At 56.2% G+C, this 115,343-nt stretch carries 89 protein-coding genes and 1 tRNA gene (2 of these 90 running past the window's edge); 58 read left to right on the top strand and 32 right to left on the bottom strand.

Annotated features, from left to right (window positions below):
- Positions 1–585: the 3' portion of a hypothetical protein gene (locus tag AB1L30_RS13475; protein WP_367013940.1), read on the top strand. The gene continues 702 nt to the left of window position 1, outside the view; only the last 585 of its 1,287 coding nucleotides appear in the window; its start codon lies beyond the left edge, outside the window; the stop codon is at positions 583–585.
- On the opposite strand, the gene AB1L30_RS13470 is transcribed toward AB1L30_RS13475, so the two are convergent.
- Positions 582–1,511, bottom strand: coding sequence for an AraC family transcriptional regulator (locus AB1L30_RS13470; protein WP_367013939.1), 930 nt, complete (start codon positions 1,509–1,511; stop codon positions 582–584). The genes AB1L30_RS13475 and AB1L30_RS13470 overlap by 4 nt on opposite strands.
- 380 nt (positions 1,512–1,891) lie before the next feature.
- On the opposite strand from AB1L30_RS13470, the gene AB1L30_RS13465 reads away from it, so the two are divergent.
- Both AB1L30_RS13465 and AB1L30_RS13460 read left to right on the top strand, forming a co-directional pair.
- Positions 1,892–2,857, top strand: a complete 966-nt coding sequence (locus tag AB1L30_RS13465) for a DUF1559 domain-containing protein (RefSeq protein WP_367013938.1) — start codon at positions 1,892–1,894, stop codon at positions 2,855–2,857.
- Positions 2,858–2,993: 136 nt separating this feature from the next.
- A complete protein-coding gene (locus AB1L30_RS13460) occupies positions 2,994–3,383 on the top strand; it encodes a hypothetical protein (RefSeq protein ID WP_367013937.1) in 390 nt (129 codons plus the stop codon).
- Between the two features lie 303 nt (positions 3,384–3,686).
- Here the strand turns inward: AB1L30_RS13460 and AB1L30_RS13455 are convergent, their stop codons facing one another.
- On the bottom strand, positions 3,687–4,100 hold the full coding sequence (locus tag AB1L30_RS13455; protein WP_367013936.1) for a carboxypeptidase-like regulatory domain-containing protein: 414 nt from the start codon (positions 4,098–4,100) through the stop codon (positions 3,687–3,689).
- A gap of 18 nt (positions 4,101–4,118) precedes the next feature.
- The gene (locus AB1L30_RS13450) at positions 4,119–5,108 is read right to left on the bottom strand and encodes a DUF1559 domain-containing protein (RefSeq protein ID WP_367013935.1); all 990 of its coding nucleotides are present in this window, start codon (positions 5,106–5,108) and stop codon (positions 4,119–4,121) included.
- 396 nt (positions 5,109–5,504) lie between these two features.
- On the opposite strand from AB1L30_RS13450, the gene AB1L30_RS13445 reads away from it, so the two are divergent.
- Complete coding sequence (locus AB1L30_RS13445) at positions 5,505–6,362, top strand: arylamine N-acetyltransferase (protein ID WP_367013934.1); 858 nt, start codon at positions 5,505–5,507, stop codon at positions 6,360–6,362.
- Positions 6,363–6,374: 12 nt separating this feature from the next.
- On the opposite strand, the gene AB1L30_RS13440 is transcribed toward AB1L30_RS13445, so the two are convergent.
- Positions 6,375–7,484, bottom strand: coding sequence for an SGNH/GDSL hydrolase family protein (locus AB1L30_RS13440; protein WP_367013933.1), 1,110 nt, complete (start codon positions 7,482–7,484; stop codon positions 6,375–6,377).
- A 154-nt stretch (positions 7,485–7,638) separates the two neighbouring features.
- Here AB1L30_RS13440 and AB1L30_RS13435 point away from each other — a divergent pair, with 154 nt between their 5' ends.
- A complete protein-coding gene (locus AB1L30_RS13435; RefSeq protein ID WP_367013932.1) occupies positions 7,639–8,490 on the top strand; it encodes a GNAT family N-acetyltransferase in 852 nt (283 codons plus the stop codon).
- Here AB1L30_RS13435 and AB1L30_RS13430 read toward each other — a convergent pair.
- Entirely contained in the window at positions 8,487–9,506 is a 1,020-nt protein-coding gene (locus AB1L30_RS13430) for a hypothetical protein (protein ID WP_367013931.1), read from the bottom strand. The genes AB1L30_RS13435 and AB1L30_RS13430 overlap by 4 nt on opposite strands.
- 328 nt (positions 9,507–9,834) lie before the next feature.
- Here AB1L30_RS13430 and AB1L30_RS13425 point away from each other — a divergent pair, with 328 nt between their 5' ends.
- From AB1L30_RS13425 to AB1L30_RS13410, 4 genes are all read left to right on the top strand, one after another.
- The gene (locus AB1L30_RS13425) at positions 9,835–10,530 is read left to right on the top strand and encodes an alpha/beta fold hydrolase (RefSeq protein ID WP_367013930.1); all 696 of its coding nucleotides are present in this window, start codon (positions 9,835–9,837) and stop codon (positions 10,528–10,530) included.
- Positions 10,531–10,569: 39 nt separating this feature from the next.
- A complete protein-coding gene (locus AB1L30_RS13420) occupies positions 10,570–11,091 on the top strand; it encodes an N-acetyltransferase family protein (protein WP_367013929.1) in 522 nt (173 codons plus the stop codon).
- A 97-nt stretch (positions 11,092–11,188) separates the two neighbouring features.
- Entirely contained in the window at positions 11,189–12,076 is an 888-nt protein-coding gene (locus AB1L30_RS13415) for an alpha/beta hydrolase (RefSeq protein WP_367013928.1), read from the top strand.
- A 23-nt stretch (positions 12,077–12,099) separates the two neighbouring features.
- A complete protein-coding gene (locus AB1L30_RS13410; protein ID WP_367013927.1) occupies positions 12,100–12,417 on the top strand; it encodes a Rieske 2Fe-2S domain-containing protein in 318 nt (105 codons plus the stop codon).
- Positions 12,418–12,429: 12 nt separating this feature from the next.
- Here AB1L30_RS13410 and AB1L30_RS13405 read toward each other — a convergent pair whose 3' ends face one another.
- Positions 12,430–14,325, bottom strand: coding sequence for an SHD1 domain-containing protein (locus AB1L30_RS13405; RefSeq protein WP_367013926.1), 1,896 nt, complete (start codon positions 14,323–14,325; stop codon positions 12,430–12,432).
- A 236-nt stretch (positions 14,326–14,561) separates the two neighbouring features.
- On the opposite strand from AB1L30_RS13405, the gene AB1L30_RS13400 reads away from it, so the two are divergent.
- The 6 genes from AB1L30_RS13400 to AB1L30_RS13375 all read left to right on the top strand — a co-directional run bounded on the left by AB1L30_RS13400 (position 14,562) and on the right by AB1L30_RS13375 (position 24,196).
- Positions 14,562–15,305: a hypothetical protein gene (locus tag AB1L30_RS13400; protein WP_367013925.1), complete on the top strand. Its 744-nt coding sequence runs from the start codon at positions 14,562–14,564 to the stop codon at positions 15,303–15,305.
- Complete coding sequence (locus AB1L30_RS13395; RefSeq protein WP_367013924.1) at positions 15,238–16,818, top strand: DNA polymerase Y family protein; 1,581 nt, start codon at positions 15,238–15,240, stop codon at positions 16,816–16,818. The genes AB1L30_RS13400 and AB1L30_RS13395 overlap by 68 nt, the downstream gene beginning before the upstream one ends.
- Before the next feature lie 111 nt (positions 16,819–16,929).
- Complete coding sequence (locus tag AB1L30_RS13390; RefSeq protein WP_367013923.1) at positions 16,930–20,136, top strand: error-prone DNA polymerase; 3,207 nt, start codon at positions 16,930–16,932, stop codon at positions 20,134–20,136.
- A gap of 155 nt (positions 20,137–20,291) precedes the next feature.
- On the top strand, positions 20,292–21,509 hold the full coding sequence (locus tag AB1L30_RS13385) for a hypothetical protein (RefSeq protein WP_367013922.1): 1,218 nt from the start codon (positions 20,292–20,294) through the stop codon (positions 21,507–21,509).
- A 171-nt stretch (positions 21,510–21,680) separates the two neighbouring features.
- Positions 21,681–22,289 (top strand): glycine zipper domain-containing protein, encoded by a 609-nt coding sequence (locus AB1L30_RS13380; RefSeq protein WP_367013921.1) that lies wholly within the window; start codon positions 21,681–21,683, stop codon positions 22,287–22,289.
- A 179-nt stretch (positions 22,290–22,468) separates the two neighbouring features.
- Positions 22,469–24,196: a PQQ-binding-like beta-propeller repeat protein gene (locus AB1L30_RS13375; protein WP_367013920.1), complete on the top strand. Its 1,728-nt coding sequence runs from the start codon at positions 22,469–22,471 to the stop codon at positions 24,194–24,196.
- Between the two features lie 8 nt (positions 24,197–24,204).
- On the opposite strand, the gene AB1L30_RS13370 is transcribed toward AB1L30_RS13375, so the two are convergent.
- On the bottom strand, positions 24,205–25,335 hold the full coding sequence (locus tag AB1L30_RS13370) for a hypothetical protein (protein WP_367013919.1): 1,131 nt from the start codon (positions 25,333–25,335) through the stop codon (positions 24,205–24,207).
- Between the two features lie 158 nt (positions 25,336–25,493).
- On the opposite strand from AB1L30_RS13370, the gene AB1L30_RS13365 reads away from it, so the two are divergent.
- From AB1L30_RS13365 to AB1L30_RS13320, 10 genes are all read left to right on the top strand, one after another.
- On the top strand, positions 25,494–26,318 hold the full coding sequence (locus tag AB1L30_RS13365; protein ID WP_367013918.1) for an SDR family oxidoreductase: 825 nt from the start codon (positions 25,494–25,496) through the stop codon (positions 26,316–26,318).
- 7 nt (positions 26,319–26,325) lie between these two features.
- The gene (locus tag AB1L30_RS13360) at positions 26,326–27,750 is read left to right on the top strand and encodes a DUF6513 domain-containing protein (RefSeq protein WP_367013917.1); all 1,425 of its coding nucleotides are present in this window, start codon (positions 26,326–26,328) and stop codon (positions 27,748–27,750) included.
- On the top strand, positions 27,734–29,164 hold the full coding sequence (locus AB1L30_RS13355) for an anthranilate synthase component I family protein (RefSeq protein ID WP_367013916.1): 1,431 nt from the start codon (positions 27,734–27,736) through the stop codon (positions 29,162–29,164). Before AB1L30_RS13360 ends, AB1L30_RS13355 begins: the two co-directional genes overlap by 17 nt.
- Positions 29,161–29,829: an aminodeoxychorismate/anthranilate synthase component II gene (locus AB1L30_RS13350; RefSeq protein WP_367013915.1), complete on the top strand. Its 669-nt coding sequence runs from the start codon at positions 29,161–29,163 to the stop codon at positions 29,827–29,829. The genes AB1L30_RS13355 and AB1L30_RS13350 overlap by 4 nt, the downstream gene beginning before the upstream one ends.
- Positions 29,826–30,425 carry a DUF447 domain-containing protein gene (locus tag AB1L30_RS13345; RefSeq protein ID WP_367013914.1) on the top strand — a complete coding sequence of 200 codons (600 nt, stop codon included), beginning with the start codon at positions 29,826–29,828 and terminating at the stop codon, positions 30,423–30,425. Before AB1L30_RS13350 ends, AB1L30_RS13345 begins: the two co-directional genes overlap by 4 nt.
- A 26-nt stretch (positions 30,426–30,451) precedes the next feature.
- Positions 30,452–31,453: a hypothetical protein gene (locus AB1L30_RS13340; protein WP_367013913.1), complete on the top strand. Its 1,002-nt coding sequence runs from the start codon at positions 30,452–30,454 to the stop codon at positions 31,451–31,453.
- Positions 31,454–31,479: 26 nt separating this feature from the next.
- Positions 31,480–32,193: a pyridoxine 5'-phosphate synthase gene (locus AB1L30_RS13335; protein ID WP_367013911.1), complete on the top strand. Its 714-nt coding sequence runs from the start codon at positions 31,480–31,482 to the stop codon at positions 32,191–32,193.
- 103 nt (positions 32,194–32,296) lie between these two features.
- Positions 32,297–33,184, top strand: a complete 888-nt coding sequence (gene dapA / locus AB1L30_RS13330) for a 4-hydroxy-tetrahydrodipicolinate synthase (protein WP_367013910.1) — start codon at positions 32,297–32,299, stop codon at positions 33,182–33,184.
- 31 nt (positions 33,185–33,215) lie between these two features.
- Entirely contained in the window at positions 33,216–34,316 is a 1,101-nt protein-coding gene (locus AB1L30_RS13325) for a glycosyltransferase family 4 protein (RefSeq protein WP_367013909.1), read from the top strand.
- 140 nt (positions 34,317–34,456) lie between these two features.
- On the top strand, positions 34,457–34,798 hold the full coding sequence (locus AB1L30_RS13320; RefSeq protein WP_345084775.1) for a hypothetical protein: 342 nt from the start codon (positions 34,457–34,459) through the stop codon (positions 34,796–34,798).
- Positions 34,799–34,806: 8 nt separating this feature from the next.
- Here the strand turns inward: AB1L30_RS13320 and mgtE are convergent, their stop codons facing one another.
- Positions 34,807–36,156 (bottom strand): magnesium transporter, encoded by a 1,350-nt coding sequence (gene mgtE, locus AB1L30_RS13315; RefSeq protein ID WP_367013908.1) that lies wholly within the window; start codon positions 36,154–36,156, stop codon positions 34,807–34,809.
- Positions 36,157–36,449: 293 nt separating this feature from the next.
- On the opposite strand from mgtE, the gene rnc reads away from it, so the two are divergent.
- Positions 36,450–37,214, top strand: a complete 765-nt coding sequence (rnc, locus tag AB1L30_RS13310; RefSeq protein WP_367013907.1) for a ribonuclease III — start codon at positions 36,450–36,452, stop codon at positions 37,212–37,214.
- A gap of 152 nt (positions 37,215–37,366) precedes the next feature.
- Here the strand turns inward: rnc and AB1L30_RS13305 are convergent, their stop codons facing one another.
- Positions 37,367–38,110 carry a hypothetical protein gene (locus AB1L30_RS13305; protein WP_367013906.1) on the bottom strand — a complete coding sequence of 248 codons (744 nt, stop codon included), beginning with the start codon at positions 38,108–38,110 and terminating at the stop codon, positions 37,367–37,369.
- Positions 38,111–38,264: 154 nt separating this feature from the next.
- Between AB1L30_RS13305 and AB1L30_RS13300 the strand changes: the two genes are divergently transcribed.
- From AB1L30_RS13300 to AB1L30_RS13290, 3 genes are all read left to right on the top strand, one after another.
- Positions 38,265–38,831, top strand: a complete 567-nt coding sequence (locus AB1L30_RS13300; protein ID WP_367013905.1) for a methylated-DNA--[protein]-cysteine S-methyltransferase — start codon at positions 38,265–38,267, stop codon at positions 38,829–38,831.
- A gap of 179 nt (positions 38,832–39,010) precedes the next feature.
- Positions 39,011–39,084, top strand: a tRNA-Arg gene (locus AB1L30_RS13295).
- A gap of 175 nt (positions 39,085–39,259) precedes the next feature.
- A complete protein-coding gene (locus AB1L30_RS13290; protein ID WP_367013904.1) occupies positions 39,260–40,720 on the top strand; it encodes a sodium:solute symporter family protein in 1,461 nt (486 codons plus the stop codon).
- On the opposite strand, the gene AB1L30_RS13285 is transcribed toward AB1L30_RS13290, so the two are convergent.
- Positions 40,717–42,615: a serine/threonine-protein kinase gene (locus AB1L30_RS13285; protein ID WP_367013903.1), complete on the bottom strand. Its 1,899-nt coding sequence runs from the start codon at positions 42,613–42,615 to the stop codon at positions 40,717–40,719. The genes AB1L30_RS13290 and AB1L30_RS13285 overlap by 4 nt on opposite strands.
- 77 nt (positions 42,616–42,692) lie before the next feature.
- Positions 42,693–43,592 carry a sigma-70 family RNA polymerase sigma factor gene (locus AB1L30_RS13280; RefSeq protein ID WP_367013902.1) on the bottom strand — a complete coding sequence of 300 codons (900 nt, stop codon included), beginning with the start codon at positions 43,590–43,592 and terminating at the stop codon, positions 42,693–42,695.
- 320 nt (positions 43,593–43,912) lie between these two features.
- Here AB1L30_RS13280 and AB1L30_RS13275 point away from each other — a divergent pair, with 320 nt between their 5' ends.
- The 10 genes from AB1L30_RS13275 (at position 43,913) to AB1L30_RS13230 (ending at position 61,936) form a co-directional block, all read left to right on the top strand.
- Positions 43,913–44,458 carry a hypothetical protein gene (locus tag AB1L30_RS13275; RefSeq protein ID WP_367013901.1) on the top strand — a complete coding sequence of 182 codons (546 nt, stop codon included), beginning with the start codon at positions 43,913–43,915 and terminating at the stop codon, positions 44,456–44,458.
- An 884-nt stretch (positions 44,459–45,342) separates the two neighbouring features.
- A complete protein-coding gene (locus tag AB1L30_RS13270) occupies positions 45,343–46,377 on the top strand; it encodes a hypothetical protein (RefSeq protein ID WP_367013900.1) in 1,035 nt (344 codons plus the stop codon).
- Between the two features lie 36 nt (positions 46,378–46,413).
- The gene (locus AB1L30_RS13265; protein ID WP_367013899.1) at positions 46,414–48,690 is read left to right on the top strand and encodes a hypothetical protein; all 2,277 of its coding nucleotides are present in this window, start codon (positions 46,414–46,416) and stop codon (positions 48,688–48,690) included.
- Between the two features lie 100 nt (positions 48,691–48,790).
- Positions 48,791–51,439, top strand: a complete 2,649-nt coding sequence (locus AB1L30_RS13260) for a hypothetical protein (RefSeq protein WP_367013898.1) — start codon at positions 48,791–48,793, stop codon at positions 51,437–51,439.
- Between the two features lie 2 nt (positions 51,440–51,441).
- A complete protein-coding gene (locus AB1L30_RS13255) occupies positions 51,442–52,875 on the top strand; it encodes a GYF domain-containing protein (RefSeq protein ID WP_367013897.1) in 1,434 nt (477 codons plus the stop codon).
- Positions 52,876–52,898: 23 nt separating this feature from the next.
- Positions 52,899–54,980, top strand: coding sequence for a hypothetical protein (locus AB1L30_RS13250; RefSeq protein ID WP_367013896.1), 2,082 nt, complete (start codon positions 52,899–52,901; stop codon positions 54,978–54,980).
- Between the two features lie 35 nt (positions 54,981–55,015).
- Positions 55,016–55,825 (top strand): MotA/TolQ/ExbB proton channel family protein, encoded by an 810-nt coding sequence (locus AB1L30_RS13245; protein ID WP_367013895.1) that lies wholly within the window; start codon positions 55,016–55,018, stop codon positions 55,823–55,825.
- 2 nt (positions 55,826–55,827) lie between these two features.
- The gene (locus AB1L30_RS13240; protein WP_367013894.1) at positions 55,828–56,886 is read left to right on the top strand and encodes a hypothetical protein; all 1,059 of its coding nucleotides are present in this window, start codon (positions 55,828–55,830) and stop codon (positions 56,884–56,886) included.
- 35 nt (positions 56,887–56,921) lie between these two features.
- Positions 56,922–58,061, top strand: coding sequence for a hypothetical protein (locus tag AB1L30_RS13235; protein ID WP_367013893.1), 1,140 nt, complete (start codon positions 56,922–56,924; stop codon positions 58,059–58,061).
- Positions 58,062–58,114: 53 nt separating this feature from the next.
- On the top strand, positions 58,115–61,936 hold the full coding sequence (locus tag AB1L30_RS13230; protein ID WP_367013892.1) for a protein kinase: 3,822 nt from the start codon (positions 58,115–58,117) through the stop codon (positions 61,934–61,936).
- Between the two features lie 7 nt (positions 61,937–61,943).
- Here AB1L30_RS13230 and AB1L30_RS13225 read toward each other — a convergent pair whose 3' ends face one another.
- From AB1L30_RS13225 to AB1L30_RS13190, 8 genes are all read right to left on the bottom strand, one after another.
- Positions 61,944–62,537 carry a hypothetical protein gene (locus AB1L30_RS13225; protein ID WP_367013891.1) on the bottom strand — a complete coding sequence of 198 codons (594 nt, stop codon included), beginning with the start codon at positions 62,535–62,537 and terminating at the stop codon, positions 61,944–61,946.
- 142 nt (positions 62,538–62,679) lie between these two features.
- The gene (locus AB1L30_RS13220; protein ID WP_367013890.1) at positions 62,680–63,576 is read right to left on the bottom strand and encodes a capsular polysaccharide synthesis protein; all 897 of its coding nucleotides are present in this window, start codon (positions 63,574–63,576) and stop codon (positions 62,680–62,682) included.
- 17 nt (positions 63,577–63,593) lie between these two features.
- A complete protein-coding gene (locus tag AB1L30_RS13215) occupies positions 63,594–64,559 on the bottom strand; it encodes a polysaccharide deacetylase family protein (protein ID WP_367013889.1) in 966 nt (321 codons plus the stop codon).
- Positions 64,556–65,380, bottom strand: a complete 825-nt coding sequence (locus tag AB1L30_RS13210; protein WP_367013888.1) for a hypothetical protein — start codon at positions 65,378–65,380, stop codon at positions 64,556–64,558. The genes AB1L30_RS13215 and AB1L30_RS13210 overlap by 4 nt, the downstream gene beginning before the upstream one ends.
- A gap of 58 nt (positions 65,381–65,438) precedes the next feature.
- On the bottom strand, positions 65,439–66,239 hold the full coding sequence (locus tag AB1L30_RS13205; RefSeq protein ID WP_367013887.1) for a hypothetical protein: 801 nt from the start codon (positions 66,237–66,239) through the stop codon (positions 65,439–65,441).
- Between the two features lie 11 nt (positions 66,240–66,250).
- The gene (locus AB1L30_RS13200) at positions 66,251–67,240 is read right to left on the bottom strand and encodes a glycosyltransferase (protein WP_367013886.1); all 990 of its coding nucleotides are present in this window, start codon (positions 67,238–67,240) and stop codon (positions 66,251–66,253) included.
- Positions 67,241–67,658: 418 nt separating this feature from the next.
- On the bottom strand, positions 67,659–71,381 hold the full coding sequence (locus tag AB1L30_RS13195; RefSeq protein WP_367013885.1) for a carboxypeptidase regulatory-like domain-containing protein: 3,723 nt from the start codon (positions 71,379–71,381) through the stop codon (positions 67,659–67,661).
- Positions 71,378–71,767, bottom strand: coding sequence for a BlaI/MecI/CopY family transcriptional regulator (locus AB1L30_RS13190; RefSeq protein ID WP_367013884.1), 390 nt, complete (start codon positions 71,765–71,767; stop codon positions 71,378–71,380). Before AB1L30_RS13190 ends, AB1L30_RS13195 begins: the two co-directional genes overlap by 4 nt.
- 302 nt (positions 71,768–72,069) lie before the next feature.
- Between AB1L30_RS13190 and AB1L30_RS13185 the strand changes: the two genes are divergently transcribed.
- From AB1L30_RS13185 to AB1L30_RS13170, 4 genes are read left to right on the top strand one after another with little or no spacing between them, the layout of a single operon-like run.
- A complete protein-coding gene (locus AB1L30_RS13185) occupies positions 72,070–72,618 on the top strand; it encodes an RNA polymerase sigma factor (protein ID WP_367013883.1) in 549 nt (182 codons plus the stop codon).
- The gene (locus AB1L30_RS13180) at positions 72,615–73,154 is read left to right on the top strand and encodes a hypothetical protein (RefSeq protein WP_367013882.1); all 540 of its coding nucleotides are present in this window, start codon (positions 72,615–72,617) and stop codon (positions 73,152–73,154) included. Before AB1L30_RS13185 ends, AB1L30_RS13180 begins: the two co-directional genes overlap by 4 nt.
- Positions 73,151–74,647 (top strand): hypothetical protein, encoded by a 1,497-nt coding sequence (locus AB1L30_RS13175; RefSeq protein ID WP_367013881.1) that lies wholly within the window; start codon positions 73,151–73,153, stop codon positions 74,645–74,647. Before AB1L30_RS13180 ends, AB1L30_RS13175 begins: the two co-directional genes overlap by 4 nt.
- Before the next feature lie 3 nt (positions 74,648–74,650).
- Positions 74,651–76,231 (top strand): DUF1559 domain-containing protein, encoded by a 1,581-nt coding sequence (locus tag AB1L30_RS13170; protein WP_367013880.1) that lies wholly within the window; start codon positions 74,651–74,653, stop codon positions 76,229–76,231.
- Positions 76,232–76,300: 69 nt separating this feature from the next.
- Here AB1L30_RS13170 and AB1L30_RS13165 read toward each other — a convergent pair whose 3' ends face one another.
- From AB1L30_RS13165 to AB1L30_RS13135, 7 genes are all read right to left on the bottom strand, one after another.
- Complete coding sequence (locus tag AB1L30_RS13165; RefSeq protein WP_367013879.1) at positions 76,301–81,520, bottom strand: protein kinase; 5,220 nt, start codon at positions 81,518–81,520, stop codon at positions 76,301–76,303.
- A gap of 4 nt (positions 81,521–81,524) precedes the next feature.
- Complete coding sequence (locus AB1L30_RS13160) at positions 81,525–82,133, bottom strand: sigma-70 family RNA polymerase sigma factor (protein ID WP_345084868.1); 609 nt, start codon at positions 82,131–82,133, stop codon at positions 81,525–81,527.
- A 157-nt stretch (positions 82,134–82,290) separates the two neighbouring features.
- Entirely contained in the window at positions 82,291–84,243 is a 1,953-nt protein-coding gene (locus AB1L30_RS13155; protein ID WP_367013878.1) for a carcinine hydrolase/isopenicillin-N N-acyltransferase family protein, read from the bottom strand.
- A gap of 44 nt (positions 84,244–84,287) precedes the next feature.
- Positions 84,288–85,316, bottom strand: a complete 1,029-nt coding sequence (locus AB1L30_RS13150; RefSeq protein WP_367013877.1) for a dipeptide epimerase — start codon at positions 85,314–85,316, stop codon at positions 84,288–84,290.
- Positions 85,307–86,428 carry a DUF1611 domain-containing protein gene (locus tag AB1L30_RS13145; RefSeq protein ID WP_367013876.1) on the bottom strand — a complete coding sequence of 374 codons (1,122 nt, stop codon included), beginning with the start codon at positions 86,426–86,428 and terminating at the stop codon, positions 85,307–85,309. Before AB1L30_RS13145 ends, AB1L30_RS13150 begins: the two co-directional genes overlap by 10 nt.
- A gap of 66 nt (positions 86,429–86,494) precedes the next feature.
- Positions 86,495–86,956 carry a hypothetical protein gene (locus AB1L30_RS13140; RefSeq protein WP_367013875.1) on the bottom strand — a complete coding sequence of 154 codons (462 nt, stop codon included), beginning with the start codon at positions 86,954–86,956 and terminating at the stop codon, positions 86,495–86,497.
- Between the two features lie 60 nt (positions 86,957–87,016).
- Positions 87,017–87,499 (bottom strand): VOC family protein, encoded by a 483-nt coding sequence (locus tag AB1L30_RS13135; RefSeq protein ID WP_367013874.1) that lies wholly within the window; start codon positions 87,497–87,499, stop codon positions 87,017–87,019.
- A gap of 115 nt (positions 87,500–87,614) precedes the next feature.
- Between AB1L30_RS13135 and AB1L30_RS13130 the strand changes: the two genes are divergently transcribed.
- The 10 genes from AB1L30_RS13130 to AB1L30_RS13085 all read left to right on the top strand — a co-directional run bounded on the left by AB1L30_RS13130 (position 87,615) and on the right by AB1L30_RS13085 (position 100,428).
- Entirely contained in the window at positions 87,615–88,985 is a 1,371-nt protein-coding gene (locus tag AB1L30_RS13130) for a sigma-54 dependent transcriptional regulator (RefSeq protein ID WP_367013873.1), read from the top strand.
- 381 nt (positions 88,986–89,366) lie between these two features.
- Positions 89,367–91,142, top strand: a complete 1,776-nt coding sequence (locus AB1L30_RS13125) for a Na+/H+ antiporter NhaC family protein (protein WP_367013872.1) — start codon at positions 89,367–89,369, stop codon at positions 91,140–91,142.
- 40 nt (positions 91,143–91,182) lie between these two features.
- Entirely contained in the window at positions 91,183–92,958 is a 1,776-nt protein-coding gene (gene ggt / locus AB1L30_RS13120) for a gamma-glutamyltransferase (RefSeq protein ID WP_367013871.1), read from the top strand.
- A gap of 98 nt (positions 92,959–93,056) precedes the next feature.
- Positions 93,057–93,929, top strand: coding sequence for a DUF1559 domain-containing protein (locus tag AB1L30_RS13115; RefSeq protein WP_367013870.1), 873 nt, complete (start codon positions 93,057–93,059; stop codon positions 93,927–93,929).
- Positions 93,930–94,239: 310 nt separating this feature from the next.
- Positions 94,240–95,196 (top strand): cytochrome c oxidase subunit II, encoded by a 957-nt coding sequence (gene coxB, locus AB1L30_RS13110; protein ID WP_367013869.1) that lies wholly within the window; start codon positions 94,240–94,242, stop codon positions 95,194–95,196.
- A gap of 2 nt (positions 95,197–95,198) precedes the next feature.
- Positions 95,199–97,421, top strand: coding sequence for a cytochrome c oxidase subunit I (gene ctaD / locus AB1L30_RS13105; RefSeq protein ID WP_367014100.1), 2,223 nt, complete (start codon positions 95,199–95,201; stop codon positions 97,419–97,421).
- Positions 97,418–98,251 carry a cytochrome c oxidase assembly protein gene (locus AB1L30_RS13100; RefSeq protein WP_367013868.1) on the top strand — a complete coding sequence of 278 codons (834 nt, stop codon included), beginning with the start codon at positions 97,418–97,420 and terminating at the stop codon, positions 98,249–98,251. The genes ctaD and AB1L30_RS13100 overlap by 4 nt, the downstream gene beginning before the upstream one ends.
- Positions 98,248–98,487 carry a hypothetical protein gene (locus tag AB1L30_RS13095; protein WP_345084900.1) on the top strand — a complete coding sequence of 80 codons (240 nt, stop codon included), beginning with the start codon at positions 98,248–98,250 and terminating at the stop codon, positions 98,485–98,487. Before AB1L30_RS13100 ends, AB1L30_RS13095 begins: the two co-directional genes overlap by 4 nt.
- Positions 98,480–99,007 carry a ubiquinol-cytochrome c reductase iron-sulfur subunit gene (locus tag AB1L30_RS13090; RefSeq protein WP_345084903.1) on the top strand — a complete coding sequence of 176 codons (528 nt, stop codon included), beginning with the start codon at positions 98,480–98,482 and terminating at the stop codon, positions 99,005–99,007. Before AB1L30_RS13095 ends, AB1L30_RS13090 begins: the two co-directional genes overlap by 8 nt.
- 2 nt (positions 99,008–99,009) lie before the next feature.
- Positions 99,010–100,428 carry a cytochrome b N-terminal domain-containing protein gene (locus AB1L30_RS13085; RefSeq protein WP_367013867.1) on the top strand — a complete coding sequence of 473 codons (1,419 nt, stop codon included), beginning with the start codon at positions 99,010–99,012 and terminating at the stop codon, positions 100,426–100,428.
- Between the two features lie 62 nt (positions 100,429–100,490).
- On the opposite strand, the gene AB1L30_RS13080 is transcribed toward AB1L30_RS13085, so the two are convergent.
- The 5 genes from AB1L30_RS13080 to AB1L30_RS13060 are packed head-to-tail and all read right to left on the bottom strand — an operon-like array spanning position 100,491 to position 107,516.
- The gene (locus tag AB1L30_RS13080; RefSeq protein ID WP_367013866.1) at positions 100,491–102,959 is read right to left on the bottom strand and encodes a M14 family zinc carboxypeptidase; all 2,469 of its coding nucleotides are present in this window, start codon (positions 102,957–102,959) and stop codon (positions 100,491–100,493) included.
- A gap of 50 nt (positions 102,960–103,009) precedes the next feature.
- Positions 103,010–103,798 (bottom strand): BPL-N domain-containing protein, encoded by a 789-nt coding sequence (locus AB1L30_RS13075; protein ID WP_367013865.1) that lies wholly within the window; start codon positions 103,796–103,798, stop codon positions 103,010–103,012.
- A 45-nt stretch (positions 103,799–103,843) separates the two neighbouring features.
- Positions 103,844–105,160 carry a carcinine hydrolase/isopenicillin-N N-acyltransferase family protein gene (locus AB1L30_RS13070; protein WP_367013864.1) on the bottom strand — a complete coding sequence of 439 codons (1,317 nt, stop codon included), beginning with the start codon at positions 105,158–105,160 and terminating at the stop codon, positions 103,844–103,846.
- A gap of 42 nt (positions 105,161–105,202) precedes the next feature.
- A complete protein-coding gene (locus AB1L30_RS13065) occupies positions 105,203–106,195 on the bottom strand; it encodes an aldo/keto reductase (protein ID WP_367013863.1) in 993 nt (330 codons plus the stop codon).
- Positions 106,196–106,226: 31 nt separating this feature from the next.
- Entirely contained in the window at positions 106,227–107,516 is a 1,290-nt protein-coding gene (locus tag AB1L30_RS13060; protein ID WP_367013862.1) for an aminotransferase class III-fold pyridoxal phosphate-dependent enzyme, read from the bottom strand.
- Positions 107,517–108,099: 583 nt separating this feature from the next.
- Here AB1L30_RS13060 and AB1L30_RS13055 point away from each other — a divergent pair.
- Genes AB1L30_RS13055 through AB1L30_RS13040 form a run of 4 tightly spaced genes read left to right on the top strand, consistent with a single transcriptional unit; the run spans position 108,100 to position 111,928 of the window.
- Positions 108,100–109,035: an ABC transporter ATP-binding protein gene (locus AB1L30_RS13055; protein ID WP_367013861.1), complete on the top strand. Its 936-nt coding sequence runs from the start codon at positions 108,100–108,102 to the stop codon at positions 109,033–109,035.
- Positions 109,036–109,046: 11 nt separating this feature from the next.
- On the top strand, positions 109,047–110,060 hold the full coding sequence (locus AB1L30_RS13050) for an aliphatic sulfonate ABC transporter substrate-binding protein (protein ID WP_367013860.1): 1,014 nt from the start codon (positions 109,047–109,049) through the stop codon (positions 110,058–110,060).
- Positions 110,057–110,821 (top strand): ABC transporter permease, encoded by a 765-nt coding sequence (locus AB1L30_RS13045; protein ID WP_367013859.1) that lies wholly within the window; start codon positions 110,057–110,059, stop codon positions 110,819–110,821. Before AB1L30_RS13050 ends, AB1L30_RS13045 begins: the two co-directional genes overlap by 4 nt.
- Positions 110,822–110,878: 57 nt before the next feature.
- Entirely contained in the window at positions 110,879–111,928 is a 1,050-nt protein-coding gene (locus AB1L30_RS13040) for a GlxA family transcriptional regulator (protein WP_367013858.1), read from the top strand.
- Positions 111,929–111,952: 24 nt separating this feature from the next.
- On the opposite strand, the gene AB1L30_RS13035 is transcribed toward AB1L30_RS13040, so the two are convergent.
- The gene (locus tag AB1L30_RS13035) at positions 111,953–113,122 is read right to left on the bottom strand and encodes a serine hydrolase (RefSeq protein ID WP_367013857.1); all 1,170 of its coding nucleotides are present in this window, start codon (positions 113,120–113,122) and stop codon (positions 111,953–111,955) included.
- 373 nt (positions 113,123–113,495) lie between these two features.
- On the opposite strand from AB1L30_RS13035, the gene AB1L30_RS13030 reads away from it, so the two are divergent.
- Positions 113,496–115,343, top strand: partial view of an amidohydrolase family protein gene (locus AB1L30_RS13030; protein ID WP_367013856.1) — the 5' portion only. 1,293 nt of this gene lie beyond the right edge of the window; the window shows 1,848 of its 3,141 coding nt (coding positions 1–1,848); its start codon is at positions 113,496–113,498; the stop codon falls past the right edge of the window.

Raw genomic sequence — 115,343 nt, 5'->3', positions numbered from 1 at the left:
GACCTGAGCGAGCTGTTCAAGGTCGACAAATACCTGACGCCGCACAGCGATATCGTCGCCTTGATGGTGCTCGAACATCAGTTGCAGATGCAAAACCTGCTGACGCTGGCCAGCCACGAGGCACGTCGGTCGGCACATCACGATCAGGTCATGAACGAAGCCTTAGAACGCTCGCCTGACTTCGAGAGCGAAACAACGCAGCGCCGCATCGCAACCGCCGCCAACAAGGTGGTCAGCTACATGTTGTTTGCCGATGAAGCGAAGTTGACCAATGCCATCCAAGGGACATCGCAGTTCGCCACCGAGTTCCAAGCCGCTGGCGAAAAGGATAGTCAGGGGCGATCGCTACGAGAGCTCGACCTGAAGTCGCGACTATTCAAGTATCCTTGCAGCTACATGATCTACTCGACAACGTTCGACGAGTTGCCGCTGAACATGCAGACCGCCATCGCCAGGCGACTGCGGGAAGTGCTGGAGGGACGCGATACGAGCGACGAGTTCGCCCACCTCAGCCAGACCGATCGCGCGGCAATCGCCGAGATCGTGAATGAGACGAAGCCGGAATTCTGGAAGCTGGGCGACTAGTCCCGTCCTTTTGGGATCGAAGACTCGCCCCGCTTCTTGTCACCGCTGCCGCTCGTTTCGCCCGAGCGGAATCGGGCGCGGTATTCTCCTGGCGGGCAACCTTCTTCGGCGATCATCAGTCGCCGGAACCGTTCCTGACTGCCAAACCCGGCCAGGTAGGCCACCGACTTGACCGACAAACTCGTCTCGGTGAGCAGCCGCTTCGCGCGGAACAGTCGGCAATGGTTGATCTCGTCGAGCACTGTGTGCCCCAGCGCCGCCATGATCTTTCGTTCGAGCGTTCGCCGCGTGGTGGGAAGCGCGGCGACAAGTTGATTCACCGAAAGAGGCCGGTCGCTTCGTGTCCAAATAATGTCGAGGGCCCGATTTACGATCGGGTCGTCGACATGGTGGGTCCTTCCCTTCGAGTCGGCAGCCAGATCGTCGGCGGACGGAAGGCGTTCCAGGGCCAACGTCAGCAGTTCCATCGCATTGGCACACACCGCGGGCGAGTGCTCCATCGGGTCGGCATGAATTCTTCCCAGCAGCCGATCGAAGGCTGTCAGAAAGGGACCGACCTGATCGGGGCGAAGTCGCGTGAACGCCTTGCCTGGCGAGATCGTGCCGTTGGCATAGAGCCGATGTAGAAACTCGCCATGGATCGAAATCCAGCGCTCGGTCCAGCCGACCGAGCGAATCGGTCGATAGCGATGCCAGACGCCCGGGAACAGCAGAAAGAGGGTATCGGACTCGATGCCCATAGGACCGGTCGCCGTCGATTCGAACTCGCCGCGCCCCTGGCTGATGTATTGGATCTGAAATTCCGGCAACTCGCGACCGCGTTCCCAAGAGAATTGGTACACGCCCGGGTGCTGGTCTGGCGGATAGTTCGAGTTCGGACGAACCGTTCCCCACCCACCGCCGGTGACATAGAAGCCAAGCTTCATATCACGATCCGAGATGGGCAGGTAATGGAAAAAACTTTCTGCGGTATCCATGAGATATCAAATGAAATCGAAATTAAAACGGTTGTAAAAAACCTCCGAGCGTCGTTGTCGCAAAATAAGGTGTATCGCTGCGACATCGATGGACGTTCCGCATTCCGCAAGAGCGTTGCATGGGGAGATAATGGTCAATTATAGACCAATCTAAGGGAGAAATTATGGAATGAGCACGGGTTTCCGCAAGCAGTCCACGAGCGACATTGTCGCAAACCGAGGATCAAATGTTCAAGTGAAAAGAGTGCAATTCGTTATAATTGGTGGACGAAGTCCAATGATTACGTTTTGGCCCATCCCATCTTTTCTCATACTCTTCGGAGCTCGCAATGAATTACGTCGCCCTGCCCTGTCGACGACAATCTTCCCTTCGACGCGGTTTCACTCTCGTAGAATTGCTGGTGGTGATTGCCATCATAGGTGTCTTGATCGCACTGCTGCTGCCGGCAGTTCAGCAAGCCCGCGAGGCAGCTCGGCGGATGCAATGTGCGAACAATATGAAGCAGATGGGGCTCGGCTTACACAACTTCCACGACACCTTCAATCATTTGCCACCGGGCGGTAGCCGAACGGGGCATGGCGGTTACACGTGGGGCACGTTTATTTTGCCGTTCGTCGAACAGGCTCCGATGTGGGATGCCATCCTGCAGGAAGCGGGCAACTATCCGCCTGACCCGACCGGCCGGACAGGTTCGATTTATTGCGGTTGCAGCAAGTACGGTGTCTGGACGACTCCCGGTCCGGAAGCCAACACGATCGACATCTTCATGTGCCCCTCCGACACCCTGGCCGAAGTTCGCAACTCGACTGACATTGGTCTGCAGTGTGGCAAGTCGAACTACGCCGGCAGCCTCGGCTGGGGACATGCGTATGGCAACGGCATGTTCAATCGCTTCATCACCTCGATCAATAAGTTCTCGGACATCACCGACGGTTTGTCGAACAGCATCGCCTTGGGCGAAGTGGGTGGCGGCCGTATTTCGTCCGCTCCTGGTGGCGAAAACCCAACCTACCCAGTTTGGGCTGGCAGTCCGAAGGGAGCTTCGGGTTCGGCACTGACTCACTGGGGACCACTGCGAGAAGCCTGGCATGGTGTGCCGATTAATCTGTCTAACGGTGGTGGCCCAGCCGGAGATCCGGATGCTTGGGATAAGGGTTTCGGCAGTCTGCACCCAGGCGGAGCGCAGTTCCTGTTCGGCGATGGCTCGGTTCACTTCCTGGCCGAAACGATCAACCTGGACGCGTACGATCACCTCGGTCAGATCAACGACGGTAACGTGATTGGCGAGTTCTAATCGCCCCGTAAACTTCGGCAGAGTGGCTAGCAGTCAGGTCGCTCTGCGAGGGGCTTCGATTGAACCTGAAACTTCCCCACGAAACGGTTTCGCCCTGCATGGCAGGCCTTTCGTGTTTCCCATGGATAAACGAACAATGCGACAAAAACTTTTAGGATTGGCAAGTGTAATCGCCCTCGTAACGCTTGTTGGTTGCGGGAGCAGCGCGAGCGTTACCGGGATCGTCACCGCGAATGGCGAAACGGTCGATGGAGGCAGCATCGTCTTTAAGCCAATCGAGGCAGGCATCAAACCCGCGCTCGGCAAGATCGGTGCCGATGGCTCGTACATGCTGCAAGTGGCGGGTGGCGATGGTGTCGCCCCGGGCAACTACCAGGTGATCTACATGCCCCCGGATCAGAAAGAAGATGAATCGGGTCGCGCCATCGGCCCACCGATCAAGTGGCGAGCCTTCCAGGCCCCGCGCGAGCCGGTAACGGTCGAAGCGACAGAAAACAATATCCCCATCGAGCTCTCGAAGCGGTAACCCTTCTCCCCCGGCCTAAGTCGGGGCCGTGACTCGACCGACGTGCGTTGCGGCGATAACGACCAGTATCGCCAAGACAAATGTGAGAAGCGATTGCATGATGATCGTCTGCTCACTGCGAGTCACTGCCCCGACAATACCGGCCACGTTTGGGGCAACTGCGTAGGCACGCTCTTTCCGCCACGCGATCTTCAAGCCCATAAAAAAAACGCCGCAGAAGCAAGTCCTGCGGCGTCGCATTGATGGCCACCAGAGCCTGCTGCCCAGCAAAACTCCGTTGGGGCGTCTCGAGCGGTTGTCGGATTATTTGGTCAGGTCGAAGTTAAAATCATTCGGTCCTTCTGGCTTGACTTCGGCATCGATTCCTGGGGAACCGAAGGCGTACTTCTTGGGGATCAGGTTCGGGTCGACTCCCTCCCCTTTTAGCTCGAACTGAACGTGGTGCTTGCCAGGGATCGCCCCCTTTTCGTTCAAGGTGAAATAGACCTCGAACTTGCCTTCATCGTCGGTTGTGCCGCGCGAGGCACCGCCTGATTCGACCGGCTCGAACATCACGTTGATGCCAGCCATCGGTTTGCCGTTGACCGTGACGGTTCCGGTAACCGGGGCCAGCTTCTCGCCACTGGAATAGCCAGACGAGCACCCGACGATGGCCGCCAGTGCGATGACGAGCGGCCAGGCCTGGGCCAGTTTTTTCGTTGCTTCAATGGTCGTCATATTCCGCCTCGGAGAGATTTAGTAGTCGCTGATCACTTTGCCGTCGGCAATGCGTGCGAGGTAAAGCAACGTGTTCTGGTCGGTGGTTTCCGACAGGAAGTGGATCGAGCCATCCCCGAACAAAGCGTTGCAGCCGCCAGGATGGTGGCTACCCGGAGCACGTGCATACGGACGCGGATCTGGAGGCGTATAAGGCTTGTTGATCCCTTCCGACATTCGCAGCCAGAAGGTGTTGGTCCACGTTCCCCAGAACGGGCCCCAGTCGTGATCGTACTTTTCCATCCGTGATTCGCCGACGATGACCGAGTTGCTCAGCCCGTCGGTGACATCGCGAAACTTGCCGGAAGAGTTGATCCCGAAGACAGGTCGGCGTTCCGCAGTATTGTTCGGGGCATTCCACAGCAGACGAGCGTTGTCGCCATGATCCGACCAGTCGCTGTTCATAAAGCTGTAACTGGTACGGTAATAGTTCTGACTGTAGTAATAGTTGGAATCAGTGCTGGTGCCAGGGCGATCGAACGGATCGGAAGGACACGCGAACATATCGATTCGAGTTCCCTGCAGAACGGCCATATTGGCAGCGGCATCAGCCGCGGTGGGGGTCGTTGTGTCGCCATGCGCGGCCAGGCCCATTGGCTTACGGAAGTCAAGGCGATCGTGGAGGTTGCCCTGTTCCAGGAATGGCAAGATCAGCAGATGGCCGGTGATGTCGCGAACGTTGTCTTTCATGTTCGTTGGAAACGGCGACGAACCACCACCGAGACAACCCGGGTTGATCACGGCCGGCGGGAAGGCCAGATGGACATCGTGATAGTTATGGAGCGCCAAACCAAACTGCTTCAGATGGTTGGTGCACTGCATTCGGCGCGCCGCTTCGCGGGCCTGTTGAACGGCCGGCAGCAGAAGCGCAATCAAGACGCCGATGATCGCGATCACCACCAACAACTCGACCAGCGTGAACCCAGCCGTTTTGCGGCCGGAACGCAACCAATCACAGCGATGACTCATAGGGTTACCCTTTAGCGAGTCCCATAGCGGTACTATGGGGAATATGGAGAATAAATGAACTGCGCCGAATGGGCAGAGATAAGGCATGCGAAAAGAATCTTGAGCCTAAAGCAGTCACAAATAGGGGAAAATGGCCCCTAAATGGGCAGTGCTCATATCAGTTTAAGGTGACCTGAAGAAACGTTCAACGAAAAAAAGCTTTGTGGCATTGTAAAAATATCTGATTCGTTGGCGCCAACCAGGGGGGCAGCGAACCTGATTGCGAAACAATGCTCAGAAGAGATGAGTGTCGCATGGTATTGGGATGGGGCTGTCAGAAGAATGACAAGTCGTCGTATAACGAAGTCGCCCCATTGCTTAAGTCAGGTTTCTAGTTCGTTAGAAAGTCCTCCCGTCGTGTCATTGAATATCTCAGCCCCTGTTTCCGATCTTCCGCAAGCTCCATTGGACCTCGACGCGTACTTTTCTCGGATCGCTTACACCGGATCACGCGAGGTCAGTGTCGAGACGTTGCATGGCATTGTCGAGCGGCATGTTCTGACCATTCCGTTTGAGAATCTCGATCCCCTGATGCAGCGACCAGTCCGGCTCGATTCGGCTTCGATCCAGCAGAAACTGATCCACGATCGTCGGGGTGGCTACTGTTTCGAGCAAAACGGTCTGCTGCTACTCGCTTTGGAAACACTCGGATTCGAGGTCCGGCCGCTGAGTGCTCGGGTCAAGATTGGCTACCCGCGCGAGCAAGTCACGCCGCGGACCCACTTGATTGTGCGGATTGAACTGGAGGGCATGTCGTGGCTGGCCGACGTGGGGGTCGGTGGTCTTAGCCCGACCGCCGCCTTGCGGTTGCTGACGGACGAACCGCAGTCGACCCCGCACGAAAGGCGACGCATCGTGAAGTCGGGCTCGCTCTATTACCACCAGGCGCTGCTTCAAGGCGAATGGCAAGACTTGTACGAGATGAGCCTGGAAGAGATGCCGCTGATCGATCGCGAAGTGGCCAACTGGTTCACCTCGACGCATCCTGGCTCGCGCTTCCGGAACCTGTTGATGGTTTCCCGGGCCGCTCCCAATGGCGTGCGATTAACGATGCTGAACGACGAGTTCTCGATACGCGATGCCAATGGCGTGGCGAAGAAGCATCCGATCGGTTCGAAACAGGAAATGCTCGACCTGTTGGCCGAGCATTTCGGTGTGAATCTTTCGCCGGACGATCCTATCGTTTGCCCGGCGGTGCCTTGGCTGGCAGAGTAAGGCGGAACGTGCCTACTTCGACGAACCGAGGGCTTCTTCCAGAACCGGGCGGAACGCTTCGGCCTGACGCATGAAGCCCAGATCGCTGGCATGCGAGGCGTCGGTGGCCCCTTCGGTGTCGTCACCGTAAAGCGTGTCCCCTTCGATGTAATAGAGGTTCTTCACGCCGGCATCGGTCAACTGCTTGTAGGCAGCCTTCAACGCCGCATGGTTGGCGGTGTGATGCTTGCTGCGACCAGGCAAGATCCAATCGTTCGTGTTGCGACGATCTTCGACCAGCACGATCGGCGTCTCTGGCTTGGCGGCTCGCAACTGCTTCACGAGCGGCACGGTTCGATTTTCGACCATCTCAGCGTTCATGTTTGGCAGGCAGTCGATCACGTAAACAGCCGCGTCGACCTGCACCAGATAGTCGGCAACTTCTTCATGCATCTTGCCGTTGCCCGAGAAGCCCAGGTTGGCGACAGGACGATCGAACCAGCGACCGAGAATCGCGGTATGCACCATGCCAGGACGGCTGGCACATGCACCGTGCGTGATGCTCGTGCCGTAGAAGACGATCGGATTGTCGCGTGGGGCCAAGCCCTTGAACTTAGCGTCGGCAGGCACACCGATCTTCAGAAACTCGATACCGTTGTACAGCGGCAAATAGGCGGCGTACTCTCGATAGCCTGGAGCCAGACCATTAATCCAGGTCGTGTTCATCTCTTGGCTGGAAGGCTTGGTCACGGCGACCCACTTCCATTTGCCGTCGCTGTCGCGGGCATACAAGTCGACGCCGCTGACGCCGGTTGCCGGCATGTGTGGCATCGCGAGGCCCGCGTCCTTCAGCTTGTAGTGAATCTGCAGATCGGTGGCGTCGGTTTCAAAACGGACCATCATGCCGGCGCTGTCACGGCTGAGGTTCCACACGGCGTCGGTGACTTTGCCTTCCGCCGAAGCTGGCAAGCGGTCGAACCAGCGGGCACGTTCCTGATCGGGCAGAATGCGTCCTTCGACACCCCACGTTGTAATATCGTGCCACGTGGTTTTGTCGGCGTCTTTTTCCTGAGCTGAGACCGGCGAGGCTGCAAGTGGCAGCAGCAAAGCAAGCAAAAAGAAGAGAGTCAGCGACAATCGCATGGTAGGTTTTCCTGTGGCGGGATGGGGAATGGTTTCCCTCGACCCTACTTCGTGCCGCGGCGCGAGGCAAGTAGGTACCTCCATTCCCCATACGGTGAAGCTTCTGGCTAGAATGACCGCAATCGATGATGAGTCACCCTCAAGGAACCCGATCATGACCATCCGCAACACCACCCAGGCCGAAGCGTTTGAACTAGTGGAATGGGCCGCTGGCGAAGGCTGGAATCCTGGCCTGCACGACGCGGAAAGCTTTTGGCGAACCGATCCTGAAGGTTTCATGGCGATCGAAGTCGACGGTCAGATGGCGGGGGCTGGTGGCGCGTTCTATCATGGGCCGAGCTATGGCTTCATGGGCTTGTTCATCATGAAGCCTGAATTTCGTGGCCAAGGTCTGGGGCGGCAGCTTTGGTATGCCCGACGCGATCGACTGCAGTCGCGGCTGGAATCAGGCGGAACGATCGGGATGGACGCGGTCACCAGCATGATTCCGTTCTATCACAAAGGTGGCTTCGAGATCTTCACGCGGCATTGTCGCTTCAGCGTCGATGCCGAGAGTATCTCGGCTGGCGAAACGCCCGATGTCGTCGAGCTTTCCGCCGCCGATTGGGATGCCGTGGCGAAGCTTGACCAGTATGGCTTTCCGGGACCGCGCGATGCTTACTTGAAGGCGTGGACCTCGCAGCCAGGCGTCCATTGGCTGGGCGTTCATCAGCAAGGAGAGCTGAAAGGTTACTGCGTTTTAAGAGCATGCCGCAGCGGTTGGAAGATTGGGCCATTGTTCGCTGCCGATGGCAATGTCGCGCGGCAATTGATGCACGCGTCGTTGGCCCGCGCAAAGACCGGGCCGGTTTTCCTCGACGCGCCGGAGAACAATCCGGACGCGTGGGCGATGTGCCAAGAGTTTGGCATGCAGCAAGTCTTCGAGTGCACGCGCATGTACCTGGGGCCGGTGCCGGCGCTAGATCATGGGTGGATCTATGGCGTCACCAGCTTGGAAGCTGGTTAGCTCGCCGAGTCGACCGCTTTCTGGGCTTCTTTGCCGAAGTGCGTTTCCGGATAACGGCTAATCACGCGACCCATCGCGCGGCGAAGCGTCACGGCGGAGTTCGCTTTCTGCATGCCTTGCTCGTACAGCTTCTTAGCGGTCAACTCGTCCTGAAAGGTTTCGTCTTCCTTCAGCTGATCGACCAATTCGCGACAGGCACGTCCTTGGGGCGTCGACTTGAAGTCGGTGGCCACTTGTTCGGCCAGTTCGTACCCGGCCAGGCGTTCCGGCATCGAGCCTTCGCGGGAAGCCTTGATCTTTTCGACCTGGCGATTGAGAAAGCCGCTGACTGCCGAGTTAAACTCAGAGATGAGGTCGTCGTCCATGTTCTTCCGCATCGACAGTAGCGAACGCTCGTCGAGCTTGCTGCCAACTTCGGCCGGCCAGAGCAGTTGCTTCAAACCTTCCGACATGTCGGGGCTGAGTACCGAGAACTCGCCGTTCATGCCGGTCTTCAGCTTTCGCACGATGGCGAAGTCTTTGGAGTCGTTGGGACCGGGGAAGTACGATCCGACCGAACCGCTGTCAGACTGCATGCCATCCTGGAAGACGGAATACTTGAACAACTCGGAGTCGAGGCCCATCCGTTTGACGATCGAAGGATCGTCGCCATGAAAGATGTTGGGGCCGACCAGATTGCGCTCTAAGGCGTAGTTCACGCCGCGGGTCGTTTCGTCAGCGTTGATCGCGAATAAAACGATCGGCTTGTCTTTGATCGATTCGCGAATCTGATTGAAGGCGTCCGGCGACCAGACGTTGCACTTGGGACACCATGAGGCGTAGACCATCACGATCGGCGTCTTGTCGCCAATGACCGCTTCCGATGGCATCCGGCCTTGCCAACGCACCCCGGCCAGTGCCTGGCCAAGCGAGATGGACGAGCCCGAAGTGTTGCTAGTCGTCTGGGCATATAGGTCACCATTCCCGGCGATCAACAGCGAGCAAGTCAAAACCAGGGCGAACGCAAAACGGGGCATCCGAAACTCCTTAAAGTGAGTGTCTTCGATCCAACGGCGATCGATTCCCATAATAACCCATCGGTAGGGATGTTTGCGACGGCAAACTTCGATTTCTCGGCAACTGTCGCGGGAAATTGGCTTCAGTTGAGCATTTTGACTTCGTGTTGGCCGCAGTCAGGAAAAGTTCGCTCGAAGCTACACTTTTGATGGCAGCTTCCGCCCGCCTGCACGGGGAGTTCTTCAAGGTGTTGGCACAACCCGAGTTAACCATTGCCACTCGTCACGGGAGCCTACAATAGGAAAGCACCTGACTTACTGGCTGATCGACGATACCACTTCCTCTGCAATGACCGATCCTGTTACCTCAGCAACCGAGCCATTTGCACAACAGACGACCGCCGACCCGGTTTATCGGTCGGGCCGGGTGGTTGTGATCCATGGGATCGGCGCGAACACAATCGTGATGGGGCCCTTGGCGCGGTATCTGACCCGGCACGAATTCACGGCGACGCGTTGGGGTTACTGGAGCACCTTCAACGGGCTCCGCGATCACGCTCGAAGGTTGCGGCTGTTCCTCGAGACGTTTGCCGACGATGACCAGCCCGTCCACTTCGTCACGCACAGCATGGGTGGCATCATCTTGCGAGCAACCCTCGCCGAGATGAACTGGAGCCGACCTGGCCGCGCGGTGCTGCTGGCGCCACCCAACCATGGCTCGCTCGTCGCTGGCTGGTTTGGGATGGGACTGCGTGGCATCTGCCCTGCCCTGAATGAGATCTCGGCCGCCCCCGAAAGTCTGGTCCATCATCTGCCTCCGTTTCCATCGATGGACATCGGCGTGATTGGTTGCCGGCAAGATGCCTTGGTGGCGATGGCCAGTACCTTCGTCGCGAATCAGCGCGATCACATCACGGTGGGGTGTGGTCACAACTGGGTGTTGGTGAAACGGGAGGTCCAGGCCGAAGTGGTTCATTTTTTGCAGTTCGGCAGGTTCAGCGATTCGGCCGACCGCCTCAGCGCGGACGACTGCCCTGTGCTATGATGGCCTGAAAACGTTTCACCGCTTCAAAGACCACCTTGTATGACGTTTGTCACTTGCACCTACCAGGAACATGCCGCGGCGATCCTGGATATCTTGAACGACGCGATCGTCCATTCCACGGCGCTTTATGACTATCATCCGCGGCCAGCGGAAAGCATGGTGACCTGGTTTGAAAACAAACGTCTGGGCGACTTCCCCGTGATCGGAGCGATCGACGACGCAGGCCAACTGATGGGGTTCGCTTCGTACGGAACCTTTCGTCCTTTTCCCGCTTACAAATACACGGTTGAACATTCGATCTACGTCCACAAAGATCATCGCGGCAAAGGGCTTGGGCAAGCGCTGCTCGAGCAGGTCATCGCGGCCGCAAAGAAGCAAGGCAAGCATGTGCTGGTGGGCGGAATCGATATGAGCAACACTGGAAGCATTCGCCTGCACCAGAAGCTTGGCTTTCAGCATTCGGGAACGATCCCGCAAGCGGCGTTCAAGTTTGGTCGCTGGCTCGACCTGGGCTTCTTTCAACTAACGCTGGAAACGCCTGAGAATCCGGTTGACGGTTAGTCAGCCCCAGGGAGTTGAGTGGCGCCGCGCGTTGGGCGAGAATAGAGCTCACCCCTCGACCTATCGTTCCTCCATCTCTCGTCCCGGAACCCAACTCATGATCCGTCCCTTCACTGCCCTGCTGTTGATTCTGATCGGCTGCTCGGTCACGTTTGCCGCCGACGTGAACGTCGAACGTGATGTTGTTTACGGCAAAGCGGGCGATGTCGAGCTGATGGCCGATATCTACTCACCGGCGGAAGCATCGGCCGAACCACTTCCCGTTGTGCTGCTGGTGCATGGTGGTGGTTGGCGGGGCGGAAATCGCCAGGCCGGAGCCGAAGTCGCCCTGGCCCATCACCTGGTACCGCATGGCTACGTCGCGGTTAGCATCTCGTACCGTTTGGTTGGTCGCGATGCCGAGGGGAAGCTCGTCAATCAATGGCCGGCCGCGATCGACGATTGTCGCCAGGCAGTCCGCTGGATTCGCGAGAACGCCGAGAAGCTGAACATCGATCCTTCCCGCATCGGGGCCGCTGGCGATTCGGCGGGTGGGCACCTGGTTTCGCTGCTGGGAACAACCGACGTGGCGGCTTCGGGTGAAACGTCGACGCGCGTGCAAGCGGTCGTCAATATTTATGGCCCGGCCGATCTTCGCGATAAAGCGACCGCCGATGCGATCAGCGGCAATCCAGCCGTGAAGCAAATGGTTGACGAGTTCGTAGGTGAAGGCCCGACGCAAGCGAAGATCGATGCCTCGCCGCTGCTGCATATCGACGATAAGACCGTGCCGATCCTGACATTTCAGGGAGACAAAGACGCCCTGGTCTCTTACCAGCAGTCGGTCGAGTTTGACGCGGCTCTGCGAAAGGCAGGACGCGACTCGAAGCTGGTGATGTACGAGAACGAAGGGCACGGCTTCAGCGGACCAACGTTCCGCAAGATGCTGCTCGAAACGCGGAACTTCTTCGACAAGCATTTGAAGCCCGAAGACGCCAACAACTAGACTTGCCACGAAAGGATTTGCGAATGCCCAACTGGGTTGATGTTGCCGCGGAAGCCGACTGTCCGGTCGGCCAGGCAATGGAAGTGGTGGCCGCCAAACAGATGGTGGCCATCTATCATACCGAAGATGGATTCTTCGCCACCGATGGCATGTGCGCGCATCAAGGTGGCCCGGTCGGACAAGGCGAGTTGTGTGGCAACATCGTGACGTGTCCTTGGCATGGCTGGCAATACGACGTTACCAGCGGCAAGCATCAGCTCAGCTCGATTCACCTCGATTGTTTCGAGGTGAAGGTCGAAGCGGGCCGCATCTTGGTCAACATGGAAGCCGACTCGGCATAGTCGCGTCGGCGGTTAGTCTCGCCATTTCTGGTCTTGGATTGTGCTGCGTCCGATGCTTTGTGAAACTTCAGGTTTCAAGATACGGGGCGGGATCTGCAGTCGCGAGAAGTACTCAGGGTCGGCGCGTTCGTAACGGGTGACGGCCTGTTGCACGGTCTCGCCATCTTCAATCCGCAGGAGACGTGGCACCATGTTCTCGCGGTGACGCTTCCACAGAATGTCGTCCCCATGACGGATCTCGAGACTGTTGGTGTAAGGCTTCAGGCGAGCCGTTTGCTGAGCTCCGGCCGGTGCGCCGCCGATAAAGCGGAAGTTCAAGTTGATTTCGTCGGCACGGTCGATCTTCGCAACGAGAACGATCGAGGCGTCCGGATTTACCACCCAGCCGGCACGTTCGACAGCCGTTTTCAACCCGTCGAGGATGATCTTTTCGTCGACGTCAGGCAGCGATTCGACCTTCAACGCGACTTCTGTCCCTGATCGTGTCAGGAAGATATCGTCTCCTCCGTCGGCCAGTTTCTGACGGACTGCTTTAACGGGGGCATGCGGTACCTCGACTGCCAACATCGATTTCGGCGTTGTCGACGATCCGTTGAGCATCACCACTCCGCCTGGCTGTGTGGTTGGGGTCTCGTTCCCCGGGGGAAGCGTATAACGCCAGAGGGATGCGCCGAGTGCCGGGTCGATCACGCCTCCCATTTGGGTCAGCAGCAGTTCGTCGTCAAGCCAACCGAAGAAGACGCCCATCGTCTGCGCGATGGTTCCTTCATGCTGGACGGAAGCCTCGGGCAAGTTCCAGGTCTGATACTGATTTCCGGCAATCATGGCTAACTTAGTGCCATCGGGCGAGAACGCTACTTCTGGCGTGGTCGGTGTTGAAAATGGCAACGCACAAAGTTGCTTCCCTTCTTTCAAGTCGACCACGCAAACGGCGCCTCGGTTGGGAATGGCCAGGTAACGCTGACCTCCACTGAGTTGCAGCTTGCCGGGGCGAGCATCTTTCATGGTGAAGATCGATTTGCCGGCTTGCAGGTCCCAGACATAGATCGAACTGTTGACCTGAACGACAGCCTTCTCGCTGTCGAGTAGCCGGGCATATTCCACTTTCGGCTTGAAGCCTGGCTTCTGCCATTCGGGCAAATGCCATCGTGCCAGAGCGGTTGGCATTCCAGCGGCAAGACCTTCCAGCAGCACCAGGTCGCCACCACGTTGGCTGGGGCTGTCGACACCCACAACGATCAGCGTGCGATCGGTTGCCGGATAGTGATCGAGCAGGACCAGCGTTTCGGGCAGATCGAGCACGACCTGACCTTCAGGGTGCTGAGGGGAAGCGAGGTACAGCCTTCCGAAGTGATCGGGAGAAACCGAATTCCCCACGCGATGTACCGAGATGGCGTACAACGCTTGCTCCGGTTCGACCAGGACTGGTCGCGATAGCTTGGCATAGGCGTCGACCTTCTCAAGCTCGGTCGAGAATGGATGGAAGGTGGCCGCGGCCGGGCCTGGGTCAGCCGCGATTGCCGTTGGCTCGCTGTTGATCGATAAGCCGATTGGCTGACCTCCGACCGGAAGTTCAGTCGGCATGGCTTCTTTGGTTAGCAGCTCTTGCGGTGGCCCGGTCGGGGTTGGCTTTGTTTCTGGCTTGTTAGAGAGCATAGTCCCGCCGCCAAACGGATTCGCGGCAGGCTGCTTCTTCAATAATGCCTGATCTTTCTCGCTCAGGACATCAATCGCAACGGCGATCTCGCGACCATCTTTGGTGTGCAGGGTGACCTGGTTTCCCTTCACCTCGTGCAGCCGCGCTTCGATTTGAAACTTGCCGGTTTGATCGGTCCACGTGCGAAGTTCTTCTTCGGCATGAAGGCTGACAGGCAGCAGAATCAGGAAGGCGAACACCCAATAAGGCACGGTTGATTGATTTGTTCTCATAGGGGGATGGGGGCTATTTGAAGTGGGGGGGTGAAGATATGGCCGAATGATACCAGTCGCTGCCAGATAAAAAAATGGAAAAGTTGGGAATCATGCCAACTCGGGATTTTCCAGGGAAAAGCCCCGAGTGAATGATTGACAAGGATTGGTGTACGCATGTATACATGTGCCAGCGAAGGGAAATTCGTTTCTGGTCTCGCAGGAGAGTACATGCCATGTTGTCGACCCCCACGATCCCCGATCGGGTCAAGATCGATCAGTTGAACGCCCAGCTGCGTGAGATGGAGCGATCTCGGCCGGCCAGCCGAGAAACGGTCTCTTGCGGATGCCGGGCTTTGGACCGAATGCTGCCACGCGAAGGCTTACTGCGAGGGAGCCTGATCGAATGGTTGGCGGAGGGAGCTGGCAGCGGGGCCCAATACCTGGCGCTGACCGCGGCCCGGCAAGCTTGCCGCGCGGGGCAGACGCTGGTGATCGTCGATTCATCAGCCCGCCGAGGCAGCACGCTGTACTCCCCTGCTCTTTCCGGCATGGGGCTCGACCTGAATCGTATCGTGCTGGTTCGCCCCACCGACGAGAAACAGGCGTTGTGGTCTTTAGAACAAGCTTTGCGTTGCCCGGCAGTAGGTGCGGTGCTTGGCTTTCCGCGCCAGATGGATAGCTACGCTTATCGCCGCTTGCAACTCGCGGCCGAGCAAAGCGATGGCCTGGGGCTGCTGGTGCGTCCGTCGGAAGTTCGAGGATCTCCTTCCTGGGCTGAGCTTCGCTGGCAGGTGTCCCCTCGCCCGACCGCTTGTGGTTGGGGGCTGCATGTGGAACTGCTGCGGTGTCGTGGCTATCTGGGAGATGGCAAGGTAGATCTGACAATCGACGAGCAAACGGGCGAGATTCATGAAGCGTATTCTGGCAGTCTGGCTTCCCAATTGGCCCATCCAACGCTGGCAAGCCAGCGAGCCTGAGCAGCGCGATCGCGTTCAGGTCCTTTCCCAGGTCGAGCGTCGCGGACAATGCGTGGTGGCGTGCTGCGATCGGGGCTATCAGATGGGCATTCGTCCCGGTATGCCGGTGGCCGAGGTCAACACGTTGCTACAAGCCCGCGGCTTATCGGCGACCGAGGCGATGACGCATCGTCCTTACGACCCCGCCGCCGATCGAGAAGCGTTAGAGAAACTAGCGCGCTGGGCTTGTCGATTCAGTCCCTGTGTCGATGTCGAACAGCGCGAGCCCGCCGATACCTTGCTGCTGGATGCCAGTGGGTTGGCTCCTTTATTCGGTGGAGAAGACTCCTTTCTGTGCCAGGTTCAGCAAGGCTTTGCCCGGATCGGTTTGAAAAGTTCGCTCGCCCTGGCAGGCAACATCGGCACGGCGTGGGGGCTGGCACATCATCCACCAGCAGAACTTGCCCAGCGCGACGGAACCGGACGAACGCTCGTTTCCTCGGATACCGAGCAAGAGAGCCTGGTTCGGCAGCTGCCGATCGAAGCGTTACGTATTCCGGCGACGCTGGTCGAAACGTTGCACTTGCTGGGGCTTTATCACGTCGGCCAACTGATGCAGGTCCCACGCGGCGAACTGAAAGCCCGTTTGGGGATGGAACCGCTAGTACGACTCGACCAGGTACTCGGACACAAAACCGAGGTGATGCAGGCCGCTCGTTTACCGCAGCAATTCGCCGCCCAGTGGATACTAGAGCACCCGACCGATCATCCCGAAAGCATTCACACGATGGTGATGCGGCTGCTGTCGCAACTGCTGCAGCAACTGGCGGCTCACGATCTGGGCGCGTTGAAACTGACGTGCGTCTTGCAAACGGCCAACCGTCGCGAGACCTCGTTTGAAGTTGGTTTGTTTCGTCCATCTTCTTGCAACAAGCATCTGCGTGGCCTGGTCGACACCCAATTCGAACGCATCCGCATTCCGGGACCGATTCAAGAGGTCACGATGCAGGTGGTGCAGTTCGCCCGGCTCGAGAAGCGTCAGCAGTCTTTGTTTCAAGAGATGTCGTGGAAAGACTCGAGCGCCCCGCCGGATCATTCGCAAGAGATATCAGGCCTGGTCGATCGGCTGGCGAGTCGCTTGGGACGCGATGCCGTGGTACGGCCGCGACTGGTCGCCGATGCCCAGCCAGAGTTAGCCTTCAGTCACACACCTTTAGTAGGACAACCACCGCGCCGCACCACGCGCCGCAGTGAGTTCGGTCCGCTGGAACGTCCCTGGCAACTGCAAAGCAGTCCGACGCCGATCGACGTGACGGCGGTCATGCCGGATGGACCTCCGATTCAGTTTCGCTGGCAGGGAGAACATCACCAGGTCGAACGTCATTGGGGACCGGAACGGATCGAGACCGGTTGGTGGCGTCGCCGAGCCGTTCGGCGCGATTATTATCGCGTGGAAACAACCACTGGGCATCGCTTCTGGATCTTCCGCGAGCTTACCCGGCAAGACTGGTACCTGCACGGCAGCTTCGACTAATTCCGCCGGCAACCCAAGCCTCGCATCAGACCGGGAGGGTCGTGAGTTGGGCTGCCCGAGATTGACATCTTTGAGTATCGACCACCACCATCAGTTTCAGGAAGAAACGCGATGCCTGACACGCCTGTTTACGATAAACGTGAGCCAGAACAAGCCCTCGCCAGCGATGCCTGGGCGGCGTCTATCTTTCCCTACGCCGAGGTCCGCTGCAAAACGAACTTCTCGTTTCTGGAAGGGGCCTCGCACGCCGACGAACTGGTCAATCAGGCCGCCAGTCTTGGCTATCGAGCGATTGCCGTCGCCGACCGCAACACGCTGGCCGGCGTGGTCCGAGCCCATGCTGCCGCCAAGCTGGCCGGCATCAAGCTGCTGGTCGGGGCTGAGGTCACTTTGGAAGATGCTCCGACGGTCGTTCTGCTGGCAACCGATCGCGCCGCCTATGGTCGGCTGGCACGCTTGATCACGCTCGGCCGTCGTCAGGCACCCAAGGGGGAATGCCGTTTGAGCCTGGCCGATCTGGCTGAACATCATCATGGTTTGCTGGCCTTGGTGGTGCCAGACTGGCAAGGGAATCTTTGCGCGGCCCGCGATCTGGCCCCCTTCTCCGAGATGTTCGGCGAACGTTGCAGCCTGCTGGCCGAACTCTATCTGGGAACAGACGACCAACAGCGCCTGACGCAACTGCAAGAGCTCTCGCGCAAGGCACAGATTCCGCTGGTTGCTTCTGGTAACGTGCTGTATCACGTCCCCGATCGGATGGTCCTTCAGCATGTGTTGACGGCGACCCGCGTCGGAGCAACCGTTGCCCAACTGGAAGACGAGCTGCTACCCAACGCCCAGCGTCACCTGCGGCCGCTGGAAGAAGTGCAAAGCTTGTTCGCGATGGTTCCCGAAGCAATCCGCCGGACAATGTGGGTGGCCGACCAGTGCCAGTTTTCGCTCGACGAACTGCGATACGAGTACCCGCGCGAGCTTGCTCCCCAGGGAGAAACGCCGGTGCAGTACTTGCGCCGCCTGGCGTGGGAGGGGGCACGGCATCATTACGGACAGCAGGTTCCGCAGAAGATCTGCGATGCCTTGAAGCACGAACTCGACCTGATTGAATCGCTGCATTACGAAGCCTTCTTTCTAACGGTGTACGACCTCGTGCGATTCGCGCGGACCCGGGGCATTTTGTATCAAGGCCGCGGCTCGGCGGCGAACTCGGCGGTTTGTTTTTGCCTCGGCGTGACCGCGGTCGATCCTTTGTCGACGCAATTGCTGTTCGAGCGATTCATCAGTCGCGAACGGAACGAAGCCCCTGATATCGACGTCGACTTCGAGCACGAACGTCGCGAAGAGGTCATTCAGTACGTCTACGAAAAGTATGGCCGAGAACGCGCCGGCATGACGGCGGTGGTGGTGACCTATCGTCCCCGTTCGGCGGTTCGTGATGTCGGCAAGGCGCTCGGGTTATCGCTCGATCGGATCGACACGCTGGCCAAGAACATCGATCACCGGCTCGATGAAGAATTGCTTTCGCTGCGGTTCGAGCAGGTCGGCATCGATCCCAAGTCGCGGCTGGGGCGGCAACTGCTGCTGCTGGTCCGCGACCTGATCGGCTTCCCTCGCCATCTGTCGCAGCATGTCGGCGGGCTGGTCATCACCCAAGGAGCATTGTGCGAACTGGTCCCGATTGAAAACGGCGCGATGACCGACCGCACGGTGATTCAGTGGGACAAAGACGATCTCGACGAGTTGGGGATCTTGAAGGTCGATTGTTTGTCGCTGGGAATGCTGACCGCGATTCGCCGGGCCTTCACCTTTTTGAACGAGCAGTATGGCGAACAAAAGAAGCTGACCGATTTTCGCGAAGCGAACGACCCGGTGGTCTATCAGATGATCTCCGACGCCGACACGATGGGGGTCTTTCAGATTGAAAGCCGGGCTCAGATGAGCATGTTGCCGCGACTACGTCCCAACTGCTTTTACGATCTGGTGATTGAAGTCGCAATCGTTCGGCCCGGGCCGATCCAAGGGGACATGGTGCATCCTTACCTGCGACGTCGCGATATGGATCGCGACCAGCTCGAACAGGAACTCGCCGATACTTGCCCCACGCCACAACTGCGAAGCGTTTTAGAACGGACCTTGGGCGTGCCGTTGTTTCAAGAACAAGCGATGCAGTTGGCGGTCGCCGCGGCAGGGTTCACTCCGGGGGAAGCCGATCAGTTGCGGCGGGCGATGGGAGGCTGGCGTCGCCCGGGCATTATCGATACGTTCCGTCGTAAGCTGATGGTCGGCATGCGCGAGAATGGCCACAGCGCCGAGTTCGCCGAACGACTGTTCAACCAGATACGGGGGTTCGGCGAGTATGGCTTTCCTGAGTCGCATGCCGCCAGCTTCGCCAACCTGGTGTATGTCTCGGCTTGGCTGAAATGTTATCACCATGCCATCTTCACCGCCGCGTTGATCAACAGTCAGCCGATGGGGTTCTATGCTCCGGCCCAGTTGATTCGCGATGCCCGCGATCATGGCGTCGAGGTCCGCCCGGTCGATGTGAATCTCAGTAACTGGGACTGCACGCTCGAACGTGTTCCGGCCGAAGCCGCTGGGAAGTTCTCGTTGGCATTGCGGCTGGGACTGCGCATGGTTCGGGGACTGAAAGAGCTGGCCGCCCGGCAAGTGTTGGCCCAGCGATCTTCCCCCTATCGTTCAATTGAAGATGTCTCGCTGCGGACCGGAATCGATCGAGGCGCGATCGAAGCACTCGCGCGGGCCGATGCGTTTGGCTCGATGCGACTCGATCGACGAAAGGCGTTGTGGGATGCCCTCGACGCGCCGCAAGATACCACGCAGAAACCGCTGCTGGGATTGGGTTGGGGCGAGCGCGAAGAGGCCTCGTCACTGCCCAGCTTGTCCGATCGCGAGGAAGTATATGCCGACTATCTTTCGACCGGGCTTACCTTGCGGCAGCATCCGATTTCGTTCTATCGCGAGCGGTTGGATCAGCTCGGCGTGCTGCGATCGGAGCAACTGGCGACCCATCCGCACGACAAGCTGGTGAAGGTCGCCGGGCTGATTCTGATCCGGCAACGTCCCAGCACCGCCAAGGGAATTACCTTCGTCACCATCGAAGACGAAACCGGTACGGCGAACCTCGTCGTTCATACTCATATCTGGCAACGGTTCGATCAGGTGGCCCGACATGCGACGTCATTCATCGCCCAGGGAAAGCTCGAACGGGTCAACAAAGTGATCCACGTCGTGGTTCGGCGGCTGGAAGATTTAGCCACGACGATGGGGAATTTGCATCACCGTTCAAGGGATTTTCGGTAGAAGTCGGAACAATCGTAACGGTCAAAGCGAAGGGTACCTCCTTGCGAAAATGGCCGGATAAAACTATTCGTAGACGCATCGGCCTTTCGACCACTACAATAGAAAGTCCGTTTTTAGCTAGCAATCCTTTCGTCCCGCCCGCCAGGAGCCGTGATTTGCCTGGGAAATCGACGCTGCCATTCGCTTCGCTCAGCCTCGTTTGGGGAATCGCCATCCTGGGCTCTGGGATGGTTTCCGCAGCCGAACCGCCCGAAGCTTCTGGCCCAACTCCGCCGAAGCTGACTTCCGAGCAGTTGATCGAGAAGCTCGGCGCGGACGAATTTCTGCTTCGCGAGCAGGCCGAAACCGAGATCATGCAGCGCGGCCGCGAGATCCTGCCGCTGCTGCAAGAGGCCCGGACCTCGCCTGACCCTGAAATCCGTCTGCGAGCCAACACGCTGTACGAGATCCTTTCCGATCAGTTCCGCCGGAAAAGTTTCCAGGACTTCATCGCCAAGCAGCCCGGCGTCGACTTGCCGGGATGGAAGCGTTTCCAAGAGCGACACGGCGACACGACCGAAACACGCAAGCTGTACGTCAGCATGCTCGAGAGCCAATGGGACTTGCTGGTGGCGATCGAAACACGTCCCCAGACGATCGACTACATGGTCTTTCAGCGAGCCAACAAGCTGCGGGAAGAATTGTATGGTCCCGGTCAGGTGCAAATCACCGAAGGCAGTGCCGCGGCGATGTTGCATGCGACGTCGTATACCGACATTCGGATCTCGCTCCCTTCGATGACCCAAATTCAGTTCCTGCTGGCAGCGCCGCAAATCACGGCCAGTCTGCAAGACCCAGAGCGAAGTGCTCCGCTGATGAGCGTTTTCGACTCGTGGCTGCTAGAGAACATGAAAGAGACTCGTTTCACGGAAGAGATGCAGTATATCGTACTGACGACCTGTCTGCGGGAAGGCATCAAGAGCGGTCGATTGCTGGCGCGAGAACTGCTGACCAAACGTGCCAGCCCAAATAGCTTCGGCCAGTTCAGCTCGGTAAACGTGACGCAGCAGATGATGTACTCGATGCTGGCGATTGCCAAACTGGGCGACCGAGAAGACATCGACTTTCTGGACAAGTACCTGCAAGACGACACCAAGGTGACGTTGCCATCGGTCCAAGGCGATCAATTCACCACGCTGCTGAAAGATGTCGCTTTGGTGGCCGTGCTGCACCTGGCTGGCGAAGATCCGAAAGACTTCGGTTTCCCCCGCATCACCACCGATCCGAACTATCTCTACAACATTCGCTCGATCGGGTTCTCGACCGAGGAGCAACGGGCCGCAGCGTTCGAAAAGTGGGAGAAGAAGCGTGAGCAAATCCCTCCCATGAAGTAGTGCTAGCGTTGCCGTGGTGCCACGAATCACCGGGCTTGCTAGCGTGCTGGCAATCTGCATTGACGGATATGGCCGAAATTGGCATGATTCCGCGACGTGTTTTTTGAGTAGCGCCGCGCGGGCAACCTGGACGATACTTAAGGAAGCACGATGTCGTTCAAGGAGGAACTCATGCGCCAAGTTGCGCCATTCATTCTGGTTGTCACCATCGTCTCGGCATGCTCGCTTGGATGCCGCTCGCCGTATCATCAAGATCAGCTCGGGCTGGTTGGTGCCGGTACCGGTGCGCTGGCAGGTGCCGCCATCGGTAGTGCTTCGGGTCATACGGCTGGGGGTGCGATTATTGGTGGCTTGGTCGGAGCCACAGCTGGTTCAGCCGTCGGTGCCCACATGGACGAAGTCGAAGCACGTAACCAGGCGTTGTTCCAGCAGCGATTGGGACGGACGCTCGAAGGACAAACAACCTACGACGACGTCATTGCGATGAGCAAAGCTGGTCTCAGCGACCAGGTGATCACGACGCACATTCGGCGGCATGGTATGGCTCAGATTCCTTCCGCTGGCGACTTGATCTTCCTGAAGAACAACGGTGTTAGCGACGTGGTGATCAGCACCATGCAAAATCCACCGGTCGAAGTGGTCACTGCTCCTGCACCACGAACAGTGATCGTTGAAGAACATCACTATGGTCCGTATTGGGGCCCAGACTGGCACCATCACCACTACCGCCACTGTCGTCCGCGTCCTGGCGTCCACTGGGATGTTCAATTCGGACACTAAGCCCAGGAATGTAAGCCAGCATACGAAACCAAGGGAAAGCGTCATCGCTTTCCCTTTTTCATGCGCGATGGGTTCGTGATGAATAGGAAAAGTTCGCTTGGCTGACGGTTTCTTAACGGATGCAATCGCTATACTGAAACGGCAAGATCAGGCGGAACAATTCTACGGACAAGAATCTCATGAGCAGCCAACAACCCAATTCAGAAGCTTCGCAGCCAGCTCCCGAAACCAAGCCGAAGCGTGAGCCACGATATTCGCCACCACTGCGAAATCTGTTGGCTACGATCGTCGCGATTGTCGTCGCCCTGACCGGGATCTTCGGACGTACCCTCGGCGATGGCGTCCTGGCCGATGTCTACGACGTGGTTCCCATCCTGCGTGATCAAGCGGTCTGCAATCTGATGGTGCTGATCGGCGGTTTCTTCGCAATCTTCATTCCGCTGATGTGGTTGACGTTCGGCAGCGCCTATCCCCGCATCGTCCGCTATACGCCGATCACAGTTATCGTGCTAGGTGTGGCGTTGTTTTTCGTGGTGTTTGAAATCCAGGGGGTCTCCGGCAACATGATCCCGCGGTTTGGCTATCGCTTCGGCCTCGCCCCAGATCAGCGCCTAGGTGGCTTGAATGCCGAAGACCGAATAGTCGCGCCGGATGCCATCGCGAAAGTTGCTGACGACCCGAAAGCATTTCCGCAGTTCCTGGGTCCGAATCGAAACAACAAAGTCGACGGTCCGAAACTGAACCCCGACTGGCAGGCCAATCCGCCCGAAGAACTGTGGCGCGTGCCGATCGGTGCTGGCTGGTCTGGCTTCGCGGCGCTCGATGGTCGCATCTACACGATGGAACAACGTGGCGACGAAGAACTGGTCAGTTGCTACGACATGAACACTGGCAAGCCGATCTGGGGAACCGCGATCCAGGCCCGGCACGAGACCGTGATGGGCTACGTCGGACCTCGCTGCACGCCGCTTCTTCTGGATGGAAAGGTTTACGCCTTGGGGGCAACCGGTGTCTTCCGATGCCTTGATCAAAAGTCAGGCAAAATCGTCTGGCAGCACGACCTGCTAGAGATGTATGGCGTCTCGCCAGGTGTCGAAGGGGGCAATATTGCCTGGGGCCGTTCGCAAAGTCCCTTGGCTTACGAAATCGATGGCCGAAACGTCGTGATCATTCCTGCCGGTGGTCCTGATGCGAGCAAGCCGGAAGCGATGACTTCGATCGTCGCCTTTGATGCCGCGACTGGCGAGACGGTCTGGGAAGGTGGCCATCATCAGGTCAGTTACGCTTCGCCACTGGTCGCCCAGATCGATGGCGCAGACCAGATTATCAGCATCAACGAAGCGACCATCACCGGTCACGAGCCAACCACCGGCAAAGAGCTTTGGTCGTTGGATTGGCCTGGCAGTTCCAGCGGGGCGGCGACCTGCTCTCAGGTTCATTCGCTCGGAGACAACAAGTTCTTCGTCTCGAAGGGGTATACCGAAGGTGCCCAGACGTTTGAAGTGAAGAAAGATGGCGACAAGTACAACGTCGAAGTGACTTGGCAAAACCCGCGCGTGCTGAAGACCAAGTTCACCAACGTCGCAATCCAAGGCAACGATGTGTTTGGCATCGACGACGGGATCCTCGAGAAAGTCACCATCGGCGAGAAACGTCCTGCCTGGCGCGAACGTGGCTTTGGCCATGGTCAGGTCTTGCTGGTCGGGGATCAACTGCTGGTGATGGGGGAAGAAGGGAACCTCGCTCTGGTCGATACGGCTGCCGACAAGTACACCGAACTAGGACGCATCAAGGCGCTTTCCAGTGAAGTCGCACCGACCTGGAACCCGCTTTGTATCTACGGCGATCTGCTACTGGTTCGTAACGCCGAAGAGGCCGCTTGCTATCGACTGGCTACGCAGCCGTAGGTTGCGTGTTAGTTGTTATGATCCAGCAACCAATCTTCCAGAACCGTTTGCTGGATCGATGGGGCCCGCATCAAGTAGGCTCGTTCACCAATCAGTGAATGCAGCCACGGACGGTAAACGAGCGTCGAGAGGGCGCGCGTGCTGAGGCTCGCTTTGACCTGGGCCTCGACGTTTTCCGCCAGTCGGCTGTAGGTCGCCGGAATGATGTTCGGTTCCGGTCCCAGGTGGATCAAGCGTTCGGTGCCGCTGCTTAAAGTGTGATAAACGGCTTGCCAGAGGTTCTGCGGCTTATCGACCCACTGGCAGATCAAGTCTCGGACGTTGCTGTCGGTGTAGCTGCAAGCTCCGGTCACCAGCGAAAGCACCGGCGGCTTGGGCGCGGTGAAGCCGCTTTTCATCTGGCTCATCAAAAGCGAAGCCCGCGACGTAATGTGCTCGCGCCACACAATCGGTGTGTGCATCGGAGGCCAGCGATTGGGATTCTTCTTCAAATGAACCCGGTCGGAAAGCATCCCAGAGAGTCGCTGCTGCACGCGGGTCGCGGATTCGGCTTCTCCGATGACGATCAATGAGTTGGGGGAAAGCACGGCCGAGATACCGACCAGTCCGTTCCCTTCGGCGCTCACCTCTTGGCAGACGCGATGCACGAGCATTGCACTTAGCGTTTGACGACGGCAGAACAGCACGGCCAGAGTGCACGTCGGAGCGAGTTTGGCGATATCGGCCGATAGCGCAAGGGGAATCGTCAGAGCGTCTTCCAGCGACAGGCACTTTGCCGCGACCAGGGCGGTTAGTTCGCCCAGGCTGTAGCCCATTAAATATTGGGCTCGATCAAACTGCACGCCGAATTCGTTTTCCAGAATATCGACCTGAGCCATTTCAGCACCGACGATCAAGGCGATGGCGTCGGCATACGACTCGAGCGTGGTCTCTTCGTTGTGGCTCACCCGGTGCAGCAGATCGACCGGGCGATGGATCACATCGGCGGCGATCTTGCCACATTGATCGAGTCGGCGCGCGACGTAGCCACCAAATCGTGGGTGATTGAGAAGTTCGTGCGTTCTCCCCAGATTGGTGACGTTATAGCCACGAAAGACGAACGTGGTCGTCTTCAACTGCCCGAAAATCTGGTCCGCCATGGCCGTTGTCTTCGCTGCGAGGGGTGTCCATCGATGGTCGGATGCCTGATCTGGTGCCCATCTTATCGTCGTTACGGCAGTCAGTCCGGCATCCCGCGTTGCCTATCGACAATATACAATGCGAGTAGCTTCCAGGTGTAATCAAGTCAGGATCCACGATGCAAACGCCGCGGGAACCCGTTCCGTATGAGTTTGGCCTTTCAGGAAAAGTTGCCGCCGTAACCGGTGCAGCCAGCGGAATCGGTCGGGCAATTGCCCTGCAGCTTGCGTCCCAGGGGGCCTCTCTTATTCTTCACACGCGGTCCAACGATCATGGCCTGCGCGAGACCGCGAATCTGGCGCAATCACTGAACGATCGAATCAAAATCGCCCTAATTCTTGAAGATTTCGCCGATCCCAACCATCAAGATCGCTTCTGCCAAAAGGCGTGGGAGGCCCAGGGGGGCGTGGACATTTTGGTAAATAACGCCGGGGTCGATGTGCTGACCGGCGCGAACGCCAGCCTCTCATTTGAAGAAAAGTTGGAGCTCGTTTATCGGATCGATGTCGTCTCGACCGTCCGAATTGCCCGGACACTTGGCCGGCAGATGCGATCACGCCCCGGCAGTGCCATCATCAACATTGGCTGGGATCAGGCCGAGCATGGCATGGAAGGTGACAGTGGCGAGATGTTCGCCGTGTCGAAAGGGGCGATCATGGCTTTCTCGAAGAGCCTGGCGAAATCGCTCGCTCCGAATGTTCGCGTGAACTGCGTTGCCCCAGGCTGGATTCAAACCGCCTGGGGAGAGAACTCGTCCGAGTACTGGCAATCTCGTGCCCAGCGCGAATCGCTGGTTGGCACGTGGGGTCTGCCGGAAGACATTGCCGCGGCGGTCGCTTACCTGGCATCGCCGGCGGCGCGATTCATCAACGGACAAGTCTTGCCAGTCAATGGCGGCTTCAACCATGGTGGTCATTCGCCACGCCCTGGTAAGGAGTCGTAAGCAGGCCATGGCCGACCGTCATATCCACTTCGTCACCGGGAAGTTGGCTGAAGCTTCGCTGCGGAGCTTGCTGAGCGAGCTCGCGCCTCGGGCAGGCTTCGAATACAGCGTCCAGGTCCTCAACATCACCGTTGCTGCCCTAATGACGACGACGTGGGTTGCCAAACGGATCGAAGTGCCTGGGATCGCTACCGAGGTGATGGTCACCGGTTACTGTCGAGGTGATCTGAGCGAAATTGAAGCAGTCGCCAGGTTGCCGGTCGTTCGCGGGCCGAAAGACCTGCGGCTGCTGCCAGATTGGTTCGATCAGCCGACGCTGGCCGATGATTATGGCGAGTACGATGTCGAGATCATCGCCGAGATCAATCACGCGCCTAGCTTTACGCTTACGCAGATCCTCGAAGAAGCCCGTCGGCTGAAGCAAGCCGGTGCCGATCGGATTGATATCGGCTGCGATCCTGGGGCCATCTGGACCGGAGTGGCCGAGTGCGTCAAAGCATTGGTTGACGAAGGCTTCGAGGTTTCGGTCGACAGCCTTGAGCCGCGCGAGATTGCTCCGGCGGTAGCGGCTGGGGCTTCGCTTGTATTGTCGGTCAATTCGAGCAATCGCCAGCATGCGGCCGACTGGGGCTGCGAAGTGGTCGTCATTCCGGACGATCCGAAATCGCTGAGCGGGTTCGATGAAACCATCGAGTTTCTGGCCCAGCGGAATGTGCCGTTTCGCTTGGACCCGATCCTCGAACCGATTTCATTCGGGTTCACGGAAAGCATCGTCCGTTATTACGAGACCCGCCGTCGGTACCCTGAAGATGAAATGATGATGGGGATCGGCAACTTGACCGAGTTGACTGATGTCGATTCGGCCGGGCTGAATGTCATGCTGCTGGGTATCTGTCAAGAGCTCGGCATTCGCAGCGTGCTGACCACTCAGGTAATCAATTGGGCCCAAACCAGCGTGCGAGAATGCGACCTCGCGCGACGCTTGATGCGGTATGCCCTGCACCACCGGACGCTGCCGAAACGAATCGAGCCGCGACTGGTCACGCTGCGTGATGCCAAGATCACGGAGCCGACCGAAGAAGAACTTGCCCGACTGCCTGTCGAGATCAAAGATCAGAACTATCGCATCTTCGTCGCCCAGCAGCTTCTGCATCTGGTTGCCAGTGGAATGCATCTGACCGATACCGATCCGCTGGCGTTGTTCGAGAAGCTGGACGAAACCAAGCCGACGAACTTGAGTCCGTCGCATGCGTTTTACCTCGGGTTCGAGCTATGTAAAGCGATGACCGCGATGCACCTTGGGAAGCAATATCGCCAGGACGAAGCCCTCGACTGGGGCTATCTGACGCACGAAGAAGTTTCGCACCGAATCAATTTGCATAAAGATCGGCCTGATCGCGAACGATCTGAGAAGAATGATGAACGAAGTTAGCACGCTCGGAAAACCGTTTGCGATCGAGCTCGACGCGAAATGGACGCCGAGCGAAGTGTTCGCGCGGCTGGCCCATCTGCCGCATGTTTTGTGGCTTGATAGCGCTCGCAGCGATGCCAACCTTGGCCGGTACAGCTTTTTGACGGCCGACCCGGTCGAAACCATTCAGGCCGGTCCGCTGCAAGTCGAGAATGCACTGACGCGGCTCACCGAGTTGGAAGCTTTGTTCCGTCTCGAATCGCTGGAAGGCTTGCCGCCGTTTCAAGGTGGGGTCGCCGGTTACTTTTCGTACGACTTGAATCGCGCCTTCGAGGTCGTGCCTGAGACTCGCTTCAACGAGTTTCATCTGCCGCTGTTGTCGTTTGGTGTCTACGACTGGGTGATTTGCTGGGACCATGCCGAGCAAAAGGCCTGGATCATTTCGACCGGCTTCCCGGAAAGTGATCCGGCGAAGCGGGAAGTGGCTGCCAAAGAACGCGCTGCGGAAGTGACGGCTCGACTGGATGCCGACCCGGTCCCTCTGGCTGGCAATGCTACTGGCCGAGTTGTTCCTGCCACCGAGCTGGCCCCTTGCTTCGCCTGCGCGGAGCAGCCCGGCGTGATGAGCAACTTCAGCAAAGAAGATTACCTGGCGGCCGTAGCTCGGTCGGTCGAGTACATCCACGCTGGCGACATCTTCCAGGTAAACTTGTCGCAGCGTTTGATCATGGAAGCCAAGACCGGCGCGGCCGAGCTGTATTTGCGATTGCGAGAAAAGAACCCTGCTCCGTTCGCTGGCTACTACGACTTTGGCATGGGGCAGATTGTCTCGGCTTCGCCGGAACGGTTTATCTCGGTTCGTGATCGTTGGATCGAATCGCGACCGATCAAAGGAACGCGTCGCCGCAGCGGTCGACCAGAGCTCGATATGTTCTGGGCCGATGAACTGGTTCGCAGCGAGAAAGACCGTGCCGAGAACGTGATGATCGTTGACCTGCTGCGAAACGATCTTTCGCGAATCTGTCAGGACGACAGCGTGGAAGCAACGAGCTTGTGCGGGCTGGAAACCTATCAGACCGTGCAGCACCTGGTCTCGATCATTGTCGGTCGTCTGCAAGATAACGTTGGCGTGCGCGAGATCCTCGAGGCAATCTTCCCTGGCGGATCGATCACCGGCGCACCGAAGATCCGGGCCATGGAGATCATTGCCGAACTGGAACCAACGGCTCGCGGGCCTTATTGCGGCTCGCTTGGATATATCGGCTTCGATGGCACCATCGATTGGAATATCTTGATTCGCACGATCGTCGCTTCGGCCGGCTGGTGGCAGTTCCCGGTCGGTGGTGGGATTGTTGCCGACTCGGACCCCTTGCGGGAATACGAGGAAACGTGGCATAAAGCACTCGGCCTTCTCCACGCGGTGCTTGACGAATGATATTGGTAATCGACAACTACGACAGCTTCGTGCATAACCTTGCGCGGTACTTCCGCCAGCTTGGGCAGAAGACGGTCGTGCGCCGCAACGACGCGATCACGCTGGAAGAGATCAAGTTGTTGAAGCCTGACGCGATCGTTCTTTCGCCGGGACCCTGCACGCCCAACGAATCAGGCATCTGCTTGGATGTGGTTCGGCAGTTGGGAGCCACGGTTCCAATTTTGGGGGTATGCCTTGGGCACCAAGCGATCGTCGCCGCACTGGGCGGCAACGTCGTCCGGGCCGCCGCACCGATGCATGGTCGCTCGTCGCCGATTACCCATGACGAAGGAAAGCTGTTCGCTGGACTTCCCTCTCCCTTTGCGGTCGGCCGATATCATTCGCTTATTGCCGAGCGCTCGTCGCTTCCCGATTGCCTGCGAATCGATGCGGAAACGGACGATGGCACCATCATGGCGGTCTCGCACGTCGAGTGGCCTTTGGTGGGCGTTCAGTTTCATCCTGAGTCGGTGCTGACCGATCACGGCTACGCGATGCTGGCCAACTTCTTGCGGTTTGCCGGTCAGACTCCGGCAGCCGATGTTGGCAGTGCGATGCCGAAGATTGTTACCCCAGGCGGATCGTTGCTGACCGATCGCGACTATTACTGGAGCCAGGAGTCGTGAGCGAGTCGCCACTGCGAATCATCGAAGGGATGCTCACCACCGAAAACGCCGACGGCACCGTGAATGTCGCGCCGATGGGGCCGCGGGTGAACGATAACTTTACGCGGTTTCAGCTGCGTCCCTTCCCTGGTTCACGCACGTACGAAAACTTGCTGCGGACGCGACGGGCCACGTTTCATGTGACCGACGATGTCGAGATGATCGCGCAAGCCGCCGTGGGCGACTTGCATTCGCCGCCGTCGTTTGTCAGTGATATGCCCACTGGCATCCACGTTCTGTCAGGAGCTTGCCGCTGGTATGCCCTGGAAGCAGTCGATGTGGAGACGCACGGCGAGCGGGCCTCGCTGATTTGTGCGGTGCAATCTTCCGGCAAACTGCGTGATTACTTCGGGTTGAATCGGGCCAAGCACGCCGTGCTGGAACTGGCCATTCTAGCAACCCGCGTTCATTTGCTGCCCGCGGAAGAGATCGAGGCGGAAATCGCCATGCTGACGCCGTGGGTCGAGAAAACGGGTGGTGAGAGTGAACTTCGGGCCTGGGAGTTTCTCCGCAGCACGATTGATCAACGGCTGGCCGCAAAGCAGGAATCGTCGTAGGCCGCTCTCTGCGGTAGACTGGGGAAATGTCGCTACTCAAACCATCACCACTGGCCGATGCCTATTCGCCGTTATTGGCGAAGTTGACTGTCGGTTCGCGCCTGCACTTCGGGCTGCTGAACTTCGATAGCGACGACGCTTCGTTTGGTGGCGTGGGGATGATGATCCAGCGACCCGGGCTGGAAGTTCACGCCAGCTTCTCGCCAAAGTTCATCGCCAATGGGCCGCTGGCATCGCGGATCGAAGCGTTTGCCCAGCTCTGGCAGCAAGCGACCCTGAAGAAACTTCCGACCGTGCGGCTGAGCACCCGGGGCGAACTTCGCGACCATGTTGGGCTGGGATGCGGAACGCAGCTTGGTCTGGCGATCGGGACCTTGTTATCGAAGCTGACCCAGCACCCACTGCCGGACTTGCCGAGCCTGGTCGATACGGTCGGTCGCGCGAAACGATCGGCCATTGGCTGCTATGGCTTTCTGCAGGGTGGCTTCCTGTTTGAAACAGGGCACCAGCAAGAAGAGTTTCCCGATCTTGCCTATCGCGGCGACGTGCCTGAGTCGTGGCGGATTGTTCTGGCAACGCAGCAGAAGATCCACGGTCGCCATGGTCACGACGAAGAAGAAAGCTTCCGTCAGCTCGATCCGGTTCCGCCCCCCACGACCAGCCGCTTGCGGCAATTGATCGAAGGGGAAATGACCCCAGGGCTGGAAGCAGCCGAGATCGACCGCTTTGGCGAGGCCGTTTATGAGTACGGATGCCTCGCCGGCGACTGCTATGGTTCGGTCCAGGGGGGCCGCTACGCGAACCCAACGTGCACGGAACTTGTCCAGCGGATGCGTGCCTTTGGCATCGCCGGGGTGGGGCAAAGTTCTTGGGGTCCGACGATATTCGGTATCTGCGAAGATATCGACCAGGCTCAGGCACTTTGCACCCATTTGCATGAGCGGTATTCTGAACACGAAATGCATCTCGAAATTTCCGAGCCGAACAACCACGGTGCCCAGCTCGAGTGGGCTTCGACCGACGGCTAGAACGCAGAAGAGAGGATCTCAAGTCCATGCCTCATTTGGGCGTCAACATCGACCACGTGGCGACGATTCGCCAGGCTCGCAAGACGAATGAACCTGACCCGGTCTGGGCCGCTGCCCTCGCCGAACTGGGGGGCGCCGACTGCATCACGCTGCATCTGCGAGAAGACCGCCGTCATATCCAGGATCGCGATCTGGAAGTGATGCGGCAGACCGTGAAGGTCAAATTGAACCTGGAACTGGCCACCGAGGCCGATGTGGTCGACATCGCGTGCCGCGTCAAGCCGGATCAGGCAACGCTCGTTCCAGAACGCCGCGAAGAAGTTACCACCGAGGGTGGCCTGGATGTGGTGAGCCACGAAGCTTCAGTCGCCAAGGCAATCGGCCAGCTCCGCGACGCCGGGATCTCCATCAGTCTCTTCCTCGACCCGGAACCGAAGCAGATCGAAATGGCCGCCAAACTGGGGGCCGATGCGGTCGAGCTGCACACCGGCCAATATGCTTTGCATGGTGGAGCCGAGCAGGAAAAGGAACTCACCCGGCTTGTTCTGGCGGCTGAACAAATTCATGCGGCCGGCATGCAGGTGCTGGCCGGGCATGGTCTGACTTATACGAATGTTCAGCCAATCGCTCAGATTCCAGAAATGGCCGAGCTGAACATCGGGCACAGCATCGTTTCTCGAGCCGTTTTCGTCGGTTTTCGCGATGCAGTCGCCGAAATGAAACGTTTGGTGGCCCTTTAAGCGGCACTGGCGAAGGGGCCGGTCCTATCGTATTATAGGCCGGTCTGTTACGGACCTTTCGGTCCTCCGTTGTTTGGTTTTATTTCAGTTTTGGTAGTTCGACATGGCACGAAAAGGCAGTCAATTCGCAGGCGTTTCGGTAGCAATCACGACTCCCTTCCAGGGAGACCTGGTGGACTACAACCTGCTGAAAAAACAGGTCGAATTCCAAATTGAAGCCGGCGTGCAGTGCTTGTGCCCCGTCGGAACTACGGGCGAATCCCCTACCCTTTCGCACGATGAACACGAACGTGTCATCAGCGCCGTAATCGAAACGGTTGCTGGCCGCGCGAAGGTGATGCCAGGCACCGGATCGAACAGCACTCGCGAAGCGTTGAAGCTGACCCGCTGGGCCGCGAAAGAGGGTGCCGACGGCGCTTTGGTTGTCGCTCCTTACTACAACAAGCCGACCCAGGAAGGTTTCTACCAGCACTTCAAGGCGTTGGCGGAAGACGCCGGCATTCCTATCTGCGTCTACAACATTCCTGGCCGCACCGGCAAGAACGTTGATCCTGAAACGATCGCTCGTCTGGCCGAACTGGAACAGATCCAACTGGTCAAAGAAGCGACTGGTTCCCTCGATCAGGCTTCGCAGATCCTGGAATTGACCGACCTGACCTTGCTCAGCGGCGACGACAGCCTGACCTTGCCACTGATGGCGATCGGCGGCGAAGGGGTGATCTCGGTGGTCAGCAACATCGTTCCTGGCGACATGCTCAGCCTGGTTCGCGCGGCTGCCGCTGGCGATTTCGCCGAAGCCCAGAAGATGCACTTCAAGCTCTTCACCCTGTGCCGCGAACTGCTCGGTCTGTCGACCAACCCGATTCCGATCAAGGTCGCCATGAAGATGCTCGGTCGCGACTCGGGCGAACTGCGTTTGCCGATGACGCCGCTGTGCGAGAACGGCGAAAAGCGTCTGCGTGAAGTCCTGACCGCTTACGGTCTTCTGTAAGAAACGTTCGCATCCAGCACCTTTCGTCGCCATGCCTTTGGTCGTCTATCTCTGCGAGTACGGAACGATCTATGGCGGCGAGAACTCGATGCTGGCTGGACTGGAAGAGATAAAACGCCGCGGCTTCGATGTTGCCGTGGCGTGCCCGGGTGAAAGTCTCCTGTCGCGGCAATTGGCCCGGCGACAGGTGCGGCACATTTCTTTTACCTGGACCGATGCCCAGGGGAAACGTCTGCCGCTGGAATTGCTGCGCGACCAACTGAACGCCACGATTCCAGCATGGCACGCCGATATCGTGCATGCCAACAGTCTTTCGGTCTCGCGCATTCTAGGGCCTTGCCGGCGACCTGAGGATTGCCACTTCGTCGGCCACCTGCGGGACATCATCAAGCTGAATCGCCGCGTCGTCGAAGATATCTCAGCGCTGGACGAGATCTACTGCGTTTCGACCGCGACGCGTGAGCATCACCTGCGACAAGGACTTCGCGAAGAGAACTCGCAGGTGCTACACAATGGAATCGATCTCCAGCAGTTCTCTCCTCCTGCGTCCCGTCCTGATCGGCGGCCACTGCAGTTGGTTTACATCGGGCAGTTGGTCATGCGGAAAGGGATCGACACGTTGCTGCAAAGCGTCCACCTGGCGGTGGAGGCGGGTGTCGACGTCGCGCTTGATCTGTATGGCGAATGCCATTCCGAAAAGGACGAGGCGCTGCAGTACGTCGCTCAGCAGCGACGTTGGGTTGAAACGGTTGGGATGATTTCGCGGATTCGGTTTCGGGGTCGAACGCATCATCCGATCCAGATCTTGCAGGAAGCGAACGTGCTGGTCCATGCGGCTCGACAAGAGCCTTGGGGCCGGGTCTTGATTGAAGGGGCGGCGTGTGGCATCCCCATCGTAGCGACCGACGTCGGAGGGACCCGCGAGATGTTCCCCAGCGAGGAGGCCATTTTGGTGCCTCCGGACGATCCTGAGGCGATGGCCGAGGCGATCGTCAAGTTATACCACTCGGCGAAACTGCGCGAATTGGTCGGAGCGAAAGCAAGGCAACGGATCGAACAATTCGGCATTTCCGGTTATGCGGATAAACTCGCTGGCCGGTACGAAAAACTCGTACGGGGCCCCGTGAAATGACTCAAGTCTATGGTTGGCATCTTATTTTGAGCTACGTTTGTGTGACTGGAAAAGATTGAAAAGGCGGGGCTTAGTCAGTCGCTACAACCACTTTTCACCTTAGCCTTATCGAATCGCCGTTACACCCATGTAGGTCTGCCATGAGCATGTCTTGCCAGGAACTCGCCGGTCGCATCGAACGCATGCAGCCAAACGCTGAACCTCGCGATGTGGCGCGGCTCTGTTTATTGTTGTCGAACTCTGTCACCGACTTGAAAGATTTGGAAGATGACAAGCTGTTGACTGCCGCCTGGCAGGAGATGGGCTTGCGTCTGCAAGCGGCCACCGATCAGCACGCGGCCATGACCGACGAACTGGACGAGCTGGCGCATTCCGATCCGCGCAAGTTCTCGCCCGACCAGATTTGGGTGTTGATCCGCGCGATCAAAGTGCAAAGCCAGATTCTGCAGATGTATGTCGGCCACCCGCTGATTGACGTTTAACGTCGCTTCTATCCAACGAGCAGCAACGCGACCTTCAGGTAGATCACAATCCCTAGAAGGTCAATCAGCCCCGCCACGAACGGGTTGCTCATCAAGGCCGGGTCGAGGCCAATCTTCTTAAACATCAGTGGCAGCATCGAGCCAATCAAGGTTCCCGCGATCACCACCAGCACCAATGTCGACGGTACGACCAGCGCTGCATACGCGGACGGTGATTTAAACAGGGCCAATACCAGCCCCAGTCCTGCCATGATCAATCCCAGGATCAAGCCCATCGCCAGCTCGCGCCGCATGATAATCCACCAGTCACGGACGCTGGCTTCTCCCTTGTTGAGCGCCGTGATCACGAGCGTGGCCGATTGATTGCCTGAATTCCCTCCGGTCGAAATGACCAGCGGAATAAAGATCACCAGCCACGGAATCCGCGCCAGGTCTTCTTCAAACTGTTCCAGGGCGAACGTCGTGAGAAAAGCCCCCACGAACAGGACAGCCAGCCAGACGCCACGTTTGCGGCTGAGGGTCAGCACTGACGTGCGGAGATAGGTTTCTTCCAGAGGCTCGACCGCCGCCGCGCGGTATGCGTCTTCGGCCGCTTCTTCCACTACGACGTCGAGAATATCGTCGTGCGTAATAATCCCAACCAGCCGCAGCTCTTCGTCGACGACCGGAATGGCCAGAAGGTCGTAGTCGGCCATCTTACGCAAAACTTCTTCCTGGTCATCCATCACATTGGCGTGGATGACTTCGGTCTCCATGATCTCGCTCAGACGCTTCTGCTTCTTGCTGAGTGCCGAGACAATATCGCGAGTCGAGACCACCCCGTGCAGACTGCCATGCTCGTCAACGACGTACAAGTAATAGATCGTCTCGAGGTTCTCGGCCTGGTTGGTGAGCTCTTGCAGGGCCTCGCGGGCGGTGAGGTTCTCGCTGAGGCGGGCCATTTCGGTGGTCATGATCGCACCGGCGGTTCCTTCGGCATAATTTGAGAGCCGCAGCACGTCGCGACGGTCGTCGACCGAGAAACAGGCCAGAATTTGCTCGGCGGTCTCTTCTTCGACTTCGCCTAAAAGGTCGACCTGGTCGTCCGCCGACATGGTGGCGACCACCGGAGCGACCGATTCGGGAGGCCGAGACTCGAGCATCTCGGCTTGCCGGTGGTAGTCAAAATAGGAAAGGATTTCCCCCTGCAAGTTCAGATCGGCATGATCCAAGACGCTCCACGCTTCTTCAGGCGTCAAGCCTTCCATAAACTCGGCGGTGCGAGCGGGATGGAGAGCGGTGCAAAACTCGCGGAGGCCAGCGGCATCGTTCTCGACCAGCATCTCGCGTAGTTCGGGCAGGTAGAGGGTGTTAATCATAGGTGTCCTTGGAACGATTGGCCGAAAGTGCCACGCTTTCGTCGATATCAGGTACTATCTTACTGAACTGCCCATCGGATGGGAGGGATGCCAAGTGAGGTATCTGACAGAGGTTGCCCCGTTTTGGGGTGCCATTTCCTGCCTGGTAAGGACTATAGTGGAAAGGCGATTGACTTTCCCGCCCCCTGAAAGTAGTTTCTACATATCAAACCTTACAAATAGTTGGGTATTTCCTTCGTTTTGCTGGACTCTTTGCATGCGATTCCAACCAAACGAAGAAAATATCGAACGCCATGAAATGGATCCGTTCGATCATGCTACGAGGCCAAGACTCGCCGGCTACCGGTGAAGATCAGCTCTCCGAGTGCGAACTTAAACTCGGATACACCTTTCAAAATCGAGACCTTCTGCAGTCCGCATTGACGCACGCTTCGGGTGCGAATCATCGCCTGGGAAGCAACGAACGGCTCGAATTCCTCGGCGATGCCATTCTCGGTAAGTTCGTCTGCGAATCGCTCTTTCTGCGTTTTCCGAATTACCTGGAAGGCGATCTGACACGAATTAAGTCGATTGTTGTCAGCCGCAGCACATGTGCCCGGCTTAGCAAAGCGATGGGGCTCGAACCGTTTTTGATTCTGGGCAAAGGGATGGCCTCGACCCAGTCGGTTCCCAAGTCGCTGTTAGCGGACGTCTTTGAGGCGATCATCGCCGCGATTTATCTGGATGGTGGCGACGAAAAAGTCAACCAGTTTCTGGCGGTCGCCCTGGAAGAAGAAATCGAACAGGCCTCGGCCGGCGAAGTGGGCAGCAACTACAAATCGATGCTGCAGCAATACGCTCAGCGCGAATTCGGGACGACGCCCAACTATGAACTGGTCGCCGAGAAGGGACCAGACCATAGCAAGTTCTTCAATGTCGCCGTGATCTTGCAGGGAACCCGCTATGCTTCGGCATGGGGTGCCAACAAGAAGGAAGCAGAGCAGCGAGCTGCCAAAAACGCGCTGCACGAAATCCAAGGCGATGAACCACCCTATCCAGAGCAGTCCGACCCGGAATAGGTTCAGGCAACTTTCTGCCAATCTTAATGTGCTGCACCCGCGCGAAACGTCCAGCGGCATTCATCGACGGGACGATGTCATAATCGCCGAACTGCCTGGCCGAAAAGATTCGCGAGATCAGTGGCCTCGAACCGGAACATTGGCAGGCGAATTTACCGAATGGTAATCGCCTGCTTGAGCGGCTCTAGAATGTTGCCGATCACATGCTGTTCGAGCAATCCGACCGCTTGATCGTGCAAACGCTGAAATGCGGTGACATAGTTCTCCCCTTCATCGAGACTGCCAAAGCGACGTACCGTCAGGTAGACGCTCAACTGCTCTTCCGGAAACTCTCCGGTCCGCACATGGTAGGCAGAGGTACGCGTTTCGATACTCAAACGGAACTGCGTGCGACAGTCGTCGTCTAAGGTCGACTGGATGGCTGGCTCGAATCCGATAAGACGGTTCTCGTTCCCTTGCACCAGCCGTTCAAAGGCCGGCGGCAGACCAAGGGCCTCGGCAACCAATTGGTTGTGGTTGCCGCTGTAGGTAAAATCGAAGCCATACATCGCATTGAGCGATTCGCAGTCGAGCGGACTGATCGACAGCGTGTAGGGAACCTGGTCCAGGACAAACGTGTGCTGCTCGACCGCTTCTTCAAACGACGCTGGATTGACGTGTCCCGATAAGATGCGTTTCGGTTCGACCGAAGTCCAACGGTAGCTTCCCCCATCTTTGTCTTCTTCCAGCACGAACTCGTTTTTATCGCGCGCGTAGAAGTTACGCATCTTGGGATAGCGTTTGCGGACCTGCTCGAAGAAATGAAGAACTGTATCTCGCCCGCTCGGTAAATCCATCTCCGTGTTGAGATTCATGTTGATGTAAAAGTCGTCGGTCAACGAGCGGATATCAACCATTCAAAGCCTCCTTGTGCTTTTTTTGGCGTGGCAGTCCATCGGCCGGCAGGAGTGGCACGGACCATCTTCAAGTATAGAATGCCCGTCACAAAAGTGTCAAAGGTGCGGTGCAAGGTGAAGGACTACGCCCATGTCGAACGAATTCAGGGGCATAATGACAGAAGACAGCGAGCTGGTCATTTCGGTTCGGCTGCAAACAAGTTTAGGACCCGCTGAGATTCAGTGGCGTGACGATCTCGTGGTTCGCTTCCTCTGGCTCCCCAAAGGTACCAAGACGAAGCAACAAGGTGCCTATGTACGCCCCTCTGTTAAATTGACATCTGCCCAGCAGGAACTGGCCCAGGACCTGGTCGACTATGCGGTTGGAACGCAGATCGACTTCTCGCAGGTTCCGGTCGATTTGAGTGCCGGGACCGACTTCCAGCAGCGGATTTGGAAAGCTTGCCAGAAAATCCCTTACGGCGAGGTTGTCACGTATGGCGAACTTGCCCGGTTGGCGGGTCGGGCCGGAGCAGCCCGAGCGGTGGGAACCGCAATGTCGAAGAACCGCATCCCGCTGATTATCCCCTGCCATCGTGTGGTGGCGGCCTGCAATCAGATCGGCGGCTTCACCAGTGCTGAGGGGGTTTCGCAAAAGAAACGTCTGCTCGACTTAGAGGCGGGAGGCCGCTGCAATCTGAAGGTCCCCTCCTCCGCGTATCGGCGAAAAATGCGGAAGTAATTTCTGAGACACATGTTACGAATCCCCTGGAAATACCAGTGCCAGGCTCAAAAATTTTGCAAACATGAACCCAGGATCGCCAGGGGCGTCTTTACGACAAGCGGAGGCCTCCCTATAATCTGGGATCTCAGTTGGGAACAAAGCCCTGTTAAGGGAAAACATCCAGCGAGAAACACGTTGTGGGCGTAGCTCAATTGGATAGAGCATCGGTCTACGAAACCGAAGGTTGCAGGTTCGATCCCTGCCGCCCACACTGAAAGAAAGCCGTCAGTTCTGATGAACTGGCGGCTTTTTTTGTGCGCGATCGGAACGTGACCTGGCCACTCTGCTATCGATGAAGCGGCGTAGCCTTCGCTAAAATCATGCGTCGACTTCGATCCGTCAGAAAGTCGGTTTTCGTTTGGCAAGACGCTGAGGGCTGTCCGTAAATGCAAATCGATCCGTCGCTGCAATGGCTGCTGGCCATCACATTGGTTGTTTACCTGGTGGCGATGTATGCGATCGGTTGGTATGCCCAACGTCAGGTGCACGACGCGGAAGACTTTTTGGTTGCCGGCCGCAAGTTGCCGCTCTCTTTGGCATGGATGACTTTGCTGGCAACCTGGTTTGGCGCCGGGACGATGCTGACCGCTGCCGACGAAGTTCGGAGCGATGGCCTGAGTGCCGCAGCGCTCGATCCCTTCGGCGCTGGTTTTTGTCTGCTGATCGCCGGGCTGTTTGTTGCTGGGCCGATGTGGCGGATGAAACTTCTCACCGTGCCTGACTTCTTTCGCCGCAAGTTCGGATCGAAGGCGGAACTGTTGTCGTCGTTGATTCTCGTGCCCAGTTACTTCGGCTGGATCGCTGCGCAGTTTACTGCTTTGGCGGAAGTGCTGAATCTGTTCTTCGGGATTCCCTTCGGCTGGGGCCTGGTGATCGTGGCGATCATCGGCACGGGCTACACGCTGATGGGCGGCATGTGGTCGGTGACGCTGACCGACGCTGTCCAAATCTCGCTCGTGCTGATCGGACTGCTGGTTTTGGGAGTTGTCGTGCTATGGGAACTGGGCGATGGCAACGCATGGACTGGCCTGACCCGGGTTCAAAAAGATTCGGCCCCAGAGATGCTCACGATCATCCCGACCGAATCTTTTGCCAGTTTGATTGGCTGGATCGGAGTGTTTGCGATTGGTGCGCTCGGCAATCTGCCGGGGCAAGACTTGATGCAGCGTGTGTTCGCCGCGAAATCGGAACGCACGGCGAAATGGGCCTGCCTGATCGCCGGCGTGATGTACCTTCTGTTCGGCGCGATTCCACTGCTGCTGGCCCTGGCCGGAAATCTTCTGTTTCCGGAAGATATGAACACCAAGATTCTGCCGGCACTCGCGCATGCCTTCTTGCATCCGGTGGTTGCCGTTATTTTTCTGGTGGCACTTCTTTCAGCGATTCTCTCGACGATCGACAGCGCGATCCTTTCACCTGCGAGTGTGCTGGCTCAGAACGTCTTTCCGCGAATTGGCAAGATCGATACGCTGACCAGCAACCGCGTTGCCGTGTTGTTGGTGGCGATCTGCAGCCTCGTGCTCGCCTTCTTCGGCGAGAGTGCGTATGCCCTGCTCGAAGAGGCTTACCTGCTGACAATGGTTGGGCTGTTCGTACCGATGATGATCGGTCTCTATTCCAAACCGGCCAGCGGCCGCGCTGCGAATGTCAGCATGCTGGTTGGGACTGGCATCTGGGCAATTCATTTTGCGATGAACTGGGAGACCTTCTTACCCACAGTTGGTTGGCTCGAGACGCTGCAGCTTCCGTTGTCGCTGATGGCGACCGCATGCGCGGCGCTGGCCTACTTTTGTTGGCAGTGGCCATGGCGAATTGAATGGACCCGCGAGAGTGAACCGGAAGCTTAGGGCGCGTCGTCTCGAGGAATCATACGGCCAGTGACGACATGCCACTCGCCTACCTTGCCAAATTCAGAGCGGAATTCGGTGCGGTCTTCATTGAACTCAAAGAGCACGGCAGTCTCCGGATTATAGATTGGATCCCAGAACTGAACGTGGAACGAGCGATCGTCTAAAATCCAATAGTTCCAATTCCAGCGATCGTGGAACTTGCCGTTGGGGCGGAAGCGGGCAATGTCGCCCGGCGGATACAAGCTATCCCGGTAACGCCAATCGTGAGCTACGAGGTGCTTACGAAGATCCTCTTTCTTTTCTTCAAGCGTCAATTCCTGCGGAGGTTCAGGCTCGGAAGGCATCTGCGGGGCTTCGACAATTGGCGGTGTCTCGTCCGTGGAGAGTTGTTCCGGGGCTGGTTCTGGTTTTAAGCGGATCGTGAACTGTCGCTGATTGTCGGCGCCAATATCAACCTCCTGGCTCCAGACCGAAACGCCGTCTTTCTCGATCTTCAATTGATGCTTGCCTTTTCTGGCAGTGATCTTTAATTTCTCCAGACCATCTTCACTGACACCAATCTTGGTCGCTTTGACTGGACGATCATCGATGGTGATCTTCACGAGCGGCGAGTCGGTTTGCAGAATCACTTCACCCGCCTTGGTCTGAATACTGAGGATGGCTCCGCTGGCAACGAGTAGTGCCACAATTACCATCGCCAAGGCTACGAGGGTGGAAACACGATTCCGTGGTGGAATCTGCGGCCCGGCTTTCGGCGAGGGGCCGGCATGCGGAGGAGTTAGAATTTCCCGCCAATTCTTGAGAGCCTTTTGCAACTCGACTGCTGAGGCGAAACGATCTGCCGGAGACTTGGCTAATAGCCTGGCAACCAATGCACTCAAGCGAACCGGAATATCAGGGCAGACTTCATGCAGTGGACGCGGGATCTCCGATTGATGCGCATCCAAGACCGCATCAAAGTTCGTGTGTCCGGTTTCCGCGGCGAAGGGAGGGTGCCCGACGAGCAGTCGATAGAAAGTACAACCGAGACTATAAAGGTCCGAGCGGGCATCGGCCGACTTCAAGCTGAGGGCTTGTTCCGGCGCCAGATACCCTGGTGTCCCACACTTTCCCACGAAGGTTACCGTGTTCTCTCCTAACTCGTCGAGCGGTGTGAGCTTCGCCATGCCGAAATCGAGTAGACGAACGACACCGTCATAACCCAGCATCAAATTCGCCGGTTTGATGTCGCGATGCACGACCCCTTGCTGAGCGGCATAGATCAATGCTTCAACGACCTGGTCGATCCAATGACAGGCCACCTCAACCGAAACCTTACCTCCCAGGCGTCGGGTAATTTGTTCGAGGTTCTCGCCCAGAATCAATTGCATCGGTAGCAAGACAAAGCTTCCGACACGCACCGGCGATTGCATTCGCACAACGTTCGGGTGCGTGGGCAATTGCGTGAGGCGTGCCTCGCGACAGACCCGGTCGATCGTGCCGACAGCGACATCCGCCGGAGCCCGAACCACCTTCACCGCTTCCAGCGAACGGCTTGAAACGTTTTGGCAAAGATAGACCTCGCCACTTCCTCCCCGACCAAGTTGCCCGAGCCAGTTCCAGTTGCCACACTCCAGCACACTCAAAGGCAACTCCGAGATGTCGTTTGTCTGAGTGACTTCCGTTGCATCGCAATTTGTCGAAGGGGTCGAATCCTTCAGGAATTGCTCGAGGAGCCCTTCTTCAGGGAGTTGATCGAAGTGGTAGGTGCAAGATGCACATTGATTGAGGTGCCCTTCAATTATCTCCAGGGTTGCTACATCGCTGATGTCATCTTGTTTGTAAGCACTTAATATCGCGCGTTGCAAACAAGGTGTGATCGGAGCAATGGGTATTGTTTCAGAGATATTCATACCCGAGAGAACGTTGCCGGATTATCTGCGTGACACAAATTAGGTCAGGGATTCATGAACTGGCGGAGGAAGCGAAGTTAGAGCTCGCCCCAGTCGCGAAGCAACTGTTTGATAACAGGAGAGATACGTTTTTTGATCTGCCGGATATTGGCGGCGTTGACTTGCAGTTCGGCTTCGATTTCGGCGGTCGATTTGCCTTCGATCAGGCGATCGTATACCTCGCTGTGTTTGGGATTAAAGCCATCGCGCAGCTTTCCCCAGGCAATTTGCAACACCGACATTTGGTATTCGTGGTCCCATTGCTGACTTTGAGCACTTTCGTCAATCAGCAATTCCTGAACTTCGCGGTAGGCGGCTTCGTGTCGTTCGCGACGATGGGTCGAACGAAGCGTGTCGATGATGACCCCGGCGGCGATCAAACGCATGTAACGCCGGAACGAACCAAAACGCTCGCGGCGGAAGTCGCCAATCGCGAGAAACAACTTGATATTGACCTGCTGGACGAGATCCTCGACGCCGATATCCCCTGCTCTTCCCTCCGGAAAAAGTCGCGAGATCTGACGCGTAAGCAGCGGCGTGAACAGGACCGAATACTTCTCCCATGCCGAATTGTCTTGGGCGGCCATACCGGAAAGCATTCGCAGATCGGTCCCTTCCATGAGCAGCGAATACTCCTGCCAGATATCCCACCAGATGCTTCGCTCTGTCGGGGGCAATGCATCAAGCATATCGATCGTGACGTCTTTCAAGGCATCGAGATCGCGGAACTCTTCTGCGCCGTTGGCCGACTGCTTCAAGCGATCTTTGACCGTTCGCCAAGCCTGGCCCTCTTTGGCCGGCAATGCGGCTAGTAGATCGACCGTGAGACACGAACAGCCTTGCCTCAACAATCTCTGAAACGAATTCCCGGTGCCGGACTCTTCATCAGCGGAAGCGATCGGCACGGAATCGGACAAGAGGCCAGATCGAACATTCATCAGACAGCCCTGTTCACGGTGATTCTGCGCTCATGTTCTCGAGTCGTAAGTTCTGCAAGTGCAAGAGGCTTCTCATTACTTCTGATACACGCCGGCAAGTTTTAGGAGTTGTCTTTGTCACATCCGATAGGTGACCGGCGATCTGTAATGAAACAGGAACGCACGACGACTCACAAAAACCACAAGGAGCCCCTTCGATCCCAGCCAGATTGCCCGGCTGGCGAGAAACGAGCAGTTCTCTAGCAAGATAGCCGCCTTCTACCAAGCTTTCAATCAAACGGCTGTCAAAAGTTTCCTACGAATTAACAAGAGGCCAACTTATGAAGATTCCTTACCAGAAGATTACTATGCCGCTGACCTTGATGGTCATTCTTAGCGCAGCATCGTTATGCGAGGCACAAGATGTATTGGCGGTCGGCAAGGCCCGTCAATTCCTCGACTCCACTTCGACCGCGAAGTATGTGATGGGGATCGTGCACATGGGGGCAGAACTTCGGCAGTACGAATGTGTCGGAATTGTTGGTGTGGTCGACTCTTCCGGCGCTAAGATCCCTGGCGAATTCGCTCTGGTGTATGACTACGTCTGGATGGCCAATGGTCGCGGCGACACCCGGCTTTTGTTTCTTTGCGACCGCAACGGCAATATCGAAGATGTGCAAGTCAGAAGCTCTACCGGCGTATTGCAGGCCCCGTACCTGGTATCCAACGGAACAATCCAAGTTGTCGGCCAGGTCCTGCTCGAAGCCTTCCGCAAAGAAATGTCGCCTCAGGAACAACGGGAAGTAGAATCCCTGGTCCGCAACGCCGACTCGGAAGGCTTGCTCGAAATGGGACTGGGTTTCCGCCAGGCCATGGGAATCCGCTAGCCCAGCAACCATCGACCTGGCCGACACCTCAGGCCGAAGAGCACTCACTGCCTCAACCCCACGGAAGCCAGCCAAGTAGGAACGGATGCCGCCAGCCAAGGAAGGATGACTAATCCTACTAGCCGTGCCTGAGAAGTGTAAGGCACGGCACGGCTAGAACATCGCTGATTCTCGATAGGCGTGACATACACAACCAAAAAAAGTGCAGGCTAACGACCTAATAGGTATTAGACATAGTAATGACATGCGTATTAGTGCACGTTAAGGGCGGTGGTGACGATGATCGGAAGGACGACTTGTCATGCGAGTTCGACTGGCGTCCATTCCCAATTTAGGCGTGCAGAGTTGTCAGGGCAAGAAGAAATAGTAGAGCGATCAGGGAGTCCACAAACCGTGTTACAGACATCGGTTAGCGGAAATGTAAAGATGCGCAGACATTAAGAACAGGAGAATATTGCGCTAGGGTTCGGGGTTTTCGTCAACTTGGCGCAAGGGAATGGATAGCGGGGCAAAATTCGGCTTATACAATCCACCACATATTAGCCAATGCGTATGTGACTTCCGCACTACAAAACCTGAAAAGTACATGAGGGTTTAAAGGTATGGCAGGGCTGTTTCTATCAAATCATGTGCGTCTCGGGTCTCTCCGTCAGAAGGCACTTTGTCCGAATTGCTGGCACGAATTCGCTCCGGAACGTGTTCAATTCGTAGCAACTGATCCACGTATGGAACCGGATCCGTTTCTTCCGGCCTACGCCTCCGGACGGCAAGAGGCGATGCGTTTCGTTCCCGAACGATTTAATTTCGGTGGGAATGCTATTGATCCCCATGGATCGACTTGTACGAAAGTCGCTTGTCCCCAGTGTCGACTCACTATTCCGCAGATGTCTCTTGAGTTGCCGACGATGGTGCTGAGTGTACTCGGGGCCAAGTCGAGCGGTAAGTCGGTGTTCCTCGCCTCGATGGTTCATACTATGCGACAACGCGCTGGCGCATTAGGGGTTGGGTTCTTCGACGCCGACTTGGCCTTGAATGAATCCTTGTTGCTGGATGAGCAGAAATTGTTCTCCGACATGGGTGCGGAAGAGTATCGACGGTTCAGCTCGGTTGTGCAGCAAACGCAGGTTGAAGATGGCGAAACCTGGCGTCAAACGAAGGTCAACGGGACTCTCCGCAGATATCTGCCTCCTTACACATTTCGTCTCGCTCCGACCGATCTGCATGTACACAAGAATGAACGGAACATGGAGTTTTTGCTTTGCTTGTATGACAACGCTGGCGAGCACTTCGACTATCGAACAAGCCAGGAAAACAAGTACATGACTGGCCATCTGGCTCGCTCGAAAGGGCTCATGTTCACGTTCGACCCTACCCAAGACAGACGTTTTCGGCGTTTGATGAAGAACGCCCCGACGGCAGCCACGGCGAGTTCCCGACAAGATACATTCCTGTCGGAAGCTGCGAGTCGAATTCGTGAGCATTCGTCTCGTCCACTCGGCGCACGCGATCCGATTCCACAGACCTTGGTCGTCGTGCTAACAAAGTTCGATATGTGGATGGACACAATTAAAGATCGATTGCCCAAGTCGCTGTTTCAGCAAATAACCAATGTCGCGGCGAAAGTCGATTTCGAGTGTATTTTGCAGGAACACTTGGTTCAGGTATCTGATGCCTGCAAACAGCTTCTGCGGGATTGCAAATGCAACGAAATCGTCGATACCGCCGAGGCAATTAGTCGCGACGTCGTGTTTTGTCCCGTCGCTGCGGTGGGAACCGACGTCAAGCTAAATGAAGACGGAGTTCAGGAATTCCGCGTTGGAGATGGTACGCCGGTCTGGGCTGAGGTTCCGATGGTCGTTCTCTTGAACCAAGCGCATCCCAAGCTATTTCCTACCTGTTCTCGGAAAAATTCAAAATAGCCCTACCCAGCGGAGTCGGTCCCTTTGATTCATGAAATGATCTATACATCGGCGCCAGAAACCTTTGAAGCCCCAGGGCTCGGTGTCGTCGCGATGACCCGTGAACTACCTAAGCCACTTACATTGGCAATGCGGAAGCTCAGTCGTTTTGATTTCTTCCGCGATGCCCCCAGCGATTCCACTTTTGCCGTCTTCTCGCATATCACCGAAGATGCAGAAGGAACAAAGTGGCACGTTCTAACGCGAACCTGCAGTGCAGGACTCGACTACACGGCCCGAAACAACTTCGTTTCGCATCACATCGCAATTCCCGACGAGATGTTTGGGGGTGAAGTCACTATTTTCGACATTCTCAATTCGCGTACCCTTTTCGAGACAACCTGGTCTGGGGCCCCCCGGTTTCTGGAACAACGCAAGCTGAGTTTGATCAAACGGTGTCGCCAATTCCCGTGGCAAAAGACGGCTTCTGGCCAAGCTGGCCTGCAGACGCTGATGACATGGACGCAGCAATCAGAACGCCCCGTGTTTGTGATGGGGAGTAATCCCGACATGGTCCTTGGAGCTTTTGCTGATGCAGCTTCTCGGCTTTCTAGGGAAAAGGCTAACAGTATCACCTTCATTTCACCTCTTGGGGCAGATCTTCGGGGTATCACCTTCGATTGGATCGGCTTGGTAGAAGGTGCTGGAATTGCTCGACAGGCTACGAATTTGCCGACGCAGCGATTGCTAGACTTAAATCGTCCGGCGCCCGCTGTCGCAAAAATCGGGTTCGTGGTGAAGAAAGATCGGGCCCCGATCAGTTTAGAACCGTCATCCGATGCGAAAAAGTCAGCGCTGGAAGTGGAGGACGAAGATGACTTCTTCAAGACATTCGCTAAGCCTGCGATCAATCAACAAAGGAGTCGAAGTCGAACAGGACCATCCAATGAGGCACCGATTCCGCCACCTCCGAAGAACCCAAGCCGATCAATGGCTGGCATAGTCACTTTTTCCTGCATCGGGGTTGGGCTTTTGTTAGGGGTACTCGGCACACTTGCATGGATGAGTGATCCGGTGGCTGACGCAGTAGCATTCGAAGAGAAGCCAGCGATGATCGCGCTACCGAGCTCGATCCCCGATAAGTCTGTGGAACCAGCGAGGCCAACCGTCAAAGAAACAAGGAGTGAAAAGCACCAAGGAAGCAAAATATTGCCAAAGCTCGATATTCAGCCAGATGAAACGCCGCGCGATCCAATGCCGAAAGAGCAGTTCCCGGATCTGACTCCTAAAACGGCAAAAGTTCCGGTGTCTGATCAACTGATCTGCCTGGATGCAGGTCGGATGGAGCGTTGGGGAAAGATAGATCCTGAAATTGTCTATGAATGCGCTCTACTGCCTGGTGCGACGAAGAGTCTCCGACAGCTAGGTGCCGACGGGCAGGTTCACGAGCGAAAGTTTAATGGGAAACGACCAACTTCACAGATCTATCTCGAAGACGTTCTCGTTGCCGAAGTAGCCTTGGAGGATGATTGCCGCGTCATCGTCAAACCTGAGCCTGGCCTTGGAGAATTGGCATTGCTTCGCCTCAGCTCCGTGGACATCGTCCTCACATCGCTTGGAGGAGAAACGTCGCAGCATATTCGGATATTGTTCAATGACCCGTTCCCTGCGATCCGTAGCTACGACAACCCCGATTCCGAGTCCATCGGACAACGATGGAGAAGCCCGATGGCTCGCGCGATGTTCGACGAAGCATTTCCGGAGCCAGCAACAGGAGAAGCAAAGCCTGTTCCATCGAAGAAAAAAACCGGCAAGGGTCGAAAGCAAGAATCTGACTCGGAACCAGAGAAGCACAACGAAGTAGAGGACGAAAGCGATCAGTCTCCCGCCGAGCAAAGAGAATCAACGGATCTGAAAAGAAAGCCCGAAGCAGCCTATTCGCTCAAGATTGAAAGCTACGAAATTCCTTTCGTGGCAGGACAACCTTTTCACGGATCGGTGCCAGATGCAATCCCCTTGTTCGGTCGTGCCAGTGAGATTCCCTTCCGTTGGGAACCTCCGTTCCAGATTAACGCCGGTGTTGTTGTCCTCCATAACCATGCAGGAGGTGATCAACCAATGGCTGTCGCCCTGCTAAGCCATGTTCCTCAGACGCCTACTGCAGAGCAGATGGCAATGGCAACGCTACTCCGCTATTGCACCCTCGAAGGCGAGTTTCGGCGCCATGCTTCAAACACAAAGGATGTTTTTCCAATTCTGATTTTTGGCGATTCGCCAGCAAAAATATTGCAACCCGTTCCTGTCAATCCGGAGTCGAATAATGCACCAAGCTGATCACTCCCATCCCACGCGATTCTTCGAGGACTACCGAGCTGCACGGACAAGACTACACCGTTGTGCCGAACTTCGTAAGGCAGGCTACTACGAAAACGCGGTGGCACTAGCGATGCAGTTCCCAGAACTGTTGCCGGAGTGTGCTCGCCTGGTCTCATTGGCGCCGAACACACTCGAAAAATTGACGGAAGAGACTCGACAGCAATTCCAAGCGGAGTTGATTGAAGATGCTTACGTTGAAGCATTGCAGGAGGCATTCGATGTTGCTGGACGATTGACGCCACTCAACGATCAACTTCGGCGATTGGTACTGATCCGGGCACTTGCTCCATCTAAGCTGCAAGTAATGCGTCGTATCCTGGCTATCGAGCCATCCCATCCATTCATGGAGGCAGATATCCGTGCAACGGAACAGGCCTGGTTTCGCGAGATTCCTGAATATGTCAGCCAGTTCTCCCGAGACCGTAATGAAGCCGCGATTCGTGAGCTTGCCGATGATCTGGTAAACAGCAACTACTTGGAACCGGTACTGCCATCACTGATCGCTCTGCTTGAGAAGGCAATCCGAAATCTACAACACAAGCAACTTCCCGTGTTGGAAGCAGAAGTTCTTCGCTGCTTTGATGCAGAAGACTTCGCCGCTGTTGTGACTGCCTTCGGCGAACTGGATCAACTGCTGTTTGAGATCAGTCATCCTGCCGAGGACATAAGTCCGCGCGTCGCCGAGGCTCGGCGATGGATGAAAAAACGCCAACGAGAGATCGACTACGAACAAGAGAAGATTGAAAGCCGAGAAAGGCTTTCCCGGATGATTCAGGATCGGAAATGTCAACAGGCCGATCTTGAAATCGCGCATGCGAAGGCGGCGGCGATGGGGATGGTGGACGAACACCTGGAACAGCAGTACCAGGCTCGACTCATGTCGTCGAGTCGTAGTCGACAGGGCAACTACTTTGCTATCGCCGTGTCGGTGCTGCTGTTGATCACGATGGTCCCCACGGTCATCTACTTCCTGGGGCAACATTGGGCCCATGAAGCTGCTTTAGAAGGTGCGATAGCCAAAGTGAAGAGTGGTCCCTTGGCCGAGGAAGATTACGTCGAGGCCTTGGCGGAGATCGACTCGCTACCTGAGGAATTGCGACACACGGCCGAAATGGTCGCATTTCGCGAGTCGGTAATTCAGGACCGCAATCGCCATGAAGCCTTTCAGAAATTGCTTGCAGACATCGAAGCCGCAGACAAGGCGATCTTTGCGGAATCAGACATCGACCTCCTGATTGCAGCTGCCGAAGAGAAGCGACTGATAGCCGCCGAACACCGTGACCGGGTGGATGCCGCCAAGATCGCAAGGCTCGATCGTAATCGGATGAGCATCGACCTTGAAAAGGCGAAACTCATCGGTTGGTCTGAAGAATTATCCGACCGCGTCGCGCAGGTCGCCGCGCAACTGCACCCAGGTGAAGACCAAATGGCGATCGAGAAGCAATTTGAGGCGCTGCGGCAAGATGCCAATGTCGTGCTGTCTAAATCGGAAGATCTGAAACTGATGCTCGGTACGGAAGCAGACGAGATTCTGGAACGGGCAGAAACCGAGATTGATTCGGTCTGGTCGAAGTTTGAGGCAATTGCCAGATACTGGAAGTTTGTGGAGTCGCTTGATGCCAGCGTAACAAGTGAGGAGTTGAATCGGCTTTTGCAAGAGTATCAGCATTTTCATCCCGAGATTCAGAATCTCGATGAAAATTTAAGGCAGGTCTATCTGAGTATTGCCATCGTCACGAATGACCTGGCCGTCAACCAGGAACCCCCTGCCGAACACGCACAGACCTTTCAAACAATTCCGCAGTTCCGAGATGGCTACCGCTTCTGTCGCGAAGAATTGCAACATGCGGCGGCACGAACGAACTTCACCAGGCTGTTAGGCCAGTGGCAATCGAAAGGGCAGTACATTGTCGACGTATGGATGTATCGTGACCCGGAAGGTGTCGAAAATCATCACTATTTCGATGATGAGCCAGCTCCTGGAAAGGTCGGGCCAGCCCCTCTTAACGGTGCGGACGTGCCGTCCTCTCGATTTGCGATACCGAACGGCGTGCTGACTTTTAAGGCGCCTCAATCGCTGTTCGCAGACGAGGCCATTCCCAAGCTCGAAGCAGTTGAACCCGCAACTTGGCATCAAACCTATGGGGACGTCTACGAACAGCTTCGTGCTGGTGAGAGGGAGAGTAAGATCGATCCGATCTGCCGTCTGTTGATGTTGCACCAGATCATCCAAGCAGGACGATTTGGTAGTGGCTCTCTGAACGACTTCTTCGGAGCAAGCAAGGAGGTCCAGGCATGCGAGGAGATGGTAAATGAATGGAACAAAACCAGTATCCCTCGATGGATTTTGAATGATAGCTGGAGTGGGAATGGTCAATTTAAAAAGTTCCGCAAACAAGCAAGCGAAATTGTTGCGGCCCTCCCTTCCATCGACTGGCAAACCCATAAAACAGCCGATGAAGTTCGATTTCAAGAGGTAAGTCACGTCTTCCGTATCACAGAAATCTGTACGCAATGCAAAGGGAAGTTCGCGCCCCTTCCCTTTGAACCCGTTCAAGAGGTCGAAGGTTCGAGGCATTTTGTATTGAATCCAACCGATCCCTCCCAAGCCATTGATCTGGCCGATTCGGGAAATGCGGCCCGACACGAACTGGAATACCTTCCAGTGATTACCGTGCTGCCACAACTGTCGTTGAAGGGCAATTAACGATGTACTACATCAAACTAGGCGGCAAAATCTCGGGCCCCTATTCGGATCAGCAACTATTAGCGATGCTGCAGCGGAAAGAGTTCTCACGCCTGCATCTGGTCTCGACAGACCGAAGGACGTGGGAGTCGGCAGGACACCTCGTTTCGTTGCTCGAGGCTCGTTGTCAGTCCGTCGAAAATTCTTCGTCTCGGAGTGATTTGGTTCCGTCAGTCAACGAAAAGCCTGACTGGTATTATGCCTATGCAGGAGACAAGCAAGGGCCCTTTACCAAACGCGAGATGATCCAGCTGGTAAGTCAGGGGACGGTAGCGCGAGACACCCCGGTGTTCGCTTCCCACCTGAGGTCGTGGCAGGACGCGGAACAATGTCCCGAATTCTCAGGGAACTTTCATTCCAAGTTATCAGCTAAGCGAATGGCGATGATCGGTGCTGTATCGCTGGGGTGTTTGATCCTGGTGGTTGTGATCGTTGCTGGGGTGTCATCTTCCGTAGGATCAGAAGAGGTCGTTGGTCAGCAGCCGGCAGTCGATGTGAAGCCAGCATTGGCCACGGATGTCGACGTTCTAAAAGTCGATCTAGACAAAGAACTTCCCCCATTGCCACCGGTTGCAGACGATTCCGGGCTTGCGATTGACGACGCCAGCGACGAGGAGGCCTTCTATCACGCGGTTGGCCTGGTTGTCGTCGCTCTTACCGAAGTCAGTGCCGGTGGAGAAACGATCGATCTCTTTCCACTTTCGACCGGCTCGTGTTTCGCCGTAACTTCGGATGGATACTTGCTGACAAATCGACATGTCACCGACCACGAAGCCATGATGCGCGAGCTTAGCGCAGATACTGCAAAGTCGATCAACGCTCTGCGACAGAGGGTAAAGGCGAAAGGTTCCGAACTCAGGTTTTCAAAATATGTATTCTTTCGCGATCGGATGTACGACATGAAAGTGCTTTTCATGAGCAACCGGTTCGACCTAGCGATTGGGAAAATCGAACGCACCACGCCCTCTAAATACTTCCGTCTCTGCAGTGCTCCGGGGGTAAAGCGAAGCGATCATATTCACTCCCTTGGGTTTCCAGGTCAGGCTTCCAGGGCACATGATTCCGCTGAAGCAGCGTATAAGGCAGAGCTAATTCGGACAAAGCACTCTGTCGCCGAAATGCTTTTGCCTCGTGAAAAGGAGTTCAGCTACTACAGTGGTCAAGTCAGTCGGATCTCAACTGACATTCAGCAGCTTTCCAGTATCGAACACAGTGCTCGCATTTCACACGGAAACTCGGGCGGGCCTCTGATTCGTGACGATGGCTCAGTATGCGGGATCAACACCTTTATGGCAGTGGACGAGGTAACGCCTCCTGTGCTGTTTTCTCCTGAGATCTCGCAGATGCGTGGCGAGATTGAAGAACACATTCCTGGTGGAATCCTGTGGGTTCCCTGATTTTTCAACGATGAGGCTTTGAAATGAATCTGTATGTACGTTTGGGCATGTTGTGCTGGGCGATGTTGTGGGCAAGTACCACAATTGCCGCCGAGCGTTTTGGTGGAATCGAAATTGGGGCAAAGGGGATCAAGACTACCGTGGTCGAGGTGAATGAGGATGGATCTCTTTCCATGTTTCAACTGGGCAAGGACATCACGAATACCTCGCTTAGTCGGCTGGATGGAGTCAACTTTAAAGAAGCAAAGATTCAGGATGTCGCTCACGTCGTTACTCAGTTTAAAGAGGCATTGATGAACGAAATGGAGGTGCCTGCGACCAACATCTCGTGCGTGGCAAGTTCTGGCGTTCCGACGTTTGCGAGTAACTACCAAGATCTGGCTCGCAGCATTCAGGAAACCGCAGGCCTCACATTGACGCGGATCGATGCTCGAGAAGAAGCTGCTCTGACAAACCTGGCCTTGATTCCGGCCGCACAACGAACGACCGCGATGGTGGTTGACGTTGGCTCTGGCAATACCAAAGGGGGCACGTTTGTCACCGGAACCGGAACAACCCAGGACTTCATCGGTTTGGACGCGCCCTTTGGCACGGCGACGTTTGCCCAAGAAGTCGAAGCTGCCGTCAATCAATCAGGGGGCGACGCGGTCTCAATCTCCAAGAGCCTGGCACAGGAAATCGTCGGCGCTGCATTGCAAGCTCAGATAAAGGCCAAGCCGGTTCTCGGGGAGCGAAAGATCGTCTTATTCTCTGGCGGATCAGTTTGGGCGATGATGACCATGTTGAAACCAGAGACGGCACTCGATCCTTTCGCGGTCGTCACTAAAGAGGACATCGACAACTACCGTCAACTGATGGAGTCAAGCTATCCGAACTATCCTCCGGCGCGTTATCTAGACGTCAAAGACGAAGAAACGCGTAACGCAGCCAAAGGGGACTACGATCGTATTACGGGCGGAATTCCTGATAAGGCTCCGATTTTCTCGGAATTAGAACTGCTTGCTGGCTCAGCGATTCTGGCTGAAATTGCCGATGCGATGGAATACAAAAACCGAGCGGTCTTCTTTGATCGAAAGGCAATTACCGCGTGGATTACCTCAAAGGTGACACCTGAAAATCTTCGTCATAACATCCCGGTAGCACTTGGCCGCTCCCTGCCAAATGAGGCCGACGCGTTGGTGGCGATCGCTGCTCCGGCGGTTACTCCAAATCGCCAAGTTCCGCCCACGACTCCGAGGACAACGTCACCTGTTGCGCCTACGCGAGACTCGAAAACAACGGCTCCAAATGCCGTTGTGCCAAAATCGTCGGTTTCCGCCAACGAACCAAGAGTATCGATGCTCGACCAGCGACGACAGGCCGACCAAAGTGTCCTTTCGCAACCCTACCCCGTTTCACCTGGGCTTAGTTCCATCGCTCCTCCGGAGGCTTGTTGCGGCCAATACGTTGATGTGTGTACGCCGGTATCGTGCTGGGAGCCGTCCCTCGTTTCCGGGTGTTGTCGGCGCGGGCTGTTTGCGTGGCGAAGAAGTTGCTGTGGCTCGAGTGTTTCGTGGGTTCGATCACGTGTCTGGATCCCTACCTGCTCGACGCCAATTTCAGCGACCGGGTTGAACGTGAACGCAGCTGAGCACCTAGCACCAGATGTTCCGCAGGTCTCTGTTCTCGAAACCGAAACGATCGCAGAAACCGTCCCAGTAATGGCACCAATCGATCTTTCGAAATTCCATGTATGGCACAACCAGGAGGGAATTCCCTCGAACGAACCGATGAAAGTATTGTCGGTCGTCAACGGACACTGCATCTTTGAGAAGCCAACGGGGCAATGGATCAGCTATCCATTGCAAAAGCTCAGCCAGGCGGATCAATGGCAACTTAAGGCGATGCCTGGACAGCAGCGTGAATGCGAATTTGTCTATGACTTATACGGCCATCGGTCTTATTGTGCTGCCTTCATCATGGCTGGGGAAGGAGAGGCCATCTATCTGAGCGACAAAGGCCAGCTCCTGCATCTTCAAATGGACGAGTTAACGGCATCGAGCCAGGTACGCGTCGCGAAGCATTCGGAAGAAGCTGAAATGCCGTTGATTGCTGCTACCCGATAGCCGCGATTTACATTCAAAAAAAGAGTATGACCGCAATGTATAAAACCGGAAAGCCGCGGAAGTCGAAGACACTGGAACGTCGCCCACTACGGGAATGGCTGCTATTGGCAGGATTCTCGTTGCTGCTGATCGCTGTGATCATCGGTCCCCGGCTTTGGGATGCAATTCGGACTGATAAGTCGGGCCTGTGCATTGTTGTACTCGTCTTGTTTGTTGTAGGCATGTTCAAAAGTGCGTGGGATATCCGTTTCATTCACCAACAATTCAAACTATCCAATTTACAGCTTACAGCGTTAGAGACCGCCCCTGGGATTCAAGCGTTTCTCAACTCTTCTATCAGCAGTGTGTTTCGGGACCATGTCTCGAATCTCTACGAAATCTATCGCCGCGACAACACCATCAATCAAGACAACCTGGTGTCGTTACTCCAAAATAAAATGCAGTCGCGTACCCGTTTCACAGAACAAACATCGACGGTAATCATCACGCTCGGTCTTGTGGGCACGATCATCGGTTTGATCTTCGCTGTTGAACCACTCAGTGCGGCATTCGATCCCGAGAACATGGGAAAGACGGAAGTACTGTATGGTCGCATGAAGCTTGTCATGGACAATATGAAAACAGCGTTTTACACCACGTTGTTCGGCGCCATCCTAGGAGGAATTGCTTTACGCATTCTGTCGATCCTTGTCGACTCTAACAGCGACAATCTCGTTGGACACGTAGCCGAACTATGTGAGGTTCATCTGTTGCCAGCCATGCGTCATGCGGCGCAGGACCGGGAAATCGTGCCGAAAGATGAAACTCCCCGTGATATCGACCTCCGTAGATATGGATTGAACTAGCTATGGGTATAGCACTCAAGAGCCGTAAGGAGTCGTTTAATTTTTATGAGTCGTTCAGTGATCTCCTATTCAACACATTGGTTCTGTTCCTTGTGTTGATCGTGGGCTTGATTCTCTTGGTGAACTCGGAGATTACTCGCGTTCAGAAGAAGGACGAGGATGTCGAGAAGAGACTTGCCGATGCGAAAAAGATCACGGAAAAGCTGAGGCTGGAAGAAGCCGCGCTCAATGTCCGAAAGGAGAGATTACAGAGTCAAAATGATCAATTGACCCAGCAGCAACAGAATATTCAGCAAGAGATCAAGCGGCAGACGGAGCAGTTTCAACGAGATGCCGTCGAGGCCCAAGCCCAAGCAGAACAAGCCAAACGCCAGGCAGAGAGACAAGTCGAGCAGTCCAAGAGACAAGCCGAACAAACAGTCAAATCAGCGGAAAAGCGAGTAGAAAAAGCACGCGAGGCGTTGGCTTCTTTCGTGGGTATGAAGGGAAAACTAAAGAATGTTGTTGTTCTCCTCGATCTTTCTGGAAGCATGACCATGAGCGAAGGTGCCGATGCCCGTTTTGAACGAGTCAAAGAGGAGATCTCAGGCCTCATCGAGCATCTCGAACCTGAGACTTTCAACGTTATTGGTTTCGGTGGCCAGGGAACCAGCGGGGGTGATCCACGTTTCGAGAAGGTCGCATCGGGGCTGGTACGCTGGACCCCCAATGCTTGTAGTGACGCGCAGGCGAGGATATCGGCATGGGAGGTAGGGGGAGGGACGCCAACGCTAGGGGCGCTACAAGGAGCATTCGATTGCTCTGGAGTCGACACGATCTTGCTGTACACGGATGGTAGTCCGACCATTCCCAATTGTTCACAGCAGGCGGTGCTTGATTATGTTGCGACGAGAAATGGATCGGGCAACGTTGTAATTAACTGTGTTGGTATTGGTGCCTATGACAATTCCGGTGTCTCCATTCAGGTTGACGAGCCATGCAAGTCGCAGATCACCATGACGTTTGTCGAGTTCCTGCGAACAATGGCTGTTGATAACGGTGGAAGTTTTTCAGCTCGATAGCTTGATTATTAGATTTCCTCAAAAAGGGGGCCGCGATGTCTCGTTATAAAAATTGGGAAGTTGAGGTTTGGTGGCTGTTGCTCTTGGCTGCAATGGGAATTGGGTCAGCATCACCGAGCGAAGCAGTCGCACAGGGCCAGTTACAGAATCAGGACAAGATCAGAGCAGAGTTCTTAGAGCTTGCTCCGTACGTGTCGATGGATGGGGAAATCTGGCTTGAAATGCTCGATACCGAAAAGGTTGTTGGCAAGGTTAGTCGTATCGGGCAATATGCCAATCGTTCATTCGACTCACACCCAACTCTAGCGAGCGTTGGAAAAAAGCACATGGAATTCTTAATTCAACAAGAATCGCAGGTGATTCCGACGCTTAGGGCAAAAGATTTGAGCTTTGAAGGCATCGTTCTTGAACTGATGTCTCGTCATCTCGAGAACCAGGTGGTCTTGCGTTGGCAGTTGGAAGCAGATCAAACTCATCGGAGCCACTACAGTCAATTGATGCCAATTGTTCAAGAGCTATCGGCAGAACCAGAGGCAAATAATAAAGACTTCGCAGTGCGAATTGGTTCGCAGCAGGCGATTGCTGAAAACAACTCTACCGTAAGCCTGAAGAATGCGACGCTGGTTGCGACCTTTCAGGACTGGGCCGGTAATGAAATCAAGGGATATTACTTCGTTCCAGAGTGGAAGGCCAATTCGGAGTACAAACTGCGGACGCCAATTGAAACAAGTATGGCAGGCACTCGTTCAATCGTCGGAGTCTGGTTGGAAGTTTACTCGGCAAGCAAGTCGCTAAAAGGAATCAGTGCCTATTCAGCAGAGAATCTTCAGGCTGCGATTGACGAAGCAGTCCAGAAGGCCAACCAACTGATTCGTTATGATCCTGTGGCGGTTCTTGAGATGTTTAAGAATGGTCCAGTAACACCTCTCGGAGGAACTCCTGATCCAAGGATCCGTGAATTGCAGGCAGACGCCAAGTCCGCTGTACGCAAGCAGTACGTTTATCTCCGACAGCAACTCCAGAGCCTGCGCAAGCAAGTGCGGATCCAAGAGGCACAACAAAAGCGAATGCGAGGCCAACAAGGAAACATGTTCGCGGAAATGCAATTGAAGAATAATCAGACGCGCCTTGCACAACTCGAAGCGCAGGTCGATAGACTGGCCGCATATAAATAGTCACCCCACGAACTGTTATTCGTATTTCCTCCCATACTTTCATGTGAGTAGCGATGATTGCACTTTCTCGTGAGACTCGCACGTTGGTACAGGCGTTCGAAGAGGCCTGGTTTGGAGAGGAGCAGCCTGATATTCAGGCTTTCTATCTCTCGTGGCGAGATTCAGTGCCAGCAACCGAGTGGGACTCGTTCCTACATTGGTTGGTCCGTGTCGATATGGAGTTCAGGATCCGACGACGTGGGCAAGCCGATTGTCCAACGGTCATTTTTTTGGATCACTATGCAGGCAAATATCCTGATGCCTTCCGCGCCGAACAAGTTCCAGACGATTTGTTGGTCTGCGAGTATTTAGCCAGGTTGCAGACTGGTTCCGTTCCAGATTTGGAAGAACTTCTCGAGAAATTTTCCGCTTCGAGGCGCCTGCCTTCGATAGCCCGAAGACTGGCAGAGGAACTAGAGGATGGTATTGCTAGTTCTCTACCGGTGATTCCGGGCTATGTGATTCTGGCGGAGATCGGTCGCGGCGGTATGGGGGTCGTTTATTCCGCGCTGGAACTACGACTCAATCGCAAGGTTGCGGTCAAGTTAATTCTGCCTGATCGTGGATTTGGCGGTGTGGTGAATCACCGTTTTCTGCGTGAAGCACAGACGCTAGCGGGCCTTGATTCAGAAAAATTCGTCCCGATCTATGATTGTGGCGAAGCAACGTCTCCTGCCAATGCTCGCTACTTCACCATGCGACTGATCTCGGGGACGGGCAACGAGCGACCAGAGACACTTATGAAGGCATTATTTCGTCGCCGCTCGGTCGAAGACGGCCTTGAGATCTGGATCCGTAAGTTTATCGAGATATGCGACGCAGTAGCGATTGCTCATCATTATCCCGGTTCCCCCATTCTTCATCGCGACCTGAAACCATCCAATATTGTTCTCGATCTAAATGGAACTCCGTGGGTTATCGATTGGGGGCTGGCCAAACCGTGTAGAGCCACGGAAGAAGTTGTTGCCTCGTCGCTAAAAGAAAACTCAGACGCGATAAAGAACGGCGATCGTTGCGGGGAACTTACAGTCGATGGTGAGATAATCGGTACGCCTAGCTATATGCCCCCCGAGCAAGCCAACGCAGTTCACGAAAAAGTTGACACAACGTCCGATGTATTCAGTCTGGGCGCGATCTTATGCGTGATCCTCACCGGTAAACCACCCTACGTGGCGCGAACACCAATGCAATTGGTCGCGGCGGCGCAAAAGGCAGATCTGAGTGCTTGTCGTGAACGTCTTCGTGATGTGCGTGAAAAATACCTCGTAGATGTCGCAATAACGGCATTGAATCCGAATCAAAATGCACGCTATCGGACGGCGGCGGAACTGCGTGACGCACTAGAGTATTGGTTTACAAACAGAGCAAACAGACAGAGGCAGGAAGAACTATTCGACGCGAAAAGACCACTGCAGAAATCGCTTCGAGCTGCGATTGTTGTCGCTGCGGTTTTACTGCTATTAGGCTCACTGGGGTTTGCCTGGCGCTTTTACGATAGTCATCGCAGCGAGGTTACGCGACGTACCGAAATCAATAACGCCAGTGAAAGCATCGAGGAGCGTTTAGCCAGTGTCGAGGCGGACGTCGCTGACGGGAGACTGGCAGCTGCTGCACAAACACTCCGGGATATTAACTCGCTAAAACGACAAGATTTGAACGAGATAACAACCGCGAAGATTATTGCCGCTCGGCAGCTTGTTGAGTTTGCTGTCGCCGCCGATGAGCTGATGGAGGAACGACTTCTTTCTAAGCTGGATCACAACCTATCTAAAAAGCAAATGGTTGCCAAAGCCGAAAGGCTCTTAGAGCAGGCCGGGTTTTCTAAATCCATGATTGCTCCTCGTCTGCGCGATGCGTCCCCCGTGCTGCAATCCAAGGTGATCCTGGTTGCCAATGAACTGATCGAGATGATCCCAGTGGAGGGACATCCTGAATTACTGAAAGGGATGCGGAGCCTGAATCCAGAATCGATTGCCGTTCAGCTTCGACTGTCCGATAGCCCACTATCGACGATCGAGTTAACGAAAATCATGAAGACTCTTTCTGCTTCTGATTTAACTCCGGGCAATCTAGATGTGTTGTTGCGGAGAAATGTGGAAGCAAATAGTGATCCTGTTCGAGTGTTACGATTGATGGAGTTTCAGCATCGCAATAATTTCTGGTTAAGTCTCTATCTTGCGATTCTCTTTGCGGCAAAAGAAAATGCCGGGGATCTTTCTAAGGCGGCAAATCATAAGAACGAAGCGGTTATCTGGGCTAATGCTGCTTTAGAGCGGCGTCCTAAGAGTGCAGTGGCAATGCTTGTAATGGCCCTCATTCTGGATGCCAACGACCAGGATAAGTTAGAGCGACTTTCGGCCCAAATTCAAGAGAATCATCCCGGCAGTTGGATGCGGCATTATGTCGAGGCATTGGCAAAACTATCGAGTGGTGATGCCAGGGCGGCGGTGGCGTTGTTCGAAGAAGCCAATCGGGTGAAAGGAGGTGATACCTATCTGGTGCTGCGCAGGGTCGAATTGCTAATGGCATTGGGGCAGCCTGACGAGGTTGTCAGAATCTTGGAAAACGAGTTAGCCTCTGAATTAGATAGACTGGAAGTAATATGTGCGAGTGCGATCTGTTACCTTCGGTTAGAGCAATTCGCGGAGGCGAGAGAAGCTTGCGAACGCCTGGCGAAAGACTTTCCATCTTCGAGCCGTTCAAAAATCGTTCAGGCGATTGTACTGGCAGGGCTTGGTCGAGTGATTGAGGCCAACGCCATCTACGCGGGGGTCGATGCAAGCGAAGTGCACGATGACGAATATTATATTGGTGGCATGGTCTCTGACTTGGCACAAGGAAATCTGGATTCACTATACGATCGAGCTTTGTATCTGTCGCGATATGGAAAGAACTTCGATTTCTGGTTGGTCCGCGCAATCCTGGATGGTAGCCTGGGGAGATTTGAAGACGCACAATCTGACTACCAACGGGCCTTAGCCTGGCTACAGCGGCAGAATGGGCGGTCATTTACGGTTATGGGCTTACAGGTAAGTGACGAGATCCCAATTCGAATGCAGGTCGTTCAGTGGTACTCCGAGCTGGATAAACAAACGAGTGACAAATCCCGCGATGAAATTGAGGCAATGTTCCGGGCACAACTGCGGGAGCCACTCTGGGGGCGTATCAAGGTCTATTCAGCGGAATATTTAGCGATTCGCGGCGACTACGATATCTCCGCCAACCTATTTGAGCAGGTTCTTCCGCCCAAAATCCGCTCGAATATCGACGTCAATAATGTCGATCAGATTATCGCCAGCATCAGTGAAATCCTTGAAGTCCATCGTCCAGACTTACAGGGCGAAAATCTTGATCTATCTGTTTGGCAGCAGGATATTCAACGGCACTGGGCAAATCGTCCACCGGCGGAGCAGGCTGCCGTGTTTCAGCGACTGATGCAGTTTCTTATGGAAATTGACCTTGGTATGTTCCCAAGTACCGCGGGAATGTGCAATCTTCGATTAGCAGCGGCCCGTTCTGCGTGTCTGGCATCTCTAGGCAAGAGTCCTGGCCCGATTGGCAGCGATCAGCAGAGACTACATTGGCGAGAACTGGCCATTGCCTATTTGACCACCGAATTCGATAGTTGCCAGCAAATTGATATCTCAGAAGGAGCACCATTCGCGATGCAGAACCGCATGTCCATATCACGGAGGCTCGGACAAATGCTCACGCACCGAGACTTTAAGTCCCTGCGCGAAGTTAATACATATGCCACGAACCCGGCTGAACGCGCTCGGCTGGAACAATTCTGGAAGGATGTCCGATCTTTCTACGATCAAATTGCAAGAATCTAAGCAGCCGCTATTTTAGCGAAGATTTGATTCGATCGAGAAGCTCGCGAATTGTGGCAGTGCTTGAATGATGGTGGTTCGCCAATTCGACGATCGAACGTTCGTCGAATGGATCGAGAAGGCTGTGAATGATTTCAAGCTCCTTGAGCGTCATAGTCGACAGCAATGGCTTGAGCACTACCTGGAGATCCGCAAAGGCATCGTCCTCGGTGTATTGCTGTCGAAGGTTAGCCGAAACAACCTCTGCAACGGCATCGACCGACTCATGCGGAAGTGCTGTTGGATACTTTCTCCGTAGCGCTACCAATGCCTTGCGGCTGACGATTACCGAAAGCAAGCCACCAATCTTACCACCTCGGGAGTCGAAATTCGGCTTGAGCATGGCACTAAAGAAGCTACGAAATCCGGAATTGACAATCCCCTCGACGTCAACAGCTGACGGTGTCAGAAAGCCTGCCACATGGCGACGGGCGAGGTTCAGCATCTCGCCAGCGAAAATCGCGTGTAATTCTGCTGCGGCGAGATCATCGCCATTCCGAAAGCGCTCCACCAATAGCAGCAGTGCCCTTTGGCGGTCTTCATCTGTGTCCGATTCCGACGGCATGCAAAAAAGTCCTTAGATCATCTCACTAAACTCAATGATAGAAAGCACTGGGGATCTTCTATTGGACAAATACAGAATACCGTGCAGAGATAGGGAGATGCAAAGGGATGCCGAGTGAAATCATTGTTGCGAATGAAAAGGGTTAGGCAGCGCGGCTGACGCTTGATACTTCTAGGTTGGCATCGTCAACTTGATGCTCATGCACGGCAAAGATCCGCAGTGACGGCCGGTCGTTTTCTTTTGCGGCAACGTATTTCTGTTCGTAGTAAGCTGCCAGCGAGCCTTCTTGGTAGGGGGCGTTTTTGTCGAAGCCGTTGGAGCGGAGCATTTCGTTCCAAAGGTGGACGCCGCGGGTTTTCTGGAAGAGATGGTAGTCGCCCTCGTACGTTGCGTCGAAGGGGCTTCGCCAGAGGGTTCCGTGAACAGGGTAGAAGACGGTGTTATCTAACATATACGGCTGGAGATTGTGTTGCTCGATCGCGTAAGCGAAGCCTTTGGGGCCCCCTGCTCCGCCCCACGTCACTGGCGTGATGCTGCGGGTGAAGTTTCGTCGATACCATTTCTTCCAACGCTGCGCCGGACGATCGAGGCGATCGGCCCGATGCGGATTCAAGCAGCGATCGACCATCGTTTGACAGGCCGGATGCCCGGCGGGAAACTTTAAAACCCCGACCGCCGCGCTCCAAAACGTCTTGCCGTAACTCTCGGTCTCTTTGCCGAACACAATCGACTGCTCGAAATCGAACGGTCGAATGCAAAGCATGTCGGTGTCGATCCAGTAGCCACCTTGTTTCAGCAAGAGTTCCCAGCGAAACAGATCGGCGAATCCTGCATACGATCCTTTAAAGTAAGAGAACACCGAACTCGCAGGCACAATGTCGTTCGCATCGCAAATACGAACTCCACCAGGCACGTTGCCGACCTCGTCGTCGTAACAGTACAGATCGACCTGACCAGGATGGTGGTGGACGAACGAACTGAGGCAAAGATGTTCCAGCCGCGAGAGCTCGCCACCGATCCACAAGGTTTGAATTCGCATGGGAAGCGTCCTCTGACTTAGTTCTGTAGTTGTGGCCACGTGACGGTGATTCGGAACTGTCGCATCGGTCCATAGATCGGCCAACGCTGTAAATTCAAGCGGTTCCAGCGAGAGTCTCGCGAGGCATGATTCACGCCTCCATAGCAACTGAACGCGACTTGAAATTGACCGGCAGTCCGCTCCATCAATTGGACGCTCAAGCAATCAGGATTGCCGACCGGATAGCTAAATGCCTCGACTGCGGTTCCGGTCTCGGCCTCGAGGCGGCGCTTCCCTTCGGACAGTTCGTGGTCCCAGCGAGACTCGTCGATGCGAGTAAGAATTGGGTGGGTGACGGTATGCCCGCCGAAACGCATGCCATTGGCAGCCATCTCGCGAAGCATATCCCAGTTCATCCACAGCGGCGACTTCCCTTCAAATCGTCCGCATCCCAGGTCGCGGCCGAGCTGTTCCAGGTAGTCTTCAGCTTCCGAGCCGATCAAACCGTAATAACGTTCGACGACTTCGCAGATTTTGTCGTCGAGTTCGTCCGCAGTTTCATCCGTAGGTATCTGCCGCATCATCCAGGCAATCTCATCCCACCAGGCGATTGTCTGGCGGTCGATGAAATCGGTGGCGACAAAAAACAACGCCGGGATACCAAGCTGCTTAAGAATCGGAAATGCGATTTCGTAGTTGTCGACGTATCCATCGTCGAAGGTGATCAGGACGGCCTGACGGTTCTGCCAATAGTGGGACGGTTTCTCGATGACATCGTCGATGGTTACCACTTCAAAGTGATCGCGGACGAACTCCATCTGTTGCCGGAAGAGTGGTTCGTCGGCACTGAAGACCCCGCGGTCGAACGAGCAGGCATCCGCGTTACCGATGCGATGATAGGTAAGCACCAACAAGCCGCGCCACGATCCAATCATGCGGACCAGGCGATTAATTCCCAAACGCTCGGCTTGCTTGGCCAGCTTGCGATACGAGAGCCATTTCATGCCGCCATCCTTTGAACTTGCGGCATGTAAAGCTTTTCGTAGTAATCCATCAGCGAGCCCGGCTGATAGGGCGCGTCTTTATCGAAATCGCTTCGGCGTAAGATCTCGTTCCACAAGTGCACGCCACGGGTCGCTTGAAACAGCTGATAGCTTTCAGCATACGTCTGATCGAACGGGCTCTCCCAATGGGCACCAGATACCGGATAAAAGACCGTCGTGGGAACTTCGTATTGATGCAGATTGAATTTGTGCATCGCATGACAGAAACCAATCGGACCTCCGGCACTTCCCCAGCCAACGGGCACGATATTGCCGGAAACGTAGCGGCGATACAACTTCTGGCCGATCTGCTTTGGCCCATCGAACCGGTCGATGCGGTGCGGCTGTCGGCAACGATCCGCCATGTAGGCACACACTTCGTGCCCCTGCGGAAAGATCAATACGCCTACGGCCGCTGTCCAGGGAATGTTCTTCGCCAGATCGATCTCGCGCCCGAAAACGATGGGAGCTTCGAAGTCGAATTCTCGGATGCACAGCATGTCGGCATCGATCCAGCAGCCTCCCCGATCGTAAAGCATCTGCCAGCGAAACAGATCGGCGAAGCCTGCGTACGATCCGTTGAAGTAGGTGAAGATCTGCTCGTGCGGAATGATCTCGTTCGCGTCACGAAGCGTGACACCGTCGGGGACGCCTTGAATATCATCGTAAACGTAGAGATCGACCGGATGCCCATGATAAGCAAACGAAGCCAGGCAGACTTGTTCCAGCCGCGAAAGGCGGTCGCCGATCCATAGCGTTTGAATTCGTAATGGTGTTCGCATGGCACGTCCATGTGGTGCGAGGGATAATCGTTAAGAAACGAGTGGCCGCTGAGACGGCTTAAGCCGCGATCAATAGTGGCTCTCCGAGATATTTCTGCTCGTAGTAGTCCATTAAAGAGCCGGGCTCGAATGGAGCCTCCAAATCAAACTTGTTTCGCTGCACCTCGAACGAGTTCAGATAGACGGCCCGCGTTGAAGGAAGCATGCCCCAGTCGTTGCGGAAGGTGTCGTCGTAAGGGCTTCGCCAACGGGCTTCATGAATCGGAAAGAAGACCGGGATCGGCTGGGCGAGGTGATCGAGTTGCATCTGATCGACCGCAACCTGAAAACCTCCTTCGTCCCCAACAATCCAGGATCGGATCGGTCGCAAGTCGCCTGTGATGCGACGGCGAATTGCTTTCTTGATCCGATGCCGCAGCTTCTCGCCTGGCACGGGAAAATGGGGATTCAAACAGCGATTGAGCATAAACTGACAGGCCGGATGATGCGCCGGGAAGATCAACGCCTGATGCCCCCAGCGGTAACTGTCGACGTCCGACTTGCGACCAAACACGATCGGTTCGTCAAAGTCGAACGGACGGATGCACAGCATATCGGTGGAAACGTAGCAGTCGCCGCGTTCAAGGAGTGTCCTCCAGCGAACGATCGCTTCGATTCCCTTTCGCGAATTCTTACGAAACAGGCTGCTCGATTCAGGGAGGATCTCGTTGGCATCAACGGCGATCACACCTTCTGGCAGGTTTTCAATCGGAGTGTAGCTGAGCAGTTCGACGTCGTCGTGATGGGCTGCGAACGAGGCGAGGCAGATCCGTTCAATGCGGGTTAGTGGGCCACTATGCTTAAAGCTGCGAATCTTCATGCTCGGTTTCCTTACAAGGAATGAACCAGGATCGGCACCGGGGAGTATGCCTGATCGCTTGGAAGCGTGGGTAGGAGCAGATCAACCAGCGGCCGCGCTGATGTCTGCTGTTGAAGCTGAGCGATGTCGGCGATGACTTGCCAATCGCGACGAGCTGGAAAGGTTATGCGGTCGATCGCTTCGCACCGATACTGATCCAGCCCATTGACGCAGTAAGCTGATGTTTCGGCGCGATGATAATATTCGCGATTCGCGGTACCAATCCCGTTGCGGGCGAAGGTTGTGTCGGTGGCATGCCACTGGTGCACCGCTTTCACGCGATGCAGCACCGTGCGGGCTCGGACACCTTTCATCGCCAGCCGCCGCTGAAGATCGCGATCTTCAAAGCCCCAGCCGATGTAGTTCTCGTCGAAGCCGTTGATCTTCAGCAGATCGTCGCGATGGCAAGCGAACGCACAGCCGGTCAGTCGGGGACGCATCGGGATGGACAACAGGCTGTAGATCCTCGCGCGAAAGGTTTTCCGCGTAAGTCTTCTACGTTCCGTTACTTCGATCTTCGGATCGATCTCCCAAGTATCAATCGCCCGGTTGTCGATATCCGCGGTTGCTGCTTGCGAAAGACGGTAACAGTCGCTGGCCAACACCACGCCTTGCTTCAAGCCACCAGTCATCGCCTGCAGAAAGTGAGGCGGAACGATGCAGTCGGCGTCGAGGAATACAAGCTGCTGACCGGTCGAAACGACGACAGCGCGATTGCGACATTTCGCAAGTCGAAAGCCCTCTTTGGGCTGCGTCAAAAAGATGGTGCGGCCTGGCCACTGCTGGGCAAAGGCGGCAACGCAGGCTTCGGTTTCAGGACCTTGCGATCCGTCGTCGGTCACAATCACTTCGCACGAGCACGCATTGATTGCCTGATTCTGGATCGATCGCAGGCAATTCGCCAAATGGCCGGGGCGCTCGTACGTGGATACGACAATGCTGATGCTGGCCGGATCATTCATTGCAGATTCACGTAAGCTGGAACGTCAAATGAAGCCGATTGCAATCGTTCTTTTTGCCCCTAAGAATTGAAAGCAGCTTCGAACCAATGGTGGGGTATGCCACTACTATCGGAGGAGATGAGTCATGCGCTATATGTGAATTAGATAAAGGTCGATGTTTGTGCCGATATTTCTTGGGGATGTCCGCAACCCGGGAAGCCTGGGTAAAGCAGGCTTCTCAGGGGTGTTCAAAATGGACATGATGTGGCCATTTCGACGGATAGCATCATGGGTGGCTGCTAGCTAAAAGGTTCCGCTGAGGCGTTTCTCGCACGGCGAGTTGGAAGTCGAATTCGAGCCTCCACGGGAAATGTTGCCAGTCTAACTACGCAGCATTTGTTATGTATCTTGCATTACGAGAGCGATATTACTTGGCGTGCTAGCGACTCTTGCCGGTTGCCGGAACGAGCACTCTTCCTCCAAAACGCCGTCCTTTACGAAAACCGACCGGGTTTAGCTCGTTGTCGCCAGGATAGACGCCACCGGTGGTCTGCGTGTCGTCGTGCACCGGCACCCCGACGTTTAAGATGAGTCGTGTTCCGTGGGACGTTTCCAGCATGAACGGGGCATGGGCTTTCGGTTCGATGACTTCTTTCTCTTGATCGAAGTGCAACAGCAAGTCGTCGACCGGATGGGACTGTTGGGCAAGGCCTTCCCAGTTGACCTTGGCGGGGATGTTGTTCCAATACCCGCGGCTCAATTCCCAGGCCTTCCCACCAAGCAGCTTGATGGCGAAAACTCCCTCGGCATCGCCTGGCGGTTGATAGACGGTGCCCATCAAGTCGTAGCCTTCCTCCGTTGCCCAGGCCACGATTTCCTCTTCGTGCGAAGCGGGGTCTTCAAGCTTCTTCCACTTCTCGGGCAAAGGAGATCGACGACCGGTATCGAGGTCTTCGAAGACAAAGGTCAACTTATTGGTCGGTTCCTGGTAAGCCGCCAGCGTGTGGTTAACAAAGCTGCCGAGCTGTGGATCAACCGCGTAAAACTGCGATGCTTGAGGTTCCGGTTCCAACGCTGGTAGTGGCAATAACTCGATCTGCACGGTCGACGGATCAGCGGTGAACTCATTCGCGTGAGCTTTCCACCAGGCCGCCCAGCGGTTCCCGCTCTTCTGATACAGATCTCGTTTCAACTGCCGCTGCCGACTGGTTCCCCCATCGAAGACCCCGTACAACGTCTCTTCGTCAAACTTCTGACCGGTAAGCTTCTGAAGTGCTCCGAAGACTTCGCGAACGGGACGACCCAGTCCGTAGCGATTGTCTTCATTCTTTTCGTCCAGATCATGTTGTTGCATGAACTTCGTCAGTGTGGGGTCGGTCGCTCGCAGACCCATGTCGGAACTGGGGCCGCGGAGCGTCCGAGGAATGTTTTCGATGAGTACCGGAATGGCCTGCGGGTCACCAATCGCTCGCAAGGCGAAGGCACAACAGCTTTGCATCAACCCACTTTCGGAGGTCGAAAGTTCGTTGCTCAATTCCGGGATCGCGTCGGGGCCGAGCTCGACGATCTGCTGGATGATCTTGGCCCAGCGATCCGTATAGACGTCAGGACCTTTGCTTACTTCTTCCAACCGATCCAGAAGCTTGCCTGTGGGCGTTTCTGATCGTAGACGGCTTGGTAAGAAGGTCTGATTCGACGTGCTTGGGGCGAGCGTTTCGCCAGCATCTTCCCGCTCGGCTCGGTGGCGAAGATAACGCGCCAGACGATCGTCGGCATCTTCCGCCATGGAGGGTGGTGTTTCGTCGAGATGGATATCCTGCGTCACCTCGGCACCCGGCGGAACATGAACGTAAGCTCGCGTTCCGCTATTCGTCATCGAATAGACGTAGTTGCCGCCAGGGGCGACGCGCAAGCGATAGGTTCCATCTTTATTGACACGGGCCGACGTCACCGCGGCACCGGTCTTGGGCCGGGCCGGTCCGTAGTGGGCGATAAAAATCGGACGGCCGCTTTCCGCGTCCGTTCCGTTAGATAGCTGTTCGCCAGACTGATAGACCTTGCCGACGATAAACCCGCCCGTCACCAGGTGAATGTCGGCGTTCTTCAAGGTCTGCCCAGGGATGGCTGCCTGATTCTTAACCGCGATAGGAACACGTTCGTCCATGGAAGACCAGATGTTGTAATGATCTTTCGTCATTCGCAACTGATACCGGCCATCGGCGTCGGTCGTGGTTTCAAACGTGCGGTCGCGAGCGATCCCCTGGGCCATGATCGGAGCTCCGGCCACTGGTTTACCGGTCACGTCGTCGATGACCGAGCCTTCCACAATCGCAGCCTTTGTTAGCGTGACGTTGACTTCGTCGGGAATGCGACTTGCGAGGGCGGTTGTCAACGGATAGTCCGGGTGGGAAACGTAGAAATTCATTCCGGTCGTCATCATGCCGACGCCAGTCTTCTTGTCGAACGTAGCCGTATCTTCCGGATTCCAACGACGAAGATCAGATATCTCGTAACGACCATTGGCATCGGTCACGGCGGTCCAGACTCCCGGAATCGGCTCCAGGCCGCAACTGGTCACATAAACGGTCGCACCTGGGATCACGGTCCCTTTGTCGTTGCTGACAAATCCGGTCAGCTTCACTGGATGCTTGGCCAGAACAAGGTCTCGTTCTTCCGACTTTGCGTTTGTTGGCCCAACACGTTTGCCCGCGGAGGCATGTTCCGCCAACGCGGCGACGAGCATCAAATCTCCTTGGGGTGTCGCGGCTGTCTCGACATCGGCAAACTCGAACCGCCCTTCTTCGTCGCTGACCGTTTTGGCGAGGGGCGTCGTTGTGCGGAAGTCAGAAGCAATCCGCAACACTTGAATGGTTACCCCTGGCAGAGGATCGCCGCGATCGTCGAGGCACTTGCCATGAAGCCGTATTGATTGCAGCGGCGGCGCGACGGCTTGAGGCAATGCGGCTGCAATGGGCGTTGTTGGCTGCGGCTTCTTCGTTACGGGTTGTTCGTCGGCCTGAACGCCTCCGATCAGATAGAGGCTTCCGCCCAATAGAGCCAGCATCACCAGGCAAAAGCGAACGCTGAACTGGGTTACCTTGTTTCGATTGGGATGAATCATACCGCGAATCCTTTGCGTCATTGTCCAACGGAAGCCAATCATGTTGAGCACCGGTGCTGGCGTGTTCCACGGCGAGGCGGTCGATGCGAGATGAAAGAGGGTCTCGGCATACTGGATCGGTTCGGCCTGATTCAGCACGTAGTTATCACAGATCTCTTCCCGTGACCGCGAGATCTGTAGACCAAGCAGATGGACCAGCGGATGCCACCACCAGACCAGCGTTGCCACGCGCTGCAGAAAACTACCAAGTCCATCACGTCGAACCACGTGGGCGAACTCGTGAATGAGCACATCGCGCAGGGCTTCCGTTTGATCGGCTTGAAGCAGATTCGCTGGAACGTAGACGGTCGAGCGGAACATACCGACAACAAATGGCATCGTCAGTTGGCTGACCACTACCGATGGCGGTTGAGTCAGGCCGACTGCAATTGCGGCTTGTTGGGTTACTGATTCGAGACGGGATCGCTCTTCCTCGGTCAACTGATGCACACCAGCACGCTGGATCAATCTGCGAATCATCAAGCTTCGCAGGAACCAGACCATGCCCGAGAGCGTAGCACCCAACAGCCAAATCGCCGACAGCATGCCCGCTACATTCCAATTCGATGGCGACGTACCCGCAGTCTTGCTTCTTGGTGGCGTGTTGAGCGTCTCCGGCATCGTCGACGGAGAGGATGCGGGGACCGGAGGTTCCGATTCGATTACATGCTCGGGCAACGGTAGATCGAGGGGCGCCTGCCGATCGATGGTGATCTCTTGAAACGATTCTGCGACTGGCGTTGGTTCAGCGATCCTTGGAATCTGAACGACAACCTTCGCTGGCGCCGCTGGTGCCTTCGTCTCCGCCCGCCAACTGGAGACCGGTAACAACAACGTGAACAGCGGAGCCGCGAGAAGTAGCAACAAACCGGTCATGCCCATGCTGAAGCGACGGGCCGGATGGTGCGGCTGAAAGGCAATTAAGAGTGACGTCACAAGGCAGATGAGACTGACCTGGGCGATCGAAAGGATGGCGAACTCGGTCCAGTTGGATGGAATCATTTCTTCTTCCTCTGCGAGTCGAGTAACGAACGAATTTGCGCGGCTTCCGATTTAGAAAGCTCGCCTCCGTTGAGTAGCGTTAGAAGTAATCCTTCTGTTGAGCCATCAAAGACCATCTTCACGAAACGCCGGACGCTGCTTTCCTGCGTCTCTTCACGACCGACGGTTGGCAGATAGCGGAAGCCACTTTCCTCTTCCTGATGTGTCAGCCAACCTTTTTCTTCCAGGCGAACCATCTGGGTTTGCACCGTATTGCGCGAAACGCCCCGCCGCTCTTTCAGAACGTGCCACGCCTCGCTGACCGTGCTCGACTCGCGATCCCAGATCAGGTTCATAATTTCCCATTGCGTTTCCGACAGCGTCGGAAGCTTGTTGACACCATTCATCGCATAAGATCCATCGATCAGTAATGTGAGCACTGCCTAGCCATAGTTAATCTGCCTACAGCTGTAGGTTACGGGTGCCTACAAATGTAGTCAATGGAAATGTTGGCAAATTTAGGGACGTATGCGGGAAAGATTCCCAGAATGATTCCAGCCTGACGAACTCGCCATTTTCGGCGATTCCTATTCCTGAACAGGTTTTGTCAAAGCTTCTCACGCGGAATCCGAACAACTTTTTGTTCACCAATCTGGGACAAGCCTGGTTGGGTGGCGTCTTAAAGGTAAAAAGCTCGGAGTGCTCGAACTTGTCACCGCCACAGCCATCCAATCCCCAGGACGGAACCGACGTCGCTCGATTGAGTCGACTGTTGGACAGGCATGCGGGGGCACTGATGCTGTATGCCCGGCAACTTTGTGGTGATCCGGAAGATGTCGTGCAGCTGGCATTCATTAAGCTCGCTTCGTTAGAAGTGTGGCCCGAAGATTCGCGAGCGTGGCTCTACCGGGTCGTTCGTAACGAAGCCGTCAGTCAGCGGCGAAGCGAGCAGAGGCGTCGCGAACGCGAACAGGCAATCGCCCAGCATCGCAAGTCGTGGTTCGTCTCGGAACCTGGGACACAAATCGATGCGGGGCGCGCGGTCGAATCGCTGGCCCAGCTAGAACAACAGCAGCGCGAGATCGTCGTCGCGCGGATTTGGGGCGGTTTGTCGTTTCGCGAGATTGGCGAGCTGATCGGTGTTTCGCAAAGCACCGCGCATCGCGAATATCAAAATGCAATCTTCCTTCTTCAAAGCGAGTTGAATGAGCCATGTCCTCCTCCTTCCCAGAGCCTGAACTCCCACCGGAATCGATGACACCCTTCGAGGCCGAACTAAAATCGATGGTGCCGTCGCTGGGACACTTTCAACGTGACGAGGTTCTGTTTGCCAGCGGCGAGCAGGCTGCAAAGCGTCGCCAACGTCGGACCTTGCGCGTTTGGCAAGGTCTTTGCTGCGGACTACTGGTTGGATTGATCGTGCAAAGCGTCAACCCACGCTCGGAAGAGCCAGACGCGCTCGGACCCACGATGATCGCGGCACCAACGGACGTCACCCCGTTGGCTCCAGGACCTTTGGAACCACCTCGCCCGATCGAGCCGTTGCTCGACGAAGAGAACCGTCACGTGGCAATCGACGAAATGGCGAAGCCCACCGGCGAGTTGGCGATGGGAGATGTGATTACGAACTTGTTTGAATCGATGCACAATTCCAACGAGTTATCGGCACAGCCTGGGTTGCGCTCGGGGTCGTTGCTTCGCGACGTTGAAGTCGAACCGCAGTTTATTCCGCGGGCAAGCCAACCAAACAGCTTGCCCGTGTTTCCGATGCTTGAATCGAGGAGGATTCGATGATGCGCGGTTGGTGCCTGGCAGGTTCGCTACTCAGCTTGCTGTTACTGTCCTCGGCTGGTGCTGATATTGTCGAGACAGAAATTCAGGTAGATGGTACCCGAGGTGAACGCTACGAAATTACACTTCATGCTGTGGCACCGAAGCCGCCAGTCCTTGAAGTGTCGCTTCTGCCTCCTCTGGCCGAGAAACAGCCTGGAAACGCGGCCCCACTTTACTATCGCGCCATCTTGTCGGCTAGTCAGAAATTCCAGCAGATGAAGGACCCTCAAGGCTTCTGGGAGGATTGGGAGTCCTGGATGAAGATGCCGCTGGATGAGATCCCCGTCGACAAGTTGGAAGAGCGGCTCGAACCTTTCCAGGAAGCACTTCGCGAAACCGCGATGGCTGCGCGACGTTCGACCTGTGAGTGGGACTTTCCACTTCGGGAATCGAAGACCGATATCATGCAGATCTACCTGAACGAGGTTCAAGAATGCCGCAGCCTGGCGCGGCTGTTGATGCTTCGCATTCGTGGAAATCTGGCGGCTGGCAAACGGGCCGAAGCGATCGCGGATCTGCAAACCGGCTATGCCCTCGCGCAAAACGTGGGTGGTCGTGGCTTCTTTGTGAATCACCTGGTCGGTCTGGCGATCGCGCAGCAGATGCACCGGGCAACCCTCGAACTGATGGCACTACCAGATAGCCCGAATATCTATTGGTCGCTAACCATGCTTCCCACTCCGTTGATCGACGCGAAGCACGCGCTCGATACCGAGATGAACCTGCTGCGAAGCATGTTCCCTGAGATTTATCATGCCCGTGACTCGAAAGAAAACTTCAGCCGCAGCTATTGGGACGAGCAGCTCCGAAGCCTGGTGAATCGGTGGATCGCACAGCAACCGAAGCCAGATGGAAAGCCTTCCGGTGGAAACAACTTGCTGCAAAGCCTCGCGTATCAAGGGATGGCGTTGAGCCAGGCCCCACGCATCAAAAAGGAACTGGTAAGCGAGATGGGCTATACGCAGAAGGTAGTCGATGCGATGCCCGACAGTCGCGCTGTGCTGCTACATGCGGCGATTAAATGCGATCAGATTCGGGACGAAGTGTTCGCCCCGTTTGGTTTGCCTTATTACCAGGCGGCGAAGTTTTATGAGCAGTCCAAGCAGCATCAGCGAACGGACGGCTTCTTTGCCCCAGAGTCGCTGGTTACTTCCTGGATTGGAAGCAGCAAGTACGTACACATTGCCATCGCACGGAACGACCAGTGGATCGAAGCCCTGCGGTTCATTGAGTCGCTACGAGACTATGCCGCCGCCGAAGGTGTATTTCCGGCAAGACTCGACGAACTGAGCGGGTTGCCCGCGCCGAATTCGTCGTACACGGGTAAGCCATTCGAATATGAACGGGATGAAAAGGATCCGACCATCGCGATGTTCTCGATGGGGCAAGCCGGATACTGCTACGAATTCGTGCTAAAGCTGGCACCTTCCAAACCTCAGGCGTCCAAGGAGTAGACGATGATTCGATACAGTTTAGGCGGGACAATGTTGGGGTGGTTGCTGCTGGTATCAGCTGCCTCGGCCCAGCAAGACCTTGTGAAGAAGTATGTGCCAGAAGACGCAGGCCTGGTGATGGTCTGCCGACCTTCGTCCATGATCGACAGTGAAGCCTTGGCAAAGGTGCCCTGGGGGCGACTCGATACGACAGTTGAGTCGGGACTCGGCGAGAAACTAAGCAATGTCGCCTCAATGGTGATGTACGCAGGTCCAGTCGAAGCGGACGGATTTCCACGTTTTGGCGGTGTGATTCAACTCAAGCAGGCGGTACCCATTGCCAAGATGTTTCCGCGGCTACAGGAGATCCAGTCGCTAGAGCTATTGGAGAATGAGAATCAGCAATACCTATCAGGCAAACTGCCCGGAGGATCGCGGTGGGAGGTGCGTTTGCTGGATGAGACGACGCTGGTACTTGGAAGCTCGAAGGTCGTTGCCGAATTTCTCGACGAAAAGCCCAATGTTCCCAACCCAAGGATTGTGGAACTGATCTCGGACGACTCCAATCTGGCGATGCAAACGCTGCTGTGGATGCCTGGCCTTCGACGAGTACTGGTGCCGCTGGCGGAAGATCCACGCATGACGAAAGTTATTCCCGGCATCGCCGATTTTCCCGAGAGCTTGGAGTGGGCACGTTTCCAGTTGGTAGCGGCGCCTCGGCCTTCGCTCAACTTAACACTTCAAGCAGTCGACGCGAATGGCGCCACGGAGTTGAAGGAGCTTGTTGACCAGTTCACCGCCGCTGCGAAACTGAGTCTGGCCATGAATGGTGGAACGCTGCCGGAGAAGTATTTGGAATCGATCCAACAAATCAACTCAAAGCAAGACGGGTTGCAGATCGTGCTGGCGACCTCGCCCGAGGACAAAGTGATTGGTGAAATGTTAGCTCAGGGAATAAGCCAATTTGCCGCCCAGGCAACCGAGAAGGCTTCCTTTGAAACCCGGCGAGCCGCGGCGACGAAAAACCTGAGGAAGATGATGCTGGCGTTTCATACGCTTGCCGCTAGCGAAGAGCAAAAGTTCCCGCCTCAGGCAACTCGCGACGCTGATGACAAACCACTTTTGTCGTGGCGTGTACACGTGCTGCCATTCATCGGCCAGCAGCAACTGTACGATCAGTTTCATCTGGACGAACCGTGGGATAGCCCCCACAACGTCAAGCTCGCCGAGAAGATGCCAGAGTTGTTTACGATCCCTGGCGACGAAGACCTGGCCGCTGATGGGAAGACACGATTCCAAGTCCCGTTGGGGAAAGGCATGCCAGGCGAGAACCTGGGAAAGCTTGGCTTTATCGATCTGACCGATGGAACATCGAACACGATTGCGATCGTCGAAGCCCCTCGCTCGAAGGCAGTTGTCTGGACCAGCCCGGAGGATCTATCGGTCAAGTTGGACGATCCAATGAAGTCGCTGATCGATCCCGAAGAGCCCGGCTTCTGCTACAGTCGCTTCGATGGAAGTGCTGGCTTCTTTCCTGCCGACGGGAACGTTGTCAAGATTCAGACCATGCTGACCCACCAAGGAGGCGAAGTCGTTCCGCAGTAACAGGCGAATATGCAGAAACACCTCGAGAGCATCCCCGGGTCGCTCTCGAGGTAAACGCTGTTTGTCAACTTATTCGCCGCTGGCTGGTGGACGAGCTAGAACCCAGGTCGCGGGGATTTCTCCCAGGAAGTCAGGAGCGTTCGGTCCTTCGGTGATTTGCAAGGTCAGCTTGTCACCTTCAAGCTGATAGGTGCCTGAGAACGCTCGCTCCCCCTTCCATTGCGAGTAGGGATTGCCTAAATCGACCCAGGTATCTGGCTTGGGCGGCTGCGATGGGGAAACACGAATATTGGTAGCGAAATGCAACGTGTTGGGTTCACCGTAGACTCCCTCAGCTATTACCAACGTTCCATTCAATTGATGCCGGGTACCATTGTCGCGATTATCGCGAATCAGTTGGAAGCGATCCCCGTCCAGCTTCAAGCGAATTCCTCCCATGCCAAGCTGGCCCAAAGTTTCTGGCTGGATCCATTGACCGCGGAGTCTCTCAAGCGATGGCGAGATGGCGTTCAGGGAATTAGCGGTTGCCGGTTGGACGTATGACGCACCTTCAGCGGCAAAACCGTTCCACACATCATTCGGAAATCGCTGCTGACTTAGCGAAGGAGCGGGAACGATCGACGAACCGGGATGACGGGCTGTTGAAGTTGTCGCGGCCCGTTCCAGATGCAACGTCGGTGGTAGCTCGATGCAGAAGGAATCGTCCACAAAGACTTTTTCAATGGATAGCGTGAAGCGGTCTCCATCAGGCTGAACCTTGGCGGTAAACAGCTTCTCTTCGGTCCCGATGATGCCAGGGACGTTCGTGGGGATATGCCCTGGCGCCACGTTGGCCTGGGCGTCTGGTTTAAAACGCTGGAACGTCAATTGTGGCTGGCTGTTGTTAATCGGCTGGGCGACTTGAAGGGTGCCCTTCAGTCGGGTCGTTTGGCCAGTGCTTGCATCAACGCGGACCCACGTGTATCGATCGCGAGTGAGGTTGAAGGTGTACTTGGTGTCGTTCTCTTTACCATTGTCGGGTGTGGTCACATCCCAGTTCCCTTGCAGGGACAATACATCTGCCAATGGATGCTTAGGCAATTCCGTGTTACCGGATGTTCCGCCTGCGCGTTGGAACGTATAGCGAACGTTCCCCCATAACCCAACGAACCCAGGAGCCACGGCGAAGTGTGGCACCAGGTGAAGTTGCTCATCGGCGAACTCCACCTGTCCATTCAACACTCCCGTGCTGCGGTTCGAGTTTGCGATCGGCTGCAGAAGCTCAATCATGTGAAAACGATCGTCGCCCACCTTAAATACGGGTTCTTTGGAGACCCGTACGGTTCCGGTGACCGTCTTGTAAGCGGAAGTTCCCTCGTCACCGCTCAATACAAACTGACGTCCATTAATTTGAAGCTGCATTCCTTGAAGGGCCCACGTGCCTTGAAGCTGACGTTCGACAGGAGTCAACTCAAGCTTCCCAACGACGCCAGTGGTCCGAAGGTTTGTCGAGGGTTGGGGGCTGTTGGACGAAACATTCTTTTTCGGTGTCGATCGATCGTGCAGTTGGGCGGTCAGCGTATGCCCGTCGATCGTCACGCTGACTTGGGAATGGTGCGTTTCCTGCGGATTGATATCCGAGAGGTTCACGCCCACTTTGATCTTCTGTTGAGGCTTGATCAGTTCGAACTTGTGGATCAGCACATTCTTCGAGGGGACGTCGGCGGGAACCGTATGATCGAGGATGTTGAGTTTGGGATCGATCTCGAATTGAACCTTTACATCCCGCAGCGGTTGATCGCTGACGTTGGTAATCATCGCGCAGTGAAAGCTGGAAAGTCGAGGATCATAGGCCGCGTCGAATAGCTCGAACTTAATATGCTTCTCCAGCCATTGTCGATCTTCGGGCGAAGCATCGTAGGTCTGGTTGCCGGTAGCCTCGTCCTTTCGCGATTCCAACAACAGTGTCGGCGTGTCGATCTTTGATACCGGTCCACTTCGCTTAAACTCGAAGGTGGCTGGCAGATCACCAGGAATAAACGCAACCGAAGGCTCGCTTGGCTTGTCGAGCGCCTTGGTAAGCGTCACGGAAAGGCGATCCCCATCCAAACGATACGTCCCCGAAACCTGGTGTGCCGGGTTGAGAGTTTCGACACTTCTGTCAAAGTCGAGCTTCGCTGCGTGAAACTCGATGACATCTTCACCATGCGTCAGGCTGAGAATCCCTGAGGCGATTTGCGGCTGTGGATGCTCTCCGGCCGTCGGGGTCCATTCCATGAGATAGCGGCGATTGAAAATCAGCAATCGGTCGATCTTCGCCGAAGGAGTTTCGTGATTGGGATCGGCCACCGGGACCCAGGTTCCCGAAAGTTCCGCGTAGGGATCGGTCGTCGGTGGAGTCGGCATAACACTGGCCAAGGCCTGCTGCCTCGAGGTGGTTCCGAAGGGACTTGCCCCGGGCGTGTACTGCGTAAACTTCCAGGTTAGCGGGTAGGTCTCATTCGCGATGCCCGGCAAGTTCTTCACGTCGGAAATCTGAAGCAGCAAGAGCGAACTACCGAAGGAATACGTTCCCGAGAACGAGCCATCGGTAATCGGCTCCCATTCCAGTTCTCCGTCGAGCTTGGGGAAACGATTGGAAGGAGTGAAGGCGATCGTCGAGGCATTCGCATCGATCTCGTACTTGCCCAACAGGCGTAACGTTCGCCGTTCGGTTTGATTCGGGGCAGCGATGATGCGAAGCTCGAAGTGTCCGCCGTTCATCATCAGGATGAGAATATCACCACGACGATTCCCAGAAGCGATTTCGCCGTTCCACTGTCCCGAGACAAGGCTGCTCGGAAGATTCATCACCGGCAGAGGCCATTGCGGGGGAGTCGTCCCGTAAACCGCGTTGGCAGGCACCTGGGCGATAGGAGGTTGCATTAAGATGTCGGTGTAAACATCAAGTTGCCATCCGACTGGCTGCGAGCCTTTCGAGATCTCTGGCAGTTTCTGAACGTTGTGGAACTTGATCTTCAGGCTGTTGTTCTCTTGCTGGTAAGTTCCTTCGAGCCGTGCTCCGTCGACGCTCGACCACGTTGGGGAACCGTTCGCCCCTGGGATACGTTTTATCGATTTGAAGGAAATGGTCGCACTCGGTTCGTCGATCTCGTAGTCGCCCATCAGATTGGCGCTCGGGGCGCCAGGAATCCGGCTGGGGTCCATCATCACCAATGTGAAGGTGCCATCTTTCAACGTCAGCGACACCACACGCTCAGGCTTCTCGCCAGAATCGGCGTGACCTTGCCAGTTGCCATACAGCGGAAAGGCGGCTCGCAAAGGGTTCACGGGAGGGTAGAAGGCAGGTGCGGAACTTGCCGAGTTGGTCTGCCACTGAAAGTTGGTGTTGGGAGTGTATAGGCCCGCGGCAGGAGTGGCTGGCTGGTAGGTCCCAGTTGCCGGTGCCCAGCGGTTGTCGTCCGCTGACAAAGTAGTCGCTGGACCGACATAAGCGGGAGGCTGAACGTTATAATGAGAAGGTGTCGCAGGCGAGGTGGCTTGATCGGGTTGGAAGCCGCCGACTGCCGCCCCCATCCTCTGTGCGGGTGCCGTCGCATTAGGGACACTGAATCGTGCACCAGCAGTTGCTTGAGGTGCGCGAGCTGTGGTTCCAGATGCCTGGGGCGGCGTCGATCCATATCCATGATTGGAAGAAGATGACGGTACGCTGAATCGAGCGTTGGGAGCAGCCTGTGCTGGCTGAGGTTTTGCGTTCGTTGCCCCGAACTGTGCTGGGTCGCTAGCGATTCCTATGTTGCGAAATAGATGGCGGTTTTCATCCGTGACGCGGACTCCTTCCACTTTCTCGACGATCCGGACGATCTTCTCATCGCCGCGAGTCAACGTGACCTCGCCATCTTCGAGCGTGAACCCGTCCACCTTGCCTTCAATTTCCAGTTCGTACTTACCGGCGGCCAGGCGAACGTTGTTTTCTCCTTTGGCTACCGTCAGCCGGCGGTAGGTTTCGTCTCCCTTTTTAATTCGCACGGCAACATCTTCGGCGAAGCTCTCGATGGTGAGCGTTCCCTTGTCGGTCTCGAGCGTGATCAAGATTCCGGCCAGCATCAGGGCGAACGCTCCGAATCCGGCGGCAACCCAGCGTGTGATGCGTGAGTTTCCATTGCCGAAGTTAGTCGGCTTCGGTTCCGCGGGGCGTGGTACACGGGTCGGATCTTGTAGATGGGCCAGCCATTGTCCGAGAAGCGATTCGACTTCCAGCGCCGTGCCATAGCGATCTTCAGGATCGCGCGAAAGCAGTTTGCGGACGATTTGATCCAGCCAGTCCGGAATGTCTGGGTTGTGTTCGGTTAGCGGCCGGGGGGAAGCCGTGTTGATGCGTGTCAGGACACCCATCGTGGTGTCGGCGCGGAACGGCGAATGCCCAGTGCACATGAAGTAGAGCACGCTACCGAGGCTGAACAAGTCGCTTCGCCCGTCAAGGCTTTCGCCGCGTGCTTGCTCTGGCGACATGTACTGCGGCGTGCCGACCAGCGTGCCACTTTGCGTCATGCTGGCATCGTCGGCGGCGCGAGCCAGACCGAAGTCGGTGATCACGACCCGTTCGACCCCGTGGTTCAGCAAAATGTTGGCTGGCTTCACGTCGCGATGGATCAGCCCTTGAGCATGGGCCGCTGCCAGTCCTGAAGCGACTTGCTTGCCGATTCGAAGGACTTCGCGAACTTCCAGGGGGCCATTCTTACGAACGCGGCTTTCAAGCGAACGCCCTTCCAGCACCGGCATAACCAAGTAAGGCAGACCGTTTTCTTCGTCCACGGTTTGAATCGGCACGACATGTTCGTGAACGACCGCCGCAGCCGACTTGGCCTCGCGAGAGAACCGTTTCCGAGCCGCCGCGCTGGCTGCCAGTTCGGGCGATAGCACTTTGATCGCAGAGTGCCGATCGAGTGACGGATCGTAGCCTCGCATGACGATCCCTGTTCCGCCCCGTCCCAGGACTTCCAGAATCTCGTACCGGCCGAAACGACCCAGGGAATCGGGATGATCGCTCGGTGTCAGGAAGCCGACCCAGATGTTCGAGGAAGCTTGTGGCTTCTCCATCGCTCGGGTCGGATCGCTACCGGCGTCTGTTTGCAGGTAACCACGGACCTCGTCCAGTGGCATCCCGGCATCGGCGACAACTTCCAGTTGCGACTGACACGTCGGGCACTGTTCGACATGCTGGGTAACCTTGTGCTGCTCTTCCGGAGCAAGCCGATCTTGAAGCAAACGTTCAAAGACGGCGTCGTCGTAATGAGACCGGGCAACCATGGGACTATCCTTTTGGCGAGATCGATGTGTCGTCCATTTGTTGGGCATAATGTTTCAGCTTGGCCAGGACTCGACACCGAGCGACCCGCACACTGCCAGGCGGTTTCCCTAAGGCAGCTGCGACCTGATCGATCGATTCTCCTTCAACCCCCGTTCGCCAGAATGCCTGCCAGTTCTCTTCGGAGAAGTGAGACCGCGCTTGTTGCGCGGCCCAGGCAAACAGTTCGCGGCGATATTCCAGATCGAACTGGGTGGCAGCTTCGCTCTCTTCGGCAGCGTGCTCGTGAAGCATCTGCAGCAAGCGTGTGTCGCCGCTCCCCCGTGGTTCTTTCTGGCGGGTCAGAAAATTGATCATCAGATTGCGGGCGATTCGGAAGAGCCAACCCCGAAAGGTGCCGGTTTCGGCATCGGGGTCAAAGCGATGGATCGCTGTTTGAACCGTCGTAAAGACATCCTGCGTCAGATCTTGCGCATCGGCGTGCTGCAATCCCTTACGGCGGGCGAGTCGATAGACGAGCGGTTCATAGATCGTTACAAACTCTTGCCATGCCGTATGTTGCGACACGTCTTGAATCTGAACGAGCAGCGATCTTCGCGTTTCCGGTCCTTGCACAAGCTTCCTCCTGCCCGTGTACACACACGACGCCCACGATTGTTACGTCGGCGGAGGAAATTTTAGCGAGATTTTCCGGTTGTCGCCTCTAAGAGAAGTTTGCGGGCGACAAAACTTGCTATCAAACCGGGTGGGCAGATCCCTTCCGATGGCCTGCCTAAGGACGAGCGACCAGCGGATTTTGCGTAGTGAAATAGATCCGGTCCAGGTCGAAGTATTCGCCAGGGTCGGCGAAGCTCCCCGCCGTCTGCAGATGGATGGCATTGCCGTTGCGATGCCGCCGCAAGCGACCGGCCGAGCCGACCGACACGAAGTCCCCCGATTCCCCGTCGCGAAGGAAGATGCGGTACTCGCCCCCAAATTCTCCTTCGTCGGGGTTGCCCTCAATCTTGTCGATCTGCAGGACCAGTGTCATAGGGCCAGGGTGGTTGCTGGGAAGCTCGATCCCTTCGATCGCGGTGCTTCCATTGCCGAATGCCTTTCCGCTGAGGCGAACGCGATCGGCTGAGATTCGTTCCAGTTCGACACCAGCCGTGTGCAAAGCGTTCTCAGGCTGAGAACTCAGGCCGAAACGGAAACGCTCGTTGCTTTCCGAACCGGTCAGATTCCAACCGGTGATTTCTGCTACCAGCCAGCCGCGTGGGGTGAATTCTGGATGGCTGGCACTCGATCGGACGCGAACCGGAGGCGAAAGCGTCGCATATCTTGTGGCCGCTCTGGAGTCGTTCCGACCGATTCGCAATGAGCCGTTGTGCGTGCGGCAATCGGTCAAGCCGCCACTCCATTTCAGCGCGGTAACGACATCGGTCGTCGAGCCGAGACGCGTTCCATTCTTTTCACCAAAGGGAAAGTCGATCAGGTTCTGACCTGTGGGTGCTTCGGTTGGCAAATTGGCTGGCGGAGGGAAGTCGCTTGCCAGCCGGGTAACGGTCGCCAGCGCCAATTCGCTTGCCTGATCGTGCTGTTGACGGAGGACTTCGGCTGTCGGGGGTGATTTACGCCAAGCCTTGGTCAGAGCAGCGATGCGTGCAATTGATTGCTGTTCGACTTGCTTCAGGGAGGAAGTGACCTGATCCAGTTTGTTCGCTTGAAGTTCGGTTCCACTGGAATCGTAAAACGCCTGACGAAGATTCATCGCGGCCAGGCAAAGGGAACTCTTTCCGGGGCCATTGCCAGCGGTCGCAACGCCCCCCTGGGCTGCCCAGCAAGGAATCGCGATCGAGAACATCGGTTCGCCCAAGATCGACCACATGGTGACCAGCCGAGGATCTTCGCCTGGGGCGACCCCTTGAAAGACCGCCGCAGCAACGGTGCTATTGCGATTCAAAGTCGAGCCGGTAATCCATTGGCGATTTTTCGGGTTGGCATCAGAATCGATTTCGTTGAACGCGCTGGCATGGCATCCCTCGACGTCCCGGCAAACCTGCTGCAGCAGAAACGCCATATCAAGCGTCCCAGCCTGGTGGGCACTTAGGCAAAGCTCGTGGGCTCGTCGATAGCGTTTGCCGGAATACATATCTTCAATCGGCTGCGGGGCATCGTCGGGAAGATGTTGCCGCGCGGTTTCGCTGAAGTTCGACCGCACGATGAAACCTTGCGGGGCGACGTTGGGATCGTTGGTGTCGAAGGCCTGATAGGTGGTCGGACCCACTTCAAATAGCATCGCTCCCCCATGGGCATCGATGACTCCGAAATTTCCGCGCGTCATGCGACCGGTTGCATTCGTCCGGTCGAGCAGTGCTTGAAAGTCGGCGACCGTTTCGCAGCTTTCCAGGGCCAGTGTAATCAGGTCGCCGTTGGTGGGACCGTTGGCGGCTTTGCCTTCCAGGTCACGGCTGGTCGAGTTCTCGATGCAGAAGCCGGCCGTATTGCTGCCCATCCGCATCCGACGGGTTGCCTCGGCGTTGGCAATACCGACGAAGGCATACTGCCCGCGATCGGAATAGACGATCTCATTCTGCGGTTGCCAGAAGTCACGATTCTTCCACAGCAGAGGACGCCCATCCGGCGTCGCTTTGCCAGAGACAATCACGGTCGTGCATGCCTCGGCCGAAACTGCGAAGGCACCAGCCACCAACACCAAGCCAATAAACCAGCGAACAACAATCACAGGCAGGACCAAATCTAGGAGGGATCTTCAGGAAGGAAAACGTTTCAGGCCAAGGTCGAGTCGAGGGTCACACCGCATCCCAAACCTTGCGGCGGATGGATGGTTCCGAGTTCGACTTTCACCCCATTGGCAGGCTGGCGAGCCAACAGCACGGCGCCATCGAGATCGACAAAGTCCAGCAGCGGGGCAAGCTGCGCCGCCGCACTGATGGCGACTTCCGACTCGATCATGCAACCGGTCATCGTCAGCAAACCACGCGACTTGGCCTCGGCTAACATTCGGAAGGCAGGCGTCAGCCCGCCACACTTACATAACTTGATATTAATCCCATGAAACAATCCGTCACACTGCCGGACGTCTTCTTCTTTCTGACAACTTTCGTCTGCCACGATCGGGAGGGCACTTTCTTCGAAAACTTCCCGTTTGGCGGCAATCGGGGCATCCGCTGGGAGGGGTTGTTCGATGAACTCGACCCCCAGTTTGGCCAGTTCGACCGAGTTGCGGATCGTTTCCTCGACCGTCCAGGCACAATTCGCGTCAACGCGCAGGATCGCGTCGCTGTTCTGACGAAGGGCCTGCATGATCTTCAAATCGTTGGGCGTTCCGAGCTTGACCTTGATGATCGGCCAGCCGGCGTAGCCTTCCAGTTCGCGAACCATCGCTTCAATCGAGGCAATCGAAACGGTCACGCTCGACGAAGGAACGTTCGTCCACGAGAGCCCCTGACGGGCGAAGACCGATGTTTGATGCAACTTGCCGTACAGATCATGGGCGGCCTGATCGAGAGCGGACAGGGCAAAGAAGTCGTCCGACAATCGAGGCTGAGCCCAGGACCAAAGGGCCTCCGGCGTGGTGAACTCGTAACCGGCCAGATCGTCAGCGATGCCTTCCAGCGAACGGCTGATCGATTCGGCGGAGTGCCCGTAATAGCTGCTGCGCGGAGCCTCGCCAAGCCCCGACTCCCCGTCGTGGTGAAGTTCGACGATGACGGTCTCTTGGGTCGACATTGATCCACGCGAGATCGTGAACACGTTCCGCAGCGGCATTTCAAAGCGATGCAGTTCTAGTTGCATGTCCCCACCTTCTTTTCCAACGCCAACACTGCGTCGGCCAGAATGCCGGGACCATCGCGATAAACATCGCACACGGGCAATCCCAGTTCGGCAGCTACCTTCTGCTTCTCGACTTCGGCCTCCTCAGCGGAGATCCGGCGACCATTCATCGAAACGCCGATCACCTCGGCGGGAAAGCGCGAAGAAGCCATCGCTTCGTACAACGTCTTTAGTTCCGAAAGCGACTTCAGCGGAACATGATCGAGCCCTTTGGTATTGGTCCGGGTCGCTTCGTAGCACAGGATCAAACCGTGCGGGGCACAGCCATGCAGCAGCCCCAGAGTGACCGCCGAGTAAGCCGGATGGACGATGCTCCCCTGCCCTTCGACCAGTAGAATGTCGTGCTCTTGATGCGCTTGTACGAGGCGTTCGATCGAGCCGTTCACGAAGTCCGAGACGACTGAGTCGATCGGAATTCCCTGACCGGCGATCATGATGCCTGTCTGCCCGGTCGCCAGGAATTCGGCGTCGTGCTGGCGTTTTACGAGCTCGCGCTGGACTTCCAGTGCCGTGAACATCTTACCGACCGAACAGTCGTGACCAACTGTATGAATACGCAGACATCCCTCGCGAAACGTAGCATGCTTGGCCGTCTCACGGAGATCGTTTCGCCGAACGTCGATCAGGCGAGCCCCCGATTGTTCGGCGATCGAGCGGAGCTGCGGATCTTCAATCAAGTGGTCGTGCAGTCCGGAAACGACATCGATGCCACGTTGAACGGCGTCGTGAATGGCCGCCTTCATCTGCGGCGGCAAGCGACCGCCAGCGGGTGATATGCCAATGAACAATGCGTCGGGAGCTTCGACGTCGCTAAGCGAAGCGACCACTGGAGTTTCGCCACCATGTCCCAAGGCCTGCTGAGTTGTCTGGCCAGCGGTTTCGGAATCGAGGATCGCAATCACATCCGATCCACGAAAGCGAAGCAGCCCGATTGCCGTCTTGGCCGAGAATGGCGTGGTGTGCCCTTCGGTAAGAACGACGATACGGCGATAGTCGGAAAGCATAACCTCGGTACGACGTGCGGCTGGGGCAACGGTGGCCGAGGAACACGAGATGTCGTTGGTGGTGCTCATAATCTTCGAGCGTAATCCTGAAACTGAAGGAAAGGTGCGTTAGGGATGATTGGGTTTGGCTGTTGGTTACTCACCTTCCGGCATGTCTCGAGGGCCATCGGGGCCAGGCATGCGGAAATGAAACTGATGCGATCCCCCGGCCGTGATCTGGGCGATCTGGCCGGTGTCGCCATAAATACAGATTTCGCCGGATCGACTGCGGACGTTGCCATCGACTCCGCCGCTGCTATCGGCGACGATCACACGATAACGCCCGGGAGGCAAAGCCTCGCCTGACTCGGTCGCCAGATGAAAGGTGCCGTCGGTTTGAATCTGTCCGGTGGCGCTGGGATGCGATGGATTGGACGGATCGGGCTCGAATCGTACGGTTCCTTCTTTCAAAGGAGTCTTCCCGCAATAGATGACACCTTGAACGAGTTGGCTATCGTCCGACGCTTGACTATCACCTCCGCAGCCGGCGAAGGCCAGACTGCAAGCGGCGGTGAGTCCGATGATCGATCGAATCGTGAGACTGTGAATTCTTTGCATTGCGTTCATGCCCCCATAAGAACGAAACAAATCAGCAAACCTGGCAAGACTTGCTGCCGGCTATTTTGCAAACAATGAGCCTAGGTTGTTGAAGCCTTTGATCTCGATGGCATTGCCCGACGGATCGAAGAAGAACATGGTTCCCTGTTCGCCGGGTTCGCCTGCAAAGCGAATGTAAGGTGCGATCTCGAACTTGATGTCCTTCCCTTTGAGCGTTTCGGCCAGTTCGGTCCATCGCTCCATCGTCAGCACTACACCGAAGTGCGGGACCGGCACGCCGTGACCGTCGACTTCGTTGTAGTGAATCCCATGCCCCGACATCTTTTCGTTCAAGTGAACCACAAACTGATGACCGAAGAAGTTGAAGTCGACCCAGGTAGCAGCACTGCGACCTTCCGGGCAACCGAGAAGGTCGCCATAGAACGCTCGAGCGGCTGCGATGTCATGGACCGGCACGGCCAGGTGAAACGGTGGCAGTGGTGAACCTTCCGTAGGGGATTGACCTTCAGCGGACGAGTTTGGGTCGCTGGTGGAAATTGTCATGGTTTTACTCCTGGGTGTTGACGTCGATGGTCTTGGCAACCGATGCTGAGCCCGTTATGCAAGAAGCGTACCGGACGACAAAAGTTCACCCGGTCTCTTGGGAACAGAAGCGAACATGGCCAAAACCTCTCGGCAGAAAATCTTGTTTATCGACGACATCCCTGCGCTATGCGAAGAGATGGTCGATACCCTGCGTGGCGAGCACTTGGACGCAGAATCGAACCTGAGTCCGCTCGATGCGATTCCCAAAGTCGTGCAGGGTGACTACGACCTGGTGATTACCGGGCTGGTGATCGCCGAACTGGGCGGCTTCGACATCATTCGCCGCATCCGGGGTGCTGGCTGTCGGGTTCCCATTATCATGGTCACCGGCTTCGGTACTGAGCAATCGGCCATCGAGGCGGCCCGGCTCGGCGTGGCAGATTACCTGACCAAACCGATCGAACGAAAAGAACTGGTCGCACGGGTCCGGCGGGTCCTGATCGAGCACGCGCCAGCCGTCCCGGAACGACCGAAGTCGTTGGCACGCATGATCTCCGGCGATGCGAAGATGAACGCCATCTTCGAGAAAGTGAAGACCATCGCCCCGACGGAAAGCCGGGTCCTGATCCTGGGTGAGACAGGCTGCGGTAAGCAGCTTTTAGCGCATGCGATTCACCAGCAATCGAAGCGTTCGAAAGAGCCCTACGTCGAAGTCAACTGCGCGGCGATCCCCGCGAACCTGCTGGAAAGCGAACTGTTTGGCCACGAGGAAGGCGCATTCACCGGGGCCTCAAAACGGCGTGTCGGTCGATTTGAAACGGCTGGCAATGGGACGATATTTCTCGACGAAATCGGCGAACTGAGCTTCGATTTGCAGTCGAAGCTGTTGCACGTTCTTGACAGCGGCAAGTTCACGCGGGTTGGAGGAAGCAACGACCTGAAAAGTCACGCGCGGCTTGTATCGGCGACCAATCGTGACCTCTCGAAAGAAGTCGCCCAGGGACGTTTTCGAGCAGACTTATACTATCGGTTGAACGTGATTTCGATCGAGCTTCCTCCGCTGCGGGAACGCCCGGGCGACATCGGGATCCTTGCCCAGCACTTCATGAATCAATTTGTGACGGACGGTCGTCAGCCACCGACGTTTACGGCGTCGGCCGTCGACATGATGAAGGTCTATCCGTGGCCTGGGAACGTCCGTGAACTGCAGAACTTCGCGGAACAACTGGCCGTGCTGCACCAGGGGCCGCGGATCGAAGTCACTGATTTGCCTTCACGCATTGTGCAACATGCGCTGGGTGTTCCTCATGCTTCGCCTACCGAATCGGCGGAACGGATTCCGTTTCGTAAGGCGAAAGATCAGTTCGAAAAGGAGTACCTGTTGAAGGTCATTCAAGACGCCAATGGCAATCTGGCCGAAGGTGCCCGGCTGGCAGATATGGACCGGGGGCAGTTCTATCGCCTGGCCAAACGGCATGGTCTGACGACGAATTCCGATCTCTAAATCGGCGTCGAAAATCTGCGGAAACTTTCTTCCGCGTTGTCGCCTGATGCCCAATTCGAAAGCAGCTGTTGACCAAAAAACAACAACGGAGGTCATCACGTTGACGATTCGTCATCAGGCAGGAAGCTCGGACGATATGCGTATTTTGCGGTGGCATACGCGCATTGAACATTTCCCAAAATGAATTCCCCCGCAAACTGCTGGTCCGTTGGTTTTATCGTGATTCCGACGCCGAAATTTCCTATCAGCCAGCGGTGTTCGGCATCGAGGTTGCTTTCAAGGAAAGGAAATTGAAATCCTTCGAGTCCAGCAGTGCGAGGCGGCACCGGTTGGACTCACGAACCCTTCCTTTACTGAGAAGCTATCGTTTTGCATTCGCCTGTGGAAACCACAACCCGGCCCAACGACCAGCAGCTTGCCGACGTGATGTCGCCGGGCGGAACCGGACCAACGAGTCTCCCTTCGCGGATGCTGCTGGTCGCGATGGTATTGGGAGTCTTGCTCGTTTCCGCAATTGTCGGTTTGAGCGTCTCTCCGCAGTGGACCATTCAAGAGGTCGTGCTCGACCCGGCTGCGGTTAACGATCCGTCGGTGGCGAAGTCATTAGATACGTCGGGCCTGACCGAAGCCGATCTGCAGCAGCACGAAGCGGACGGTACCGCGCCTATTCAAACGAGCGTACTGATTGCCGAGACAAGCGATTCCGGCAGTACCCGGTTTTGGCAGCGAACCGCAACGGCTCATTATGGAATGTGGTCGTTGTTTCCTGCGTTCGTAGCAATCTCGGCGTGCTGGATCTTTCGCGAACCTTTAACGGCGCTTTTGTTGGGAGCGATCAGCGGGGCCTTCATCCTGGGGCAGTTCGACTTCACCGACCAGGTTCTTTTGCCTTCGATGGCGACGACCAAGGCGGCCGGCATTTTAGTGCTTTACCTGTGGATGCTGGGCGGACTGCTCGGTATCTGGGCTCGAACCGGAACGGCACTGGCGTTCGCCGAATGGATATCGAAGACGTTCGTCCGTGGCCCCAAGAGCGCGAAACTGGTGGCCTGGTGTCTGGGAATTCTATTCTTTCAAGGCGGGACGATCAGTACGGTGCTGGTCGGGACGGCCGTGCGACCGATTGCCGATCAGAAGCGAGTCAGTCACGAGGAGCTCTCATATATCGTCGATTCGACTGCGTCGCCGATTGCGGTCCTCGTGGCATTCAACGCCTGGCCGGGCTACATCCAGACGTTAATTTTTGTCCCGGGCATTGCCTATCTGGCGAGTGAACAGGATCGGCTGCGATTCTTCTTCTCGGCGTTGCCGTTGAGCTTCTACGCGATCTTTGCTGTCTTGGGGACGTTTCTATTATCGCTCGATGTGGCGCCGTTGTTGGGGAAGCGATTCCGGGAAGCAATCCGGCGTGCCCGAGCCACCGGTGCTTTAGATCGACACGATAGCCAACCCCTTTCGTTCTCGAGCCCGGCCGCCCATCAAAAGGCTCCGCACTATGTTCCGCATCCGATCGACTTTTGCATTCCGATCGTGTTGCTGACCGGTATCGCCGTAGGAAGCTATTTCCTGACCTCGGTTCCCCAAGTGCGCTGGGGATTCGCTGCCGCATTAGTCGTCGCGGCGTTAATTGCGCTGCTTCGAGGGCTTTCGCTCCACGATCTGGTCGCGGGCATCGGGAGTGGTTTGCAGAGTGTTGTTTTTGCTTCCGTCATTTTGATGCTGGCTGTCACGCTGGGTGATCTAACGCAAAAGATTGGTGGTGGTGCCTATTTGGTTGACTTCCTGGGGGATTCGATCCCTTACTGGATTTTACCAGGCGTGCTGTTTGCGATCTCAATTGGAATTGCCTTCTCGACCGGAACCAGTTGGGGAACGTTCGCCGTCGCGTTTCCATTGGCGATGCCGCTGGCGTTGGCCTTGGCGGCGAATCAAGGCTTGCAGAATGAAGTGCTTTATTTATCAGTCTGCTTTGCCTGCGTGCTCAATGGCAGTGTGTTTGGCGACCAGTGCTCACCGATTTCCGATACGACCGTGCTGAGTGCGATGACGACCGGCGCCGACTTGATGGACCATGTCACCACGCAGATTGTGCCAGCCACTGCAGCGGCGGTATTGGCATTGATCTGCTGGACCTCGATTGTCGTCCTGTTTTGTTGATTCCTTTCTTTCCATCCCTGAACGAATCACGAAAGTTCCTATGTCTTTCCCACGTAACCTGATCTTTGTCGCGGTTTGGGTCGCGAGTATCACGACCGTCGTGTCGCCATGTATCACACAGGCACAGGACATCAAGCGTCCGCCGCGTGAACCGGTTGACGTCGCCGAGGGTACCCAGGGAGTCGTCGTTTCCGACACCAAGGCCGCGTCGGAGATCGGTTCGAGTCTGCTCGCCAAAGGAGGCAACGCCGTGGACGCGGCGATTGGTGTGGCCTTCGCCCTGGAGGTGACCTGGCCCGAAGCCGGGAACATCGGTGGAGGTGGCTTCATGCTGGTGGCTCCGCCGGATGAAGAAGTGATGTGCATCAACTATCGCGAAAAAGCTCCGGCGAACGTGGATCCTCATAGCTTCTCGGAATGGACCCAGCATCGCCATATTCGCATGGCTGGCGTTCCAGGGACGGTTCGTGGGATGTCGCTCGCGCACGAGAAATATGGCAAGCTTCCCTGGGCCGAGATTATTGCCCCTTCGATTGCCTTGGCCCGCGATGGAATCGAGGTCGACGCTTATCTCGCCTACTCCCTGAATTCAGTCCTGACGCTGGGCTACATCCAATCGGAACCGCGCTTTGCCGAATTCCGCCGGGTATATGGCAAGCCGGATGGCAGCTTGTGGAAGGCAGGCGATCGACTGGTTCAGTCCGACTTGGCCAAGTCATTGTCTTTGATCGCCGAGCAAGGCTCCCAGGTCTTTTACGAAGGAGAAATCGCGGAGCAGATCGCCAAAGAATCGGAGACGGGTGGTGGTCTGATGACACGGAAAGACTTGAAGCAGTATACCGCTCAGGTGCGTCCTGCGATGCACGCAAAGATCGGCGACTACACGCTGTACGGCGCACCCCTGCCTTCGTCTGGCGGCACGGTGGTTTTGATGCAAATGCAAATGCTGCAGGCACTCGACCTTCCGAAAGATACCCAGCAGTACTGGACGACCAAACAGATTCATCTGATGACCGAAGTGATGCGGCGGGCCTTTCGCGAGCGTGCGGCCTGGCTGGGGGATTCGGACTTCGTCTCGGTTCCTGATCACCTTCAATCGAAGGCTTTCGCCGAGAAACTGGCAGCCACCATCGATCCCAATCAGGCAACGCCCAGCGAATCAATTGCGGGCTCGATTGCTTTGAGCGAAGGGCCAGCCGAGAGCATGGAAACAACCCACTTCTCGGTGATCGACAAAGATGGAATGGCGGTCAGCAACACCTACACGCTGGAAGGAACCTTTGGTTGCCGGATTGTTGTGAAGGGAACGGGCATCCTGCTGAACAACGAGATGGGGGACTTCAACTGGTACCCCGGCACCACCAATCGCGACGGCGATATTGGTACCTTGCCGAACCAGTTGGCGCCTGGCAAACGGATGCTTAGTTCGCAGTCGCCAATGATCGTTCGCGAAGATGGCCAGGTCAAACTGGTCGTCGGCAGCCCAGGCGGCCGGACGATCATCAACACCGTCACTGAGATCCTGGTGCAAACGCTCATGCTGGGGCGTTCGCTGGAAGATGCTATCGATGGCCCTCGCTTCCATCATCAATGGTTCCCCGACACGATCCAATTTGAAACGGTCGACGAAGATGTGTTCGACACCATTCGTCCCGAGTTGAAAGCAATGGGACACGATGCCGAAGACCGCACGGTTTGGCGACAAGGGTCGGCCCACGGGATCGTCGTCAATCTCGAGACGGGTGAAGCGAAAGGTGTCGCCGATTGGCGCCGAGGTGGGGCCGCCCGTTCGCCTGTGTCGGTCGCTTCTCCATAGCCCTTCGCGAACGGGTCCCTCGTTCAAATCCTCCCCATCAGTTGGTTCAGAAAGCAATACTATCGGCCTTATTCTTTAACGTATCGGAGCACTCGGTAATGAAACGTCCCGTTCCTGGAAGTCGCTTACGAAGTGCCTTCACTTTGGTCGAGTTACTGGTGGTGATCGCCATCATTGGGATTCTGATCGCTTTGCTTCTGCCTGCGGTGCAACAAGCACGTGAGGCTGGAAGACGAATGCAATGTCAGAACAACTTCAAACAGATCGGTCTGGCACTGCACAACTATCACGATGTCTTCGGCGGATTGCCGGCGGCCTATTATCGTGACCCGGACTACTACAACCGAGGCTGGGGCTGGGGATCGATGATCCTACCGCAGTTGGAACAAGAGAACCTTTATAACGTGATGGAGGTCGCGCACGAGCGAATCCCGCGCGATCCGAACACGTACACACAAACGGTGCTCAATGCGTTCCGCTGCCCGTCCGACACGGGGCCTGACCTGAATCCAGAACGGAACGATCAGGGAATGTCGAACTATGTCGCGGTCCAGGGAGCCGATTCGGCCGGTGGTTATCGATCGAGCTCGGACGACCTTGGTGACTACGGCGGCTTCATGTTCCAGGTGAGCCACATCAAGTTCCGTGATGTGACCGATGGCCTGAGTAATTCGTTGGTCGTTGGCGAACGAAGCTATTGGAACAAGGCGCCTGAGCGACCTTGGCTTGGTGCCCAATGGGTGGGGGTAACGTACAACGCTGGCTATGCAGGCGTGATGCGCTGCTTGTGGAACAACGACGACTACCAGCTCAACGGCGAGGCTTCATGGGCTTTCGCCAGTAATCATCCCGGCGGAGTGCAGTTTCTGCTGGGGGATGGCGCCGTGAAATTTCTACCGGAAACGATCGACGGAACCACGCTGATTCGACTGGCTCAGCGAAACGACGGCGAAGTGATCGGTTCTTTCTAACCGTGCACAAAAGAATTCAGGCTCCTGGTCGTGTTCGCGCGGCCAGGGGTCTGGCTCTCTACGTAATCTCATCTGGTAAGTCGTCTTCGCTAAACTTTCACTAACACGCAGTGGCTTGTCAGCTTCTTTAGACTGCCCAGCATCCGCTCCTTAAAGGTCAAGCTGCCTTCGAGCGGTCGCGCATTGCAAAACACTCCAACAAAGTCTTAGCCATCTCTCCGAAACCGCTTTGCTGCTTCAGGTTTCATCGTATAATCTTGGCTGTTTCGATGGACCTTACGTCGCTAATGCACCTTGGAGTATGGACGCGATGCAGTCGACGTTCCCGGTTTTCGACCCTGCTTCCCCGCAGGCAGAGTCGATACGTGATCTGTTCGTGCAGGTGCTTTTCATCAGCGCGGGTATCTTCGGTATTGTTGCCGTTTTGATCTGTGTGGCGCTGTATAAGTTCCGTGCCCGCGAAGACGTTCCCAAGCAAGATTTCGGCAGTCATCGGCGTGAAATCGCCTGGATGGCAGGACCGGTCATCATTGTGCTTTGGATCGCCGCGATCAGTATCAAATTGATGCTGACCATCAACGCCCTGCCGGTGCAATATGCCAAAGGTGGCGAACACTCCGACGACCGAGTCGATCTGATCGTGACCGGGCATCAATGGTGGTGGGAAGTGGAATATGTCGGGACCGACGTGGTCTCGGCCAACGAGATTCATATCCCCACCGGTAAGAAACTACGCGTCGAACTTCGCTCGGCGGATGTCATCCATTGCTTCTGGGTTGCGCAGTTAACGCGAAAAATGGACGCGATTCCGGGGCATACCAACTATGTCTGGCTCGAGGCCAACGGACCTGGCGTTTATCAGGGTCGTTGTGCGGAATACTGCGGAACGCAACATGCCTGGATGAACTTTCTGGTAATCGCCCACGAGCCGGATGACTACGAAGCTTGGGTGCAACGCGAATCGAGCGAGCCCGCGCCTCCCTCGAATGAGATTGCCGAGAAAGGGAAAGCGGTCTTTATGGACCTGACTTGTTCCCAGTGTCATGCCATCTCTGGTACACCAGCCCAAGAAGACTTCGCCCCCAATCTGACCCACCTGGCGAGCCGCCGGCAGATTGGTTCCGGAGTGATCGAAAACTCGAAAGAGAACTTACATACCTGGCTGGCGAATCCGCAGGCGATCAAACCAGGCTGCAAGATGCCCAATTTCAAGCTTAGTGACGAGCAACTCGATCAGTTGGTTGCCTACCTGGAGACGCTCGAGTGAGTATGCCGCTAGTCGAAACTTCCTCCCCGGCGACAACTGACGAGGTTGAATCGGGACGATTGCTATCGTGGGTAGGAACGGTCGACCACAAACGGATCGGAATCCTTTATATCTGTACGGCGACGATCTTTCTGGCCATTGGTGGCCTGGAAGCGCTGTTAATGCGGGTTCAGTTGTTGTTTCCCAACAACACGTTTCTATCGCCCGATTTCTTCAACCAGATGTTCACCATGCATGGCACCACGATGGTGTTTCTGGTGGGCATGCCGGTGCTGGTTGGCTTTGCGAACTACTTTGTTCCGCTGATGATTGGTGCCCGCGATGTCGCGTTCCCTCGTTTGAACGCGATGAGCTATTGGTTGCTGCCGATGGGCGGAATCCTGCTCTATTTCAGTTTCTTCACCGGCAAAGCACCCGACGCTGGCTGGTTCAGTTATGCCCCTCTCTCGACAAAGCCTTACAATCTGCAGGTCGCTCAGGACTACTGGATTATTGGCCTGCTTTGTTTGGGTGTTGGTTCGGTCGCGGCGGGTATCAATATTGTTGTCACGGTGCTGACGCTTCGCGCACCTGGCATGAGCCTGCAGCGCGTGCCGCTGTTTGTCTGGATGAGCTTCATGACCGCGATCTTGACGGTGTTGGCCTTGCCGGCACTGAATGCGGCCTTGGCGATGCTGCTGATCGATCGCTGGTTGGGGGCGGCTTTCTTCGAGCCTGATCGAGGTGGCTCCGCCGTTTTATGGCAGCACTTCTTCTGGGTGTTTGGCCATCCCGAGGTCTACATTTTGATTCTGCCAGCGTTCGGCATGATCTCGGAAATTATCCCGACCTTCTCACGGAAGCCAATCTATGGCTACGCGTTCGTCGCCGGTTCCAGCGCCGTGATTGTGCTGCTGAGCTACGGCGTATGGGCCCATCATATGTTTGCGGTTGGCCTGGGCATGGGGGCCGATATCTTCTTTGCCGTGGGTACGCTCCTGATTGCGTTGCCGACCGGGGTGAAGATTTTCAACTGGACCGCGACGATGTGGGGCGGCTCAATTCGGCTGACAACCGCCATGATGTTTGCCGTCGCGTTTCTCTTGGAATTCGTGGTCGGTGGTTTGACAGGCGTGATGTTCGCCGCCGTCCCGATCGACTGGCAGTTGACCGATACCTATTTCGTCGTGGGGCACTTTCACTACGTGCTGATTGGCGGGACCGTGTTTGGCGTGTTTGCCGCGACCTATTACTGGTTCCCCAAGATGACCGGCCGCATGCTAAGCGAGAAGCTTGGTCAGTGGCACTTCTGGTTGTGGGTGTTTGGCTTGAATGCGACGTTCATGTCGCAGCACTTTCTTGGCGTGATGGGCATGCCGCGACGTGTTTATACCTATGCCGACAACCCAGGCTGGATGATCCTGAACATGTTCGCCACGCTGGGGGCGTTCGCAATGGGAGCCGGTACGCTGGTCTTGCTCTGGAATATTGGGATGAGTCTCCGACATGGCAAGATCGCTGGAGATAATCCCTGGGACGCCTTCACGCTGGAATGGGCGACCACTTCGCCACCCCCTGCGGACAATTTCAAAACCATTCCTGAAGTTAAAAGTCGTCGTCCGCTGTGGGATATGAGTCAGCCGGAACTGGCCGACTGGAAGCATGGCAAGACGCCTGAGGATAGCGGCCGTCGGCCCAGCAAAGCACTGGTTTGTGCCTGGGCATTTGTCGCGTCGGAAGCCGTTTTCTTCCTGTTGTTGCTGGTCGGTTACGTCGTATTCAATTCGCAGCACTTAGAGGGTCCCAACGCAGCGAACTCGCTGGACGTTGCTCGAACTGGGGCGTTCACGATCTGCCTGCTGGCGAGCAGCCTTTCGTTCTGGTTCGCCGAACTGGCGTTGCATGCCGGCAAGATGGTGCATTTCCGGCGCTGGCTCGGAATGACGATCCTGCTCGGGGCGATCTTCATCGCCGGCCAGGTCTGGGAATACACCGGCCTGATCATGAACGACATCACGGTCGACGAAAACCTGTTTGCCGCCACGTTCTTTACGGTAACGGGCTTTCATGGTCTGCACGTGATGGCCGGACTGGTCACGCTTTCCATTCTTTTGAGCCTGGCAATTCGCGAAGACTTCACGTCGAAGCAGATCCAAGTGTTTCGCGGGGTCGGAATTTACTGGCACTTTGTCGACGTCGTCTGGATTGCCGTTTTCTCGATCATTTACCTGGGGCTAATGCAATGATGGCGTTTCTGACCGATCCAGCCCTTTGGCATTGGACTTCGCGAATCTGGTTTGTCGTTCTGCCGCTGCTGGTCATCGGCTTGTGGCTGCGTCCCAAGCCATTCGCTGCGCGGCAACTGTGGTTCGTCGCGGCATGCTTCGTGTTGTTGATGGCTTTTGTGTCACCGATTGGCGTTCTGGCTCGGGGCTATTTGTTTAGTGCCCACATGATTCAGCACTTGTTGTTGCTACTGATCATCCCGCTTTGCTTGATGTTAAGCCTTCCTCAGGGGGCGTTCACCAGCATCGCGGAAAGCCCTCGAATGATGTCGCTGCGGAAGTGGTTCGCCCATCCGATGCTGGGCTGGGTTTTGGGCCTCGGGGCGATGTGGTTTTGGCATGTCCCTTCGCTCTGCAGTGCGGCGACGCAAAGTGATCTGCTGGGCGTGATTCGCAGCGCGACCTTCCTGCTGGCAGGTTTGGCCTTCTGGTGGCCGATTTACGCCCCGCTGGAAAAGTATCGCCTCGATCCATTGACCTCGGTCGTCTATCTGTTTTCGGCCTGTTTGGGCTGCACGCTGCTAGGGATCTACATCACGTTTACTACGGTTTCGGTTTGCCCGGCGTTTGCCAATCCGGTCGATCGCATTGGAATCTTGACCGCCATTTATCAGGCAGGCCTGACGCCAAGCGTTGACCAGCAACTGGGCGGATTACTGATGTGGGTTCCACCTTGTTCGCTGTATGTATGTGCCATCGTCAGCGTGCTTTGCCGCTGGTATTCGGCGGAAAACACGATGCTGGAAACGAGCGGACCTAACGACAAGAACATTCCGGAGGCCTCGGCATGAGCGAATCGGAAGCAATTCAAGATGCCGAATTGCCTGCGGCATCCAGCGAAGAAATGGCCGAGATTCCACCGACCTATGCCCCGGCCGCGATGGCGCTGGGCGTGACGATGCTGTTGTGGGGCATTACCACGATGTGGATCATGTCGGCCGCAGGGTTCGCCGTGATGGTTTACGCACTCTGGAGTTGGATCATCGAGATCAGCCACGATTGGAAGAAGGAAAGCACCGGTGAGTGAGCAATCGGAACAACCTCAAACAGCCGGTGAAGACGATCGCCGCGGCTTCTTTGCGAAGGTCAGTATTATTCTGTCCGCCGTCATCGGGGCTGGGATCACGTTGCCTGGGCTCGGATTCGTGCTCGCGCCGGTCTTTGCCCGACCGAAGCAGTCGTGGCGCCGCATTGGCAAAGTCGACGACTACGAAATCGGCAAGACGGTCACGGTCGAGTTCCGCGATGATGTCTCGGTCAAATGGGCTGGCGTCACGGCGATGACCGGTGCCTGGCTGCGGCGTGTTTCTGAGAAAGACTTCATCGCCTTTTCGATCAACTGCCGTCACCTCGGCTGCCCGGTCAATTGGGTCGCCGACGCGAAGCTGTTCATGTGCCCCTGTCATGGCGGTGTCTATTACGAAGATGGGGACGTCGCCGCTGGTCCGCCGCCGGAACCATTGGCCCGCTACGAAGTCCGCATCAAAGATGGCTTCGTCGAGATCGAAACCTCTTCCGTGCCTCTCACCACCAACGACCAGGTATAGCGATGATCGGCAAGATTTGGAGCTGGATCGACGATCGGACAGGATTTTCCGATGTCGTGATGCCCATTATGAAACACGTCGTGCCGGACGATGCGCGGTGGTGGTACGTCTTCGGTAGCGCGACCTTGTGCGCCTTCATTGTTCAGGTCCTCACCGGGATCGCCTTGGCTATGGTCTATGTGCCCGGGGGAGATGCCGCCTACGAAAGCCTGAAATACATCACGGAAGATGCCACGCTCGGATTCATCGTTCGTGGGATGCATTATTACGGTGCCACCGCGATGGTGATGATGGCGGTCATTCACATGACCCAGGTCTTTCTGCATGCGTCGTATAAATATCCGCGCGAAATGAACTGGATGAGCGGCGTGGTGCTGCTGTTCGTGGTGCTGGGCATGGCGTTTACCGGGCAGCTTCTCCGCTGGGATGCTAATGGCGTTTGGTCGGTGATGGTCGCCGCAGAAATGGCAGGCCGCGTTCCGTTCATTGGCGAATACATTGCTCACTTCATCCTGGGTGGCGAGACCGTCGGTGGTTCGACGTTAAGTCGCTTCTTCGCGATTCACGTCTTCATCTTGCCAGGGTTGATCTTCGCAGGCATCGGCTTGCACATGTGGCTGATCTTGCGGCATGGTATTTCCGAAATGCCGAAGAAGAATCAGCCGGTCGAACCGGAAACCTACAAAGAGAACTACGAGAAGCGACTCCACAAGACGGGCGTTCCGTTCTGGCCTGATGCGATGTGGCGAGACGTGATTTTCTCGACCATCGTGGTTGGGGTGATCCTGGCGTGCTCGATCTTCATCGGTCCGCCAGCACTGGGACCAAGTCCTGACCCGGCGAATATTCATGCCAACCCGATGCCGGATTGGTATTTCTGGTGGTACTTCGCCGTACTGTCGATGCTTCCGCCTGCCCTGGAAACATATATCATTCTCGGCTCGCCAGTCCTGGGTTTCGTGATCTTGTTCGTGCTGCCATTGCTCTCTAACAAGGGACAACGAGCACCCTCGCAGCGGCCTTGGGCCGTCGGGACGGTCATCTTTGGTGCCACCGCTTTCATCGTGCTGACGATTTATGGCTATTTGAAGCCTTGGTCGCCTGACTTCGATGTGAAGCCACTTCCGCCCGAAATCGTGAAATCGAACGATCCGAAGATCCAGGAAGGGGCGTTGTTGGTTCACCAGAAGGGGTGTCTCTATTGCCACGATATCGATGGCTACGGTGGGCATCGCGGACCGGTCTTGTCCGACATCGGATCGCGACTCGATCGGGGTGAACTTGTGATTCGAATCTCGAACGGTGGTTACAACATGCCATCGTTTGCCGCATCGCTGACAGCGGTCGAGATGGACAAGATGGTCGACTTTCTTCTGACCCGGACCGACCATCCCCAAGAAGAAGAAAAGGCCGACAACTAGTCGGCCTTGGGGACGTTCAAAAGTTGGTAGAACGGCACTTCGAAGAAGTGCCGTTTTCATTTCTAGTCGAACATGATCGCACGCATCAGCAAATGAAACGATGCGTGCGTCCAGCCGCGGTAGTACGGCCGGAAGCCGAACAGGTGGATCGAACCTTCACCGCATTGCACGCGGGTCCATGCCATCTGCCCCTGAATTACTTCTGGCTTGGTCATTGCTCCGGAAAGTAGTACACGTCGTGAGGCATAACGTAAAAGTGGTTCGACCTGATAGTCGACCGCGTCGAGCTCTTCGCTTTCCTTGCTAGTCGTTTCCCTCCACGCTTTGGAATGCGTAAACATGAATGGGATCGTCGCGTTCAATCCATGCGTCAGTTCATGCTCTTGGACTTCCCCTCGCACGACACTGCCACTGCAGGAAAACCCCTTCGCTTCTTCCGTGACGTCGATCAGCGGCAAGCGAAATAGATCGATCGCCCAGGGGGTCGCGCTTTCCATCACGATCAACTTGCCACCATCCCGCACGAATTCTTCCAACGCGACGGCGCCGTCGGTATCGAGACCACCAGCCATCGCCGCTGCCGTGCTGCTTTCGCTTCGTCCTTCTTCGACAATTGACGAGACGATATCTGGAATCAAGATGACATCGAAGTCTGCCCGCAAGTTGCCTGCCCGAACCATCGAGTTACGCACTCGTTGATAAGGGGTCTCGAAGTAATCAAGCGTCCAGCGGAGCCAACCTTCGTCGATGCTGGCCCGCCAGGGAGCATATACACCCACACGCGGCATTCGTTCGACACGATTGGCAAGTTCTGGTTCAAGACGCGGAGGGTTCGCGGCGATGCTCTTTTCGTCCTTGAGCGCGACTTGAAACGGTTCTTCGCTCACCAGATGACGATTCAAGGCGGTCCATTGTCGGCTATCTCGCAGCGTCCAATCTTTCTGCGGATGAGCTTCCGCGAATGCCTCTGGCAGTTTGCCCGTCTTCAGCAGTGACAGTTCCCCTTCCAGCGGCTGAACGACCTCGACGACATGCAAGCCGAAGAGTGTCGGCAGCGACCAGCCGGATACGTCGTAAGGAGTCTCGCCCTTGGGGAACAGCTTCCACTCGAACAAGTCGTTCACCAGCCGCGAGTGGGGCTGGTCGCAGCGAACGATGATGGTGCCGGGTGCATAGCTTCTTTCGTCAGCGGTCAGGATCGATTCGCTCGTGTGAAGTTCAACGCCCAACTGCTGAAGCGAATCGATCAGTCGCTGGACGGCGCCGATGTCTTCGTTGTCGGTCGTGATCAACCAGGCCTGACGTTTCGACTGTTCGTCGATCGTCGATGCTTGAAGCGCGGCCGCCAACTTCGTTTCCAACCAGATCTTCGGTTCACGCCCGATGCTTCCCAGGAGCGAACGGGCAAACGACAACTCGTAGTTCACGATGTCGGCCTGCCGCCACCAGCCTCCCGGCCATGGCGCCACGAAGCGGTTCGAGGCCCGATACTCCGACCGACCGAGTGGGTCTCGCAGATCCGAGACTTTGAGAAAGACGGGCGAAGCATAATTCACCGAAGCGGCTTCCGTCAGAATACCAACAATATTGGCACGCGCCGGGACCGACCGATTCCCGCCATTCCACCAGTTATCGTAAGAGACGCCAGTTGCGATTCCGGTTAGCCCATCGCGCGTCATATCGAGGACCGCCCGGTTACCAATTGCATTCAAAGCGGCGACAATCTGCGGATCGATGTTTTCGTTGAGCGGGTCTTTGTAGGGAGGGACGAAGAATCTTTCCCGGGCCGACCCCTGCTGATGAACGTCCCATAAGATTTGCGGATTCCATTCGTCGTACATCAATTCGGAAAGCAACTGCGATTCGACCTGGGTCAGGGCGAAGAAGTCGCGATTGTTATCGTGCCCGGCGTACTTCTGATAGAGCTCGGGCAGCGAAGAATCTTCGTACGGGGTACCGAGATTGTCCTTGTACCAATGGGTGACGTGATCGATTCCGTCAGGATTGAGGGAGGGAAGAATAACGGTCACCGCTTCGGCACGCATCGACTTCCAAGGCTCTTCCTGGGAGGTTGCCAGGTGCCAGGCAAGTTCCATTCCCATTTCGGTCGCCGCGGGCTCGTCTGAGTGCATCGTGGGGGTAATCATCAAAACCACCTTGCCCTCAGCGACTGCCTTGGCGAGTTGTTCCTCGGACTTGCCGCGTGGGTCGGCGATCGTCTTGGAAGCCGCCTTGATTGCCGCGAGATTGGCGAGGTTCGCTTCCGAAGAGATCACCACCGAATAGAAACGACGGCCTTCGGTCGACTGGCCCACTTCGTTCATCTGCACGGTTGGAGCCGTCTTGGACAACTGCTGGTAATACGACTCGACCGTGGTCCAATCGACCAGTTCAAAATCGGCCGCTAACGGTCGCTCAAGAAACTGAGCAGGCGAAGCGGGAACCTGCGTGGGTTCCGGCTTCGCTGCCAAGGTGAATGTCGTCAAAGTAAGAGAGAATATCAACGCAAGCGTGCGGTTGGTTCGAATCATAAACTTTCATCCGAAAGGGGAAACGTATTGGATGGTTGGGGACGAGGCTATCAGTCTCCTCGTCCTGCCCAGCGGATCCCTTCCGCCATCAGCGATTCGGGCCCGTACTTTTTCTCGGGATGAGGACTGAATGCCACGACGCGGCCTTGTCCATACATCGTGCGGACGATCGCATGCATGCCCACCATTGCTCCTTCGGGAGCACCTTTGGCGGCGATCTCCGAACCATAAGTCGCCAGGATCTCGTACCCTGGCAGGTCGGGGTCGTTCCCTGGGACGATCATGGGACCCTGACCGTAGTAGACTTCCACCTGATCCTTAGGCATCTTCAAAGTCGAGCAACCGGAAGGAGTCATCTCGAGCTTCACCATGCCGGTTCCCCGTGCCCAGTGCGCCAGATCCCAAACCTTGGCATTCACGATACCGAGCGCCCATGGTTTGTACGTAGTGCTCAGGTAAGCTCCGGCACAGATGCCGACATAGCCGCCGCCTGATTTCACGTAACGTCGAACTTCGTCTCGTCCTGATTCTTCGAGGTTCTTGGCTTGGGCACTGGCCATTCCCCCAGGCATCACCAGTACGTCGAAACCATTCATCAAGACGCCATCGCGGATCTCTTGCGCCGTGACGATGGTCATCTGAAAACCATTTTCGGCGATCAAAAACTTGGCGAGATCCTTCGGTCCATTGGCGGTACCGCCGGAGTGGTCGTACACCGCAACCTTGACGGGCTCGATTGGGGTGATGGGCGTGGCTTCTTCTGCCAGGGTATTGGTCGTCAGCGCAGCCATCAGGCAGCACGCTGCGGCAAACATGGCCTTCATTCCAGGTAGGGTCATGGGTAGGTTCTCCGGGTGGGGACTATTCGCAGTCAACAGGAAGGTTCATCGATCGGTTACCGATTCCGAAAGTTCGGTGGCGAGCGTGAAATCAGGAAGTGGCGCCGAGATTCGCGTCAGAGCTTCGTTCTTCGTCGCCAGGAAGGCAGCTCGCAGCGTGCCATAAGCAGTCTCCACTTGCTGCTTCTGAAAGGCAGTCAGTTCTTCGGCCGTGAATGGTGCGGTTTGCCATGCGTCACGTTGCTGTAGCGTTTCGGCGAGTAGCTGATCTTCCGTAGCCCACAGTTCTTTCCAAAGATCAGGCAGTCCGTCACCGCGGAGGGTCTCCGCTTCCGGGAAGTAGTTCCAGGTTCGTAGCGAGTTAGCCAACTCGTTGATCGGAGCACCTCGTTTCCCGACGAGCTCGGGACTGAGGTCGGTCGTGGCTGCAAAACAAGGAACCGCGAGCGAGAAGATCGGCTCGCCGAGAATCGTCCACATCGTCGTTAGGCGAGGATCCTCATCCGGTAAAACGCCATGGAACACGGCCGCCGAAACCGTAAAAGAACGACTGATCGTGTTCGCGGTATCAATCTCAGGCGGTAGGGGATTCCCTTTCAGATTCACGCTACCGGGCAGCGGCGCGAGTTTCGAGTCGCTCAGGTCACGTGTACAGTTCCGGAGAACATAGGCGACACTGATCTTGTCTCCAGCCAGCGGCTTAAGCAACGAACAAGCACGACGGTAACGATCTTGCGAAGGTACTTCCACAAGCTGATCAGCGGTCGGGTCGATCGGCAGGTCCCGAACCGTTGTGGCGAAGTTGGCCCGGACAACAATTCCATCAGGGGCCGTTTCGGGATCGTTGGCGTCGTACATCACGTGCGACTTCGGACCGACCTCGAACATTGCGGCGCCCCCTGCTCCGTCGATCACGCCGAAGTTGCCGATGGTGGTACGCCCGGTTTCGTCTGTTTCCTCCAGCAACTGCTTGAACTCAGCGACCGTGGCACAAGTCTCCAGGGCACGCTTCATCAACCCACCATTACCGAGGCCGCTCTTCTTGCCAGGGATGGCCAGGTCGCGTGCGACGGAGTTCTCGATGCAGAAGCCAGCTTCGTTGACTCCCATCCAGACCGAATTCGTCTTTCCAGCGTTGACGACGCCGATCGCTCGGTGCTTTCCTTCGGTTAGCTGCAAAATCTCTTGATGTGTCGTATCACGCGTATCGCGATTCTTCCACAAGATCGGGCGACCATCGCTGGTGGCGCGACCACTGATCACGGCCGTCGTGCACGCTTGGACGGAATTGGAAGACATGAGCGGTAGCGTGGCGAAGGCGAGCACGACTGCCGCCAGCAACGGCTTCAAACGGTAAGGCATGGCCAAGTCTCGTGGGTTCAGGAGGGAATGGAAAGGAGTGAATCAGGCATTCAACAACTTCATCAGTTCGTCCGTATAACGTTCGCCAGCAAATGCGTTTTCCGGTGCGACGGTGGCGATCTGTTGCATCTCGGCTTCGCTCAAAGTGAAGTCGAACGCTTGCAGGTTTTCGCGGAGGTACTTCACCTTCTTGGTCCCAAAGAGCGGAACCATCTGGGGTTCTTTCTTCATAAGCCAGGCCAATGCCAGTTGGGCAGGCGTACGGCCATGGGCATGGGCGACTGCTTGCAATTCCGCGAGCACTTCCAGGTTCTTCTGAAAGTTGTCGCCTTGGAAACGTGGCGAGTGACGGCGGTAGTCATCCTCTGCCAGGTCGTCGAACGACGTAATTTGCCCGGTGAGAAACCCGCGTCCCAGCGGACTACAAGCGACGAAGAGAATATTGTGCTGACGACAATAATCGATCACGCCGATGTCTTCGGCATCGCGACTCCAGATCGAGTACTCGGTCTGCAACGAGTCGATCCGATGAACTGACTGGGCTCGCGTGAGGGTCGCCACAGATGCCTCGGAAAGGCCGAGGTATCGAACCTTACCCGCTTCCACCAGTTCCTTCATCGCGCCGACGGTCTCTTCAATGGGAACCGCAACATCTACGCGGTGCTGGTAATAGAGGTCGATGGTGTCGATGCCCAGCCGCGTGAGGGAACCGTCGCAAGAAGATTTGACGTAATCGGGACGACCGCATGTGCCCCGCTTTTGTTTGTCGCTGGCGTCACGCAGCGTACCGAATTTGGTCGCAATGAAGGCTTGGTCACGTCGGTCGCGGACGGCATCGGCAATCAGCAGTTCGTTGCTGAACGGACCATACATGTCGGCCGTGTCGAGAAAGTTAAGGCCTGCGTCGAGTGCGGCGTGAATCGTGGCGATTGATTCTTGATCGTCCCGTTGGCCATACAGGTCGGTCATCCCGGCGCAGCCCAACGCGACGGCGGATACCTGGCAGCGATCGATTCCGATGTGAGTAAACTTCATGGAAAGCCTTTCTTGCAGCGCGTCGGGTGACCTACAAACGAGTAACGACATCCTTGACGATGCTGACCATTTGCTCGATCTGCTTGGGGGTCATCACGAACGGGGGTGCCAGGATGATCGTGTCGTTCGTCACACGAACCATTAGGCCCGCCTCGAACAGCTTCTTAAGAGCAGCGAAACCACGCTGCCCAAAACGTTCCGCAGGGGCCAGGTCAATTCCTGCCAACAATCCGAAGCTACGGATGTCGGTTACCAGAGGCAGCTCTTGCAGTGAATAGACTGCTTCTTGAAATGGTCCGATCAGGTCGGCGGCCTGCTCAAACAGACCGTCGGTCTCGAAAATCTCGATCGTGGCCAGGGCGGCCGCGGTTGCCACCGGGTGGGCGGAATAGGTGTAACCGTGGAAGAACTCGATTCCGTTTTCCGGCGCCGCGCTCGTAATGGTGTCGTAGATATGCGTGCCCGCGGCGACGGCCCCCATCGGCATCGACCCATTGGTCAGCGCCTTGGCCATCGTGATCAGATCGGGCTGTACGTCGAAGGTCTGGGCGGCGAATCGGTTGCCAGTTCGACCGAAGCCGGTGATCACTTCGTCGAAGATCAAGAGAATTCCATGCTGACTGGCAATCTGACGTAAACGCTGAAGATAGCCCTTCGGAGGAACCAGAATACCGACCGACCCAACCACCGGTTCGACAATCACCGCGGCGATGCTTTCGGCTCCGTGCAAGTCAATTGCTCGCTGCAGGTCATCTGCCAAATCGTGTCCTGAATCGGCTTGGCCCCTGGTAAAGGTCCCTTTTTGACTCTGGGTATGGCGCATGTGGACGACTCCTGGCAGAAGCGTGCCGAAGCCTTCCCGGTTCTTCACCATTCCGCCGCAAGATAGTCCGCCAAAGTTCACGCCGTGGTAAGCCAGTTCTCGAGAGACGAAACGTTGACGCGACGGCTGACCATTCGCGCGGTGATATGCGAGGGCCATTTTCATCGCGGTGTCGACTGACTCGGATCCGGAATTGGCGAAGAAGATGCGATCGAGACCAGGCGGTGTCAGCGAGGCAATCTTTTCAGCGAGACGAAATCCGCCAGGATGCGAGAACTGAAAGGGAGAGGTGTAATCGAGCTTGCGGAGCTGTTCGCTGACCGCCTTCGCGATCTCTGGACGACAGTGACCAGCCGGGACGCAAAACAATCCGGACGAGCCGTCGAGAATTCGTCGTCCATCAGGATCGATCAGGTGCACTCCTTCGGCTGAAGTGATCAACCGGGGGGCAGCCTTGAAAGAACGATTGGCCGTGAACGGCATCCAGTAGTTCTGCATTTCAAGATCCATCACCACGTTGCGAACCTCTTAAATCGGGTTTCGGGCTGCACTTCGCATGGTGGACGACCAGAACCGTCCATCCATACATGCCAAATTAGCCACAGCAACCGAGAGGCTCTTGAACGAGGTCGACTGTTTTGTGCCTATTGCCGACACGCACCTGAAAATGGGAAAGAAGATCGCTAAGACGCGGGAAAGCAACCCAGGCACAGCCGGCGCGGAATTACATACATTCGTTCGAGAAAATAGGCACGAGAAAGCTCCGCCGAGGGACGGATCGACGGGATGAGGTTAGCGCTGTTGGTCACTTGGACTGACAGTTTTTGCAAAATGCCAGACACACTCGGATTCTTCCCATCGAATCCCGCATCGTGGTGGTCTAATTGAACTCGCCCTAGTGGGCTGGCCATCGTGACTAATAAGCGTCTGCTCAAGACAAATTCAAGTTGGATGGTCTGCCTACGATACATCCACCACCTACGAATCATGCCTGCGAACAACGTATCATCCCTGCGGTGAGTGTTTGCCATTCCCCTACGGCAAACGCACCGGCAACCAAACAGGTAGAACGATCGTTACCTTGGCAAACAAGATCATATCTTGGGTCACCGGACGAACTTCGGACCAGGCTCGCGAATTGACGGAAGACAATTCAGCCGTCGAGCCATTGGGGCGACCGATCGGTGGAAATGGTCTTCAAATCGAACATTGCGGCAAATCCTTTCAGGTCCATCACAACGATGTGCTGGTACTGAACGATATCAACCTGACGATCCACCCGGGTGAGTTCTTTTGCCTGGTTGGAGGAAGTGGCTGCGGCAAGAGCACGCTTCTGAAAATGATCGCAGGGCTTGAACCGGCAAGTTCCGGCACCATTCGCGTGGGCGGTCGCAAGGTGACCAAACCGGGCCTCGACCGCGGAATGGTCTTTCAAGAGCACCGATTACTTCCTTGGTTAACGGTCCGCCAAAACATCGATTTCGGGCTTCGCGAGTCGGTGATTCACGGTCGTGAAGCGATTGTTCAAGAACATATTCGGCTGGTGGGTCTCGAAGGCTTCGAGAACGCCTTTCCTGGGCAGTTATCAGGCGGAATGGCGCAACGAGTCGGACTTGCCAGAGCACTCGTCAACCGGCCCGAAGTGCTGTTGCTGGATGAGCCACTGGGCGCCTTGGATGCCCTGACTCGGCAACAGATGCAACACGAAATTCTGCGGATATGGGAAGCAGAAAAGACGACCATGGTCCTCGTCACCCATGACATTGACGAGGCACTCTTTCTGGCGGATCGCGTGGCGGTGATCGGTGACAAGCCAGGCGTTGTCCGCGACATATTCGAGGTCAATCTGCCCCGACCACGAAGTCGCGGCAACGCCGCTTACGACAGTCTCCGGCAAGAGCTTTGGGACGCAATCTTTCGACCCAGTGCAACCAAAGCGGTTACCACTGGTGCGGAAGCGTTCCCACTCCATGAAACCGGAAAGACAACAGACACTATCGCGTGCCTGGTGAAGTAGGGAGACTCGCAATGCAAACCGAAACGTCACCAAGTTGGCACCCAGTTGCCTGGATAGTCACCATTTGCGCGGCCATCGTGATCGGAGGGTGTAGTCCCGCGACAATTGCACCGGAAGATCAAACGGTCCGTGTCTGCTTACAGCCCATTCCAGCTTACGCTCCGCTGTGGGTTGCCAAACGTAAAGGATGGCTGCAAGAGGCACTGAGCGAAAAGAAGCTCGGAACCGTCGAGTGGTCAACGATGCGAGACGGTCCACTTCAAAACGAAGCCTTCGCTGCCGGTCTGATCGATGTCGCGCTTACCGCCGATACGCCAGCGATCATCGGTCGATCGGCAGGACTCGAATTCAAAGTGGTCGGACTGATCGCATCATGTCCGCAAAGCCTGGCCGTATTGGTGCCGAAAGACTCCCGCGTCAAGAATATGGCCGACCTGAAGGGTAAGAAGATCGCGGCCACGAAGGGATCATTCTGTCATCACTTGCTGGCGTTGGCTTTACAGCGCGAAGGAATGAGTCTGGCCGACGTTCGCTTCATCAACATGTCAGGGCCGGAAATTAACACCAGCCTTCAGTCGGGGCACATCGATGCAGGCGTCACGTGGGAGCCCTATATTTCGCAAATGATCGGAAGCGGCTCGGCCAAGGTGCTGCTGGACGGCACCGGCCTGAAGAATGGTAACGAAGTGATTGTGGCAACCAATCGCCTCATCGAGTCTTCACCGCAAGTGATTGATGCACTGCTGGAGGTGGCCGAGCGTGGAAAGCTGTACATCTCGGAACACCCTTCCGAAGCCGCTTCACTCATCAGCGGCGATGTCGGCATGCCGCCAGAACAACTGGTCGGGATCTTCAGCAAGAACCATTACCTGCCGCCGATCGACGTGGCGACGACCGATGAACTGGATGCCACGCAGGCGTTCCTGCATGATCTGGGCGTCAATCGAAACAAAGTCGACATCAACCAGTTTGTTGAAATGAAATTCCAGGACGATCATTCGTCCGAAGTCGAGGCAACCCCATGAATAACATTGCCTGGCGAATCTGGCTGCCAGTGGCCGTGATTGCCATTTGGCAGGCGTTGTCGAGTGGCGGCGTGATCACGCCGCTGCTTCTCCCGTCGCCGATCACAGTAGCAACGAGTGCCTGGGGACTGATTTCCAGCGGCGAACTGCTGCAACACATTGGTGTCAGTCTGATCCGAGTGTTTGAAGGCTTTAGCATGGCAGCCATCGCAGGCATTGCCCTCGGCTCGGCCATTGGGCTTTGGTCGCGCTTCGATCAAACCTGTGATTGGCTACTGCAAACCCTCAAGCCCATTCCACCGATTGGCTGGTTTCCGCTGGCTGTTTTGTGGTTTGGAATTGGTGAGGTATCGAAGGTGTTCATCATCTTCCTGGGGGCTTTCTTTCCGATTCTGATCAACGTGGTCGACGGTATCCGCCAGACCGACCAACGTTACATCGAACTGGCTCGGGTCCATGAGATTGGCTGGTGGAAGTTCTTCTCGAAAGTGATCGTGCCGGGGGCGCTACCATCGATCCTCACGGGGCTGCGAATTGGAATTGGCTTTGCATGGACCTGCGTGGTCGCCGCCGAACTGATCGCAGCCGAGGCAGGCATTGGCTACTTAATCGTCGATGCCCGGCTTACGTTTCATGCCGATGTCGTAATTGTCGGAATGTTGACGATTGGTGTGTTGGGGACGCTCATGGATCTCGGGCTGCGGCAGTTGGATATGCGACTGGTGCGGTGGAAGCAACCGCTGCGAACGGCGTCGATGTAGGCGTGCAACAAACGAACCGATGCGGAACATCGGGAAGAGTTCTCTGGGAGACGCGTGGTGATCGGACATAACAAAGCACAATATTCTCGGTTTCAGTCGCGGGGCACGCCTGACTCGGTTGGCTATATGTTGCCATCACCGATCACGTTCCTGCTGTTGCCTGAATTCACGTCGATGGCCCTCTTTTCGGTTGTCGAGGCATTGCGTGTTGCTAATCGCTACGCTCCTACGCAGTTCGAGTGGAACCTGACATCGCTCGATGGCAAACCAGTGAGCGATTGCAACGGCATTGAAGTGTGCGTTAAGCAAAGCTTTGCAGATCTGGCCCAGCCACCAGGGACTGTGTTGGTCGTCGGAGGGAATACGCCCGAGCGATTTCGATCGCCAGAGTTGTTCTCGAAGCTACGTTGGCTATCAAGCCAGGGAACGCTTCTCGGCGGGATCGATACAGCCCAGCAGCTCTTGGCGGTTGGCGGTTTGCTGGATGGCTACCGCGTGACGGTTCACTGGGAAAATGCTTCGGCATTTCGCGAGCGGTTTCGCCAATCGGAGCTGACGTTGAATCTGTTCGAGTTCGATCGCAACCGCGTGACCTGTGCTGGCGGTACCGCGGGGATAGATATGGTGTTGCATGCGATCGAAGCGGAACATGGTCGCGACATCGCGATTCGCGTGGCGGAACATTTCATGCACGAGCGAATCCGTAATGGCTCGGAAGGCCAACGACTAAAGACCACCGATCGCTGGGACATCCATCACGTCAAGCTGATCAAGTCGATCGAACTGATGGAAGCGGAGCTTGAAGAACCGCTCAGCACGGCGGAACTCGCCTCGGCGGTTTGCTTGTCATCGCGGCAATTATCGCGACTGTTCAAAGAACATCTACAGGTCAGCCCAGGGCAGTTCTACCTGGAACTCCGTCTGGATCGAGCTCATCAGATGGTGATCCATAGCGAAATGAGTGTGAATTCAATTGCGTTTGCCTGTGGGTTTCAATCGCAGTCACATTTCTCGCGGGTCTATCGCGAAAAGTTCGGCGTGTCGCCGCGACAGACGCGCCGACGAGAGGCGAAACGCCAGTTTCCGACGATGCAGGCTCCCAACTAAGAAGCATTGGCTGGTAGCTGTAGCCTAGTGGGCGAGTTGAGGCAGACGCACCCCAGGCAATCCGTCGCGATGCGGAGAGCGGTATTGAGCAGCTCGCGCCAATTCCGCTTCCCATCGCTGCTCTGATTCCGGATCTTTCTCGGTCGCTTGCCAGGGGGTGATTGCTTTCGGCAACAGGTCTTTCGTCAACTTTGCGATCACGGGTCGCACCTTTTCAGGCGGCAAGTCAGATGCCACGGCGAACACAATACGGTTCGCGGGGTCGACATAAATCAATTGCCCCCGCACCCCTTTCGCTGCGAACGTCTTCTCTCCTTCCCCATCGGGAGCGGTCCACCAGAAATAGCCATAGCCAGTCCCCGTCTGGTCCGAAGTCGCTTCCCGGCACAAGGCAGCATCGAAGATCGTTTCGCCGTTCCATCGACCTTGCTGCAGATAGAGTTGGCCAAGCTTGGCCATGTCGATCGCCCGCAGGCGAAGGCCATACCCGCCTGGCGGATTTCCTTTGCCATCACGAAACATCCATTCCACGTTGTGAAACTGAAGAGGTGTGAACAGCTTCCTTTCAGCAATCGTGACCAGATTGGTGTCGTAAGCTTCGCGCACGATGGCCGCAACTAACTGGGGATCGTTGTTGTTGTAGGCGAAGGAACTGCCTGGACTGCGGTCGAGTGGTAAACCGAGCACGAACCGATTGCGATCAGATGCATTGTGAACCTGATCGAAGAGCTGACGCAGCGGATCGGAGTTGGGTCGGTTACCACGGGTGACCGGAAACCCAGAGCTCATCGTCAACAGTTGCTTTAACGAGATCGTTTGCTTTTGGTCTGCTTCAGCAACGCTTTTCGATTGAGGAAGCAAGGTAGCCAAGCTGGCATTAACGCCTGGCACCTCACCTTGCTGAATTGCAATTCCGGCCAGCGTCGCGACGACACTCTTGGTCACTGAGAAGGTGTTGTGGTTGTGCTCACGGGTGACGTCGGCAGCATACCACTCCATGACCAGCTTTCCGTCACGCAACAAAACCATTGCCCGGACATCCAGCTTCTCGCGACGAATCCACTGCGACATCTCGCATAGGACATCGCAATCAATCCCCGCGTCGCTTGGAGTAATTTGAGGCAACTCGGTATCGTCAGCAGCTAAGTTGTGGCTGGCCATACTTAAGAGGCATAGCAGAATCGCCCAACGCACGGTTCATTCTCCTTTCATTCGTTGTCGTATTGAGCGTAGAAGTTGCGTCCAGCTTACCTGGTCCATGATGCTGGCAATGTGCTGGGACGGTCAGGAATTGGCCCATCTGGATTCGCGGTCCAGAAATGGGTAATGGAAAGTTCTCGAAAAACGCGTGAATTTGAGATTGAGGGATTAGCGGGTTCGATAGGCGCTTTTTCTCAGTCGCCCCCTCGCTTCTTTGCGACGAAGGCACATTTGTATAGCAATTCGCGCAAAATGGATGGGGAACCTTGCTTGTTCTCGAACTATCCTGAAAACAATTGGGTGATTCCGTTAACCTGGATGCCTGATATCTAGAAGCCACTTGAATGACCCAACTGGGGAAGCCTCGATGAAGCCTTCGGTATTCCTGCCTGCCTTATTGCTCTTACTTGTTCCTGTTCTTAGTTTCGCTCAAGCTCCTCAACAGACATCGCGTCACGAGGATGGTCTGCATCGCCACCCGATCCGTGCTTATGCATTGACCGGCGGAAAGGTGATCACCAAGCCAGGGAGCGAGCCGAAAGAGCTGACCATCATTGTCCGCGAATCGAAAATCGAAACGCTGGCGAAAGACGCGAAGATTCCAGCCGACGCGAAAGTCGTTGAGCTGGAAGGCAAGTTTGTCTATCCCGGTTTCATCGATAGCTATGCGGAAGTTGCTCTCGACCAGGCCGACAATCGCCCGGCCACGGCTTATTGGAACGACAACATCCGGGCCGATTTCGACGTCACCACGGTGCTGACCAAGGACCAGATTGGTGGCAACGATTTGCGGAAGCAAGGTTTCGTGGCTCGGATGATCGCCCCGCGCGATGGAATCGTCCGCGGGCAAACGGCTCTGTACAGTCTCGATGGCGGAACGCTTCCCAATAGCCTTCTGGTGGAACGATATGCCTTGGCGATGGAGTTGACGCTGGCACGTCGACGCGGCCGGGGGATTTACCCGAACTCGCCGATGGGTGCGGTTGCCCTTTCCCGCCAGGCCTTCTACGACGCCAAGTGGTACCGCGAAGCGATGCAGGCAGTGCAGAAGAATCCAGATCTGCTATTACCAGAATCGAATGTCACGCTGGCGGCCATGCAGCCTTATGCGACCGGCAAAGCGCCTGTGATGATCGAGACCTCCAACGAACAGTTTCTGATGCGAGCGGACGACTTCGCTCAAGAATTCGACTTGGATCTGATCGTGATCGGAAGTGGTCGCGAATATCGCCGCCTGGCCGATGTCGTGAAGACCAATCGCCCGATTGTTGTTCCCGTCGCGTTCCCTAAAGCTCCGAATGTGGCCACGCCTGAGGCCGCTGCGGATGCTTCGCTGGAATCGCTGATGCACTGGGACCATGCTCCTGAGAACCTGGCCCGGCTTGCCGAGCAAGAGGTCGAGATCATGCTGACCACGTATCGTCTGGAATCGACGGGGCAGTTTCTGAAGAATCTGCGAACCGCCGTTGAACGCGGCTTCAACGAAGAAGCCGCGCTGGCCGCATTGACAACCGTTCCTGCGAAGCAGTTTGGTGTGCAGGATCAACTCGGCACGATTGAAGCAGGCAAACTCGCCAGCTTCGTTATTCTGGAAAAGCCGCTGTTTGAAAAAGACGCGGAAGTCACCGAAACCTGGGTCAATGGAGAGCGGTTCGAGCATCAAAGCGAACTGCCAGAAGCGATCGCCGGGGACTGGAAGCTGGAATTGGAAGGCGCACCGAAAGACGCTGAGAAGCTTCTGCTGGTCAACATCAAGGGGGACAAGAACCTGAAAGGTTTTGTCCGACCTGGCGAGACCACGCCCAAGTTCAAAGACAAGAAGGAACTGAAAGATCTGAAGCTGGAAGATGGACGCGTCATCGCTACCTTCATCTCGGATGACTTCGGTGCTAAGGGGGTCGCGACGTTATCGATCCTGTACGAAGAGGACGTCGAAACGCTGCACGGCACAATTCGTTGGCCGGAAGGGACCGTCTCGAGCGTGAAGATGTCGGCCTCCGGCATGGAAGAAGCCGAGAACGAAGAAGAAAAGAAAAAGGAAGAAGAGCCAACGAAGGAAGAGGAAAAGGAAAAGAAGGACGAGAAGAAGGTCGTGATGGCCTCTTATCCGATTCAATATCCGCTGGGCTCGTTTGGCCTGGAAACGACTCCGAAACAGGAAGCCTTGGTGGCCTTCAAAGGAGCCACCGTTTGGACGTGCGGTCCGCAAGGGAAG

The organism is Bremerella sp. JC817 (assembly GCF_040718835.1).
Lineage (GTDB): Bacteria > Planctomycetota > Planctomycetia > Pirellulales > Pirellulaceae > Bremerella.
Note: the sequence above shows the minus strand (reverse complement) of the source record. Positions and strands in the feature narration are given on the sequence as shown.

Bases quoted from the DNA above. Each gene is read 5' to 3' on its own strand.
- AB1L30_RS13060 (WP_367013862.1), bottom strand. From the start codon at position 107,516: ATGCAGAACTACTGGATGCCGTTCACGGCCAATCGTTCTTTCAAGGCT.
- AB1L30_RS13455 (WP_367013936.1), bottom strand. From the start codon at position 4,100: ATGACGACCATTGAAGCAACGAAAAAACTGGCCCAGGCCTGGCCGCTC.
- AB1L30_RS13305 (WP_367013906.1), bottom strand. From the start codon at position 38,110: ATGGTTGATATCCGCTCGTTGACCGACGACTTTTACATCAACATGAAT.
- AB1L30_RS13435 (WP_367013932.1), top strand. From the start codon at position 7,639: ATGACCATCCGCAACACCACCCAGGCCGAAGCGTTTGAACTAGTGGAA.
- AB1L30_RS13245 (WP_367013895.1), top strand. From the start codon at position 55,016: ATGTATAAAACCGGAAAGCCGCGGAAGTCGAAGACACTGGAACGTCGC.
- AB1L30_RS13165 (WP_367013879.1), bottom strand. From the start codon at position 81,520: ATGGTTGCCCGGTCTCATTACGACGACGCCGTCTTTGAACGTTTGCTT.
- AB1L30_RS13370 (WP_367013919.1), bottom strand. From the start codon at position 25,335: ATGGCGGACCAGATTTTCGGGCAGTTGAAGACGACCACGTTCGTCTTT.
- AB1L30_RS13095 (WP_345084900.1), top strand. From the start codon at position 98,248: ATGAGCGAATCGGAAGCAATTCAAGATGCCGAATTGCCTGCGGCATCC.
- AB1L30_RS13460 (WP_367013937.1), top strand. From the start codon at position 2,994: ATGCGACAAAAACTTTTAGGATTGGCAAGTGTAATCGCCCTCGTAACG.
- AB1L30_RS13050 (WP_367013860.1), top strand. From the start codon at position 109,047: ATGCAAACCGAAACGTCACCAAGTTGGCACCCAGTTGCCTGGATAGTC.
- AB1L30_RS13275 (WP_367013901.1), top strand. From the start codon at position 43,913: ATGAAGATTCCTTACCAGAAGATTACTATGCCGCTGACCTTGATGGTC.
- AB1L30_RS13410 (WP_367013927.1), top strand. From the start codon at position 12,100: ATGCCCAACTGGGTTGATGTTGCCGCGGAAGCCGACTGTCCGGTCGGC.
- AB1L30_RS13250 (WP_367013896.1), top strand. From the start codon at position 52,899: ATGAATCTGTATGTACGTTTGGGCATGTTGTGCTGGGCGATGTTGTGG.
- AB1L30_RS13045 (WP_367013859.1), top strand. From the start codon at position 110,057: ATGAATAACATTGCCTGGCGAATCTGGCTGCCAGTGGCCGTGATTGCC.
- AB1L30_RS13180 (WP_367013882.1), top strand. From the start codon at position 72,615: ATGACACCCTTCGAGGCCGAACTAAAATCGATGGTGCCGTCGCTGGGA.
- AB1L30_RS13190 (WP_367013884.1), bottom strand. From the start codon at position 71,767: ATGAATGGTGTCAACAAGCTTCCGACGCTGTCGGAAACGCAATGGGAA.
- AB1L30_RS13115 (WP_367013870.1), top strand. From the start codon at position 93,057: ATGAAACGTCCCGTTCCTGGAAGTCGCTTACGAAGTGCCTTCACTTTG.
- AB1L30_RS13270 (WP_367013900.1), top strand. From the start codon at position 45,343: ATGTCTCTTGAGTTGCCGACGATGGTGCTGAGTGTACTCGGGGCCAAG.
- AB1L30_RS13205 (WP_367013887.1), bottom strand. From the start codon at position 66,239: ATGAAGATTCGCAGCTTTAAGCATAGTGGCCCACTAACCCGCATTGAA.
- AB1L30_RS13280 (WP_367013902.1), bottom strand. From the start codon at position 43,592: ATGAATGTTCGATCTGGCCTCTTGTCCGATTCCGTGCCGATCGCTTCC.
- AB1L30_RS13170 (WP_367013880.1), top strand. From the start codon at position 74,651: ATGATTCGATACAGTTTAGGCGGGACAATGTTGGGGTGGTTGCTGCTG.
- AB1L30_RS13140 (WP_367013875.1), bottom strand. From the start codon at position 86,956: ATGCAAAGAATTCACAGTCTCACGATTCGATCGATCATCGGACTCACC.
- AB1L30_RS13335 (WP_367013911.1), top strand. From the start codon at position 31,480: ATGCCTCATTTGGGCGTCAACATCGACCACGTGGCGACGATTCGCCAG.
- AB1L30_RS13100 (WP_367013868.1), top strand. From the start codon at position 97,418: ATGATGGCGTTTCTGACCGATCCAGCCCTTTGGCATTGGACTTCGCGA.
- dapA (WP_367013910.1), top strand. From the start codon at position 32,297: ATGGCACGAAAAGGCAGTCAATTCGCAGGCGTTTCGGTAGCAATCACG.
- AB1L30_RS13340 (WP_367013913.1), top strand. From the start codon at position 30,452: ATGTCGCTACTCAAACCATCACCACTGGCCGATGCCTATTCGCCGTTA.
- AB1L30_RS13255 (WP_367013897.1), top strand. From the start codon at position 51,442: ATGTACTACATCAAACTAGGCGGCAAAATCTCGGGCCCCTATTCGGAT.
- AB1L30_RS13225 (WP_367013891.1), bottom strand. From the start codon at position 62,537: ATGCCGTCGGAATCGGACACAGATGAAGACCGCCAAAGGGCACTGCTG.
- AB1L30_RS13075 (WP_367013865.1), bottom strand. From the start codon at position 103,798: ATGACCCTACCTGGAATGAAGGCCATGTTTGCCGCAGCGTGCTGCCTG.
- AB1L30_RS13320 (WP_345084775.1), top strand. From the start codon at position 34,457: ATGAGCATGTCTTGCCAGGAACTCGCCGGTCGCATCGAACGCATGCAG.
- mgtE (WP_367013908.1), bottom strand. From the start codon at position 36,156: ATGATTAACACCCTCTACCTGCCCGAACTACGCGAGATGCTGGTCGAG.
- AB1L30_RS13360 (WP_367013917.1), top strand. From the start codon at position 26,326: ATGGCCGACCGTCATATCCACTTCGTCACCGGGAAGTTGGCTGAAGCT.
- AB1L30_RS13065 (WP_367013863.1), bottom strand. From the start codon at position 106,195: ATGAAGTTTACTCACATCGGAATCGATCGCTGCCAGGTATCCGCCGTC.
- AB1L30_RS13415 (WP_367013928.1), top strand. From the start codon at position 11,189: ATGATCCGTCCCTTCACTGCCCTGCTGTTGATTCTGATCGGCTGCTCG.
- AB1L30_RS13230 (WP_367013892.1), top strand. From the start codon at position 58,115: ATGATTGCACTTTCTCGTGAGACTCGCACGTTGGTACAGGCGTTCGAA.
- AB1L30_RS13175 (WP_367013881.1), top strand. From the start codon at position 73,151: ATGATGCGCGGTTGGTGCCTGGCAGGTTCGCTACTCAGCTTGCTGTTA.
- AB1L30_RS13220 (WP_367013890.1), bottom strand. From the start codon at position 63,576: ATGCGAATTCAAACCTTGTGGATCGGTGGCGAGCTCTCGCGGCTGGAA.
- AB1L30_RS13080 (WP_367013866.1), bottom strand. From the start codon at position 102,959: ATGATTCGAACCAACCGCACGCTTGCGTTGATATTCTCTCTTACTTTG.
- AB1L30_RS13375 (WP_367013920.1), top strand. From the start codon at position 22,469: ATGAGCAGCCAACAACCCAATTCAGAAGCTTCGCAGCCAGCTCCCGAA.
- AB1L30_RS13195 (WP_367013885.1), bottom strand. From the start codon at position 71,381: ATGATTCCATCCAACTGGACCGAGTTCGCCATCCTTTCGATCGCCCAG.
- ctaD (WP_367014100.1), top strand. From the start codon at position 95,199: ATGCCGCTAGTCGAAACTTCCTCCCCGGCGACAACTGACGAGGTTGAA.
- AB1L30_RS13265 (WP_367013899.1), top strand. From the start codon at position 46,414: ATGATCTATACATCGGCGCCAGAAACCTTTGAAGCCCCAGGGCTCGGT.
- AB1L30_RS13300 (WP_367013905.1), top strand. From the start codon at position 38,265: ATGACAGAAGACAGCGAGCTGGTCATTTCGGTTCGGCTGCAAACAAGT.
- AB1L30_RS13210 (WP_367013888.1), bottom strand. From the start codon at position 65,380: ATGCGAACACCATTACGAATTCAAACGCTATGGATCGGCGACCGCCTT.
- AB1L30_RS13425 (WP_367013930.1), top strand. From the start codon at position 9,835: ATGACCGATCCTGTTACCTCAGCAACCGAGCCATTTGCACAACAGACG.
- AB1L30_RS13130 (WP_367013873.1), top strand. From the start codon at position 87,615: ATGGCCAAAACCTCTCGGCAGAAAATCTTGTTTATCGACGACATCCCT.
- AB1L30_RS13400 (WP_367013925.1), top strand. From the start codon at position 14,562: ATGTTGTCGACCCCCACGATCCCCGATCGGGTCAAGATCGATCAGTTG.
- AB1L30_RS13430 (WP_367013931.1), bottom strand. From the start codon at position 9,506: ATGCCCCGTTTTGCGTTCGCCCTGGTTTTGACTTGCTCGCTGTTGATC.
- AB1L30_RS13395 (WP_367013924.1), top strand. From the start codon at position 15,238: ATGAAGCGTATTCTGGCAGTCTGGCTTCCCAATTGGCCCATCCAACGC.
- AB1L30_RS13215 (WP_367013889.1), bottom strand. From the start codon at position 64,559: ATGAAATGGCTCTCGTATCGCAAGCTGGCCAAGCAAGCCGAGCGTTTG.
- AB1L30_RS13380 (WP_367013921.1), top strand. From the start codon at position 21,681: ATGCGCCAAGTTGCGCCATTCATTCTGGTTGTCACCATCGTCTCGGCA.
- AB1L30_RS13200 (WP_367013886.1), bottom strand. From the start codon at position 67,240: ATGAATGATCCGGCCAGCATCAGCATTGTCGTATCCACGTACGAGCGC.
- AB1L30_RS13240 (WP_367013894.1), top strand. From the start codon at position 55,828: ATGGGTATAGCACTCAAGAGCCGTAAGGAGTCGTTTAATTTTTATGAG.
- AB1L30_RS13390 (WP_367013923.1), top strand. From the start codon at position 16,930: ATGCCTGACACGCCTGTTTACGATAAACGTGAGCCAGAACAAGCCCTC.
- AB1L30_RS13355 (WP_367013916.1), top strand. From the start codon at position 27,734: ATGATGAACGAAGTTAGCACGCTCGGAAAACCGTTTGCGATCGAGCTC.
- AB1L30_RS13465 (WP_367013938.1), top strand. From the start codon at position 1,892: ATGAATTACGTCGCCCTGCCCTGTCGACGACAATCTTCCCTTCGACGC.
- AB1L30_RS13145 (WP_367013876.1), bottom strand. From the start codon at position 86,428: ATGAGCACCACCAACGACATCTCGTGTTCCTCGGCCACCGTTGCCCCA.
- AB1L30_RS13135 (WP_367013874.1), bottom strand. From the start codon at position 87,499: ATGACAATTTCCACCAGCGACCCAAACTCGTCCGCTGAAGGTCAATCC.
- AB1L30_RS13235 (WP_367013893.1), top strand. From the start codon at position 56,922: ATGTCTCGTTATAAAAATTGGGAAGTTGAGGTTTGGTGGCTGTTGCTC.
- AB1L30_RS13085 (WP_367013867.1), top strand. From the start codon at position 99,010: ATGATCGGCAAGATTTGGAGCTGGATCGACGATCGGACAGGATTTTCC.
- AB1L30_RS13450 (WP_367013935.1), bottom strand. From the start codon at position 5,108: ATGAGTCATCGCTGTGATTGGTTGCGTTCCGGCCGCAAAACGGCTGGG.
- ggt (WP_367013871.1), top strand. From the start codon at position 91,183: ATGTCTTTCCCACGTAACCTGATCTTTGTCGCGGTTTGGGTCGCGAGT.
- coxB (WP_367013869.1), top strand. From the start codon at position 94,240: ATGCAGTCGACGTTCCCGGTTTTCGACCCTGCTTCCCCGCAGGCAGAG.
- AB1L30_RS13440 (WP_367013933.1), bottom strand. From the start codon at position 7,484: ATGCGATTGTCGCTGACTCTCTTCTTTTTGCTTGCTTTGCTGCTGCCA.
- AB1L30_RS13285 (WP_367013903.1), bottom strand. From the start codon at position 42,615: ATGAATATCTCTGAAACAATACCCATTGCTCCGATCACACCTTGTTTG.
- AB1L30_RS13325 (WP_367013909.1), top strand. From the start codon at position 33,216: ATGCCTTTGGTCGTCTATCTCTGCGAGTACGGAACGATCTATGGCGGC.
- AB1L30_RS13150 (WP_367013877.1), bottom strand. From the start codon at position 85,316: ATGCAACTAGAACTGCATCGCTTTGAAATGCCGCTGCGGAACGTGTTC.
- AB1L30_RS13070 (WP_367013864.1), bottom strand. From the start codon at position 105,160: ATGCCTTACCGTTTGAAGCCGTTGCTGGCGGCAGTCGTGCTCGCCTTC.
- AB1L30_RS13470 (WP_367013939.1), bottom strand. From the start codon at position 1,511: ATGAAGCTTGGCTTCTATGTCACCGGCGGTGGGTGGGGAACGGTTCGT.
- AB1L30_RS13420 (WP_367013929.1), top strand. From the start codon at position 10,570: ATGACGTTTGTCACTTGCACCTACCAGGAACATGCCGCGGCGATCCTG.
- AB1L30_RS13350 (WP_367013915.1), top strand. From the start codon at position 29,161: ATGATATTGGTAATCGACAACTACGACAGCTTCGTGCATAACCTTGCG.
- AB1L30_RS13290 (WP_367013904.1), top strand. From the start codon at position 39,260: ATGCAAATCGATCCGTCGCTGCAATGGCTGCTGGCCATCACATTGGTT.
- AB1L30_RS13365 (WP_367013918.1), top strand. From the start codon at position 25,494: ATGCAAACGCCGCGGGAACCCGTTCCGTATGAGTTTGGCCTTTCAGGA.
- rnc (WP_367013907.1), top strand. From the start codon at position 36,450: ATGAAATGGATCCGTTCGATCATGCTACGAGGCCAAGACTCGCCGGCT.